Here is a 115343-nt window from a genome sequence, read left to right on the forward strand (position 1 = left end):
CGACTTGCCGTGGTCGATGTGCGCGATGATGCAGAAGTTGCGGATCAGCGCCGGGTCGGTACGGCTCGGCTCGGGCACGTGGCTGGGGATGGCGGGCACGCAGTGTCCTGATTCTCGGGTCGCTGTCGGATCTGCTGTCGAACGGTACGCAGGCTCCCATGGTCCCATGGACGGGGCGATGCGCTCGGTTTGGGCCGGTCGGAGCGCGCCTGGTAGCCTGGGTGGCTGTGTCTCGCATGCCCTCTCAGCAGAAGAGGCACATCCGGAAAAATACTCTGAACCTGAAAAGGCTCTTTCGTGGCGAACATCAAGTCCCAGATCAAGCGGAACAAGACCAACGAGAAGGCCCGCCTTCGCAACAAGTCGGTCAAGTCCGAGCTGCGCACCTTCATCCGCAAGGCCAACGAGGCCATCCTCGCCGGCGACGCGGAGAAGGCCACCGCTGCGGCCCGCCTGGCTTCCAAGAAGCTGGACAAGGCCGTCTCGAAGGGTGTCATCCACAAGAACGCCGCCGCCAACAAGAAGTCGGCGCTGGCTTCCAAGGTTGCCTCCATCTGAGGTTCCGCACTCGATGTGAACGCCGGGAAGGACCAAGCGGGCCCTCTCATCCGCTCCTGACCGGCAACCAGCGTCGCACGCGGCCTGCGTTCGCCACGCGGGTGCGGCGCACACAGCAGTGACCGAAGGCCCCGGCCTCCGCCCTTCCCCAGGGCGGCGACCGGGGCCTTCGCGCGTCTCCGGCCTCCGGAGGGCCGCGCAGGGCCCCGGGGCGCCCGGGGCGCCCGGGCTCAGCGGCGCTGCGGCCTGGCGGCGCGGGCCACGGCCACGACGGCCTTCTCCAAGGCGTACTCCGGGTCGTCCCCGCCGCCCTTGACCCCCGCGTCGGCCAGCGCGACGGCGCGCAGCGCCTCCGAGACGCCGTCCGCCGACCAGCCGCGCATCTGCTGCCGGACCCGGTCGATCTTCCACGGCGGCATGCCGAGGTCCCGGGCGAGGTCGCCGGGGCGGGCACCGCGCGGGGCGGAGGCCAGCTTCCCGATCGCCCGGACGGCCTGCGCCAGCGCGCTGGTGATCAGCACGGGCGCGACCCCGGTCGCCAGGGACCAGCGCAGGGCCTCCAGGGCCTCCGCCGCCCGCCCCTCGACCGCCCGGTCGGCGACGGTGAAGCTGGAGGCCTCGGCACGGCCGGTGTAGTAGCGGCCGACCACGGCCTCGTCGATGGTGCCCTCGACGTCCGCGCACAGCTGCGCCACCGCGCTCGCCAGCTCCCGCAGGTCGGCGCCGATCGCGTCGACCAGGTTCTGGCAGGCCTCGGGCGTGGCCGAACGGCCCAGTGTCCGGAACTCCTGCCGGACGAAGGAGAGCCGGTCCGCGGCCTTCGTCATCTTCGGGCAGGCGACCTCCCGGGCCCCCGCCTTGCGGGCGGCGTCCAGCACGGCCTTGCCCTTGACCCCGCCCGCGTGGAGGAGGACGAGGCTGATCTCCTCGTACGGGTCGGCGAGGTAGGCCTTGACCTCCTTCACCGTGTCCGCGCCCAGGTCCTGCGCGTTCCGCACGATCAGGACCTTGCGCTCGGAGAAGAGCGACGGGCTGGTCAGCTCGGCCAGGGTGCCGGGCTGGAGCTGGTCGGAGGTGAGGTCCCGCACGTCCGTGTCGGCGTCGGCCGCGCGGGCGGCCTTCACCACGTCCCGGACGACGCGGTCGAGCAGCAGGTCCTCCTGCCCCACCGCGAGGGTGATCGGGGCGAGGAGATCGTCGGTGGGGTTCTTCCTGGTGGCCATCGGCTCCAGCATCCCACGCCGCACTGACAGCACCCCGCGCCCGGTGCCCGAGAATGGTCCGGTGAACCTGCGACATGTACTGGTCCTGCCCGACCGCGACGCCGCCGAGGAGGTGGCCCAGGAGGCCGTCGGCCGCTTCGGCCTCCCCGAGGAACCCCAGCTGGTGCGCGACGCCCTGGCCGGCGAGGACGACGCCGAGGACGCCCAGTGGCTGGTGGTCGTCGAGGACCCGCAGCAGCGGCTGGACGCCGCCGTACTGGACGAGCTCGCCGCCGAGTACGAGGGCTGGCTCGAAGCCCCCTGAACCTCCCGGCCGGGCCGCCCTCAGGCCTTGTGGACGATCTGGACGTCCAGCGCCACTTCCACGCTCGAACCGATCGCCGCGATCCCCTGCGCCAGCATCGACTGCCAGTTCAGGGTGAAGTCCTCGCGCTGCAGCTCCGCCGTGGCCCGGCAGGCGGCGCGCGGCTCGCCCTCCAGGCCCGTGCCGACGCCCAGGTACTGGGTGTCCAGGGTGACGGAACGGCTCACCCCGTGCAGGGTCAGGGCGCCCGCGACGGCCCAGCGGCTGCCGCTGCGGTGGATGAACCGCTCGCTGTAGAACTCCACGGTCGGATAGCGGGCCGCGTCCAGGAAGTCCGCCGACCGCAAGTGGTCGTCCCGCATGCGCAGACCGGTGTCGATGCTCGCCGCGTCGATGATCACGTGCATGGAGGAGTCCTCCATGCGCTCCGCGATCCGCACCGCGCCGGCGAAGGTGGTGAACCGGCCGTGGATCCGGGCGAAGCCGATGTGCCTGGCGGTGAACCCGATCGAGGAGTGCGTCGGGTCCAGTTCCCAGTGGCCGGGCTGCGGGAGCACCGGCGGCTCCACCGCGTCCAGGACGATCTCCGCGGTGCCGGGCTGCGCCGGGTCCCCCACGAGCGTCGCCCCGTGGAACGGCGCGTAGCCCTCGGCGCTGACCGACAGCCGGTACTCCCCCTCCGGCATGGCCGCCGTGAACCCCCCGTACGGGTCCGTCTCGCCGCTGACGACCCGTCGGCCGATCGGGTCGGTCACCTCGAACTTGGCCTGGCGGATGGGCTGGTGGACCGTGTCGAGGACCCGGCAGCTCAACAGGCGTGCCGTGGGCGGCAGTGTCAGTGTGGCGGACGTCTGCGAACTCCCGCTCCCGGCCGTATCCGTCCCCCGTCGGCGACCGAACATGGCTGATGCACCCCCGTGCTGTGTGTACTTGGTCGGTTCTGGCGAAGAGGCATTCGATCATGCTGTCGGGTTGGGGGCAAACAGAATGGTCGCGCCCGGTATGACCGCGCCTTTTCGGACGACGTCCGGACGGAACCGCACGCAGCCCCGGACCGCCGCCGCAGACTGCCACGGAGCCGTCCGTATCGGTGCGCAGCACAGCTGCCCCAAGGGATTCGAGCCGTGCGAGAGTGCCCCGCGCGGGGTGCCCGTAGCGGTTGCCGGACCCCACCGGGACCAGGGCGAGCCGTGGCCGGATCCGTTCCATCAGGCCCGGGTCCTGGTGCGCCGAACCGTGGTGGGCGACCTTGAGCACGTCCACCGCCCCCAGTTCCGGATGCTCCCTCAGCAGGGCCTGCTGGGAGGCTGGTTCGAGGTCCCCGAGCAGCAGGAACGTCAGCCCCGAGACCCGTGCCAGCAGGACCACGCTCGCGTCGTTGGGCCCCTGTGGGACCGGTGCGGAAGGCGAAGGCCACAGCACCCGCCACTCCACCCGCCCGGCGCGCCGCCGCTCCCCCGCCACCGCCGCCACGACCGGCACCCCGGCCCCCGCCGCCGTCCGCCGGACCTGGGCCGCCCGGCCGGGCGGATCCGCCACCGCGGTGGTCTCGATCACACCCACGGAACGGCCCCGCAACACCCCGGACAGCCCGCCCACGTGGTCGGCGTGAAAGTGCGTCAGCAGCAGTAATGGGATGCTTCTCACACCCAGGGCACGCAGACAGGCGTCCACCGGGCCCGGTTCCGGCCCGGCGTCGACCACGACGGCCGTCCCCGGTCCCGCCGCGAGCACCGCGGCGTCCCCCTGGCCCACGGCGCACTGGACGTAGCTCCAGTCCGGCGGCGGCCAGCCGGTGAGCGCTCGGGTCAGCTGCGGCGGCCGCACCACCGCGACCAGCAACAGCAGCGCCACGCCGGCACGGACACCGCGCCGCCGGCCGAACCGGACCCCGAGCCCCACCAGGGCCGCCGTGACCCCCGCCAGCAGCAGGCCCCCTCCGAACCCGCCCGGCCAGGGCAGCTCCGCCCCCGGCAGCCGTGCCCCGGCCCGCGCGACGGCGGCGATCCACCCCGCCGGCACCCCCGCGCACCGGGCCAGCAGCTCCGCGACGGCCGGCGACAGCGGAGCCGCCGCGAGCGCGGCGAAGCCGAGCACCGTGGCCGGCCCCGCGGCGAGCTCCGCCAGCAGGTTGCACGGCACCGCCACCAGGCTCACCCGGCCCGACAGCACGACCACCACCGGGGCGCACACGGCCTGCGCCGCGGCGGCGGCCCCCAGGGCCTCGGCCAGCCGCGACGGCACCCCGCGCGCCCGCAACGCCCGCGCCCAGCGCGGCCCGAGGGTCAGCAGCGCGCCGGTGGCCAGCACCGACAGCAGGAACCCGTACGCCCGGGCCAGCCAGGGGTCGTACAGCACCAGCAGCAGCACGGCCGCGGCCAGGGCCGGGAGCAGGGACCTGCGCCGCCCCGTGGCCAGGGCCAGCAGGGTCACCGCCCCGCAGGCGGCGGCCCGCAGCACGCTCGGATCGGGCCGGCACACCACCACGAAGCCCACCGTCAGGGCCGCCCCGCACAGGGCGGTGAACCGCAGCGGCAGCCCCAGCCGGGGCGCCAGCCCGCCCCGCTCCACGTACTGCGCCCGCCCCGGCGGCCCGATGAGCAGGTACAGCACCACGGTCAGGTTGGACCCGGACACGGCCAGCAGATGCAGCAGGTCGGTGGCTTCGAACGCGTCGTGCAGCTCGGGCGGGACCCGGGAGGTGTCCCCGACGACCAGCGCCGGCAGCAGGGCGCGGGCGTCCCCGCGGAGCCCGTCGGAGGCCTCCCGCAGCCCGGCGCGCAGCCTCCCGGCGGCCCGCTGCGCGAGGTCCGGGCCCCCCGTCACCCGGGGCGGGACGTCGCCGGCCGGCCGGAGCAGCGCCACGGCCCGCTCCCCCTCCCGCGCCGGGGCCAGCCGGGCCGCGACCGCGACCCGGACCGAGGGCTGCAGCCGGGCCCACTCCGGATGCCCGGCCAGCACCCGGACCGGGGTCTCCACCCGGGTGCCCACGCCGTCGGGGCCCGTCACCCGGGTCACCACCGCGTCCAGCACCACCACGGGCGGCCCGCTCCCGCTCCGGGCGGGCCGGGGATCGGAGCCCACGGTGAGCTCCACCACGACCCGGGCGTGCTCCCCGGCCAGCCGGGCCACCGGCCCCGCCCGCGCCTCGGCCCGCTCCAGCCCGGCCACCCCCGCCCCGGCGGCCGCGCACAACAGCGCGGCCGACACAGCCGTGCCGGCCCGCCACCCGGGCCGCGCCCCACGGCACCCCGCCACCAGCAGCACCCCCGCGACGGCCACCGCGACCCCCGCCCCGAGGGCACACCACCCGGCCGGCACCCCGAGCCCGACGGCCGCCGCGCCCCACGCGGCCAGGGCGGGGCCCGCCAGCCGCAGGTCCACGGGCCCGCCATCACCGTCAGCCTCCTGCCCGCCCACCGCCGGACCGCAATCACCGCCCCCGGCCGCCGGCGCACCGCCATCCCCGGCCCCCACCGGCCGGCCGCCGAAGGGCCCGTCCACCGGCGCGCCGACCCGGTCCGGCCATGAAGCCCCGCCCGGCGGGGCGGCCGGGCGGGCGCCCACCGGGCCGTCCGGCCCCGCCCCGGCGCCACCCCGTCCGGGCCACGCGCCCGGAGCCCCGGCGGCGCTCACAGCCGGACCAGCTTCCGGAGCTCGGCGAACCTGCGGTCGCCGATGCCGTCGACCTGCCGGAGGTCCTCCAGGGCGCGGAACCCGCCCCGGGCGGTGCGGAACTCCACGATGTGCCGGGCCAGCACCGGTCCGACCCCCGGCAGCCCGTCCAGCTGCTCGGCGGTCGCGCTGCCGAGGCTCAGCGGACCGGGACCGGCGCCGCCCCCGGAACCCCCGCCGGCCGGCGCCGGCGGCGCGCTGACCCCGACCAGGACCTGCTCCCCGTCCACCAGCATCCGGGCCCGGTTGAGCCCGGTGGTGTCCGTACCCGGCCGCACTCCCCCGGCGGCGGCCAGCGCGTCCTCCACCCGCGAGCCGCCGGGCAGTCGCAGCACACCGGGCTCACGGACCTTGCCGCCGACATCCACCACGATGCGCCCGCCCGGACCGCCCGGGCCCGCTCCCGGCACCGGGGGCGGGGTCGCGGGAGGCGCGGGGGCGAGCACCGCCGGCGCCGTCACCGGCTGCGGCCGGGCCGACCAGTACTGCTGGGCGGCGAACCCCACCGCCACGGCCAGCACCACCCCCACGGCGGCCACGGCCCGGGGCTCCACCCCGCACCGGGCCTGCGCCCACACGGGCAGCCGCTCCCGCACGGCCACCCACCGCCCGGCCCCACCCCCGACGGCCCCCGGCACCACACCGGGCCCGGGCCCGGGCGCCGCTCCAGCCGGCACCCCACCCCCGGCCCCCGGACCCCGAGCCGGCTCCCCGGACCCCAGGGCCGCCCCGGGCGCGGCCTCTGGGACCACAGGCGGCTCGGGCACCACAGCCGGCTCGGGCGCCGGAGGCGGCTCAGGCGCCTCGGGCGCCGGAGGCGGCTCGGGCGCCGGAGGCGGCTCGGGGCGGCGGGGTCGTGGTGGGGCCCCGCCCAGCAGCGCCTCCGCACGGCGGAGCACGGCGGCGGGGTCGGGGCGCTGGGGCGACCGGCCGACGTCAGACGCGCGGTCGTCGAAAGATACGGAGGTACGCGAGAGGCGTGAAGCACGCGTTCGAAGAGTCATGCCACGACGCTAGGGCCGGTCCCCGGCCCCCCGCTCGGAGCCGCCAATTCCGGTGCATGACCGGCCCGTTGTGGAAAACCCCGCCACCCGATCGGGTGGGCACCGGTCCCGGATCAGCGCGGCGAGACCACCGCGGCCAGCAGCCCCGGCCCGGTGTGCGCGCCGATCACCGCCCCGACCTCGCTCACGTGCAGCTCGACCAGACCCGGAATCCGCTCCCGCAGCCGCTGCGCGAGCTTCTCGGCCCGTTCCGGCGCCGCCAGATGGTGGACCGCCACGTCGACGCTGCGCGCCCCGGCCCGCTCGACGGCGAGCTCCTCCAGACGGGCGATGGCCCTGGAGGCCGTCCGCACCTTCTCCAGCATCTCGATCCGCCCGCCGTCCAGCGTGAGCAGCGGCTTGACCGCGAGCGCCGACCCGAGGAGGGCCTGCGCCGCCCCGATGCGGCCGCCGCGGCGGAGGTAGTCGAGGGTGTCCACGTAGAAGTACGCCGACATCTCAGCGGCCCGCTTCTCGGCGGCGGCCACGGCCTCGTCGACGGACCCTCCCGCCTCGGCCGTCTCGGCGGCGGCGAGGGCGCAGAAGCCGAGGGCCATCGCGACCATGCCGGTGTCCACGACGCGGACCGGCACCGGGGCCGTCTTCGCCGCGACGACGGCGGCGTCATAGGTGCCGGAGAACTCGGCGGACAGGTGCAGGCTCACGATGCCGGTCGCACCGGCCTCCGCCGCCGCCCGGTAGGCCCGGACGAACCGGTCCGGGCCGGGACGGGAGGTGGTGACCGAGCGGCGCTTCTGCAGGGCCGTGGCCAGGCTGCGGGCCGAGATCTCCGTGCCCTCTTCAAGGGCCTCGTCACCCAGTACGACGGTCAGGGGCACGGCGGTGATCCCGTGCCGCTCCATGGCCGGCGGGGGCAGATAGGCCGTGGAATCGGTGACGATCGCGACATGGCGGGACATGAGCCGGAGGTTACCGCCCGAGGAGGCGATCCGGCAGCCCGGGCCACGTCCGTCACCCCCGCCTCTCCGGCCTCCCCGGTCCTCGGCCCGCTGCCGGCCCCGCGCTCAGGAAGCGGCCTCCGGCCGGGGAGCCTTCTGCCAGGGGTAGGCCGGCGCCGGTCCGGACGGATCCAGTGCGGGCCGCTGCGGCCCCGAGGCCCGCCCGCGCGCCGCCGCACCCGCCCCCGGCGCACCGGGAGCCGGGGCCCCGGCTCCCGGGGTATCCGCCCCCTGCCCGGCGTCCCACGCCGCCGCGGCGGCCGTCAGGTCGTCCACCGACTCCCGGGACCAGTCGCGCAGCGCGCTCGACTCCACCTCGATCTGCGCCGACAGCGCCGCCAGGTCCTCGTCGGCGAACTGGCGGGCCCGGTCGCGCGCCGCCCAGCGCAGCGAATCGGCCGACTCGGTGATCTTGGCGGTGCGCTCCCGCAGCCCGGGCAGGCACTCCGCGATCCGCTTGCGGTCCGGTTCCTGCTCCAGCCGCTTGAGCTCGTCGTCCAGCTCGTGCCCGTGCCGGCTCAGCCGCTCGAAGAGGGCGACCGACTCCTTCAGCGAGGCGTCCGCCTGGACCCCCTGGTAGAGGGCCGCCTGCGTGGCCCGCATGGACGTCCGCAGGTCCAGCCGCAGCTGGGCCAGCGCCGCGGTGACCCCGACCTGGCCGAGGCTCTTGGCCCTCAGGGTGGTGTCCTCGACCGTCCGGCGGGCCTGCGTGATCGTCCGGTCCACGCCGCGCTTGGCCGCGCCCACCGCCTTGACCGTGGCCCAGGCGCCCAGCCCCAGGAAGGCGAACAGCACCACCAGGGCAAAGATGATGACCAACGCGCCTACCTCCATGAGGTTCCCTTCCCCGGCCTGTTCCCGTCCCCTCCACCGTAAACGCCACGGGCAGGCCGGGGGTTCCAAACGAACCCCCAACCTGCCCGTACGGGATCACCCCGAGACGCGGGGCCCCGGGCGTCAGATGACGATGTTCACCAGCTTCGGCGCGCGCACGATCACCTTGCGGATCTCCGCGCCGCCCAGCGCGGCGACGACGCCCGCGTCGGTGACCGCCAGCTGCTCCAGGTCGGCCTCCGAGATGGCCGGCGGCACCTCCAGGCGGGCCTTGACCTTGCCCTTGACCTGGACCACGCAGGTGACCGTCTCGTCCACGACGTACGCCGGGTCGGCGACCGGGAAGTCCTGGTGGACCACCGAGTCGGTGTGGCCCAGGCGGTGCCACAGCTCCTCGGCGATGTGCGGCGCCAGCGGGGCGATCAGCAGCACCAGGCGCTCGGCCACGGACCGCTCCAGCGGGCGGCCCGCCTTGGTCAGGGTGTTGTTCAGCTCGGTGATCTTGGCGATGGCGGTGTTGAACCGCAGGCCCGCCATGTCCGAGCCGGCCCCGTCGATGGCCTTGTGCAGGGCGCGCAGGGTGTCCTCGGCGGGCTCGGCGTCGACGACCGTCACCGCGCCCGTCTCCTCGTCCACCACGTTGCGCCACAGGCGCTGGAGCAGCCGGTACTGGCCGACGACGGCGCGGGTGTCCCACGGACGGGAGACGTCGAGGGGGCCCATCGCCATCTCGTACAGGCGCAGCGTGTCCGCGCCGTACTCCTCGCAGATCTCGTCCGGGGTGACGGCGTTCTTCAGGGACTTGCCCATCTTGCCCAGCTCGCGCTTGACCGGCTCGCCCTCGAAGAAGAACTTGCCGTCCCGCTCCTCGACCTCGGCGGCCGCGACCGGGAAGCCGCGCTCGTCGCGGTAGACGTAGGCCTGGATCATGCCCTGGTTGAACAGCTTGTGGAACGGCTCGACCGAGGACACGTGGCCCAGGTCGAACAGCACCTTGGACCAGAAGCGCGCGTACAGCAGGTGCAGCACCGCGTGCTCGGCGCCGCCCACGTAGAGGTCGACGCCGCCGTGCGGGGCGCTCTCGCGCGGGCCCATCCAGTACTGCTCGATCTCCGGGTCGACCAGCGCGTCCGCGTTGTGCGGGTCCAGGTAGCGCAGCTCGTACCAGCAGGAGCCGGCCCAGTTCGGCATGGTGTTGGTCTCGCGGCGGTAGGACCGCACGCCGCGCCCGTCGCCCAGGTCCAGCTCGACGTTGACCCAGTCGGCCCGGCGCGAGAGCGGGGTCTCGGGCTTGGAGTCGGCGTCGTCGGGCTCGAAGGTGCGCGGCGAGTAGTCCTCGACCTCGGGCAGCTCCAGCGGCAGCATCGACTCGGGCAGCGCGTGGGCGACGCCGTCCTCGTCGTACACGATCGGGAAGGGCTCACCCCAGTAGCGCTGGCGGCTGAAGAGCCAGTCGCGCAGGCGGAAGTTGACGGTGCCCTCGCCGAGGCCGCGCTCGGCCAGCCAGTCGGTGATGGCGGCCTTGGCCTCCACCACGCCCAGGCCGTCCAGGGAGATGCCCTCGCCGGAGGAGTTGACCAGCTTGGCGTCGTAGGAGCCGAAGGCGTCCTCCCACTCGGCCGGGTCGGTGCCGCGGCCGTCCGTGGGCTCGACCACGCAGCGCATCGGCAGCTCGAAGGCGCGGGCGAACTCGAAGTCGCGGGCGTCGTGCGCCGGGACGGCCATGATCGCGCCGGTGCCGTAGCCCATGAGCACGTAGTCGGCGATGAAGACCGGGACCTTCTCGCCGCTGACGGGGTTGACGGCGTACTCGCCGGTGAAGACGCCGGTCTTCACCTTGGCGTCGGCCTGCCGCTCGACGTCGGACTTGGCGCCGGCCTGCTTGCGGTACGCGGCGACGGCCTCGGCCGGGGTGGCGTGCCCGCCGGTCCACGCCTCGCGGGTGCCCTCGGGCCAGGCGGCCGGGACGAACTTCTCGACCAGCGGGTGCTCGGGCGCCAGCACCATGTAGGTGGCGCCGAACAGGGTGTCGGGGCGGGTGGTGAAGACGGTGATCGCCTCGTCGCCCAGGGCGAAGTCGACGCGCGCGCCCTCGCTGCGGCCGATCCAGTTGCGCTGCTGGAGCTTGATGGCCTCGGGCCAGTCCAGCGCGTCCAGGTCGTCCAGCAGCCGGTCGGCGTACGCGGTGATGCGCATGTTCCACTGGCTGAGCCGGGACTTGAAGACGGGGAAGTTGCCGCGCTCGGACCGGCCGTCGGCGGTGACCTCCTCGTTGGCCAGTACGGTGCCCAGCCCGGGGCACCAGTTGACGGGCGCGTCCGAGGAGTAGGCCAGGCGGTACTGGTTCAGCACGTCGGCGCGCTCGCTCGCGGTCAGCTCCGCCCAGGCACGGCCCCCGGGGACCTCACGGGAGCCGTTCTCGAAGGCGGCGACCAGCTCGGAGATCGGCCGGGCCTTGTTCGCGTCCGTGTCGTAGTAGGAGTTGTAGATCTGCAGGAAGATCCACTGGGTCCACTTGTAGTACTCGGGGTCGATCGTCGCGAACGACCGGCGCTTGTCGTGGCCCAGGCCCAGGCGGCGCAGCTGGGCCTTCATGTTCTCGATGTTCGCCTCGGTCGACACGCGCGGGTGCGTGCCGGTCTGCACGGCGTACTGCTCGGCCGGCAGGCCGAAGGCGTCGAAGCCCAGGGTGTGCAGGACGTTGTGGCCGGACATGCGCTGGTGACGGGCGTAGACGTCGGTGGCGATGTACCCGAGCGGGTGGCCCACGTGCAGGCCCGCACCCGAGGGGTAGGGGAACATGTCCATGATGAACTTCTTGGGCCGGGCGACGACCGCCGGGTCACCGGCCAGGTCACCGCTCGGGTTGGGCGCCTCGTAGGTGCCCTCCGCGTCCCATACGTCCTGCCAGCGTGCCTCGATGTCGGCGGCCATGGCAGCCGTGTAACGGTGCCCCTCGGCCGCCTCGGGGGCCGGGGTGTTCGTCTCGCTCATGATTCCTGAAGCTCCATCGATCGTCTCTGCCGTCTCTGCCTGCCCAAACGAAAAAACCCCTCGCACAGGAGGGGACGCCGCGCCGATACCGACCTTCTCGGGGTCGGTGCTGCTCAGCGCGGCTCGGTAAGCAGAAGGCGTACGGCACGCATGGCGTCAGGGTACCGCAGGGGCCCGTGCGACCGCTCTGACGTTCCGCACAACGAGAAGAGGGCCACCCGATCCGAGTGACCCTCTTCCGCACTGTGGAGCTAAGGAGAATTGAACTCCTGACCTCCTGCATGCCATGCAGGCGCTCTACCAACTGAGCTATAGCCCCTTGTTTCTCTCTGCCGCCGGGCCCCTTCTCGGTTTCCCTTGCCGGTTCCCCCTGGCGACATCGAGAACATTACACGGTCACCGCCCCAGACCAAAAATCGGTTTCCTGGGGGGCTGTTATGTCCGTTTTGCCCATCGCTGCCCCCGTCACGCCCGGGCGAACTGGTAGAAGCGCTTGAGCGTGCAGTGCTCGTCGAGGAGCCGGCCGTAGATCGGCTCGCCCTCCAGTTCCCGGTACGTCTCGATGGGGTCGCCTTTTATGATCAGCGCCCGCGCGCATTCCTCGCACCAGTACTGGTAGTCGGGATTGACCGGCTCCATGTCCCGAACGATCGGCGTGCCGTTGTTGCACCAGTCGCACCGCCGCCGGTGTGCACCCATCCGTCAGCGACTCCCTCCCGCGTCGGACCGTCGTGTCCCCCTCCGGCCGTCCGATTCTGCCACGCCGGTCCCGGCGAGGTCAGCAAGCACAGGAGGGACAAACGCAAGGATCCCGCCCCCTGTTGGGGACGGGATCCTGATTGTGGAGCTAAGGAGAATTGAACTCCTGACCTCCTGCATGCCATGCAGGCGCTCTACCAACTGAGCTATAGCCCCGCTCTCCGCGGCGTTCCCCCCGTTTCCGGTGTTCTTCGCTGCGAACAAGAAGAACTCTAGCCTGTGACCAGCCGGAAAGTGAAATCCGGGTCGGAGCGGCCCCGCGGAGGGGCTCAGTCGTCGTCGCCGAGCACCGGCTCCGGCAGGGTGCCGGCGTTGTGCTCGAGCAGCCGCCAGCCCCGCGCGCCCTCGCCGAGGACGGACCAGCAGCAGTTGGAGAGCCCGCCCAGGCTCTCCCAGTCACGCGCCTCCAGCCGCAGCAGGCGGCCGATGGTCGTACGGATGGTGCCGCCGTGGCTGACGACGACGAGCGTGCCGCCCGGGGGCAGCCGGTCGGCGTGGTCGAGCACGACCGGGGCGGCCCGGTCGGCGACCTCGGTCTCCAGCTCGCCCCCGCCGCGCCGGACGGGCTCGCCGCGCTTCCACGCCGCGTACTGCTCGCCGTACTTCTCGACGATCTCCTCGTGCGTCAGGCCCTGCCACTCACCGGCGTACGTCTCGCGCAGCGCCTCCGTGTGCGCCACGGGCAGGCGCGTGACGGCGGCCAGCTCGGCGGCCGTGGCCGCGGCACGCTTCAGGTCCGAGGCCACGATGGCGTCCGGCCCCAGCGAGGCGAGCAGCCGGGCGGCGCGGCGCGCCTGCGCCAGCCCCGTCTCGGTCAGCTCGATGTCGGTGGAACCCTGGAAGCGGCGCTCGAGGTTCCAGGAGGTCTGGCCGTGCCGCCAGAGGACGATCTTCCGGCCGGTGCGGGCGGAGCCGCCGGCGGGCCTTGCCGTACCGGTGGCCGCGCTCAGAACAGATCACCGTCCAGTTCGTCGTCGCCCTGCGCCTCGCGCAGCTTGGCGTGCTCCTCGGCCTTGCCGATGGTGAGCTTGGCGTCCTCGGGGAGCTCGATCTCGGGGCAGTCCTTCCACAGGCGCTCCAGCGCGTAGAAGACGCGCTCCTCGCTGTGCTGGACGTGCACCACGATGTCGACGTAGTCGAGCAGGATCCAGCGGGCGTCGCGGTCGCCCTCGCGGCGTACCGGCTTGGCGCCGAGCTCCTTGAGCAGCCGCTCCTCGATCTCGTCCACGATCGACTTGACCTGGCGGTCGTTGGGCGCGGAGGCGAGCAGGAAGGCGTCGGTGATCGACAGCACGTCGCTGACGTCGTACGCGATGATGTCGTGCGCGAGCCGGTCGGCCGCCGCCTGGGCGGCGGTGGTGATGAGCTCGATGGAGCGGTCCGTGGCGGTCACTGGCCATGCTTTCGGGTTGGCGGGCAGATCCCTACAAGGGTCTCATGTACTGCCGGCCCCACCCCGTCAGGACGGTTTCCAGTCCTTGCCCAGGGTCACCACGACGTCCGCGTTCACCACGCTCTCGGCCTTCTTCACCGCCGTCTCCGGCAGCCCCAGCGTCTTGGCGACCTCGACCGCGCGGGCCCGCTGGCCCTCGTCCTGGTACGTGACCTGCGAGGTGGCGGCCGGCCGGTCGGCCCTGCCCCCGTCCACGAGGGCGTAGCCGCCGTTGAGCAGCGCCGCCTTCGCCGCGACCTGCGCCTTCTCGTCCCCGGTGGCGTCCTTGAGACCCACCCGCGGGGCCGCTCCGGGCTGGGCGGCGGTGACGGTCCCGCCGAGGAGCTCCTTGACCACCTTCTTGGAGGCGTCGTCGGTGAGGCCGCCGTCGGGCTTCACCGAGAGCACCTCGGTGCGGTACGCGGCCGTCTTGGCGTGCTCGCCGATCCGCGCCAGCAGGCCGCCGAGGTTCTGCGCGTCGAGCCCCGGGTCCAGGATCTGGCCCAGGCTCTCGACGGTCGTGGCGGCCGCCTTCGGGTCGGAGGGGATCTTGCGCAGGACGGCGTACAGGACCCGGCCGGTGCGCTCCAGCTGCTTGGCCTCCGGTTCGCCCGGGGCGCGGTAGGTGGCGTAGGCGACGGCCATGGCGCCGGTCAGGGTCTGCCTGGGGCCCTGCCCGACGGCCGGGGTCTTGGCCTGGTCGTCGGCGGGCACGGCGGTGTCGGTGTCGGTCTCGATGCCGCCGACCAGCTCGACCATGCGTTCCAGGAAGGGGGTGTCCAGGCGCCAGGTGCCGCCGATGCGGGTGCCGAGGGCGGTGTCGAGGGCCTCGCGGGTGCCGATGCCGCCGTCCTCGACGGACTTGCCGAGGGTGGTGCCGGTGCCGTCGTCCTTGGTGACGGCGAGGGCGTTGGGCAGCAGGACGGTGGCGCCCTGCCGCGCCGTGACGTTGTCCACGAGGAGGGCGGTGGAGCTGCCGCCCCGCTTGGTGTTGCGCAGGTGGACGACGATCATGTCGCGCTTCTGGGCGCCGGCGGCGGTCGGGGCGCCCTTCTTCGGGCCGGGCGCGTCGAGGAAGGGCAGCTTGCCCGCGTACCAGAGGTAGCCGAGGCCTCCGACGAGGAGGAGTGCCAGGACGACGACCAGCGCGACCACCCGGTTGCGGCCGCGGCGGCGGGCCTCCTCGCGGCGCTCGGTACGGCTCTCGGTGAAGGCGAGCCAGTCGATGACGTCCTCGGAGTCCTCGTCCGGCTGGTCGATGAAGGCGAACTGCTCGGTGCGGTAGCCCGCGGCCGGCCCGCCCGGGCCGGGTTCCTGCCCCGCGGGGTCCGGCCCGGCGGGGTCCTCCGGATACGACCGGCGCGGCCCGGGGACGGGGGCCGGGGCCGCGGCGGGCGGCTGCGCGGGGGCCTGGGCGGCGGCCTGCTGGGGGATCCACTGCGAGGGCTGCTGCCGGGTGTCGTACCCGTAGGAGGGGGCCTGGGGGGCGTACCCCTGCGGCTGCTGCTCGTAGCCGTACTGCTGTGCGTGGGACTGCTGTGCGTGGGACTGTTCGTACGAGGGCTCGTACGGGGGTTCGTACTGCTGCCCGTACGGGGGCTGCGGGGCGGGCTGGAGGGGCTGCTGCGCGGGCACCTGGCCGTACAGCGGCCGGCCGTACGGGTCGTAGCCGATGAGCTGCTGCTGGGCGGCGTACGGGTCGTACGGATCCTGTGGGTCGTTCACCGCGGGCCTCTCGTCGTTCCGGGAGCTCAGGCTCCCCGGTACAGCTCACGCTTGTCGATGTAGCGCACCACGCCGTCGGGGACCAGGTACCAGACCGGGTCGCCCTCGGCGACGCGGGCCCGGCAGTCGGTGGAGGAGATCGCCAGCGCGGGCACCTCCACGAGCGAGACGCCGCCTTCGGGCAGGCCGTCGTCGGTCAGGACGTGGCCCGGCCGGGTCACCCCGATGAAGTGGGCGAGGGAGAAGAGCTCGTCGGCGTTGCGCCAGGTGAGGATCTGCGCGAGGGCGTCGGCGCCGGTGATGAAGAAGAGGTCGGCGTCCTCGTTGAGCGCGCTCAGGTCCCGCAGGGTGTCGATGGTGTACGTCGGCCCGCCGCGGTCGATGTCGATGCGGCTCACCGAGAACTGCGGGTTCGAGGCCGTCGCGATGACCGTCATCAGGTAGCGGTCCTCGGCGGGCGACACGGCCCGCTGGGACTTCTGCCACGGTTCGCCCGTGGGGACGAACACCACCTCGTCGAGGTGGAAAAGGGCGGCGACCTCGCTGGCGGCCACCAGGTGTCCGTGGTGGATCGGGTCGAACGTCCCGCCCATCACGCCGAGCCGGCGCTTGACCGGGCCCGTAGGCACTTCCTGCTCTCCCATGAGCGCAGAGCCTACTGGCCCGGTGGCACGCGCGAGGAGGCCCGGTCCGACCGAGTGGTTCAGCGGTCGCGGTTCAGGCGCGTGGTCACCCAGAGCAGCAGCAGCAGGACGAAGAGCGCACCGCCACCGGTCAGGTAGGGGCTCAGGCTCTCGTGGTTGCCGCCGTGCTGCTCGGCGCCCTCCGAAGCGAGGAGGACGAGGTTGTTGGCGGTGGTGGAGAGGCTCATCAGGCAGGTACCTATCGAGTCGGGGAGCGAGCGGAGACTTCCCTCACATCGTATGCGGGGGCCCCGGGCACGCTCACGCCGACTCATGCGTTGGAGAAGATGGACGCAGTGCAGCACAGGCCGATCCAGGGGGAAGCGCCATGACCGACAGCGGATTCGAGAAGACACCGGCACGCGACCGCAGGAGGTTCCCGGGCATCTCCTCGCGTGCCTACGAGCACCCGGCGGACCGCTCGGCGCTGGTCGCCCTGCGCAAGCTGACCGGTTTCGACACGGTCTTCAAGGCCCTCAGCGGGCTGCTCCCGGAGCGCAGCCTGCGGCTGCTGTTCCTGTCGGACTCGGTGCGGGTGGGCGAGACCCAGTTCCCCCATCTGTACGAGATGCTGCGCGACGCCTGTTACATCCTGGACCTGGAGAAGGTCCCGCAGATGTACGTGCAGCAGGACCCGAAGCCGAACGCCATGTGCATCGGGCTGGACGAGCCGATCATCGTGGTGACGACGGCGCTGGTGGAGCTGCTGGACGAGGAGGAGATGCGGGCGGTCGTGGGCCACGAGGCGGGCCACGCGCTGTCCGGGCACTCCGTGTACCGCACGGTGCTGCTCTTCCTGACGAACCTGGCGCTGAAGGTGGCGTGGATCCCGCTGGGCAATGTGGCGATCATGGCGATCGTCACCGCGCTGCGGGAGTGGTTCCGCAAGTCGGAGCTGTCGGCGGACCGGGCCGGCCTGCTGGTGGGGCAGGACGTGAACGCCTCGATGCGCGGGCTGATGAAGATCGCGGGCGGCAACCACCTGCACGAGATGAACGTGGACGCCTTCCTGGCCCAGGCCGACGAGTACGAGGCCGGCGGCGACCTGCGCGATTCGGTCCTGAAGATCCTCAACGTGCTGCCGCGCACCCACCCCTTCACCACGGTGCGCGCCGCCGAGCTGCGCAAGTGGTCGCAGAGCCGGGACTACCAGCGGATCATGGACGGGCACTACCCGCGGCGGGACGAGGACAAGGACGCCTCGGTGGCCGACTCCTTCCGCCAGTCCGCCTCGCACTACGCGGACTCGGTGCGCACCAGCAAGGATCCGCTGATGAAGCTGGTCGGCGACATAGCCGGCGGCGCGGGCGACCTGGGCGGCAAGCTGCGCGACCGGTTCACCGGCCCGGCCGGCGGCGAGGAGAAGGGCGCTACCGGAGCGGGCTGACGGAGGCCGGCGGGGGCGGTGCCTGGGGCTGTGCCACGGGCGGTCCCGCCGCCGCCGGGCCGGGCTGCGGCGGGCCCGGGGACTGCGCGGGCTCCTCGGACTGCGAAGGCTGCGAGGGCTGGGCCGACGGGTCGGGTGCGGCCGCCGCCGGGTCCATCACCCCGCACAGTCCGGCCGTGCGCCGGGGGCGGCCGCTGGCGTACGGGTCGCTGACCGGCGGGCCCACGGTGGTGGGGCCGGCTCCGGCCCGCAGCGGGCGGAAGCTCCCGGCCGGGTCCGCGGCGCAGTCCTGCGGCCCGGCCATCACGTAGGAGGAGGCCAGTTCCGCCCGCCGGGTGGTGAGGTCCTCGTGGTCGAAGCGCAGCCGCAGTTCTCGGCGGACGGTGAAGAGGGAGGCCCCGTCGGGCCCGGCCGGCGGGCCGGAGACTCCCCGTACGGCGTACACGAAGGTGTGGTCGGTGGTGATCACGAGCACCTCCGGGCTGACCTCCTCGAAGGAGAGGGTGCCGCTGACCCGGACGCGGGAGTCGGCCAGGACCGCGGTGTGCGGGTCGAAACGGACCAGCCAGCCGGTGGCGGCGTGCCGGCCGTCCCCGGAGGGCGAGGCCATGCTCTCGTCGAACTGGGCGAGCTGTCCGGGGTCCAGCAGCACCCGTACGGGCCGGGTGGCGCTGCCGGAGAGCACGTCGGGGTCGAGGGAGGACTGCACCAGGTAGTCCTTGGCGATGGACAGGGCGGCGACGACCTGGCTCTCGGTGAAGTGGTGGGTGCGGCGTACGGCCGGCAAGGTGATCCCGGCGGCCCCGGTCCGGTAGTCGGCCGCGGGACTGCGGGCGTACAGGTCGGCCGGCGTGCCGCCCGGTACGGCGGCCGACGGCGCCAGGGGCACGACGGTGCTGCTCAGCGGCTCGGCGTTGCCGCCGGCCGGCGGTACGTAGGGGTTGCGCACGCCCAGGTAGACGGCGACCGCGAAGGCCGAGGCGATGAGCAGGACGAGCAGCATGCCCTGGCGGGCGCCACGGCCCGGGGTGCCGGTGCCGCGGCCCGCGGAGCCGCCGGACGACCAGATGGAGCGGCTGCGGACGGCCCGGGCGTGCTCGCCCATGCGTTCCTGGGCGGAGAACTCCTGGAGCCGGGCAGCACGGACGAAGTCCTCGTCGAACACCACCGACCGGTACTCGTCCGGGCGCAGCTCGTCGTCGCCCCCGCCGATTCCCTCGGGGGTGCCGTTGGGCGGATCTCCTGGTACGGCCATCGCTTCTCCCCGCTGTCCCCGCTTCAGAGAAGCCCCCAGCTCCTGACGGGCGAGTGGGGTCGTACCTTCAGGGTTGGCGGCCGACGGGGTACGTAAACGCGCCGACGCCGGTGACTTCCCCGAGCGGGGTACTGGCGGGCGCGGGTGCGGGGTCCGCTTCGCCCGCGGCGCTGCGGTAGACGGCGCTGAAGGCCAGGGCGACCATGCCGAGTCCCATGACGACGGCGAGCACCCAGGCGACCGGTCTCAGCCACCCGGCCCGGCCGCGGTAGGGGCGCAGGCTGCCGCCGTAGGCCCCGTACGGGCCCTCGGCGTAGCCATAGGGGCCGGCGTCCCAGGCGGGGTCGTCGAAGGGATGTCCGTCCGGGAGGCCGTGGTCGTCCTCGCCCGCCCAGCCTCCGGCGACGCGGGCGGCCTCCGCCTCGGCGCGGGCCAGGTCGGCGGCGCGCTGGCGTTCGGCCGCGCTCGGTTCATGGATCTTGGCGTTCCGGACGAAGTCCTCGTCGAACACCACGGAGGCGAAGTCCTGATCCGCGCCTCCGCGGTCGTCGTCGGGCTCCCCGTCGTCCGGGAACGGCTTGCCCCCCACGTCGTCCGGCACGGGAACAGCGTAGACCTGGGGGGCCGCTTTGGGCAGGGTGAAAGCCGGAATCCGGCCACAACGGGTTCGGGTGCCGGTTACCGGATGTGACCGTCACCGGTGACGATGTACTTGGTGGAGGTGAGCTCCGGCAGGCCCATCGGGCCCCGGGCGTGCAGCTTCTGGGTGGAGATGCCGATCTCGGCGCCGAACCCGAACTGGCCACCGTCGGTGAACCGGGTGGAGGCGTTCACGGCGACGGTGGTGGAGTCGACCAGCTGGGTGAAGCGGCGCGCGGCGGCCTGCGAGGTGGTGACGATGGCCTCGGTGTGGCCGGAGGTCCAGCGGCGGATGTGGGCGACGGCGGCGTCGAGGGAGTCCACGACGGCGGCGGCGATGTCGTACGACAGGTACTCGGCGGCCCAGTCCTCGTCGGTGGCGGGCACGGCGGTGGCCTTGCTCTCCTCCGCGGCGGCCAGGACCCGGGCGTCGCCGTGGACGGTCACGCCGGCGTCGGCGAGGGCGTCGAGGGCGCGGGGCAGGAAGGCGTCGGCGATGTCGCGGTGGACGAGGAGGGTCTCGGCGGCGTTGCAGACGGAGGGCCGCTGGGCCTTGGAGTTGACGAGGATGTCCACGGCCATGTCGAGGTCGGCCTGGGCGTCGACGTAGACGTGGCAGTTCCCGGTACCGGTCTCGATGACCGGGACGGTGGACTCCTCGACGACGGTCTTGATGAGGGAGGCGCCGCCGCGCGGGATGAGCACGTCGACGAGGCCGCGGGCGCGCATCAGCTCGCGGACGGAGTCGCGGGACTCGCCGGGGACGAGCTGGATCGCGTCGGCGGGCAGGCCGGCGCTCTCGATCGCGTCGCGCAGGATGGCGACGAGGGCGGTGTTGGAGGCGTAGGCGGAGGAGCTGCCGCGCAGGAGGACGGCGTTGCCGGACTTCAGGCAGAGCGCGGCGGCGTCGACGGTGACGTTGGGGCGGGCCTCGTAGATGATGCCGACCACGCCGAGGGGGACGCGGACCTGGCGGAGGTCGATGCCGTTGGGGAGGGTGGAGCCGCGGACGACCTCGCCGACCGGGTCGGGGAGGGCCGCGACGTCGCGCACGTCGGAGGCGATGGCGGCGATCCGCTCCGGGGTGAGGGTGAGCCGGTCGATGACGGTCTCGCTGGTGCCGGCGGCGCGGGCCTTGTCGGTGTCCTCGGCGTTGGCGGCGACGATCTCGTCGGTGCGGGCCGTCAGCGCGTCCGCGATCGCCAGGAGGGCCGTGTCCTTGGCGGACCGCGGGAGTGGGGCGATGGCTGCGGCGGCCGTGCGGGCCGCTGCCGCGGTGGCGAGGACGGGGGAGGTCGCGGGGGCGTCGTCGAGCGAGGTCATGCCGCCAAGGTTAGTCCCCGCCGCCCCGGCCCCTCACGGAGTTCCACCCCGCGAGACGGCCCCTGCCGCGGCCTGGCGGCGCGGGCCTCGGCCAGAGGTTCGATGGCTGCCCTGGCCGGGCCGGGCGGGCTCTTTGCGGAGCCGGGTCCCGTGCGGGGGCGGCTGCGCTGCGCCGCTGCGCGGAGCCGTCTCCCCACCCCGCCCTTTCTCCGTTTCCCGGGGCTCCGCCCCGGACCCCGCTCCTGGGGGCTCCGCCCCCAGACCACCCCCCAGCTACCGCTGGGGGGGCCTACGGGCGCGAAGCGCACGTACGGGGTCAGGGGCGGAGCCCCTGGGAACGGGCGAAGTGGGGGTCCCCCCGGACGGAGTCTGGGGGAGGGTAGGGGACCTCGCCCCGCGCAGCGGCCCACCACCCGCAGCCGACACCAGGACGCCGGCCACAGCGGCAGCAGCCCGCAGAGGACGTCCCGGCCTCCGCCAGGGGCAGCGTCGGCCCGCACCCGACGGCCAACCCCCTACCGGCGGACGGAGTCCCCCGCAGCGGTGCTGGCCCGCACCCGACGGCCAACCCCCACCGGCGGACGGAGTCCGCCGCAGCGGTGCGAAGCCCAGGAGGCCCGCCGGGGCCCGTGGCCCCGCCCGGCCGTCGCCGGAGGGAGTCCGGCGCAGCGCCGCGAAGCCGGGGAGGCCGCTCGCGGCCGAGCCGCGCGAGCGACGCGTCAATAGGGGTGCACGCCCACCGGGTGGGCCGGGGGTGGGCCGTAGCCCTCCGCTACGCGTTGGTGGTACGTCGTGCGGTCGATGACCTCCAGCCCGACGATCTCCCAGGGGGGCAGCCGCGCCGTCGACCGGTGCTCCCCCCACAGCCGCAGGGCGACCGCCGCCGCGTCGTGGAGGTCGCGGGCTTCCTCCCAGTACCGGATCTCCGCATGGTCGTCGGCATACCGGCTGGTCAGCAGGAAGGGGTGGTCGTGCGCGAGCTGCTCCAGCCCGCGCCGCACCTCCGCCAGCGGTGCCGGTTTGCCCGAGACGCTCAGCGTCACGTGCCAGAGGCGGGACACCGGGCCCTGTTCCTCCCCGCCGGCGCCGTCCCCGGTACCGACGCTGGTCAGCGCTCGTCTCACCAGCCGCCTCCTGTCTGCGCTACGCGTGTCCGCCCCTCACAGTTGACCAGTCCCCGGCCCGCCGCGCGGTGGTTTTCCCGAACCTCAGCCCTGCAGCAGGACCAGATCGTCCCGGTGCACGACCTCCCGCTCGTACGCGGGTCCGAGCTCCCGCGCAAGCTCGCGGGTGGAGCGTCCGAGGAGCTGCGGGAGTTCCTTGGCGTCGAAGTTGACCAGCCCCCGGGCCACCGCGACCCCTTCCGCCGAGCGCAGCTCGACGGGGTCGCCCGCGACGAAGTCGCCCTCGACGGCCGCGATGCCCGCGGGCAGCAGGGAGCTGCCGCGCTGGGTGACGGCGCGGACGGCGCCTTCGTCGAGGACGAGGTGCCCCTGCGGGGTGGAGGCGTGCTGGAGCCACAGCAGCCGGTCGGCCGAGCGGCGGCCGGTGGGGTGGAACAGGGTGCCGGTCTCGCGGCCCGCCAGGGCGTCCGCGGCCCTGCTGGCGGAGGTGAGGACGACGGGGACGCCCGCGGCCGCCGCGATCCGCGCGGCCTCGACCTTGGTGACCATGCCACCGGTGCCGACGCCCGCCTTGCCGGCGCTGCCGATGGAGACGTGGGCGATGTCCTCGGGCCCGCGCACCTCCTCGATGCGGGTGGTGCCGGGCAGGGAGGGGTCCCCGTCGTAGAGGCCGTCGACGTCGGAGAGGAGGACGAGGAGGTCGGCGCGGACCAGGTGGGCGACGAGGGCGGCGAGCCGGTCGTTGTCGCCGAAGCGGATCTCGTCCGTCGCGACGGTGTCGTTCTCGTTGACGACGGGCAGGGCGCCCATGGCCAGGAGCTGGTCCAGGGTGTTGAACGCGTTGCGGTAGTGGGCGCGCCGGCTGGTGTCGTCGGTGGTGAGCAGTACCTGGCCGACGCGCACGCCGTAGCGGGCGAAGGAGGCGGTGTAGCGGGCGACGAGCAGGCCCTGTCCGACGCTGGCGGCGGCCTGCTGCCGGGCCAGGTCCTTGGGGCGGCGGGCCAGGCCGAGCGGGGAGAGTCCGGCGGCGATGGCTCCGGAGGAGACCAGGACGATCTCCTTCTCGCCGCCGCTGCGGGCCTTGGCCAGTACGTCGACCAGCGCGTCCACCCGGTCGGCGTCGAGCCCGCCCGCCGCGGTGGTGAGGGAGGAGGAGCCGACCTTGACCACGATCCTGCGGGCGTCCACGACACCCTGCCTAGCCGCTGACACGTCTTTTCCCCTCGCACACGCACGAAACCGACCAACCAACCGGCTCAATCTACGGGGTCCCGTGCCCGCCCCGCCCGCCGGTTTCAGCCCCTGGACGCCGAGCCCGCCGCGGTCCGCTCCGGTTCGGGGGCCGGTTCCGGGCCCGTCCCCGGAATGAGGATCTTGCGCGAGAGGACGAAGGTGAACGGGATGGCCAGGACCGCGGCGACCAGCGGGGCGATCCGGGTGTCCATGCCCGCCCAGCTCACCAGGGCGTAGAGGCCCGCGGACTGGATCACGTAGTTGGTGACGTTCGTCAGCGGGAAGAGCAGGAACTTCTTCCAGGTGGGCCGGGTGCGGTAGGTGAAGTAGGTGTTCATGAAGAACGAGCCGACCATCGCCAGCAGGAAGGCCAGCGTGTAGGCCGCGAAGTACGGCAGCCAGGGGTGGAGCAGCAGGTAGATCACGTAGAACGTGCCGGTGTTGACCCCGCCCACCAGGGCGAAGCGGAATATCTGGCCGAGCTGCTCACGGCGGGTGGGGGCGCTCATCGGCCGCTGCCTTCCGCGACGACCGGTTCCGTGGGCGCGGCGGCCACGGGCGCGCCGTGGGCCTCCTTGACCAGGAAGTGCGGGCGGCGCTTGGTTTCGTAGTAGATGCGGCCGATGTACTCGCCGATCAGACCCAACATGATCATCTGCATGCCGCCGATGCCGGCGATCATCGCGATGATGGTGACGTAACCGGGGGCGTCGATGCCGTTGGTGATCGCCATCACGGTGATCCACAGCGCGTACAGGCCGGTCAGCGCGACGAGCGAGACCCCGAGCCAGATGCCGATGCGCAGCGGCCGGTTGTTGAAGGAGATCAGCCCGTCCATGCCGTAGTTCAGCAGGGAGGCGAACTTCCACTTGGTCTCGCCCGCCTCGCGCTGGGCGTTGCGGTAGTCGAAGTGGACGGTGTCGAAGCCGATCCAGGAGAAGAGCCCCTTGGAGAAGCGGTTGTACTCGGGCAGCGCGAGCAGGGCGTCCACGGCGGGCCGGGACAGCAGCCGGAAGTCTCCGACCCCGTCGGTCAGCTCGACGTCGACCCAGTTGTTCACGCCCCGGTAGTAGAGGCGGCTGAGGGCCGAGCGGAGCTTCTTGTCGCCTTCGCGGGTGCGCCGGGCGATGACCTGGTCGTGGCCCTGGCGGTAGTGCTCGAGCATGGTGGCGATGAGCTCCGGCGGGTGCTGGAGGTCCGCGTCCATGATCACCACGGCGTCGCCGGTGGCCTCGCGCAGGCCGGCGAGCATGCCCGCCTCCTTGCCGAAGTTCCGGCTGAAGGAGACGTAGCGGGTGCGCTCCCCGTGCTCGGCGGCGATCCGCCGGAGCTTGCCGAGGGTGCCGTCACGGCTCCCGTCGTCGACGTAGCAGACCTCGTACTCGACGGGCAGGTCGTCCAGAACCTTGCGGATCTCCTCGTCGAAGCGGTCGATGACGGCCTCTTCGTTGTAACAGGGGACAACTACCGACAGCTTGGTCATGGGCACTTCCTGCTGGGGTCCGAACGGGTGATTGTCGGCAACCGGACCCGCGTCTCAACTCTTCCTTAGAAGTATGCACGGCGAAGGTCGCCCTGCCCGAGTCGTGCGCGGCACACGGTAGCTTTGACGGGATAAGCGGAATGGAACGAAGGGATCGAGGTGCACGTGCCTGACGTCTCCGTGGTCGTCATCGTCTACAACGACGCAGAGCGTCTCCCGACAGCCGTCCGGTCGGTTTTGGACCAGACCCTGCGCGGGGTCGAAGTCGTGATCGTGGACGACTGCAGCAAGGACCGGTCCTACGAGGTCGCCCGGGAGCTCGAAGCGGCGAACCCGGGACGGGTCCGCGCCTTCCGGCTGCCCGAGAACAGCGGCGGCTGTGGCGCCCCCCGCAACCACGGCATCAAGCAGGCCACGGGAACCTACGTCATGTTCCTGGACAGCGACGACGTCCTGGAGCGCAACGCCTGCCGCAACATGCTGGCCGCCGCCGAGCGCACCGGCTCCGACCTGGTTTCGGGCATGTGCGTACGCGTCCACCTCGACAACCGCTGGGGCAAGACCACCGAGTGGTACCCGTGGATCTACGCCCGCACCCGCACGCTGGAGTCGATCACCGAGTACCCGGACCTGCTGGTCTACGACACCCTCTCCACGAACAAGTGCTACCGGCGCTCGTTCCTGCTGGAGCAGGGCCTGGAGTTCCCGGTCGGCATCCACTACGAGGACCTGCTGTTCTCGGCCCAGGCCTACGTCGCGGCCCGCCGCATCACCCTGATCCCCAACCACGTCTACTACTGGAACGTGGTCGAGAAGGCCGCCGCCAAGTCGATCAGCAACCGGCGCCACGAGATCGCGAACTTCGTCCACCGGATGGAGATCCACCGCCGGGTCGACGAGCTGCTGGCCGCCAAGGGCCACACCGCCATCAAGACCGCCAAGGACGCCAAGTTCCTCAAGCACGACCTGGTGCTGCACCTGCGCGACCTGCCCCTGCTGGGCGACGCCTACCGCCAGGAGTTCGCCCGGCTCGCCAACGGCTACCTGGCCGGCATCGACCCGGCCGCGTACGAGAACGTCACCCACCTCCAGGCGATCTGCGCCTACCTGCTGGGCAAGGAGGACTGGAAGAACCTCCTCGCTGCCGCCGACGCGATGACCAACAAGGGCCGGCTGTCCTCCCCGCTGGCCGAGCGCGACGGGCGGATCTACTGGTGCGCCGGGCATCTCGACGACGCCGAGGGCCGCCGCATACTGGACGTCACCGACCAGGGCTTCCACACCGCGCCGCTGTCCTCCCTGGCCCTGGGCAACCGGCTGACCTCGTACGAGGACGACGGACGCGGCAAGGTCACCCTCTCCGGCGCCGTCGTGAACCCCCTGGGCCGGATCGCGGAGGACGCCGAGCTGTCGGCCTCACTGGAGTTCCGGGCCCGGCGGCAGGTCGGCGTGCGCTCCTTCAGCTTCCCCGTGACAACCGTGCGCCACGCCGGTGACACGATCGAGTGGAGCACCACCGCCGACGTCGGCGGCACCGTCCGCCCCCTCGGCATCATCGACGCCGTCTGGGACGTGCGCCTGAAGCTGACGGCCGGCAAGGACCGGATGACCGCCCGCGTCTCGGTCGGCGGGGTCGACCTGGAGTCCGCCGCCCGGCTGCGGGTGCGCCCGCGGCTGACCCGGCTGGTCTCCGACCGCTTCGAGCCGGAGATGACCAAGAAGGGCAACCTCTCCTACGTCCTGACCGCCGAGGGCGCCGCCGCCGTCCGCACCCAGTCGCTGATCAGCAGCGCCATGCACGGCAAGGCCGCCGGCGTGGTCAAGCGCAGCCTGCGCCGGGCCCTGAAGGCGCGCCGCAACATCGGCTCCGGCGAGCAGAAGGTGAAGGTCTACCACGAGGTCTTCTCGAAGCTGCCGGTCAAGAAGGGCACGGTCGTCTTCGAGAGCCACATGGGCAAGCAGTACAGCGACAGCCCGAAGGCCATCTACGAGGAGCTGGTCCGCCAGAACGCCCCCTTCGAGGCCATCTGGTCCTACGCGGGGGCCAAGCCCACCGGCTTCCCCCAGGAGGCCACCCTGGTCAAGCGCTGGAGCTGGCAGTACCTGCGCGCGCTGGCCCAGGCCGAGTACTGGGTCGACAACCAGGGCTTCCCGCTGGCGCTCTCCAAGCGCCCGGGGACCACGTACATCCAGACCTGGCACGGCTCCGCCCTCAAGCGGATGGGCTTCCACGAGCCCCGCACCAAGGCGCAGGGCAAGCCGGCGCAGGACCGCTTCCAGGCGGCCGTCAACCGCTTCGACCACTTCCTGATCCGCTCCGAGCACGACGTCCGCACCCTCGCCAAGGGCTTCCGGCTCCGCGACGAGGTGCTGCTGCGCACGGGGTACCCGCGCAACGACGCCCTGGTCGAGGCGCAGCGGGCCGAGGCGGACAGCGGGGTGGGGGCACCTCCCGGCAGTAGCCGGGGGAGGGTGCGCGGGCCGCTCGCCGCCGAGCTGGGCATCGACCCGGACAAGCGGGTGCTGCTGTACGCGCCGACCTTCCGGGCCACCGCGGACGGCGCGGTGGAGGGCTTCTCGTTCCCCTTCGACGTGGAGGAGTTCGCGGACCGGCTCGGCGACCGCTGCACGCTGCTGGTGCGCACGCACTACCTCAACAGCGTCTCGCTGCCGCCGTCGGTCGCGGGCCGGGTGATCGACGTCTCCCGCCACCACGACATCACCCCGCTGCTGGCGCTCGCCGACGGGCTGATCACCGACTACTCGTCCGTGATGTTCGACTACGCGGTGCTGGACCGGCCGATGATCTTCTTCGCGTACGACTACGAGAAGTACGCGACGGACATCCGCGGCACCTACTTCGACCTGCTGGACAAGGCCCCGGGCCCGGTGGTGGCCACGGCGGACGAGCTGATGCAGGCCGTCGCCGCCTTCGACGAGGCCGACGCCAAGTACGCCGATGCCCGCCGGCGGTTCCTCGCCGAGTTCGGCGAGTACGACCGCGGGGACGCCGCCCGTCAGATCGTCGAGAAGTTCTTCACCAGGAGCGGCAAGTGAGCCGGGACATCTTCATCGTCTCCAACAGCGTGGACGAGCTCGGCGGTGTGACCACCTGGTCCCACCAGATGGCCCGGCTCTTCACCGACCGGGGCCACCACGTGCACATCGTGGGCATCGCCCCCGTCGCCGAGGAGATCCGGCAGAAGCTGCCCGCGGACCTCCCGTACGAGATGACCACGCTGTACGAGACCCACCCGCCGAAGGCCCGCCGGCTGCACGGCCTCAAGGGCCGCCTCAACGCCCCCGAGCGGCGCCGCCAGGCGGCCCGGCGGGCGGGGATGCGGGCCAGGGCGGAGGAACTGAGCGAGCTGTGCCGGGCCGCCGCGCCCGGTGCCGTGGTGATCGTCACCCAGGTCTGGGCGATGGAGTGGGTGGCCCTCGCCGACACCAAGGGGCTCTCCGTCATCGGGATGAGCCACGAGTCCTTCGAGGCCAGCCAGAAGTCCACCCGGGGCGACCGGGTCCGCCGCTGGTACCCGGAGGTCGACCGGCTGCTCGTCCTCACCCCGGAGGACGCGGACCTGTGGATCCGGTCCGGCATGGAGAACGTCGACAGCATGCCGAACCCGCTGCCGTTCATGCCGGACTCCCCCGCCCCGCGCACCGCGAAGGTCGTCGCGAGCGTCGGCCGCCTCGCCTTCGAGAAGGGCGTGGACCTGCTGCTCGACGCCTGGGCGGACGCCGTCCCGCGCCACCCGGACTGGACCCTGCGGATCTACGGGGCGGGCGTCGAGGAGGCCACCCTGCGGGCGCACTGCACCTCGCTCGGGCTGGACGACTCCGTGGAGTGGATGGGCAGCACCGACGACGTGCTCGGCGCGCTGAGCGGGGCCTCCGTCTTCGCCCAGGCCTCCCGGGCCGAGGGCTTCCCGATCACCCTGCTGGAGGCCATGGCGGCGGGCCTGCCCGTGGCCGCGTTCGACTGCGCGCCGGGTGTGCGGGAGATCGTGCGGCACGGCGAGGACGGGCTGCTGGCCCGCCTCGGCAACACGATGGAGCTGGCCGGACACCTCGACACCCTGATGTCGGACGCCGCCACCCGCGACCGGCTCGGTGACGGGGCCTTCCGCAGCGTGCGCCGCTACTCCAGCGCGGAGATCACCGACCGCTGGGAGGAGCTCTTCGCCTTCCTGGAGCGCTGAGCCCCTCCCCCGCGTACGGGAAAGCCGCCCGCCCCGGTTCCGGGGCGGGCGGCTTCTCGCAGGTGCGGGCGTCAGACCGTGTGGGCGTCCTTGCGGCGGTCGTGGCGCGGGGCGTTGCGGTTGGCCTCCCAGCCCGCCCAGGCGGAGCTGATCATCTCGCGGACGTCGTGCCGCGCCTTCCAGCCCAGCTCGGCGGCGATCCGGTCGGCCGAGGCCACGACCTTCGCCGGGTCGCCGGGACGGCGGGGGGTGACGACCGGCGCGTAGGTGTGCCCGGTGCCCTCGTTCAGCAGCTCGACCATCTCCTTGACGGAGACGCCCTCACCGCGCCCGATGTTGACGGTGAGGTCCTTGTACTCGCCCGCCGCGCCCCATTCGGCGAGCCTGCGCGCGGCCACCACATGGGCGTCCGCCAGGTCCTCGACGTGGATGTAGTCGCGGATGCAGGTGCCGTCCGGGGTCGGGTAGTCGTCGCCGAAGATCCGGGCGCCCTCGCCGGCGTCGTAGCGCTCGAAGACCATCGGGACCAGGTTGAAGACCCCGGTGTCCGCGAGCTCGGGGGTGGCGGCGCCCGCCACGTTGAAGTAGCGCAGGCAGGCGGTGGAGATGCCGTGGGCCTTGCCCGCGGCCCGGACCAGCCACTCGCCGGCCAGCTTGGTCTCGCCGTAGGGGCTCAGCGGCCTGCACGGGGTCTCCTCGGTGACCGAGTCCACGTCGGGCATGCCGTACACGGAGGCGGAGGAGGAGAAGAGGAAGTTGCGGATGCCCGCGGCGGCCACGGCCCCGAGCAGGACCTGCAGGCCCTCCACGTTCTCGTGGTAGTAGTACAGCGGCTTCTCGACGGACTCGCCGACCTGCTTCTTGCCCGCCAGGTGCACCACGCCGGTGATCTTGTGCTCGGCGAGGGCCTGGTCCAGGGCCAGGCGGTCCAGCACCGAGGCGGTCACCAGTGGCACGCCCTCCGGCACACGGTCTTCCCGGCCGGTGGAGAGGTCGTCGAAGACCACGACCTTCTGTCCCGCGAGCAGCATCGCGCGGACGACGTGCGCGCCGATGTATCCGGCACCACCGGTGATCAGAAACGTCATGCTTTTTCTCCCGAGCTCTGGCGTGACCTGCGCGTGCGGGCGCGGTCGAGGCGGTTGCGTACGAAGGTCAGCGCGCCCCCGGCACCGGGGGCGAGGCGCAGCGCGAGCGCGCCGGAGGCCGTGCGGTAGGGCTGCGCCAGCAGAACACCGTACCGGCTGCTGGGCAGGGCCCGGCGGCGGAGCAGTCCGCCCAGGGGGCGCAGGGAGGTGACCGGGGAGCTCCCGTCGGCGCAGTCCACGCCCGCCCGGACGTCCCAGGCCTGCATGCCGCGCAGCCCCCGGCGGCGGCCCTCGGCGGCCAGCGCGGCGAGCCGGAAGGGGACCTCGGCGGTCCAGCCGTCCCCGTCGGCGGCGGGCCGCAGCTCCACCGGGCGCACCTGGACGGGGTCGCCTCCGGTGCGGGGCAGGAAGCTCAGCCGCACGGTCCGCGGGCGGGCCTGCGCGAGCCGCCCGTACAGTTCGCGCACCCGCACCTGGACGGCCGCGCCCCCGGCGGGCCGCGCGTCCACGGTCAGGGGCAGCTCGTCGGCGGGCAGCCCGTCGAGGCCGTCCAGCGGGACCGGCAGCTCCTCGCTCCACACCGGCTCCCCGGCGGGGCCGCAGGCGTACGGGGGCAGCAGCCGGGCGGGCTCGGCGGCCAGGCCGGTCATCAGCCGCTCGACGTCGGCGGGCGGGGTCTCGGCGGCCAGCAGCACGCGGGCGGTCCAGCGGGCACGGGCGGGGGCCGCGTCGAGGTCGGCGGCGTCGAAGCCGGCCAGGTAGTCGCGGGTCAGGGTCCACCAGGCGGCCCGGTAACCGGGGTCCCTGCCGAGCTCGCGCAGGTACATGCGCAGGTCGTAGTCGAGGAACTTCACCTGGCAGGCGCGCCCCAGCTCGGGGGAGGCGGCGGCGAGGGTGCGGGAGGCGGTGCGGTGGGCCTCGACGCGCGAGCTCCAGTTGCCGATGTCCTTGCGGTCCAGGGAAATGGACACCTGGGCGGCGCGCCGGCGTACGTGCCACACGTAGACCAGGTCGCCGACGACCGCGATGCGGGGGGCGGCGGCCAGGACGCGGGAGGTGAAGACGAAGTCCTCGTAGACGAACCGGCCGTCGGGGAAGCGGATCCCGTGCTTCTCCAGGAAGGAGCGGTCGTACAGCTTGTTGACGCAGAGGGTGTCGCGGACCAGCTCGGGCCGGTCGGCGGGCCGCTCGACCACCTCGCCCGGCGTGTACAGCCCGGGCATCCAGGCGACGTCGCGGCCCTCGGGCAGCTCGCGCCGGACGCACGCCCCGACCGTGACGGGGGCGCGGTGCCGCTCAGCCGCCCGCACCAGGGCGTCGGCCGCGCCGGGGGGCAGGACGTCGTCGCTGTCCAGGAAGAGGACGTACGGGGAGGTGGCGGCGGCGATCCCGTCGTTGCGCGGGGTGCCGCAGCCGCCGCTGTTCTCCGTGCGGTGGACGACCTTCAGCCGCGGGTGGGCGGCGGACAGCTCGTCCAGTACCCGCGCGGTCCCGTCCGAGGAGGCGTCGTCGACGGCGATGACCTCGGCGACCACCGGGCCCTGGGCGAGGGCCGAGGAGACGGCCTCGCCCACGAGCCCGGCGTCGTTGTACGCGATCACGACCACGGACACCGAGGGGGTGTCACTGCTGGAATTGCTGCTGCTCACCCGCAGGATCCTAGGCGAACGGCGTAAAGCGGGCTTCAAGTCCGCCGGAGGCCGCTAGAAGGGACGGAACTCGTCGTACTCCTGCTGGGCGGAGTCGCCGCGCCGGGCCTCCTTCTCCTTGCGGCGCTGCGTGGCCGGACGCGGGGCCTCCATGCGGTGGTCCTCACCGCGGCGGCCCAGCATCTCGGCGCCGGCCATCATGGTCGGCTCCCAGTCGAAGACGACCGCGTTGTCCTCGGAGCCGATGGCGACGCCGTCGCCCGCCTTGGCACCGGCCTTCTTCAGCGCGTCCTCGACACCGAGGCGGTTGAGCCGGTCGGCGAGGTAGCCGACGGCCTCGTCGTTGTTGAAGTCGGTCTGGCGCACCCAGCGCTCCGGCTTCTCGCCGCGCACGCGGTACACGTCCTCGACCTCGTCGTAGGCGACGGTGAAGCCGGCGTCGTCCACGGCCTTCGGCCGGATGACGATACGGGTCGCCTCCTGCTTGGGCTTGCGGGCGCGCGCCTTGGCCACGATCTCGGCGAGGAAGTAGGAGAGCTCCTTCAGGCCCGTACGGGCGACCGCGGAGACCTCGAAGACCTTGTAGCCGCGGGCCTCCAGGTCCGGGCGGACCATCTCGGCGAGGTCCTGGCCGTCGGGGATGTCGACCTTGTTCAGCACGACGAGGCGGGGGCGCTTCTCCAGGCCGCCGCCGTAGAGCTTGAGCTCCTCCTCGATGAGGTCGAGGTCGCCGACCGGGTCGCGGTCCGACTCCAGGGTCGCGGTGTCCAGGACGTGCACGAGGACCGAGCAGCGCTCGACGTGGCGCAGGAACTCCAGGCCGAGGCCCTTGCCCTGGCTGGCGCCCGGGATCAGGCCGGGGACGTCGGCGATGGTGTAGACGGTCGAGCCGGCGGTGACCACGCCCAGGTTCGGGACCAGGGTGGTGAAGGGGTAGTCCGCGATCTTCGGCTTGGCGGCGGAGAGCACCGAGATCAGCGAGGACTTTCCGGCGCTGGGGAAGCCGACGAGCGCAACGTCGGCGACGGTCTTCAGCTCCAGGACGATGTCGCCCGTGGTGCCGGGGACGCCGAGCAGCGCGAAGCCGGGGGCCTTGCGGCGGGCGGAGGACAGCGCCGCGTTGCCGAGGCCGCCGCGGCCGCCCTCGGCGGCGACGTACGTGGTGCCCTGGCCGACGAGGTCGGCGAGGACGTTGCCCTCCTTGTCGAGGACGACCGTGCCGTCCGGCACGGGCAGGATCAGGTCCTGGCCGTCCTTGCCGGAGCGGTTGCCGCCCTCGCCGGGCTTGCCGTTGGTGGCCTTGCGGTGCGGGCTGTGGTGGTAGTCCAGCAGGGTGGTGATCGCCTGCTCCACCACCAGGATGACGTCACCGCCGCGGCCGCCGTTGCCGCCGTCGGGTCCGCCGAGGGGCTTGAACTTCTCCCGGTGAACGGAGGCGCAGCCGTGGCCCCCGTTACCCGCGGCGACGTGCAGCTCGACGCGGTCCACGAAGGTGGTCATGGGTGTTCCTCCAGATACATACGGGAATGTCCCGGGCAGGCCTTGCTGCCCATTAAACGTGTCTATGTGACAACGCGCCGAGGGCGGACCTCTCTTCCCGGCATCCGCCGGGAAGAGCTGAGATCCGCCCTCGGGGTGTTACGAACGCTTGTGATTCAGCAGGAGCTGGATCAGGCGGCCGGAACGATGTTGACGACCTTGCGGCCACGGTGCGTGCCGAACTGCACGGCACCGGCCTGCAGCGCGAACAGCGTGTCGTCGCCACCGCGACCGACACCCGCACCCGGGTGGAAGTGGGTGCCGCGCTGGCGGACGAGGATCTCGCCGGCGGAAACGACCTGACCGCCGAAGCGCTTCACGCCGAGCCGCTGAGCGTTGGAATCGCGCCCGTTCCGGGTGGACGATGCGCCCTTCTTGTGTGCCATGTCTCAGTCCCTCTTACTTCGCAGCCGCGGGGATACCGGTGACCTTGATCGCCGTGTACTGCTGACGGTGACCCTGGCGACGGCGGTAGCCGGTCTTGTTCTTGTAGCGCAGGATGTCGATCTTGGCGCCCTTGTGGTGGTCCACGACCTCGGCCTGGACCTTGATGCCGGCCAGGACCCACGGGTCGCTGGTCACGGCGTCGCCGTCGACAACGAGCAGGGTCGAGAGCTCGACCGTGTCGCCAACCTTGGCAGTGGAAATCTTGTCAACCTCAACGATGTCGCCGACAGCAACCTTGTGCTGGCGACCACCGCTGCGCACGATGGCGTACACGCGGATCTCTCTCTCACTCGGGGCGGATACTCCTGAAGCCAGCCGCTCACGCGGGCCGGGGCCCACGGTGATCCGGAGTTGGACGAGCGGCCTCTCCCGTGTCCCGTCCGCTTGCGCGGAGAGTGCGGGAGGAAGGTGCTCAGGAGCGCGGCGCGCGCTGCACGGTAAACGTCCAGGACACGCCGACGGTCTAGGTTACGGGGCCGGTCCGAGAGGGTCAAACCGGGCCCCGCGCGCCCGTGGGGCCCCACCTCTCGGCGGGACCCCACGGACCGTGGACGATCAGGCCTCGGCCGGGGCCGAGACGGACGGCGGGGTCTGCTGCTCCGCCGCCGCGGTCTTCTTCGTCGTCCGCTTCGCGGCGGTCTTCTTGACCGTCGTCGTCTTCTTCGCGGCCGTCTTCTTGGCGGCCGCCGCCTTCTTGGCCGGGGCCTTCTTCGCCGTGGCCGCCTTCTTGGCCGGAGCCTTGCGGGCGGTCTTCTTGGCCGGCGCCGGGGCCTCGGCCTCGGCGTCCGCCTCGGCCACGGGCTCGGCAACGGCCTTGGCCTCGGCCTCGGCCGGAGCGGCCGGCTCGGCCGCAGGGGCCTCGACGACCACGATGGCGGCCTCGGCCGCACCGGCCGGTGCGGTGGCCTTGCGGACGGCGCGACGGCGCGGACGCGCCGGGGCGGCTTCCACGACCGGCTCGGGCTCGGCCACGGGCTCCGCGACGGCCTCCGCCACGGGCTCGGGCTCCGCGACCGGCTCGGGCTCGGTGACGGCCTCCACGACCGGCTCCGGCTCAGCGGCGACCGGCTCCGCCTCGGCCGGAGCTGCCGGCTCGGGGGCCGCAGCGGTGGCCTTGCGGGTCGCCCGGCGGCGGGTACGGCCCTTCGGCGCGGGCTCCTCGGCCACCGGGGCGGCCTCGACCGGAGCGGCCTCGACCGTCTCCACGGCCTCCACGGCCTCGGTGACGACCTCGGCGGCCGGCTCCAGCACCGTGTCGGCGGGCTCGGTCACCGGCTCGTCCAGGACGACCGGGGTCACCGGCGCCGGGGCGGCCTGCCGCTCGCCGCCGCGCGGGGCGCCCGCCGGAGCGGTCGCCTTGCGGGTGGCACGGCGACGGTTGCGCCGCCCGCTGATGCCCGCCGCGGCCTCGGCCTCGGCCGGGCTGCTGTACAGCTCCTCGCCGGGGACGAACGCCGGCTCCGGCAGCGCCCGCGGCGCGGCGGCCTCGGCGGCCACCTCGGCCTCGGTCTCGGTCTCGAACGCCTCGGCGTCGACGGTCTCGGCCGTCTCCAGCTCGTGCTCGTGCTCGTGCTCCAGGGCACGGCCGCCACGGCGCTTGGCGCGCTTGCCGTTGCCCCCGCCGCCGGCCGCGGCCGGGGTGTCCATGTGGACGATGACACCGCGGCCGTTGCAGTGGACGCAGGTCTCGGAGAAGGACTCCAGCAGCCCCTGGCCCACCCGCTTGCGGGTCATCTGGACCAGGCCGAGCGAGGTGACCTCGGCCACCTGGTGCTTCGTACGGTCGCGGCCCAGGCACTCCAGCATGCGCCGCAGCACCAGGTCGCGGTTGGACTCCAGGACCATGTCGATGAAGTCGATGACGACGATGCCGCCCAGGTCGCGCAGCCGCAGCTGGCGCACGATCTCCTCGGCCGCCTCCAGGTTGTTGCGGGTGACGGTCTCCTCGAGGTTGCCGCCCTGACCGGTGAACTTGCCGGTGTTGACGTCGATGACGATCATCGCCTCGGTCTTGTCGATCACCAGGGAGCCGCCCGAGGGCAGCCACACCTTGCGGTCGAGCGCCTTGGCGAGCTGCTCGTCGATCCGGTACGTCGCGAAGACGTCCACCTCGGAGGTCCAGCGCGACAGCCGGTCGGCCAGGTCCGGGGCCACGTGGGACACGTAGCCGTGGATGGTCTCCCACGCCTGGTCACCGCTGATGATGACCTTGGAGAAGTCCTCGTTGAAGATGTCGCGCACGACGCGGACGGTCATGTCCGGCTCGCCGTACAGCAGGCTCGGCGACGAGGTCGTGATCTGCTTCGACTTCTTCTGGATGTCCTCCCACTGCGCCTGCAGACGCTCGACGTCGCGGCGCAGCTCGTCCTCGCTCGCGCCCTCGGCGGCGGTGCGCACGATGACGCCCGCGTCCTCGGGGACGATCTTCTTCAGGATGGTCTTCAGACGCGCGCGCTCGGTGTCGGGCAGCTTGCGGCTGATACCGGTCATCGAGCCCTCGGGCACGTAGACCAGGTAGCGGCCGGGCAGCGAGACCTGGCTGGTCAGGCGGGCGCCCTTGTGGCCGATCGGGTCCTTGGTGACCTGCACCAGGACCGACTGGCCGGACTTGAGGGCGGACTCGATGCGGCGCGGCCCGTTGGCCATGCCCAGCGCCTCGAAGTTGACCTCGCCGGCGTACAGGACGGCGTTGCGGCCCTTGCCGATGTCGATGAAGGCGGCCTCCATCGACGGCAGCACGTTCTGGACCTTGCCCAGGTAGACGTTGCCGACGTACGAGGTGGCCTCTTCCTTGTTGACGTAGTGCTCGACGAGCACGTTGTCCTCGAGGACGCCGATCTGGGTGCGCTCGCCGGCCTGGCGGACGACCATCACGCGCTCGACGGCCTCGCGGCGGGCCAGGAACTCGGCCTCGGTGATGATCGGCACGCGGCGGCGGCCCTGCTCGCGGCCCTCGCGGCGGCGCTGCTTCTTCGCCTCCAGGCGGGTCGAGCCCTTGATGGACTGGACCTCGTCGGACGGCTCGGCCTTCTCGCGGGCCGGGCGCGGCTCGCGGACCTTGACGACGGTGCGGACACCGTCCTCCTCGCCCGCCTCGACCTCGGCGGCGTCACCGCTGCGGCGGCGGCGACGGCGGCGACGGCGGCTGGAGGAGGAACCGAGGGCCTCCTCGGCCTCCTCGTCCTCTTCCTGCCCGTCCTCCTCGTCGGCGGCCTCGGCCTCTTCCTCCGTGCCCTCGTCGAGGTCGGCGGCCTCACCGCGGCGACGGCGACGGCCACCGCGACGGCGGCGGCGCGAGGGGCGGTCGCCCGACTCGTCGGCCTCTTCCTCGTCGAGCTCGGCGGCCTCGGCCTCCGGCTCCTCCTCGGCGAACTCGGCCTCGGACGGGGCCACGGGCTCGGCGGCGCCACGACGGCGACGGCGGCGGCCCGCGGGCTGGGCGGCGGCGGGGGCCTGGACCTCGGCGACGGTCTCGGCCTCTTCCTCCTCGGCCTCCTCCTCCGCCTCGACGGCGGCGGCTGCGGCAGCGGCGGCGAGGGCGGCCGTCTCGGGGGTCTGGAACATCGGCTCGGCGAAGACCGGGGCCTGGAAGACGGCCACGGCCGGACGCGCGGCACGGCGGGCGGCGCGGTTGGGGGCGGGCGCCTCCGGCTCGGCGGCGGCCTCGGGCTGCGCGGGAGCGGCGGCGGCCGCGGCCGGGGCGGCGGCGCGGGTGGCGCGGCGGCGGCCGCGCTTCGGGGCGTCCACGGCGTCGGCGACGGTGACCGCGCGGGTGGCCGCCTTGGGGGCCTCCTCCACGACGGGGGTCTCCTCGGCGGGCTCCTCCACCACGACCGCGGCGGCCTCGGTGGCGGTGGGGGCGGCCACGGCACGGGTGGCGCGGCGACGGGCACGCGGAGCCGCAGCGGCCGGAGCCTCCTCGGCGACGGCCGGAGCGGCGGCGGCCTCGACGACCACCTCGGCCGGCTCGGCGGCGGCCGGAGCGGCCACCGCACGGACCGCACGGCGACGGGCACGCGGAGCCGCAGCGGCCGGAGCCTCCTCCGCCACGACGGGCTCCACAGCGGCAGGGGCGGCAGGGGCGGCAGGGGCGGCAGCGGCCTCGACGGCAGCGTCGGCCGGAGCGGCCACGGCACGGACCGCACGACGGCGGGCACGCGGAGCCGCAGCGGCCGGAGCCTCCTCCGCCACGACGGGCTCCGCAGTGGCGGGGGCCTCGGCGGCGGGCGCCTCGGGGGCGGCCACGGCGCGGGTGGCACGGCGGCGGCTGCGCGGGGCCGCAGCGGCCGGAGCCTCTTCGGCGGCGGCCGGGGCGGCCGGGGACTCCACGACCAGCTCGACCGGCTCGGCGGCGGCCGGAGCGGCCACCGCACGGACCGCACGACGACGGGCACGCGGAGCCGGAGCGGCCGGAGCCTCCTCGGCCCCCACGGCCTCGGGGGCGGCGGCTGCCGCGGCGGCGGGCGCCTCGGCGGCGACACCGCCGGGCGGGCCGGCGGGCCGGGAAGCCGCGCGGCGACGCCTGCGCGGGGGCAGGTTGTCGCTGGGGCTGCCGGTGTCGGCGGCGGGGGTGTTCTCGTTCTCGTTCTCGAGCATGCGGGCGGTTCTCCCGTCACGCTCCCGGGCGCCGCGGCTGACGTCCGGTCCGGCACGGCTCCGCGCGAAGTACGCGGGGCCGGCCTCCGGGGCGCGTTCGCCACACGGGAGCTGTAGTCCATGGCCGCCGGTTCCGTACGTCTTGTCCGTACGGCCTGGCGGAAGTCTTCAGGTCTGTGCGCTGCCCGACCCAGGTGGCTCCCGAGTTCCAGGGCGGCGCGACGACGACGATCCCTACGCGGCGGGACCTTCCGGCGCCTTCGCGTCGGCGTTCACGGCGGCCGTGGGTGGGGCGGCCGTGTCAGCCTCGCGGTCGGGCGCGAGCGGGTCGGTCACCGTGCCGGACTCCTCGTCGAAGAGCCCCTGCGCCAGCCTGGTCACCGCAGCGGGGACCGGCGGCGCCAGGTCGGCCACAGCGTGGAGACCGGACAGGACGTCGTCGGGTCGCACGGCAGGTGTCAAATGCCGAACAACCAGCCGCAGTATCGCACAGGCCTGGTCCAGCGGCCTATCAACCTGGGCCGGAAGGGCTTCGAGGCTGACGACCGCGGCGCGGGTGTCGAAGGTCCGCACGCCGTTCTTGGTGCGGCGCTGCACCTCCACCGTCTCGGCGGCGAGGAACACCTCCACCGCGCGCTGGGCCTCGGCGGGCTCGACGCCCTCCAGGCGCAGCTCCCAGACCGAGGCCGTCAGCCGGTCCGCGAGCCCGGAGGTGCGGGCCTCGACGGCGTCGACGATGTCGAGGCCGAGCGGCATCGACTCGTCGAGCAGCTTGCGCAGCGTCTCGGGGTCGCGGGGCGCGGCGAGGGCGATCTCCAGGTACTCGGCCTCGCTGCCGGTGCCGGTCGGTGCGGCGTTCGCGTACGAGACGCGGGGGTGCGGGGTGAAGCCGGCCGAGTACGCCATGGGTACCTCGGCGCGGCGCAGGGCGCGCTCGAAGGCGCGCTGGAAGTCTCGGTGGCTGGTGAACCGGAGGCGGCCACGCTTGGTGTAGCGCAGTCGGATGCGCTGCACCACCGGTGCGGGGGGCGGGCCTTCGGGCTGTCGCTTGCCCAGTGGTTCTTCTCCTTGTGCGGGGCGTCGCGGCTCGCGCGTCGCCCTGAGGTCTGTCGACCCGTCCGGCTCACCCCCGCCGGCGGGGCGGGGAGATCTCGGGAGCGGGTGCCGCGTCGGCGGCTGTCGTACTACCCAGAGTACGCGCCCGTGACCTCGCCGGTTCCCCTGGCTCAGCTCGGGGAGGCGCCTCCGCCGAAGAGCGCCCGCCGCACCTCGGCCCTGGCCTCCCCGACCGCGGCGCGGGCGGCGCGCCACACCTGGCGCAGGGCGTGCCCGACGGGGGCGAGCACCTGACGGCGGAACCGGGCGAGCGGGCGGGCGACGCAGCCGCGCCACAGCCACCGCAGTCCGCGCCCGAGGGCCCGGGTGATCCGGCCGGCGAGGTGCCAGGCGGGGGCCAGCACGTTGCGCACGAGGAGGACGAGGGGCGGCACGAGGACGTGCACCACCACCCAGGCCGCCCCGCGCCCGAGCGGCAGGACGGCGTACCGCCACAGCCCCGTCCAGGGCCAGACGAACACCAGCAGGCAGGCCCCCCGCAGCAGCCACCGCACCCCGTGCCCGAACGGGGTGAGCACCCGCCGGTACAGCCAGGCCAGCGGCGGGGCGACGAGGTCCCGCAGCACCCATCCGAGCCCGGCGCCCACGGGCGCGAGCACGTACCGTCCGCAGGCCAGCACCACCCAGGCGGCCCCCAGCCCGAGGGGCCGCAGCAGGTACCGGTACGCGGCGCTCCCGGCCGGGGCGACGGCGTACCGCCACAGCCCCACCCAGGGCCAGTAGAGGACGGCCGCCCCCAGCGGCCGCACCGCGTACCGCCACAGCCGCACGAGCAGCCACCCGAGGCCGTTGCCCAGCGGCGCGAGCACATGCCGCCCGGCAGCCCGCGCACAGGCCGCACCCAGGTCCCACACCATCCGCACGGGCAGCACCACCAGCACGGCCACGACCTTCACGGGCACCCTGACGACTCCCGTCAGACACCCGTCGCCACCCTGCGGGGCCCGCGGCTTCTCGATATCCATGCCGCTAAGGACACCAGACGGCGCCGGGCCGTTGCGCCGCCGCGGGGCGATTGCGGTGCTCAGACGCGTGCGCCCCTCACCGGAACCGGTGAGGGGCGCACGCGCAAAGCCTCAGATCACTTCACGACCGACAGCGGCAGAAGCTTCTTGCCGGTGGGGCCGATCTGGATCTCCGTCTGCATCTGGGGGCAGACGCCGCAGTCGAAGCACGGGGTCCAGCGGCAGTCCTCGACCTCGGTCTCGTCGAGGGCGTCCTGCCAGTCCTCCCACAGCCAGTCCTTGTCCAGGCCGGAGTCCAGGTGGTCCCAGGGGAGCACTTCCTCGTACGTGCGTTCGCGGGTGGTGTACCAGGCCACGTCCACGCCGTGGGCGGGCAGGGTCTTCTCCGCCGCCTGCATCCAGCGGTCGTAGGAGAAGTGCTCGCGCCAGCCGTCGAAACGGCCGCCGTCCTCGTAGACCGCGCGGATCACGTCGCCGATGCGGCGGTCGCCGCGCGAGAGCAGGCCCTCGACGATGCCCGGCTTGCCGTCGTGGTAGCGGAAGCCGATGGAGCGGCCGTACTTCTTGTCACCGCGGATCTTGTCGCGGAGCTTCGCCAGGCGGGCGTCGGTCTCCTCGGCGGAGAGCTGCGGGGCCCACTGGAACGGGGTGTGCGGCTTCGGGACGAAACCGCCGATCGAGACGGTGCAGCGGATGTCGTTCTGGCCCGAGACCTCGCGGCCCTTGGCGATGACGTTGATCGCCATGTCGGCGATCTGCAGGACGTCCTCGTCGGTCTCCGTCGGCAGGCCGCACATGAAGTACAGCTTCACCTGGCGCCAGCCGTTGCCGTAGGCGGTGGCCACCGTGCGGATCAGGTCCTCTTCCGAGACCATCTTGTTGATGACCTTGCGCATGCGCTCGGAGCCGCCCTCGGGGGCGAAGGTCAGACCGGAGCGGCGGCCGTTGCGGGTCAGCTCGTTGGCCAGGTCCACGTTGAACGCGTCGACGCGGGTCGAGGGCAGCGAGAGGCCGATCTTGTCGTCCGTGTAGCGGTCCGCGAGGCCCTTGGCGATGTCCGCGATCTCGGTGTGGTCCGCCGAGGACAGGGAGAGCAGGCCGACCTCTTCGAAGCCGGTCGCCTTCAGGCCCTTCTCCACCATCTCGCCGATGCCGGTGATGCTTCGCTCCCGCACGGGGCGCGTGATCATGCCGGCCTGGCAGAAACGGCAGCCGCGGGTGCACCCGCGGAAGATCTCGACGGACATCCGCTCGTGGACCGTCTCGGCGAGCGGGACCAGCGGCTGCTTGGGGTAGGGCCACTCGTCGAGGTCCATGACGGTGTGCTTGGAGACGCGCCACGGAACGCCGGAGCGGTTCGGCACGACGCGGCCGATGCGGCCGTCCTCCAGGTACTCCACGTCGTAGAAGCCCGGGATGTAGACGCTGCCGGTCTTCGCGAGGCGCAGCAGCACCTCCTCGCGCCCGCCCGGACGGCCTTCGGCCTTCCAGGTGCGGATGATCTCGGTCATGTCGAGGACGGCCTGCTCGCCGTCGCCGATGATCGCCGCGTCGATGAACTCCGCGATCGGCTCGGGGTTGAAGGCCGCGTGGCCGCCCGCGAGGACGATCGGGTGGTCGACCGTGCGGTCCTTCGCCTCCAGCGGGATGCCCGCGAGGTCCAGGGCCGTGAGCATGTTGGTGTAGCCCAGCTCCGTGGAGAAGGACAGGCCGAACACGTCGAAGGCCGAGACCGGGCGGTGGCTGTCGACGGTGAACTGCGGCACCTGGTGCTCGCGCATGAGGGCTTCGAGGTCGGGCCACACCGAGTAGGTGCGCTCGGCCAGGACGCCCTCGCGCTCGTTCAGTACCTCGTAGAGGATCATGACGCCCTGGTTGGGCAGGCCCACCTCGTACGCGTCCGGGTACATGAGCGCCCAGCGGACGTCACACGCGTCCCAGTCCTTGACGGTGGAGTTCAGTTCACCGCCGACGTACTGGATGGGCTTCTGCACATGCGGGAGCAGAGCTTCGAGCTGTGGGAAGACCGACTCGGACATCACGCGACTTTCGTGAAGCGGGCAGGGGGCGACTCTCAAGCGTACCTTGAGGCCCGGCCGCCGTTCTCCACGTGATCATTTCCGGGCTGCCTTCGACCTGCGGCGCGCGGCCTTGGCCCAGATGGCCGGAAGCCGGTGTTCCAGGCGGGCGGACCGGCCTTCCTCACGGCCGTGGAGCAGCCCCCAGGTGAACGCGGACTCCCCCGCGTCGGACGCCTGGGCGCTGAGGCCGAGCAGGGCCTCGCGGGCCACGACCCCGTCGCGGTGGTCGCCGAGCAGGCTCTGCACCGACTTGGCGGCCTTGGCCAGCCGCCGGGCGGGCTTGCCGAGGGCGGGGGCGGCCGCCTCGGCGGCGTAGCGGGCGCGTTTGGCGGCCTTGCGGGCCTCGTGGAGGGCACGGTCGCGTTCCTCGCCCGGGTCGAGGGCGAGGGCGGCGCCGACCCGGTCGGCGAGCCGGTCCCAGTCGCGCAGGACGGCCTTGCGCAGCGGCCCGGCCGCGGGCCGGGCGGCGGCGGGGCGCAGGGGCGGGGCGGCGAGGAGGGCGTCGAGGGAGTCGAGGAGGTCCAGGTAGCGGTCGGCGTCGAGGGCGGCGACGGCGCGGCGGCGGGTGCGCGAGCGCCGGGTGGAGTTCCAGGCGCGGAGCCGGTCGCGGACGGGGCCCACGCGCAGGGCGGGCGGGAGTTCCGCGAGGCGGCCGCGCAGCAGTTCGAGGAGGACTTCGCGGTCGCGGTCGGCGCCGAGTTCGGCGGCGAGCCAGCGCAGCTCGTCGCGGAGGGGGTCGGTGGTGGTGCGGTCGAGGACCTTGCGGTGGGTGGCCAGGGCGCTGCGCAGGCGGCGGGTGGCGACGCGCATCCGGTGGACGGAGTCGGGCAGGTCGCGGCGGACGGCGGGGTCCTGGGCGATGAGGGTGTCGCGCTGTTCGCGCAGGTACGCCAGGACGTGCGCGCCCGCCGTCCCGTCGGCGGGGCCGGGGTCGGGGCGGGCGGGCGGGGCGGCGCCGGTGGCGGCGAGGGCGCGGGCGAGTTTGGAGGGGGCGCCGGAGGGGCGCAGGCCGGCCTCGGCGAAGCGGGCTTCGACGGCGTCGAGGAGGGCGGGGCCGGCGGCGTCGGCGAGTTCGACCTCGACCTCGGTCCAGGCGGTGGCGGCGCCGGCGCGGTCGGCGCGGACGGAGTCGGTGCACAGCTGCGCGAGGAGGGTGCCGTCGGCGTCGAGGAGGTCGCGGGTGTGGCGTTCGGAGCGGAGGCGGACCTGGGGTGCGAGGGCGGAGCGGCGGGTGCGGGAGCGGGCGAGGGCGGCGAGGCCGGGCGGGAGGGTGTCGGAGAGGGGGGCGTGGACCTCGTCGCGCACGCCGGGGGCGACGGGGAGTTTGAGGTGCCAGCCCGCGTCCTCGCCGCCGGTGCGGCGGCGCAGGGTGAGGCCGGCGGCGGCGAGTGCCAGGCCGGGGGTGTCGTAGTAGACGGCGTCGAGGCGGGCGGTGCCCCGGTCGCGGACGGAGGCGATCCCGGCGGTCCCGGTCAGGTCGGGCACCTGCGGCCGGGCGGGCCCGGCCTTCTTCCCGTCCCGCTTCGCCCGCTTGCCGTGGCCCGGGGAACCCCCGGGGCTCCCCTGACTCCCGGTGAACTCGAATTTCCGCTCGATCTCGCGATGGGTGTCCGCCATGGATCGAATCTAGTCCCGTTCCGGGGCGGTGGCAGGGCGCTGCGCACTGCGGCTCGAAGCGTCCAGCGCACCGCCCGGATCAGGCCGACATCGGGCGTTGCACCCTTATCGACTGGAGCAGCCCGACGGCGACCCAGACGGCGAACATCGAGGAGCCGCCGTAGGAGACGAAGGGCAGTGGCAGGCCGGCGACGGGCATGATGCCGAGGGTCATGCCGATGTTCTCGAAGGCCTGGAAGGCGAACCAGGCGATGATCCCGGCGCAGACGACGGTCCCGTACAGCTCGGGGGTCTCGCGGGCGATCACGCAGGCCCGCCACAGGATGACGCCGAGCAGGACCAGGATCAGCCCGGCTCCGACGAAGCCCAGCTCCTCGCCCGCGACGGTGAAGACGAAGTCGGTCTGCTGTTCGGGGACGAACTGGCCGGTGGTCTGGGAGCCCTTGAAGAGGCCGGAGCCGAGGAGGCCGCCGGAGCCGATGGCGATGCGTGCCTGGTTGGTGTTGTAGCCGACGCCGGCGGGGTCGAGTTCGGGGTTGGCGAAGGCGGCGAAGCGGTTGATCTGGTACTCGTCGAGGACGCCGAGCTGCCAGATCAGGACGGCTCCGGCGGCGCCGGAGGCGAGCAGGCCGACGACCCAGCGGTTGGAGGCGCCGGAGGCGAGCAGCACGCCGAGCACGATGACGACCATGACCATGACGGAGCCGAGGTCGGGCATCAGCATGACGATGCCCATGGGGGCGGCGGCCAGGCACAGGGCCTTGACCACGGTGCGGTGGTCGGGGTGTTCGAGGTCGCCGGCGTCGACCCGGGCGGCGAGCAGCATCGCCATGCCCAGGATGATGGTGATCTTGACGAACTCGCCGGGCTGGAGGGAGAAGCCCCCGCCGATGACGATCCAGGCGTGGGCGCCGTTGATGGTCGAGCCGAGCGGGGTGAGGACGGCCAGGACGAGCACCAGGGAGAGCCCGTAGAGGATCGGCACGGCTCCGCGCAGGGTGCGGTGGCCCAGCCAGATCGTTCCGATCATCAGTACGAGGCCGATGCCGGTGTTCATGGCGTGCCGGGTCAGGAAGTAGTACGGGTCGCCCTGGTTGAGGCTGGTGCGGTTGCGGGTGGCCGACCACACCAGCAGGGCGCCGAGGAAGGACAGGGCGAGGGCGGACAGCAGTATCGGCCAGTCGAGCCGGCGCAGGACGGAGTCCCGTGCGGTCAGCTTGGCGACGGCCCCGCGCTCGGGCGCGTACCGGGAGACGGAGAACTTGTTGGCGGTCTGCATCGGCCTCAGTCCTGCTTGTGCGCGGGCGGGGCCGGCGGGCCGGCGAGGGCGGGCGGTACGTCCTCGGGGGACGGCGGTACGTACGGCCGGATCTCGGGGGCGTCGATGGAGCCGTCCGGCTGGATGGCGGGCAGAGCGGCCTCGGGCTTGGGGAGCAGGGCCTTGGAGAGGTCCTGCTTGCCGGCCATGTCGAGGCCGTAGATGGCGTTGTAGATGTTGCGCACGGCGGGGCCGGAGGCGCCGGAGCCGGTGCCGCCCTGGGAGATGGTCATGACGATGGTGTAGTCGTCGGTGAAGGTGGCGAACCAGGAGGTGGTCTGCTTGCCGTAGACCTCGGCGGTGCCGGTCTTGGCGTGCATGGGGATCTGCTTCTGCGGCCAGCCGCCGAAGCGCCAGGCGGCGGTGCCGCGGGTGGCGACGCCCTCCAGTGCTTCGCTTATCTGCTGCCGGGTCTTCTCGTCCATGGGCAGTTTGCCGTGGGCCTGCGGCTTGATCTCCTCGACCTTCTTGCCGTCGGCGCTGACGACCGCCTTGCCGATGGTCGGGTTCCACAGGGTGCCGCCGTTGGAGATGGCGGCGTAGATGGTGGCCATCTGGATGGGGGTGACGAGGGTGTCGCCCTGGCCGATGGAGTAGTTGACGGCGTCACCGGCGCGCATGAGGTTGCCTTCGAGGCAGTTCTCGTAGGAGAGCAGCTCGACGTAGGTGCCGCCCTTCTTGCCGGTCTTGCACCACTGGTCCTTGTTGGCTTCCCAGAAGCGCTGCTTCCAGGCACGGTCGGGGACGCGGCCCTTCTCCTCGCCGGGGAGGTCGACGTGGGTCTCGGCGCCGAGGCCGAACTGGTGGGCGGTCTTGTAGAAGATCTCCGCCGGGTTCTTGACCGGGTGGAGGCCGCCGTCCTTGAGCCACTGCTGGTGGCCGAGGGCGTAGAAGACGGTGTCGCAGGAGACTTCGAGGGCCTGGCCGAGGGTGATGTTGCCGTGGCCCTGGGACTCGAAGTTCTTGAAGACCTGGCCGCCGATGGAGTACGAGCTGGGGCAGGGGTAGCTGCCGTCGAAGGGGTATCCGGCGTTGACGGCGGCGGTGGTGGGGATGACCTTGAAGATGGAGCCGGGGGCGGCCTGGCCCTGGATCGCCCGGTTCATCAGCGGGACGTTGGACTCCTTGGCGGTGAGCTTGGCGTAGTCCTTGCCGGAGATGCCGCCGACCCAGACGTTGGGGTCGTAGGTGGGGTTGGAGGCCATGGCGACGACCCGGCCGGTCTTCGATTCGAGGACGACGACGGCTCCGGCGTCGGCCTTGTAGGGGACGCCGGTGTTGCGGTCGATCTGCTTGCGGGCCTCGACCATGGCGGCGTTGAGCTCGTACTCGGCGACGCCCTGGACGCGGGCGTCGATGCTGGTGACGAGGTTGGCGCCGGGGACGGCGGGGTCGTTCTCGGCCTGGCCGATGACGCGGCCGAGGTTGTCGACCTCGTAGCGGGTGACGCCGGACTTGCCGCGCAGCTGCTTGTCGTAGGTGCGTTCGAGGCCGAAGCGGCCGACCTGGTCGGAGCGCAGGAACGGCGAGTTGGTGTTCTTGGCCTTGATGATCTCGTCGTCGGTGACCGGGGAGAGGTAGCCGAGGACCTGGCCGGTGTTGGCTCCGCCGGGGGCCGGGTAGCGGCGTACGGCGGTGGGTTCGGCGGTGATGCCGGGGAAGTCCTCGGGGCGTTCGCGGATCTGGAGGGCCTGCTGGGTGGTGGCCTCGAGGGTGACCGGGATCGGCTGGTAGGGGGAGCCGTTCCAGCAGGGCTGGGGGGTCTTGGAGTCGCAGAGCCGGACCTTGTCCATGACGTCCTGCGGCTTCATGTCCAGCACCCCGGCGAGACGGGTCAGTACGCCTTTGCCCTTGTCCTTTATCTTCATCAGCTCGGTGCGGCTGGCGGAGACGACGAGCCGGGTCTCGTTGTCGGCGAGCGGGATGCCGCGGGCGTCGAGGATGGAGCCGCGGACGGCGGGCTGGACGACCTGCTGGACGTGGTTGTTCTTGGCCTCGTCGGAGTACTCCGCGCCGTTGCGGATCTGCAGGTACCAGAGCCGTCCGCCGAGGGTGAGCAGCAGCGAGAAGACGAGCACCTGGAGGATGACGAGCCGGATCTGCACCCGGGGGGTGCGGCCGGTCTCCGGAATGTTGGTCACTACTGCTCCCCCGTCACAGCTTCCTGACGCTCTTCACGCCCTTGACACCTTTGACGCCTTTGACGCCCTTTATGCGGCCGGCCCGGTTGGCGCGGCCGCGCGCGGTCATCATCCGCAGGCCGCCGCGCTGGCTGCCGATGCGCAGGCCGGTGCCGCCGGCCAGCCAGCCGGAGGCGACGTCCTTGCCCTGCGGGGGGCCGCCGCCCGCCTCGACGGCCATCGGGTCGTTCTCGGCGCGGCGGGCCAGGGCCATGATGAACGGCACGGTGAACGGCGCGAGCAGCAGGTCGTAGAGGGTCGCGGTGAACAGCAGTCCGACCAGGCCCACGTGGCGGGCGGCGGTGTCGCCGACGAGGGCGCCGACGCCCGCGTAGAGGAGGGTGGAGCCGATCGCGGCGGCGACGACGGTGAGCATCGGCCCCCAGGCGGAGCGGAAGCGGCCGTTGTCGGGGCGGGCGAGGCCCACGAGGTAGCCGACGAGGCACAGGACGAGGGCGTACCGTCCGGCGGCGTGGTCGGCGGGCGGGGCGAGGTCGGTGAGCAGGCCGGCGGCGAAGCCGATGAGGGCTCCGCTGACGTGTCCGTAGACCAGGGCGAGGGCGACGACGGTCAGCAGGACGAGGTCGGGCACGGCTCCGGGCAGCTGGAGCCGGCCGAGGACGGTGACCTGGATGACGAGGGCGACGGAGACGAGCGAGCCCGCGAGCAGGATCCGGTTGATGCGCATGGCGGTCAGCTCCTACTCGTCGGCCGGCTTGCCGGAGACGCTGGCGGAGGGGGACGGGGTGACCGTGACGGTGACCGTCGGGGTGGGCTTGGGCGGCTCGGGCTTGGGCGGCAGGACGGCGTCGCGGGGGTCCTCGCGCGGGGGCATGACGACGACGCCGACGATGTCGAGGCGGGAGAAGCCGACGAAGGGGCGGACCCAGACGGTGCGGGTCAGGTCGCCGCGCGAGGGGTCGACCTTGACGACCTCGCCGATCGGGACCCCGGGGACGAAGGGCTTGTTGGCGCGGGAGCCGAAGGTGACGAGGCGGTCGCCGGGGTTGATCTTGGCGCGGCCGTTGAGCATCTGGACGGAGAGGGCGCGGTCGCCCTGGCCGGTGGCGAAGCCGAGTTCGCCGGTCTTCTCCAGGCGGGTGCCGACGGTGAAGCCGGGGTCGTTGGCGAGGACGACGGTGGAGGTGTCGGGGCCGACGGTGGCGACGCGGCCGACGAGCCCGTCGCCGTTGAGGACGGTCATGTCGCGTTCGATGCCGTCCTTGCTGCCGGCGTCGATGGTGACGGTCCAGGAGAAGCCCTGGGCCGCTCCTATCCCGATGACCTCGGCACCCTTGATGCCGTACTGGCCGGCGCCGGCCCGCTTGAGCATTTCGTCCAGCTCGTGGATGCGGCTGCGGGTCCGGTCGTCACTGCCCAGTTTGATCTTCAGGGCGGTGTTCTCGCGCTCCAGGTCCGTGAGCCGGTTGTGGCGCTTGTCGGAGTCGCGGACGGCCCCTATCGCGTTGGCGACCGGGTCCACGGCGGTCGCGACGCCCTCCTCGACCGGGCCGAAGACGGCGGCGGCGGCCCGCCGGGCGCCGTCGACCGGCGAAGCCTCTCCCGCTCTGATGTCCACCGTGATCAGCGCGAACGCGATGGCGATCAGCAGTACCAGGAGCAGCCGGCTCTCTCGTGTGTCCCTCACGTGCGGCGGCCGTGCCTTCCTCGTAGAAACTCGTGCGGCGGAACCGTTCCGGCGGAGCCGGGGCTCTGCGGACTGTGCCTGTATATCAACGATCCGCCGCACGGGCGCGACAGCACCCGTACGGCGGATCCTTGTGTTCCACATGCCCCGTTACGGGGATTTGATCACCGCCGGGGCTGGGCGTCCAGGACCTGCTGGAGGGCCTCGAACTCCTCGACGCACTTGCCGGAGCCGAGGGCCACGGAGTCGAGGGGGTCCTCGGCGATGTGGATCGGCATGCCCGTCTCGCGGCGCAGCCGCTCGTCCAGGCCGCGCAGCAGGGCGCCACCGCCGGTGAGCACGATGCCACGGTCCATGATGTCGCCGGAGAGCTCCGGCGGGCACTTGTCGAGGGTGGTCTTCACCGCGTCCACGATGGCGTTGACCGGTTCCTCGATGGCCTTGCGGACCTCGGCCGCGGAGATGACGACCGTCTTCGGCAGGCCGGAGACGAGGTCGCGGCCGCGGATCTCGGTGTGCTCGTCCTTGTCGAGGTCGTACGCCGAACCGATGGTGATCTTGATCTGTTCGGCGGTGCGCTCGCCGAGGAGGAGCGAGTACTCCTTCTTGATGTGCTGGATGATCGCGTTGTCCAGCTCGTCGCCGGCCACCCGGATGGACTGCGCCGTGACGATTCCGCCGAGGGAGATGACGGCGACCTCGGTGGTGCCGCCGCCGATGTCCACGACCATGTTGCCGGTGGCCTCGTGGACGGGCAGGCCCGAGCCGATGGCGGCGGCCATGGGCTCTTCGATGATGTGCACCTGGCGGGCGCCCGCCTGCGTGGACGCCTCGATGACCGCGCGGCGCTCCACTCCGGTGATGCCGGAGGGCACGCAGACCACCACGCGCGGACGCGCCAGGTAGCGACGCTTGTGGATCTTGAGGATGAAGTACCGGAGCATCCGCTCGGTGATCTCGAAGTCGGCGATCACGCCGTCCTTGAGGGGGCGTACGGCGACGATGTTGCCGGGCGTGCGCCCGATCATCTTCTTCGCCTCGGAGCCGACCGCCAGGATGCCGCCGGTGTTCGTGTTGATGGCGACCACGGACGGCTCGTTCAGGACGATTCCCCGGCCCCTCACGTACACCAGCGTGTTGGCGGTCCCGAGGTCGATCGCCATGTCACGGCCGATGAACGACATGTTGTTCCCCTTGTTCCCCATGAGGAGCGTCTGGCCTTCCAGTTGATAGCGGCTGCTGTCAGGTCGGCGAGGTGGGTGTGTGGGTGGAGGCCCCATCGTAGTGCCGCAGGTACGGACATCGCGCGACGGGACTCCGGCAATCCCGCCGGAACGGATACCCGCCCCCTTAGTGGTGACGTCGTGTCCTGTCCATGCGTTCCCGAGCGGCGCCGGCAATACCGAAGGGCGACCGAAATTACTTCGGTCGCCCCAGGTCGTGAGCGCTATTCGGCTGATGTCGCGTCAGAAAGGAATGCTCGCGACGGGTCAGAGAGCGGGGAAGAACAGCTTCAGCTCGCGCTCCGCGGACTCCTCGGAATCCGAGGCGTGGATCAGGTTCTCCCGGGTGATGGAGCCGAAGTCGCCCCGGATGGAGCCGGGCGCTGCGGCGATCGGGTCGGTGGGTCCGGCCAGCTGGCGGACACCCTCGATCACACGTTCCCCTTCCACCACGAGGACGACGACCGGGCCGCTCGACATGAAGCCCATCAGGGGCTCGTAGAAGGGCTTGCCCTTGTGCTCGCCGTAGTGGGCCTCCAGGGTCTCCTGGTCCAGCGTGCGCAGCTCCAGCGCCGGAATCGTCCAGCCGGCCTTCCGCTCGATACGGCCGATGATCTCGCCGATCAGGCCACGGCGGACGGCGTCCGGCTTGAGGATGACGAGCGTGCGCTGGGTCATGTTCCAACTCCTTGCGGCATACGGGTGCGGTAGGGCGAATCTACAGGGCCGTTAAGGGGACCCGTCACGCAGCGTCAGCCTCGGCCTGACGGGCGGCCCAGCTCGCCTTGATGGCGTCGATCCGCCGGCCGTAGTGCACCGAGCACCACCACAGGGCCGCGAAGACCGCGCCCAGGAAGAACATCGTCGGGACCACGAACCCGCTCGCGATCAGGCCGATCTGCAGTGCCCAGCCGAGCTCCACCGCGCCGCGGCGCGACAGCATCCCGCACAGCAGCACCGACAGCAGCATCGTCACGCCGCAGACCGTCCACACCGCGGTCTGGGTCAGGTCAGGGTTCTTCATGGCCACCAGGCCCGCGAAGCCGACGACGAAGAATTCACCGATCAGCGTGCTCGCGCAGAGCGTGCGCATCGATCCCTCAGCTCCTCTTGAACAGCAGGCGCGCCTCGCCCACCGTGATCACGGAACCGGTCACGAGGACTCCGGCCCCTCCGTATTCGGCCTCTTCCTCCGCCAGGGTGACGGCCGCCTCCAGGGCGTCGTCCAGCCGCGGCTCCACCTGCACCCGGTCGGGGCCGAAGACCTCGACCGCGATGGCGGCCAGCTCGTCCGCGCCCATCGCCCGGTGGCTGGTGTTCTCGGTGACCACGACCTCCGCGAAGATCGGCTCGAAGGCCTCGAAGACGCCCTTGACGTCCTTGCCCTCGCTCGCCGCCACCACACCGATCAGCCGGCTGAAGCCGAAGGCCTCGGTCACGGCCTCCGCGGTGACCTGCGCCCCCGCCGGGTTGTGCGCGGCGTCCAGGATCACCGTCGGGCTGCGGCGCACGACCTCCATGCGGCCCGGCGAGGTCACCGAGGCGAAGGCCTGCCGCACCGTGTCCGCGTCCAGCTGGCGCGCCTGCTGCCCGCCGACGCCGAAGAAGGCCTCGACGGCGGCCAGCGCGACCGCCGCGTTGTGCGCCATGTGGGCGCCGTACAGCGGCAGGAAGATGTTGTCGTACTCGCCGCCCATCCCGCGCAGGGTGAGCATCTGGCCGCCGACCGCCACCTCGCGGGAGACCACGCCGAACTCCATGCCCTCGCGGGCCACGGTCGCGTCGACCTCGACGGCCCGCTTCAGCAGCACCTGCGCGGCGTCCACCGGCTGCTGCGCCAGGATCACGGTGGCGTCCTGCTTGATGACGCCGCCCTTCTCCTGGGCGATCTCGCCGGGCGTGGAGCCCAGCCGGTCCGTGTGGTCCAGGCTGATCGGGGTGATCACCGCGACCGAGGCGTCGATCACGTTGGTGGCGTCCCAGGTGCCGCCCATGCCGACCTCGATCACGGCCGCGTCCACGGGCGCGTCCGCGAAGGCGGCGTACGCCATGCCCGTGAGGACCTCGAAGAAGGACAGCCGGAAGTCCTCGGCGGCGTCGACCATCTCCACGTACGGCTTGATGTCGTGGTAGGTCTCGATGAAGCGCTCGGCGCTGATCGGCGCCCCGTCCAGGCTGATCCGCTCGGTGACGGACTGGACGTGCGGGCTGGTGTAGCGGCCGGTGCGCAGCTCGAAGGCGTTCAGCAGGGCCTCGATCATGCGGGCCGTGCTGGTCTTGCCGTTCGTACCGGTGACGTGGATGGTCGGGTAGGCGCGCTGGGGCTGGCCCAGGACGTCCATCAGCGCCTCGATGCGGCTGACGGAGGGGTCCAGCTTGGTCTCGCCCCAGCGGGTGGAGAGCTCCTGCTCCACCTCCAGCAGCGCCTTGGCCACCTCGGGGTCCTCGGGGCGGGCGGGCACGGGGTCGCCCGTGGGCGGGCCGGCCTGGGCACGCAGGGTGCGGCTGCCGGCCTCGATCACCGCCAGGTCGGGGTCTCGGTCGGCTTCTTCCGCCACTATCTGGTCGAACTCGTCGAACGTGCCGTCGCGGTCGCGGTCCTGGCCCTCGGGCTGCTGCTCACTCACAGCCCCCAGTCTACGGACGCGGGCCCCGGGGACTTTCGGCCCGGCCGTTTCGGGACCTTCGGCGGCGAAAGCGACCGGATCGTTATGCAAGCCTTGCGGACGGGAGATTGGGGAACAAATGCCGCAGGCCAGTACCGACAAGACCGCCTCCAGCCGTGACATAGGCATAGACCTGGGGACCGCGAACACCCTGGTCTACGCCCGCGGACACGGGATCGTCCTCAATGAGCCGTCCGTGGTCGCGGTCAAGGCGGGCACGACCACCGCGCTCGCCGTGGGCTCGGAGGCCAAGGAGACCATCGGCCGCACCCCGGGCTCCATCACCGCGATCCGCCCCCTCAAGGACGGGGTGATCTGCGACTACGAGGCCGCCGAGGAGATGATCCGGCACTTCGTCCGCAAGGCGGTCCCGGGCCGGCGCCCCCGCACCCGGATGGTGATCTGCGTACCGTCCGGGGTCACTCCGGTCGAACGGCGGGCCATCGTGCACGCCTCCACCCGGGCCGGCGCCCGCAGCGTCCACCTGATCGAGGAGCCCATGGCGGCCGCGATCGGCGCCGGGCTGCCGGTGGCCGAGGCGCGCGGCTCGATGGTCGTGGACATCGGCGGCGGCACCTCGGAGGTGGCCGTCATCTCCCTGGGCGGGATCGTCACCTCGCAGTCCCTGCGGATCGGCGGGGACCGGCTCGACGCCGCGATCACGGACCACGTGCGCAAGGAGCACTCCCTGCTCATCGGCGAGCGCACCGCCGAGGACGTCAAGGTCGCCATCGGCTCGGCCTGGCCCGTCCCCGAGCGTCCGGAGCTGGAGACCCGCACCTTCACGGTGCGCGGCCGGGAGCGGGTCGGCGGCATGCCCAAGACCCTGGAGCTGACCGCGGCCGACGTACGGGCCGCGCTGGACGAGCCGGTCGAGGCGATCATCGCCGCCGTCCGCGCCACCCTGGAGGAGTGCCCGCCCGAGCTGTCGGGGGACGTCATGGAGCACGGCATCGTCCTCACCGGCGGCGGTGCGCTGCTGCCCGGCCTGGACCTGCGGATGGCCTCCGCCACCGGCATCCCGGTGTTCGTCGCCGACGCGCCCCTGGACTGCGTGGCCCTCGGGTCGGGGCGCTGCGTGGAGGACCTGGACACCCTGGGGGCGTTGCTGTCCCCGGCGAAGGCCTGACGGGGCCGGGGGCCTCGGCGGAGGCCGGGGCCCCGGTGTGGGTCAGCCGCGCGGCAGGGTCGCGACGACCTCGTACGTGTCCTCGCCGCGCCGCGCCGTCAGGTTCCCGCCCAGGCTGCGGACGCGCTCGGCCATGCTGGCCGTGCCCGAGCCGGCCGAGACGGGCGCCCGGCCGGGGGCGCGGTCCGGGAGGCCGTTGCTGACGGCGATCCTCAGGTGCGGGCCGTCCGCACGGACCGACACCTCGATGGTCTCGCCCTGCGCGTGCTTGGCCGCGTTCGTGAGGCACTCCTGGACCACCCGGTAGACCGCCGCCTGCCGCAGCGGCGAGAGCGCGTACGCCTGGGGGTCCATCGTCAGCCGGACCGGCGAGCCGGCCCGCCCGCTCACCTCCGCCAGCGCCGCCAGCCCCTCCACGCCAGGGGTCGCGGCCCGCTCGCCCCGCTGCACGATGATCTCGTTCAGCACCAGGTGGGCCCGCCGGGCCGTGTCGGACAGCTCCTCGAAGTCCTTCGCGTACGGGGTCTCGCGCGCCCGCATGGACAGCACCTCGGAGCGCACCGTCAGCAGGGTCAGCTCCCGCCCGACGAAGTCGTGGACGTCACGGGCGACGGAGGTCCGCTCCTGCTCGACGGCGTGCAGCACGGCCGCCTCGGCGCGCCGGGCCTCCAGCTCCCGCACCAGGTCGTGCCGGTAGGCGGCGATCCCGACGGCGGAGGCGAGCACCCCGATGGGCACGACCAGGCTGAGGAAGGAGCTGAGGGTCTCCGCCTTCGGCTCGGGCCAGCCCGGCAGGCAGAACACGGCGAGCGCGAAGGCCACGTAACCGGTGGTCGCCAGGACCGCGGCCCGCCGGCCCCGGTAGCGGCCGACGGAGTAGAGGGCGAACTGGATCAGGGTCAGCTCGTGCAGCCAGCCGATGAACAGCAGGGCGGTGACGTACGCCGCCCAGGGCACCCGGCGCCGCACCAGCAGGGTCGCGCAGCCGGCGGTGAGCACGAAGGCGGCCTGCCACCCGTTGAGCGAGTTGTCGGCGGCGGCCAGACCCGGCAGGTCCAGCGCCATCAGGCCCAGGCAGCTCAGCGCCGTGACGACGTCCTGCGCCCGGGGCGAGGCGCCCCAGCCATCGGCGAGCCGGCGCCCGGAGGCCACGGCCCGGTGCAGCGCCGAGTCGGAGGGCAACAGGTGCATGCCCCCATCATGCGTGGTCCGCCCCGGGGATCGGCTCAGCCATTTGGACATATCACGTGATAAACGGCACTCCGGGTAGGGCCGTACGTCCCCGCCCGGACGCGCGAAAGGCCCCCACCGGGCGGGCGGGGGCCTTCCACTGTGTTCCGTCGCCGACCGCTAGGCGGCGGGCAGGGCGTCCAGCTGGGCCTGGATGCGGGCGATGTCCGCCTCGGCCTTGGCCAGACGGCCCTTGATCTTGTCCACGACGTGGTCGGGGGCCTTGGCCAGGAAGGCCTCGTTCCCGAGCTTCGCCTCGGCCTGCTGCTTCTCCTTCTCGGCGGCGCCGAGGTCCTTGGAGAGGCGCCCCCGCTCGGCGGCCACGTCGATGGTGCCCGAGAGGTCGAGGGCCACCGTGGCGCCGGCGACCGGCAGGGTGGCGGTGGCGCTGAAGCCCTCGCCCTCCGGCTGGAGGCGCAGCAGCTGGCGGATGGCACCCTCGTGCGCGGCCAGCGGCGTACCGCCCAGGTCCAGGCGGGCCGGGACCTTCTGGCCGTCCTGCAGGCCCTGCTCCTTGCGGAACCGGCGGACCTCGGTGACGACCGCCTTGACCAGTTCGATCTCGGCCTCGGCCGCCTCGTCGCGGAATCCGCTGTCGGCGGGCCAGTCGGCGATCACCAGGGACTCGCCGCCGGTCAGCGTGGTCCACAGGGTCTCGGTGACGAACGGGACCACCGGGTGCAGCAGCCGCAGCATGACGTCCAGGACCTCGCCGAGGACGCGGCCGGAGACCTGCGCCTGCTCGCCGCCCGCGAAGAACGTCGTCTTCGACAGCTCGACGTACCAGCTGAAGACCTCGTCCCACGCGAAGTGGTAGAGGGAGTCCGACAGCTTCGAGAACTGGTAGTCCTCGTAGAAGGCGTCGACCTCGGCCACGGTCTTGTTCAGCTGCGACAGGATCCACCGGTCGGTCGCCGACATCCGCTCGGGGGCCGGCAGCTCGCCCTCGATGGTGGCGCCGTTCATCAGTGCGAAACGGGTCGCGTTCCAGATCTTGTTGGCGAAGTTGCGGGAGGCCTGGACCCAGTCCTCGCCGATCGGGACGTCGACGCCCGGGTTCGCGCCGCGGGCCAGCGTGAAGCGGACCGCGTCGGAGCCGTAGGTGTCCATCCAGTCCAGCGGGTTCACCGCGTTGCCGAAGGACTTCGACATCTTCTTGCCGAACTGGTCGCGGACCATGCCGTGCAGGGCGATGGTGTGGAACGGCGGGGTGCCGTCCATCGCGTACAGGCCGAACATCATCATCCGGGCGACCCAGAAGAAGAGGATGTCGTAGCCGGTGACCAGGACGGAGTTCGGGTAGAACTTCGCCAGGCTCTCGGTCTGCTGCGGCCAGCCGAGGGTGGAGAAGGGCCACAGGCCCGAGGAGAACCACGTGTCGAGCACGTCGGTGTCCTGGTGCCAGCCCTCGCCGGCCGGCGGCTGCTCGTCCGGGCCGACGCAGACGATCTCGCCGCCCGGGCCGTACCAGACCGGGATGCGGTGGCCCCACCACAGCTGGCGCGAGATGCACCAGTCGTGGAGGTTGTCGACCCAGTCGAAGTACCGCTTCTCCATCTCCTGCGGGTGGATCTTGACCTTGCCGTCGCGGACCGCGTCACCGGCGGCCTTGGCGAGCGGGCCGACCTTGACCCACCACTGCATCGACAGGCGCGGCTCGATGGTGGTCTTGCAGCGCGAGCAGTGGCCCACGGAGTGGACGTACGGACGCTTCTCGGCGACGATCCGGCCCTCGGCGCGCAGCGCGGCGACGATGGCGGAACGGGCCTCCAGGCGGTCCAGGCCCTGGAAGGGGCCGTGCGCGGTGATGACCGCGCGCTCGTCCATGACGGCGAGGTTGGGCAGGTTGTGGCGCTGGCCGATCTCGAAGTCGTTCGGGTCGTGCGCCGGGGTCACCTTGACGGCGCCGGTGCCGAACTCCGGGTCGACGTGCGTGTCGGCGACGACCGGGATGGAGCGGTCGGTCAGCGGCAGCTTGATCTCACGGCCGACGAGGTGCTTGTACCGCTCGTCGTCCGGGTGGACGGCCACGGCGGTGTCACCGAGCATCGTCTCGGCGCGGGTGGTCGCGACGACGAGGGAGTCCTCGCCCTCGCCGTAGCGGATCGAGACGAGCTCGCCGTCGTCGTCCTGGTACTCGACCTCGATGTCGGAGATCGCGGTGAGGCAGCGCGGGCACCAGTTGATGATGCGCTCGGCGCGGTAGATCAGCTCGTCGTCGTAGAGCCGCTTGAAGATGGTCTGGACGGCCTGGGACAGGCCCTCGTCCATCGTGAAGCGCTCGCGGGACCAGTCGACGCCGTCGCCGAGGCGGCGCATCTGGCCGGAGATCTGGCCGCCGGACTCGCCCTTCCACTGCCAGACCCGGTCGACGAAGGCCTCACGGCCCAGGTCGTGGCGGGACTTGCCCTCCTTGGCGAGCTCGCGCTCGACCACGTTCTGGGTGGCGATGCCGGCGTGGTCCATGCCGGGCTGCCACAGGGTCTCGAAGCCCTGCATGCGCTTGCGGCGGGTGAGGGCGTCGATGAGGGTGTGCTCGAAGGCGTGGCCCAGGTGCAGGCTGCCCGTGACGTTCGGCGGCGGGATGACGATGGTGTACGCGGGCTTGTCGCTCTTCGCGTCGGCCTCGAAGTAACCGCGCTCTACCCAGCGCTCGTAGAGCTTCCCCTCTACCTCGGCCGGCGCGTACTGGGTCGGCAGTTCGGAGTTGGGGGCACTGGGTGTCTGCGTGTTCTCGGTCACGGGGCACAGGATACGGCGGGCCCCGCCCGCGTCACGAATCCGTTCCACCGCAGGAGCTCCCGTTGACCTCGGCCGGTCCGGGGACGTCTCATGCGCCCATGAACGAGATCACCCCGCCCGCCCCTTTCCCCTACCAGCCCGTGTCGCCCGCGCAGCGCAAGCGCAAGCGCTTCATCGGTGCGGCCGGGACGGTACTGGCCCTCGCCGCGGCGGCCTTCGCAGGCCGTTGGGCCGTGAACGCGGCCCTCGCCGGCCCCGAGGACGCCGGCCGGTACCGGCTGGTCCCGCCGGCCTCCTTCCAGGGACTGGCCCTGCAGGAGTCCGGGCCGCGGGTGGACGCGATCAAGCAGGGGCAGGGCACCCCCAAGGAGGGCACCGTGCCGGTGGCCGTCGTCTACGCCGACCAGACGGGGACGGCACAGCTGGTGGTGAGCGGCGCGTCGGGAACCTTCACGGACGACGACCCCGGGCACGTGCTCGTCCGCGGCCTCCACGACATGGGCGTCGACGGGGCCGCCCCGCAGGACTCCGGCACCCCGGCGGGCGGGGCGATGCAGTGCGGCACCCTGACGACCGGGGCGGGTCCGCTGACGATGTGCATGTGGGCCGACCACAGCTCCCTGGTGACGGTCACGGTCCCCGTCGAGAACAAGCCGGTCGCGCTCGACGCGCTGGCCGCGCAGACGCGTGCGCTGCGGGCGGCGATGGAAGTACCGGCCGGGTCGTAGTTCGGTAACGGCCCGGACCCCGATGCCCCGGCCGAACAGGCCTTCCGCAAGGATGTGTGAAACGGATAAGGAAACCTCACAGGGGGACTCGGGATGAGTTACAACCAGCCAGGGCCGTACGGCCAGCAGCCGCAGCAGCCGGGCCCCTACGGTCAGCAGCCCCCGCCGCCGCCGAACCCGTACGGCCAGCCCGCCCCGCAGCCGGGCTACGGCTACCCCCAGCAGACCCCGCCGCCCCCGCCGCCGGCCTTCCCCCAGCAGGGCGGCTACCCGCAGCAGCCCCCGCAGCCCGCCTACGGCTACCAGCAGCCCCCGCAGCAGGGCTACATGCCCCCGCCGGCACCCCCGAAGAAGTCGAAGGCGGGCCCGGTCATCGCGGTCATCGCGGTCGTGGCCGTCATCGGCGGCGCCGGCTGGTGGTTCCTGGGCGGCGGCTCGGGCGGCTCGGTCTCGGACGCGACGAAGGGCTACAAGCTGGTCGCGCCGGAGGCCGTCGGTGAGTTCCAGAAGGACCCGAAGTACAAGGCGAAGGAGCTCAGCCCGGAGGACAAGCAGCAGGTCGAGGCCGCGGGCATCAAGAACCCCACCCAGGTGGGCATGGACTACGTGTCCGGCGACCAGAAGAACCCGCTCACGTTCAAGGGCATCACCTTCAGCGGTTTCTACGGCGACATCGCCGACCCCGAGAAGACCGTCGACGGGCAGTTCGCAGCGGCCAAGCTGCGGCTCTCCAAGGACAACAAGTCCGAAGTCCAGCTCATCGGCAGCCCGAAGAAGATGACCCCCGCCGGGTTCAAGGGCGCCGTCATGAAGTGCCAGGAGCTCAAGGCCACCTCGAAGGACCCCTCCACCAAGGGTCCCAAGGAGATGACGGTCCCGCTCTGCATCTGGGCCGACTACAGCACCGCGGCCACGGTCATGTCCACCGACGTGGGATCCCTCCTCACCGGCAAGCCGGGCTACACGCTGGAGCAGAACGCGGACTTCGCCGCGAAGCTCTACAACACCGCCCGCGTCAAGAAGTAACCGCGGCGGCACACGACCAGAAGGGGCGCCCCGGATGTCCGGGGCGCCCCTTCCGCGTGCAACAACCAGACGGCTACGCCGACTTCTCGTGCGGGCCCTGGTCCTTCGGGACGATGCGGGGGACCAGGGTCGGGTTGACGTTGGAGCGGACCACGTCCGCCGTGATGACCACGCGGGCCACGTCCTTGCGGGACGGGACCTCGTACATCACCGACATCAGGACCTCCTCCATGATGGCGCGCAGGCCGCGCGCGCCGGTCTGGCGGAGGATGGCCTGGTCGGCGATGGCCTCCAGGGCCTCGCGCTCGAAGTCCAGTTCCACGCCGTCGAGTTCGAACAGGCGCTGGTACTGCTTGACGAGGGCGTTGCGCGGCTCGACCAGGATCTGGAGGAGGGCTTCACGGTCCAGGTTGTGGACCGAGGTGATGACGGGCAGACGGCCGATGAACTCGGGGATCATCCCGAACTTCACCAGGTCCTCCGGCATGACCTCCTGGAACTGGTCGCTCGCCTCGATCTCCCGCTTCGAGCGGATCGTCGCCCCGAAGCCGATGCCCTTGGCGCCCGCCCGCGACTCGATGATCTTCTCCAGGCCGGCGAAGGCGCCGCCCACGATGAAGAGCACGTTCGTCGTGTCGATCTGGATGAACTCCTGGTGCGGGTGCTTGCGGCCGCCCTGCGGCGGGACCGAGGCGGTCGTGCCTTCCAGGATCTTCAACAGGGCCTGCTGCACGCCCTCGCCCGAGACGTCGCGCGTGATCGACGGGTTCTCGCTCTTGCGGGCGACCTTGTCGATCTCGTCGATGTAGATGATCCCGGTCTCGGCCTTCTTGACGTCGTAGTCGGCCGCCTGGATCAGCTTGAGCAGGATGTTCTCGACGTCCTCGCCCACGTAGCCGGCCTCCGTCAGGGCGGTGGCGTCGGCGATGGCGAACGGGACGTTCAGCATGCGGGCCAGGGTCTGGGCCAGCAGGGTCTTGCCCGAGCCCGTGGGGCCCAGCAGCAGGATGTTGGACTTCGCGAGCTCGATCGCGTCGTCACGGCCCTGCGCGCCGCCGTTCTCGCCGGCCTGGACGCGCTTGTAGTGGTTGTACACCGCTACCGAGAGCGCCTTCTTCGCCGGCTCCTGGCCGACGACGTAGCTCTCCAGGAACTCGTAGATCTCACGGGGCTTGGGGAGTTCTTCCCACCGGACCTCGGAGGTCTCCGCGAGTTCCTCTTCGATGATCTCGTTGCAGAGGTCGATGCACTCGTCGCAGATGTACACACCGGGTCCTGCGATGAGCTTCTTCACCTGCTTCTGGCTCTTCCCGCAGAACGAGCACTTGAGCAGGTCGCCGCCGTCACCGATGCGTGCCACGAGGTGCTTCCCCTTCGCCTGGGAGACGCTTGGTTCAGCGCTCCTGGTGCCTCATATCCGACGGTACCTTGCCGGGGGCCCCGTACGGGGCCCCCTTGACGCGGTTCACAGCGCAGAATCCTGCGGTGCGGCCGCGCCAACTGGCGGCAAGGATCAGGCCGCGTTCATCTTGCGGGTCGAGACGATCTGGTCGATCAGACCGTAGGCCAGCGCGTCCTCGGCCGTGAGGATCTTGTCGCGCTCGATATCGTCGCGGATCTTCTCGATCGGCGTGGTCGAGTGCTTGGCCAGCATGCTCTCCAGCTGGTCGCGCATGCGCAGGATCTCGTTGGCCGCGATCTCCAGGTCGGAGAGCTGCTCGCGGCCGGTGCCGCCCGACGGCTGGTGGATCAGCACGCGGGCGTTCGGGAGGGCCATGCGCTTGCCCGGGGTACCGGCGGCGAGCAGGACCGCGGCGGCGGAGGCCGCCTGGCCCATGCAGACCGTCTGGATGTCGGGCTTCACGAACTGCATCGTGTCGTAGATGGCCGTCAGCGCCGTGAAGGAACCGCCGGGGCTGTTGATGTAGATCGAGATGTCGCGGTCCGGGTCCATCGACTCCAGGCACAGCAGCTGGGCCATGACGTCGTTGGCGGAGGCGTCGTCGATCTGCACGCCGAGGAAGATCACGCGCTCCTCGAAGAGCTTCGCGTACGGGTCGTACTCGCGCACGCCCTGCGAGGTGCGCTCGACGAAGCGCGGGACGACGTAGCGGTTGTCCACCTGCGGGCCGGAGTAGAGGCCGCTCGCGGAGAAGTTGTTCTGCATCTGGGTGTTCACCATCCTGGTGGCGTTCAGCGGGCTGTGGGTGCCTGGACGGGCGGGCGGGCGCACGGCGGTCCGTACGCCGGGGCCGGGGATCAGGCCCCGGTGCCGCCACCGCCCGGGACCAGGGACGCGGCGGAGATGATCTCGTCGATGAGGCCGTACTCCTTGGCCTCCTCCGCCGTGAACCAGCGGTCGCGGTCGCCGTCGCGGATGATGGCCTCCACGGTCTGGCCCGAGTGGTGCGCGGTGATCTCGGCCATGCGCTGCTTGGTGCGCAGCAGGTACTGGGCCTGGATCTTGATGTCCGACGCGGTGCCGCCGATGCCGGCGGAGCCCTGGTGCATCAGGATGTCGGTGTTCGGGAGCGCGAAGCGCTTGCCCGGGGTACCGCCGGTCAGCAGGAACTGGCCCATGGAGGCGGCCATGCCCATGCCGATGGTGATGACGTCGTTCGGGATGTACTGCATGGTGTCGTAGATCGCCATGCCGGCCGTCACGGAGCCACCGGGGCTGTTGATGTACAGGTAGATGTCCTTGTCCGGGTCCGCGGCCAGGAGAAGGAGCTGCGCCGTGATCTTGTTGGCGATCTCGTCGTCGACCTGCTGGCCGAGGAAGATGATGCGCTCGCCGAGCAGCCGGTTGTAGACATGGTCGCCGAGGCCGCCACCGATGGACGGCTCACCCGCGGCGTAAGGCTTCAGATTCGTCACGTATCCACCTGCTCGTCTCCGACGGCCACATGCCGTCTCAGCGTCTCGTTCTGGGGCGCGGACCGGGCGGTGGTGCGATGCCCCGCCGGCTCCGGGTACTCCCGTGCCCTCGTATTCATGGACCCTAACGCGCAGGTCGGACAACGCCATCCCGCTTCCCGAACTGTTCGCTCGGAGCGCAAGGTCCCGGGGCCTTTCCCGAGCCATGCGGAAGGGCCCGGACGCGGCTGCGTCCGGGCCCTTCACGGCACTGCTCAGCGGGCTTCGCCCGGGGTGTTACTTGGCCTCTTCGGCCTTCGCCTCGTCGTCACCCTCGACGGCGGCCTCGACGACCTCGGCGGCCGTCTCGACCTCGTCCTCGTCGTCGGACAGGTCGATGACCTCACCCTTGGTGTCGACGACCTTGGCGGCCTCGACGACGACCGCGAGGGCCTTGCCGCGGGCGACCTCGCCGACGAGCATCGGGACCTGGCCGCCCTCGACGACGGCCTGGGCGAACTGGTCGGGGGACATGCCCGAGGACTGCGCGCGGCGCATGAGGTGCTCGGTGAGCTCCTCCTGGTTGACGCCCAGCTTCTCCTTGTTGACCAGGGCGTCCAGCAGGAACTGGGTCTTGATGCCCTTGACGGCCTGCTCGCGGGTCTCGGCGTCGAACTCCTCGACCGTCTTGCCCTGGATCTCGAGGAACTTCTCGAGGTTCAGGCCCATCTGGCCGAGCTGGTGGTGCTCCAGGTTGTGCTTGCGGGTCTGGACCTCGTCCGCGAGCAGCTTCTCCGGGACGGGGATCTCGGCGAGCTCGAGGAACTTCTCCAGCACGCGCTCCTGGGCCTGGGTGGCCTGGTCGTACTGCTTCATGTTCTCGAGGCGCTTGCGGCTGTCCGCCTTGAGCTCGTCGAGGGTGTCGAACTCGCTCGCCATCTGGGCGAACTCGTCGTCCAGCTCCGGCAGCTCGCGGGCGGAGACCTTGGTGACCTTGACGGTGACCTCGGCGTCCTTACCCTCGGCGGAGCCGCCCTTCAGCTGCGAGGTGAAGGTGGCCTCGCCGCCGGCCTCGAGGCCCTTGACGGCCTCGTCGATGCCGTCGAGGAGCTCGCCCGAGCCGATGGTGTAGGAGACGTCGGTGGCGACACCGTCCGCCAGGACCTCGCCGTCGACCTTGGCCTCGAGGTCGATGGTGACGACGTCACCCTCGGCGGCGGCGCGCTCGACGTCCTTGGTGGACGCGAAGCGGCTGCGCAGCTGCTCGACCGACTTCTCGACGTCCTCGTCCGAGACCTCGACCGCGTCGACCTCGACCTCGATGCCGGAGTAGTCCGGGATCTCGATCTCGGGGCGGACGTCCACCTCGGCGGTGAAGGCCAGCAGCTCGCCGTCCTTCAGCTCGGTGATGTCGACCTCGGGCTGGCCCAGCGGGTTCAGGTCGGCCTCGTTGACGGCCTCGGTGTAGAACTTCGGGAGGGCGTCGTTGACGGCCTCCTCCAGCACCGCACCGCGGCCGAAGCGCTGGTCGATGACCCGGGCAGGGATCTTGCCCTTGCGGAAGCCCTTCACCGTGACCTGCTGGTTGATCTTCTTGTACGCCGCGTCGAGGCTGTCCTTGAGCTCCTCGAAGGGCACCTCGACAGTGAGCCGAACCCGAGTCGGGTTCAGGGTCTCCACGGCGCTCTTCACGGTTCGGTCTCCTTGTGGCTGACTGCTTGGGGGTTCTGCCGGAACGCTGCGATTCAGCGGCCTCGACGGATTCGGCCCGGTACATCAGACACACGGGCACGCAGCTTGCATAGTAACCGCAAGCGGCAATCAGCCCACAACGCGATCTCCGTGGGGACCCTGCTGGTGGTCGGGGTGGCCGGATTCGAACCGACGACCTTCCGCTCCCAAAGCGGACGCGCTACCAAGCTGCGCCACACCCCGTCGGTGCGACACGTAGGGTACATGCCCGAAGACGCTCCGGCGCCCCCGGTTTCCCGCCGGGCGCACGCGCGCGCGGCGCCTGCGGCGACACGGCGCCCGAAAGCGGTGTGCACTCCCCCCGCGCGACCCGCTAGGATGCTGTCCGTGCCGCGGTCCCACGGACCTGCGGCGCGCGTACTGCGGGTGTAGCTCAATGGTAGAGCCCTAGTCTTCCAAACTAGCTACGCGGGTTCGATTCCCGTCACCCGCTCTCAACGGCTCAGGGCCGGGTCGAGGAAACCTCCTCGGCCCGGCCCTGACGCGTTGTCGGTGACCCTCAGAGCTTGATGCCGGCGATGGTGTCCGCGAGGGAGTTCAGGAAGCGGTTGACGTCCGGGGCGATGGAGCTGGACGCCAGGAAGAAGCCGAAGAGGACGGCGACGATCGCCGGTCCCGCCTTCATGTGCTTGCCGCGGATCAGGATCACCAGGATGATCGCCAACAGAACCACCACTGACAGCGAAATGGCCACTTCTGATCACACCTTCGGTCGTCCCCTGGCCGGCCCGGGGGTCACGCCCGTGCACACCCCCACATGGACCATCCTCCCACCAACCGGGCCCTCCTATCCGCGCCGTGACGAATCGACAACACGCCTTTCCCGCCAAGCGGACACGAACCGGGCACATTTCGGGCGCGAGGGGGAGCTCGGGGCGGGGGTCAGGGGGCGGTGATGCCGAGGAGCGAGCGGACGCGGGCGTACTTGGCGGTCAGCCGGTCACGGGTGGGCGCGTCCAGCACGGAGAGGCGTACGGGGTCCGCGTTGTGCGCGAGGTCGGCCTCCTTGACGAGGACGGCGCCGGGGGTGGCGAGGATGCGGGCCGTGTACTCCTCGACCGGTTCTCCAGGGCGCTTCGTCAGCGCCAGGACCATGTCCTTGACCTCCTGGGGGAGGGCGGCGGCCGCGAGCTGCGCGGGGCTGAGCGCGTCGTCCTCGACGGAGTCGTGCAGCCAGGCGGCGGCCTGCTGGGCCGGGCTGCCGCCGCGCAGGCGGACGCCCTCGGCCACGGCCGCGAGGTGCTCGGCGTAGGGGCGGCCGGCCTTGTCGGTCTGGCCCTCGTGCGCGGAGCGGGCCAGGGCCTCGACCTCGGCGAGGGTGAGGGAGCGGTCGGTCATGCGGTCTCCTTCGCTGCCGTGCACAGGGCTTCGGCGGTCCGGCGCACGTCGGCGGGTGTCGTACGCCAGTTGGAGAACGCGGCGCGCAGGCCGGGGGTTCCCCCGAGGACGGTGGGGGTCACGAAGACCTCGGCGGCGACGGCCTCGCGGAAGGCGGCCAGGCGTTCGGGGGTGGGGTCCTCGGCGAGGGTGAAGCAGACGACGTTGAGCCGGACGGGGGCGAGCAGCCGCAGGGCCGGGTCCCGGCCGAGGAGCTCGCCGAGGGCGCGGGCGCAGGCGGCGTCCCGTTCGACGATCTCGCGGTGGCCCTCGCGGCCGTAGGCGCGCAGGGTGAACCAGGCGGCCAGGGCCCGCAGCCGGTGGGAGTTCTCCGGGGTGAGGTGGACCAGGTCGGGGTCGGCGCCCAGGGGGCCGAGGTAGGCGGCGGCGTTGGCGAAGACGCGGGCCTGGAGGTCGCGGCGGCGGGTGAACTGGACGGCGCTGTCGTAGGGGACGTTGAGCCACTTGTGCAGGTCGACGCAGACGGAGTCGGAGGCGTCGAGGCCCGCGGTGAGGTGGGCGTGCTCCGGGGAGAGGGCCGCGAAGGCGCCGAAGGCGGCGTCGGTGTGCAGCCAGAAGTCGTGGCGGTCCTTGAGCGCGGCGACGGCCCGCAGGTCGTCGAAGTCGACGGTGTTGACGGTGCCGGCGTTGGCGACGACGACGGCCGGGCCGGGGATGTCGGCGAGGGCGCGGTCCAGGGCGGCGGGGTCGACGGCCTCGCGGCCGGGGAGGGTGGGCACCGGGACGAGGGCGGCGCGGCCGAGGCCGAGGACGGAGAGGGCCTTGGCGATGGAGGAGTGCGGGGCGCCGGACAGGACGCGGACGGGGCCGAGCGCGACGACGCCGTCCTGGGCCGGGGAGACCCCGAAGCGCTCGCCGAGCCACTCGCGGGCGATGGCGAGGCCGACGGTGTTGGACTGGGTGGCTCCGCTGACGAAGGTGCCGGTGTGGGCGGCGCCCAGCCCGAAGAGCTCGCGCAGCCAGGAGACGGTCTCGCGTTCGAGGTGCTGGCCGGCGGGGTCGAGGGAGGAGTTGGAGTTCTGGTCGTGGACGGCGGTGAGCCAGTCCCCCGCGAGGGCGGCGGGGGTGGCGCCGCCGGTGACGAAGCCGAGGTAGCGGGGGCCGGCGGAGGCCGAGAACCGGGGCTCCCAGCGGGCCCGGAAGTCGTCGAGGGCGGCGGTGGCGCCGGTGCCGTGCGCGGGGAGCGGGCGGGGCTCGGGCGGCCCGTCCTGCGGGGGCACGACGGGCCGCGCCTCCAGAGCGCCCAGGGCTTCGACGGCGGCGCGGCGGGTGGCGTCCAGGAGGGCGGGGAGGCGGGCGAGGTCGGCGGCGAGGGTGGCGTCCATGGGCGGACGGTAGCCCTGGCGGGGGCGGGGCGGACGTGCCAATCGCCACGCAGTGGCCGGGGCCGGCCGTACCGCTGCGCGCAGCCCCTCGGCTGAAGACCCCTGGGGTTCCGCCCCGGGCCGCGCGTCAAAAGGCGGCGCGGCGGATCAGGAGGAGGGCCCGGTCGTCGTTGACGTCCTTCGCGACCTTTTCGATCAGGTGCCACGCCGCGCCCTCCCACCCGGCGGCGACGTACCGGTCGGCCTCGCCCGTCAGGCGGTCGATGCCCTCGCTGATCTCGCGGTCCGCGGTCTCGACCAGGCCGTCGGTGAAGAGCATCAGGACGTCGCCGGGCCGCAGGTTGCCGCGCGCAGGTTCGAACTCCGCGCCGTCGTAGACGCCCAGGAGGGGGCCTTCGCCGGACTTCTCCTGCCAGCGGCCCGTGCCGGCGGAGAGCTGGAGGGCGGGGAGGTGGCCGGCGGAGAGGAGTTCGTAGTCGCCGGTCTCCAGGTCCAGGACGAGGTGGATGGAGGTGGCGAAGCCCTCGTCCCAGTCCTGGCGGAGGAGGTAGCCGTTGGCGGCGGGGAGGAAGTCCTGGGGCGGGAGGGCGCCGAGGAGCCCGCCGAAGGCACCGGAGAGGAGGAGGGCCCGGGAGCCGGCTTCCATGCCCTTGCCGGAGACGTCGGTGAGGACGACCTCCAGGGTGCGCCCGCCGTTGGTGCGGGCGGCGACGACGAAGTCGCCGGAGAAGGACTGGCCGCCGGCCGGCCGCAGAGCCATCTCGCGGTGCCAGGACGGTGGCAGGGCGGGGAGCTTGCTCTGCACCCGGATGCGTTCGCGCAGGTCGAACAGCATGGTGCCGCCGCGCCTCCACGGCACTCCGACGCGGCTGCGGAACTGGGCGATGATCAGGCCGAAGAAGCCGCAGGCGGCGACGACCAGGACGGTTCCGGGGGTGACCCGGGCGGGCCCCTGGGTGTACGGGCCGAGGACCAGGGCCTCGACGATCAGGGCGGTCGCGGACGCGGCGTAGAGCCCGAGCAGGCTGGCGGGCCGCAGCAGCAGCCCGCCCGCCACGATGGGCAGGACGAGGGCCGACGGCGAGAACCAGACGGGCATCAGCAGGGTGCCGCAGGCGATGGCGGGGACGGTGAGCAGCAGGCCCGCGAAGGCCAGCCAGTCGCTCGCGTCCCCGCGGAAGTAGTCGACGGCGGATTTGCGCAGGGCTGTGCGGACCCGGTGCGACAGCATGCGCGCCCGGGCCCTGAGCGTCTCCACACGTGCTCCGGCCATTGCATCGGGACCCTATCCATCATGGCCGTGTGCGCGCAGGGGTACCCCCGTACCCCTGGCCCGCGGATGCCCGAAAACAGATCGACCGGGCCGTATTGCCCTGGTAGGGATGGCCCTATGGCTCTTGATACGCGCGTATTGCAGGCTGACGAGTGGGATGTCTGGTACGACCATCTGGAACTGGCGTTCGGTGGCGTGCCGGAATCCCCTGAGGAGCGGACGCTCTACCGGTCCCTGACGGAGCTCGACCGTTCGCTGGGCGTCTGGGACGGCGGGACCTGCGTCGGCTCGGCCGGGTCGTTCGGCTTCCGGCTGTCGGTGCCGGGCGGGGCGGTTGTCCCGGCGGCGGGCGTGACGATGGTCGGTGTGGCGCCGACGCACCGCAGGCGGGGCGTGCTGACCTCGATGATGCGCCGCCAGCTGGACGACGTCCGGGCGGGTGGCGAACCGGTCGCCGTGCTGACGGCCTCGGAACCGGAGATCTACGGGCGCTTCGGCTACGGCGTGGCGGCCTACGACCTGCTGGTGGACATCGACACGACCCGCGTACGGCTGAACGCGCCGCCGGGGACGGACGAGGTGCGGCTGCGGCTCGTGGACCCGCTGAAGGCGCTGGACGACTGCGAGCGGGTGTACGCGGCGCTGGTCGCGGGCCGGCCGGGGATGCCCGCCCGGCAGCCGGGGTGGGAGCGGCAGGGGCTGCTCGACCCGGAGTCGCGCCGGGAGGGGGCGTCGCCGCTGAAGTGCGTGGTGGCGGAGGACGCGGCCGGGGTCGTCGTCGGGTACGCGCGCTACCGGGTGCGGCCGGACTGGGAGCCTGCCGGGTCGGACGGCAAGGTGCTGGTCGGCGAGGTGGACGCGGTGGACCCGGCGGCGTACGCGGCGCTGTGGCGCTACCTGTTCGAGATCGACCTGACCTGGCACGTACGGGCCTTCCGGCGGCCGGTGGACGATCCGCTGCTGCACCTGGTCAACGACGTGCGGCGGGTCCGGGCGCAGCAGCGGGACGCGCTGTACCTGCGGGTGGTGGATCTGCCGGGGGCGCTCCGGGCGCGGGGGTACGGGGCCGCGGTGGACGTGGTGATGGAGGTCGAGGACGCGTTCTGCCCGTGGAACGCGGGGCGGTGGCGGCTGACGGCCGGTGCGGACGGTTCCGGGGCGCGGTGCGTGCGCAGCGATGACGCGGCGGAGCTGGCGCTGTCCGCGCGGGAGCTGGGGTCGGTGTACCTGGGCGGGGTCACGTGGGCCTCGCTCGCGGCGGCCGGGCGCGTGCGGGAGCTGCGGCCGGGGGCCCTGCGGGAGGCCTCGCGGGCCTTCGCGGGGGATGTCGCCCCGTGGCTCCCGCACAACTTCTAGTCCGCGCCGCCGGCCGGGGGGGCGGGGCCCCCGCGGCTAACGCTGCTGGCAGGAAGGGCACCAGAAGAGGTTGCGGGCGGCCAGGTCGGCCGTGCGGACCTCCGTCGTGCAGATGTGGCACGGGAGCGTCGCGCGGCGGTAGACGTACACCTCGCCGCCGTGGTCGTCGACGCGCGGCGGGCGGCCCATGGCCTCGGGGAGGTGTTCGTCGCGGACGGTGTCGATGCGGTTGCGGCGGACGCCCTCGCGCATCAGCTCCGCCAGGTCGGCCCACATCGCGTCCCATTCGGCGCGGGTGAGGTCCTTGCCCTGGCGGTAGGGGTCGATGCCGTGCCGGAAGAGGACCTCGGCGCGGTAGACGTTGCCGACGCCCGCGATGACCTTCTGGTCCATCAGCAGGGCGGCGATGGTGGTGCGGCTGCGGGAGATGCGGGACCAGGCTCGGCCGGGGTCGTCGGCCGGGCGCAGCGGGTCCGGGCCGAGGCGGTCGTGTATCGCCTGCTTCTCGGCCGCGGTGACCAGGGCGCAGGCCGTGGGGCCGCGCAGGTCCGCGTAGTGGTCCTCGTTCAGCAGGCGCAGCCGGACCGTGTCGGTGGCCGGCGGGGCCGGGGCGGGGCCGAAGCCGAGCTTGCCGAAGAGGCCGAGGTGGATGTGGATCCAGGCGTCGCCGAGTTCCAGGAAGAGGTGTTTGCCGTGGGCCTCGGCGCTCTCCAGCTCGCGCCCGTCGAGGAGGGCCGCGCTCTCGGCGAAGCGTCCCTGGGGGCTGCTGACCCGGACCGGGCGGGCGGCGAAGCGCTCGGTGTGGTCCTGGGCGAGGCGGTGGATCGTATGGCCCTCGGGCACGCCTTGCTCCTGTTTTCCTTCGTGCAGGTGCGTGCCGCCGGACACGGGCGTCCGGCGGCACGCGGGCGGACTACTGGTCCTGCGGGTGGTGGGCCGGGATCGGGGGGAGCTCGCCGGTCTGCTCGTAGGCCGAGAGCATGTCGATGCGGCGGGTGTGGCGCTCCTCGTCGGAGTACGGGGTCGCGAGGAAGGCCTCGATGAAGCTGGTGGCCTCGTCCTGGGTGTGCATGCGGCCGCCGACGGAGATGACGTTGGCGTTGTTGTGCTCGCGGCCGAGCTTCGCGGTCTCCACGCTCCAGGCGAGGATGGCGCGGACGCCCTTGACCTTGTTGGCGGCGATCTGCTCGCCGTTGCCGGAGCCGCCGATCACGATGCCGAGGCTGTCGGCGTCCGCGGCGGTCTTCTCCGCGGCGCGCAGGCAGAACGGCGGGTAGTCGTCCACCGCGTCGTAGATGTGGGGCCCGCAGTCGACGGGCTCGTGGCCGTTGTTCTTGAGCCAGTCCACGAGGTGGTTCTTGAGCTCAAAACCGGCATGGTCGGATCCGAGATACACGCGCATGGGTCGAGTGTGGCATGCGTGACCTCAAGGGAGGGCGGAGGGGTGTCGCATAAATCACTTCTAAACCTCAAGTAAACCCAAAGAACGCAGACGGGAGGGGTCGGGACCTTGGTCCCGGGATGGGGGCCTTGGGTAACCATCGGAAGAAGGTCTTCCGTCCTGGCCGGAAATCGGGTTTGAATGCCGGAACTCTCCACCCGAGAACCAAAGGATTCGTCCATGAGCACGACGACGACCCTTCAGAAGGCAGGCGGACCCACCGGCGAACCCGGTTCCGCACAGCCCTCCGACGGTCTCAAGGCCGGTCTCAAGAACCGCCACCTTTCCATGATCGCCATCGGCGGCGTCATCGGCGCCGGCCTGTTCGTCGGCTCCGGCGGCGGTATCGCCAAGGCCGGCCCCGCCATCCTGATCTCGTACCTGCTCGTCGGCGCGATGGTCGTCTTCGTGATGCGGATGCTCGGCGAGATGGCCGCCGCCAGCCCGAACTCGGGCTCCTTCTCCGCGTACGCCGACCGGGCGCTCGGCCGCTGGGCCGGGTTCTCCATCGGCTGGCTCTACTGGTTCTTCTGGGTCGTCGTGCTCGCCGTCGAGGCGACCGCCGGCGCGAAGATCCTCGAGGGCTGGATACCGGCCGTCCCGCAGTGGGCCTGGGCCCTCATCGTGATGGTGGTCCTGACGGCCACCAACCTCGGCTCCGTCGCCTCCTACGGCGAGTTCGAGTTCTGGTTCGCGGGCATCAAGGTCGTCGCCATCGGCGCCTTCGTGATCGTCGGCATGCTCGCCGTCTTCGGCGTGCTGCCGGGCTCGGACAACCCGGGCGCGGGCTTCGCCCACCTCACCGACGCCGGCGGCTTCATGCCGGGCGGCTGGGGCTCGGTCCTCACCGGTGTGCTGATGGTCGTCTTCTCCTTCATGGGCAGCGAGATCGTCACCCTGGCGGCCGGCGAGTCCGAGGACCCGCGCCGCGCGGTCACCAAGGCCACCAACTCGGTGATCTGGCGCATCGGCGTCTTCTACCTGGGTTCGATCTTCGTCGTCCTCACCCTGCTGCCGTGGAACGACAAGTCGATCGTCGAGAAGGGCTCGTACGTCGCCGCCCTGGACTCGATCGGCATCGCGCACGCCGGCCAGATCATGAACGTGATCGTCCTGACGGCCGTGCTGTCCTGCCTGAACTCGGGCCTCTACACCGCTTCCCGCATGGCGTTCTCGCTGGGCGAGCGCGGTGACGCGCCCAAGGCGTTCGCCAAGACCAGCAAGAACGGCGTGCCCACGGTCGCCATCCTCGGCTCGGTGGTCTTCGGCTTCATCGCCGTCTACTTCAACTACACGTCCCCGGACACGGTGTTCAACTTCCTGCTGAACTCCTCGGGTGCCATCGCGCTCTTCGTGTGGCTGGTCATCTGCCTGACCCAGCTGCGGATGCGCGGGATCCTGATGCGCGAGGCGCCGGAGAAGGTCACCGTCAGGATGTGGCTCTTCCCGTACCTGACGTGGGCCACCGCCGCGATGATCACCTTCGTCCTCGGCTACATGGTCTACGACAAGGACAACCGCGAGACGGTGCTGTACTCCCTGCTCGTCGCGGCCGTCGTGATCGCGATCGGCGTGGTGCGCAACGCCCGCCGCAAGGGCGAGCTCGCGGTCGAGGCCACGGCCGACGCCGTGGCCGACGCGGTCTGACCGGACCCCCGCACACCGCAGCAGCCCCGGACCGCCCGCACGCGGTCCGGGGCTGCTGCGCAGGCGCCGGCAGAAGGGCCGTACGGGTCAGCCGCGGCGGCCGGCCAGCTTCCAGGCGGCCGGCAGGGCGCCCATGGCCAGCGCGGCCTTGAGGGCGTCGCCGATCAGGAACGGGGTCAGGCCCGCCGCGAGGGCCGCGGTGAGCGACATCCCGGTGGCGGCCATCAGGTACGGCACGCCCACCGCGTAGATCACGGCCGAGCCCAGCACCATCGTGCCCGCCGTGCGCAGCACCGAGCGGTCGGCGCCGCGCCGCGCGAGGGCGCCCACGACGGTGGCGGCCAGCAGCATGCCGAGGACGTAGCCGAAGGAGGCGCCGCCGGCGCCGGAGGTGCCGCCCGCGAACCAGGGCAGGCCGGCCGCGCCCAGGGCGGCGTACAGGCCGAGCGCCAGGAAGCCGCGGCGGGCGCCGAAGGCGGTGCCCACGAGCAGGGCGGCGAAGGTCTGGCCGGTGACCGGAACGGGAGAGCCGGGAACGGGTACGGAGATCTGAGCGGCCAGACCGGTGAGCGCGGCTCCGCCGACGACGAGCGCGATGTCGCGGACGCGGCTCGCGGGCAGCAGGTCGGCGAGGACAGCGCCGGGCCGGAAGGAGACGGAAGCAGTGCTCATGAGGGGCTCCGCGGGGTGGTGATCGACAGGACACCGTGACGCTAGTGCGCGCCGCCGCGCCGCCCCACCGTCGGCCGGGACAAAGGCATACTGTCCGGTTTGGTGGGGACCACACAAAGCCCGCGCCTTACACCCGATGTGAAGTGATCCCCATCACGGGGAACATCCGGCGACACTTCCTTTTTGCTCCCACGGGCGCCCTCCGGCAAGACTGTAGGGTCCCGCCAATCCCTTGCGCAGCCCACAGCGCCGCTTGGCCGACCGAGAGTACGAGCACCTCCTCATGCGCGACCAACTGCCCGAACCGTCCGTCACCGAGGGCCAGCTGCCCCCGGAACCCCTGAGCCACAGTCTCAAGCAGCGCCACCTGACCATGCTGGGCCTCGGCGGCGTGATCGGCGCCGGGCTCTTCGTCGGCTCCGGCGCCGGCATCGGCATCGCCGGCCCCGCGATCATCTGCTCGTACCTGCTCGCGGGCGCGCTCGCGATGCTGGTGATGCGGGCCCTCGGCGAGATGTCGGCGGCGATGCCCGCCTCCGGCTCCTTCTCGGTCTACGCGGAGAAGGCCCTGGGGCGCTGGGCCGGCTTCTCGGCGGGCTGGCTGTACTGGTTCCTGCTGGTCGTGGTGCTCGCCGTGGAGGCGACCGGGGCCGCGAAGATCGCCCACGGCTGGCTGCCGTCGGTGGACCAGTGGGTGTGGGTGCTGCTGTTCATGGTGGTCTTCACCCTCAGCAACCTCGCCGCCGTGCGGAACTTCGGCGAGTTCGAGTTCTGGTTCGCCGCGCTGAAGGTCGGCGCGATCGTGCTGTTCCTGGTCCTGGGCACCCTGGCGGTCTTCGGCCTGCTGCCGGACACCGAGCCGGTGGGCCTGGCCAACCTGAGCGGGCAGGGCGGGTTCTTCCCGAAGGGGATGGGCGGGGTCGTCGCGGGCATGCTCGCGGTCGTCTTCGCCTTCGGCGGCCTGGAGGTCGTCACCATCGCGGCCGCCGAGTCCGACGACCCGGCCCGGTCGGTGTCGCGGGCGGTGCGCAGCGCGGTGTGGCGCATCCTCTTCTTCTACGTCGGCTCGATGCTGGTGATCGTGACCCTCCTGCCTTGGGACTCGCTCAAGCCCGGGGAGAGCCCGTACGTAGCCGTGCTCGACTCGATCGGGATCCCGGCGGCCGGGCAGATCATGAACATCGTGGTGTTCGTGGCGCTGCTGTCGGCGCTGAACGCGAACCTGTACGGCTCCTCGCGCATGGTCTTCTCGCTGGCCGAACGGGGTGAGGCGCCCAAGGCGCTGCTGAAGGTCTCGGGCGGCGGGGTGCCGCGGCGGGCGGTGCTGGCTTCCGTGGTCTTCGGGTTCGCGTCGGTGGTGCTGAACCTGCTGTGGCCGGACACGGTCTTCCTCTACATGCTCAACGCGGTCGGCGCGGTGCTGCTGTTCGTGTGGGCGCTGATCGCGGTCTCGCAGCTGCGGCTGCGGCCCCGGCTGGAACGGGAGATGCCGGAGCGGCTGACGCTGCCGATGTGGGCGTTCCCGTACCTGACGTGGGCGGCGCTGCTGGGGATGGCGGCGGTGCTGGTGCTGATGCTCTTCGACGACTCGGCGCGGCCGCAGCTGCTGTGGTCCTCGGGCGCGGCGGCGGTGGTGCTGCTGGTGGCCGCGTACCGGGAGGTGCGGGCGCGCCGGGGCTGAGGCCCCGTCAGTGACGTGTGGACGCCGAGCGGCCCGGGACGTGTGTCCCGGGCCGCTTTCCTTCTGTGCGGGGCGCGGTCACGGCGCGTGAGCCGAGTGTCCGGATGCTGAACAGCAGACGTCCGATAAACGGACGGTCGGCAGACTGGGCCCATGAGTCAGAGCACCATCACGCCCCCCGAACTGCGGCCGTCCGCGCCCGGATCCCCCCTCGGCACCGGCCTCAAGCAGCGCCACCTCTCGATGATCGCCCTCGGCGGGGTCATCGGCGCCGGCCTCTTCGTCGGCTCGGGCGCCGGCATCGCGGCCGCGGGGCCCTCGATCGTGCTCGCGTACGCGGTCTCCGGTCTGCTGGTGATGTTCGTGATGCGGATGCTCGGCGAGATGTCGGCGGCCAACCCCGCGTCGGGTTCCTTCTCGGTGCACGCCGAGCGGGCGATCGGCCCCTGGGCCGGGTTCACGGCGGGCTGGATGTTCTGGACCCTGCTGTGCGTGGGCGTGGCCATCGAGGCCATCGGTGCCGCGCACATCATGACGGGCTGGTTCCCGGGCACCCCGTCGTGGCTGTGGGTGCTGGTGTTCATGGCGCTGTTCTGCGGCAGCAACCTGGGCGCGGTGCGCAACTTCGGCGAGTTCGAGTTCTGGTTCGCCGCCCTGAAGATCGGCGCGATCGGGCTGTTCCTGGGCCTGGGCGTGCTGGCCGTCCTGGGCCTGCTGCCCGGGACCTCCTCCCCCGGCGCCGCCAACCTGGTGCACGACGGCGGGTTCCTCCCCAACGGCGTGGACGGGCTGCTCGTCGGCGTGCTGGCCTCGGTCGTCGCGTACGGCGGCCTGGAGACTGTGACCATCGCCGCCGCGGAGTCGGACGACCCGGTGCGGGGCGTGGCCAGGGCGGTGCGGACCACCATGTGGCGGATCGCGATCGTCTACGTCGGCTCGATGCTGGTGATCGTCACCCTGCTGCCCTGGAACGACCCGGCGGTCAGCGGCCACGGTCCGTACGCCGCGACCCTGGACCACCTGGGCATCCCGGCGGCCGGCCAGATCATGAACGGGGTCATCCTGGCCGCCCTGCTGTCGGCGATGAACGCCAACATCTACGGCTCCTCGCGCATGGCCCACTCGCTGGTCTCCCGGGGCCAGGGGCCCAAGGCGCTGGCCAAGGTCTCGGGCGGGGTGCCGCGCCGGGCGGTGCTGGCCTCCAGCGGGTTCGGGTTCGTCACGGTCCTGCTGTCGTACTGGTACCCGGACACCCTGTTCGCCTGGCTGCTGAACATGGTCGGCGGGGTCATCCTCGTCGTCTGGGGCTTCATCGCCGTCTCGCAGTTCGTGCTGCGCCGGCGGCTGGAGCGGGAGGCGCCCGGGAAGCTGACCGTGCGGATGTGGTGCTTCCCGTACCTGACGTGGCTGGCGCTGGCCGGGGTCGCCGGGGTGCTGGTGCTGATGGCCGTCGGCGAGGACACCCGGACGCAGGTGCTGTTCACCGGCGGGCTCGCGGCGGCGCTGGCGGCGACCGGGTACCTGATGCAGCGCCGGGCGGCGGCCCGGACCTGACGGCCCGGCGGCTCCCCGGCCCCTTTTGAGGCGGATCCCGTGTGCGACACGGGATCCGCCTCTCTTCGTACCCAGGCAACCCTTATGTGTGAGCGGGAACAGATACTGCTAGCGTGCAGTTGCGCATTAGTTGCAATAAGCGATTGGCACGCTGAGGGGACCGGACACACGCATGGCCATCTACACGCTTCCTGAGCTTCCTTACGACTACGCGGCGCTCGAGCCGGTGATCAACCCGCAGATCATCGAGCTGCACCACGACAAGCACCACGCGGCCTACGTCACGGGCGCCAACACCACGCTGGAACAGCTGGCGGAGGCACGCGACAAGGAGAACTGGGGCGCGCTCAACGGGCTGGAGAAGAACCTGGCGTTCCACCTCTCCGGCCACATCCTGCACAGCATTTACTGGAACAACATGGCGAGCCCGAAGACCGGTGAGGGCGGCGGCGAGCCGACCGCGGCCGACGGGGTGGGCGACCTCGCGGACGCGATCACCGAATCCTTCGGCTCCTTCGAGAAGTTCAAGAAGCAGCTGACCTTCGCGTCCTCCGCGACGCAGGGCTCCGGCTGGGGCGTGCTGGCGTACGAGCCCGTCAGCGGGCGCCTGGTCGTCGAGCAGGTCTACGACCACCAGGGCAACGTGGGCGTGGCGAGCACGCCGATCCTGGTCTTCGACGCCTGGGAGCACGCCTTCTACCTGCAGTACAAGAACCAGAAGGTGGACTTCATCGAGGCCATGTGGAACGTCGTCAACTGGCAGGACGTGGCCAGGCGCTACGCCGACGCCAAGGCGAACACCCCGCTGCTGATCCCCGTCAAGGGCTGACCGGCACCCCGTAGACCGCCCGCCTCGTGATCGTCTTCTCAGCCTTCGCGTGCGGGCGTGCAGAGCGGAAGACCCCCGTGAGGACGTGACTCACGGGGGTCTTCCGTCTGTACCGGGGGGGTGCGACTACTCGAAGCTGGGGCCCTTGGTGCGGGTGCGCTTGATCTCGTAGAAACCCGGGGTCGAGGCGACCAGCAGCGTGCCGTCCCACAGGCGGGCGGCGGCCTCGCCGCGCGGGGCCGGGGTGACGACGGGACCGAAGAAGGCGACCTCCTCGCCGTCGGCGCCGGGCACGGAGATCACCGGGGTGCCGACCTCCTGGCCGACGCGCTCGATGCCGTCGTTGTGGGAGTCGCGCAGCACCTGGTCGTACTCGTCGGAGTCGGCGTAGGCGAGCAGCTCGGCCGGCAGGCCGACCTCCTCCAGGGCGTCGGCGATGACCTCGCGGGTCGCTCCGCGGTCCTCGTTGTGGATCTTCGTGCCGAGAGCCGTGTACAGCTTGCCGGTGATCTCCTCGCCGAACTTCTGCTGGGCGGCGATCACCACGCGCACCGGGGCCCAGCCCTTGGGGCCGAGGAGCTCGCGGTAGCGCTCGGGCAGCTCGTCGAGCTTGTCCTCGTTGAGCACGGCCAGGCTCATCACGTGCCAGCGGACCTCGACGTCACGGACCTTCTCGACCTCGAGCATCCACCGGGAGGTCATCCAGGCCCAGGGGCAGAGCGGGTCGAACCAGAAGTCGACCGGGGTCTTCTCGCGCACCTGGGTGTCGGTCATGTCTCTCCTCGGGTCACATGGGGCGTCTGTGCTCAGGTTCCTCCTGGCCAACCGGGCCGCAGCCGCACGCATTCCCTCCGTGGGAGGATTCGGCCGAAGAAGCGATCACGCACGAAGGAGTGCCACGTGCCCGGTGAGAATCTGTCCCGCGACGAAGCCCGCGCGCGGGCCGAGCTGCTGTCCGTCGACGGGTACGAGGTGGTCCTCGACCTGAGGTCCGCGGTGGACGAGGCCGAACCGGCCGAGGGCCCCCGGACGTTCCGCTCGGTGACGACCGTGCGCTTCCGCGCCGCGGTCCCGGGCGCCTCCTCGTTCGCCGACCTGATCGCCCCGTCCGTGAACGCGGTCACCCTCAACGGCCGCGCCCTGGACCCGGCCGCCGTCTTCGACGGGGCGCGCATCGCCCTGGACGGCCTGGCCGCCGAGAACGTCCTGGTGGTCGACGCGAACTGCGCGTACAGCCGCACCGGCGAGGGCATGCACCGCTTCGTCGACCCGGAGGACGGCGAGGTCTACCTCTACACCCAGTACGAGCCGGCGGACGCGCGGCGGGTGTACGCGAACTTCGAACAGCCCGACCTGAAGGCCCCCTACCGCTTCGAGGTGACCGCTCCCGAGGGGTGGACGGTCTGGAGCAACGGCGCGGAGGAGTCGCGCGAGGGAGGGGTGTGGCGCTTCGCGGAGACCGCGCCGATCTCCACGTACATCACCTGCGTGGTGGCGGGCCCGTACCACTACGTCACGGACACCTACACGCGCGGGGACCTGACGATCCCGCTGGGCGCGATGTGCCGCAAGGGGCTGGCGAGGCACTTCGACGCGGACGACGTCTTCCTCGTCACCAAACAGGGCTTCGACCTCTTCCACGAGATCTTCGACTACCCCTACCCCTTCGGGAAGTACGACCAGGCCTTCGTGCCCGAGTACAACCTGGGCGCCATGGAGAACCCGGGCATGGTGACCTTCCGCGAGGAGTACATCTTCCGCGGCAAGGTGACGCAGGCCTCGTACGAGCGGCGCGCCAACGTCATCCTGCACGAGATGGCGCACATGTGGTTCGGCGACCTGGTCACCATGAAGTGGTGGGACGACCTGTGGCTGAAGGAGTCCTTCGCCGACTTCATGGGCTCCTTCGGGCTGGTCGAGGCCACCCGCTTCGACCAGGCCTGGGTCACCTTCGCCAACAACCGCAAGGCGTGGGCCTACCGGGCCGACCAGCTGCCGTCCACCCACCCGATCACGGCCGACATCCGTGACCTGGAGGACGCCAAGCTGAACTTCGACGGGATCACCTACGCCAAGGGCGCGGCCGTGCTCAAGCAGCTCGTCGCGTACGTGGGCCGGGAGGCGTTCCTGGACGGCGCGCGGCGCTACTTCAAGGCGCACGCGTACGGCAACACCACCCTGGACGACCTGCTGTCGGTACTCGGCGAGGTCTCCGGGCGGGACATGGCCGAGTGGTCGCGGGCCTGGCTGCAGACGGCGGGCGTCAACGCGCTGACCCCGCAGGTCACCACGGACGCGGCCGGCCGGCTGACCGAGCTGGCCGTGGTGCAGGAGGGCGACGAGCTGCGCCCCCACCGGGTGGCGGTGGGCCTGTACCGGCTGGAGGCCGACGGCTCGCTGGTGCGCTACGCGCGGGCCGAGGCCGACGTGGCGGGCGTGCGCACGGTGGTCGGGGAGCTGGCCGGGCTGGAGCGGCCCGACCTGGTCCTGGTCAACGACGACGACCTCACGTACTGCAAGATCCGCTTCGACGAGGCCTCGCTGGCCACGCTCCGCGGCCACCTGGGCGACCTCACCGACCCGCTGGCCCGCGCCCTGTGCTGGTCGGCGCTGTGGAACCTGACGCGGGACGCGCTGATGCCGGCCCGGGACTTCCTGTCGCTGGTGCTGGCCCACGCCGGCCGCGAGAGCGACGTCGGCGTGCTCCAGCAGCTGCACGCGCAGGCCCTGAGCGCGGTCACCCACTACGCGGCGCCCGACTGGCGCGAGCAGGGCGGCCGGGAGCTCGCGGCGGGCGCGCTGCACGAACTGCGGCTGGCCGAGCCGGGCTCCGAGCACCAGCTGACCTGGGCCCGCTTCTTCGCGGCGAGCGCGGTCAGCGAGGGCGACTTCCAGCTGCTGCTGGGGCTGCTGGAGGGTTCGGCGCGGATCGACGGGCTGGAGGTCGACCAGGAGCTGCGCTGGGACTTCCTGCTGCCGCTGGCCGCGCACGGTGTGGTGGACGAGTCGGTGCTCGCGGCCGAGCTGGTCCGCGACGACACCGCCTCGGGCAAGCGGCACCAGGTGCGCTGCCTGGCCGCGCGGCCCTCGGCGGCGGTCAAGGACCAGGCGTGGGCGGTGGTGGTCGAGTCGGACGTGCTGTCGAACGCGCTGGTCGAGGCGACCATCAGCGGAATGCAGCAGTCCTCGCAGCGGGAACTGCTCGCGCCGTACGCGGCACGGTACTTCGAGGTGATCGAGCGGGTCTGGGCGGAGCGGTCGATCCAGATCGGCATCGACGTGGTGAAGGGGCTGTACCCGATGCTCCAGGACTCGCAGGCCACCGTCGAGGCGACGGACGCCTGGCTGGCGGCCCGCCCCGACGCGGCCCCCGCGCTGCGCCGCCTGGTCCTGGAGTCCCGCGACGACCTGGCCCGGGCCCTGCGGGCCCAGTCCCGCGACGCGTAGCCCCGGGGCTGCCGCTGCGCGGGGCTGCTCCCCGCCCCGCGCAGCGGCGCCCGCGCCCGGCAGCGCCATCGGCAGTCGAACGCGCGTACTTTAGCCCCATCTTGTCCGGATTTGTCGACGAGTGTGTAACAGGCGTTAGCAAGGCCATGGCCTGAGGGAATCACCGCGTCATGAACCAGAACGCACCCCTCCCCCTCGCCCACCTCACCGCCAGCCGCCCCCGCGTGCTGACCCTCGCCCAGCTGCGCGAGCACGGCGTCAGTGCCGCCGAGGCCGCCGGACGGCCGTGGCAGCAGGTGCTGCCCGGGGTGTTCCTGCTGCACGCCGGCCCCGCGACGAGCGAGGAGCGCCTGCACGCCGCCCTCCTGTACGCGGGCAAGCGCGGCAACGGCGAGGCCATGATCACCGGGCTGGCCGCACTCGCGCTCTACCGGTTCTCCTCCACCCCCGCCCTGCTCTCCCTCTCGCACATCGACGTCCTGGTCCCGAACACCCGCCGCCTGCGCTCCACCGGCGACGTGCGCATCGTGCGCTCCCACACCCCGCCCCGCCCGCTGGAGGTGACCGGGGTGCCGGTGGCGCCGGTGGCGCGGGCCGTCGCCGACGCCGTCGCCCAGCTGGACGACGCCACCGCGGTGCGCCGCATCCTCAGCGAGGCCGTCCGCGCCGGACACTGCGAACCGGCCGCCGTGGTGCGGGAGCTGACGGTGGCCCGGCTGCTGAACCGGCCACACGTGATCGACGCCGTGGAGTCCCTGCTGGCCGAGGGCCGGGCCCTCGCCGAGGACCGGCTGTACCAGCTCGTACGGGGCTACGAGCTCCCCGAGCCGGTCTGGAACGTGGACCTGCGGCTGCCCGGCGGCCCGCACCTGGGCGGGGTGGACGCGTACTGGCCCGAGCAGGCGGTGGCCATCGAGATCGACACCCGGGCCCCGCGCCAGGGGGAGGACGAGGACTTCGCCGAGGCGGTGCGCAAGCGGGAGACCCTGGAGCGGCTCGGCGTGACCGTCCTCTACCTGACCCCGCGCAAGCTGCGCGACTGGCCCGAGCAGCAGGCCGCGGTCGTCCGGACCGCCCTGACGGCGTCCTGCGACCGCGAACCCGCCGCCTACCTGGTGGTACTGCCCCGGTGAGGGCCGCCCGGGAGGCTCGGGGCGCCCGGGCGGGCGGGGACGGCCGGGTTCGCCGGGGAGTACTCCGGCGCGCTCCAGCGCAGCCGCCCCGGATGCAGGCTCTGCACCACCGCCTCCACCCGGAACCGGACGCAGCGGTCCCCGTCGGCACCGAACTCGGTCCGGGCCCGCCCGCTCAGCTGGAGCAGCCCGCCGCCCTCCCAGTCGGGGAAGAGCAGTCCGGCCCGCTCGTCCAGGGCGAGGTTGCCCAGGGTCAGGAACATCGCGTTGCCCGGATAGTCCGGCCAGCTCAGTTCGGTGGGCGAAAGCACCTCCACGAAGCCCGGCATCCCGCCCCGGTGGCTCGCGTCGGCCCCTCCCGGGTCCGCGGTGGTGGCGATGAAGAAGGTGTCGGCGGCGCGGACGGCCCGCTCCTGGTCCGGGGTGAGCCCCGCGGAGCGCCGTACGATGCCGGGGCCCTCGGCCACCAGCTCCAGCGGCTGCCGCTTCTGCAGGTACTTCGGGCAGTTGGAGAAGACCTCCTCGGCCGCCACCGCGAAGCCGCCGGGCGTCACGGCGAGGGTGCCGTTGAGCCGCATCCGGCGCCGGGTGCGCGGGTCGAGGGCGATGGTGGCGACCCGGGTGCCGTCGGCGGCCAGTGCGCCGGCGAGGGGGTCCCCGTGCGGCAGGCCGCCGCGGACCGCGACCCGGTCCGGCCCGGTGGCCCGGACGAAGCCCGGCGGGCCGGTGAGCAGCGAGGCCCACAGCCGCCCCACGCCGTCGGCGGCGCCGACGACCAGGTGGGGCTGGAGGGCGAGGAAGGCGGCCGCCACGTCCCGGATGCCCGGGCCGATGGAGCGCCCGACGTGCTCGGCGAGCGCGCGGACGCCGACCCGTTCCTGGATGGCCAGGGATCCCTGGTGGTACCGGTCCATGACGGCCCTCACTTCCCGAGTGTCTAGAAGAAACCGCAGGTGGGAGCGGACTCGACGGGGGCGGGAGCGCCCTCGGCGCCGGTCGGCACGGAGATCTCCAGGCGGGTGCCGTCCGGGTCGTGGAAGAAGATCCCGCCCGAGGCCGCGCCCTCCCGGTGGGCGACGACGCCCTCGTAGGCGAAGTCGACGCCCAGGCCGCGCAGCCGCTCCTCGTACGCCCGGACCTCCTCGATCGCTCCGGCGGAGAAGGCGAGGTGGTGCAGTCCGGCCGCCCGCGGGGCGTACGGGTCCTGCGCCTGCTGCCAGAGGGTGAGGACGAGCTCGCCGTCCCGGCCCAGGAAGGCGAAGCGGCGCCCGTCCTCCTTGCCCTCGCCGAGCAGGTCGAAGCCCAGGGCGTCGCGGTAGAAGGCGAGCGAGCGCCCCAGGTCGGTGACGTTGAGGCCCACGTGCCCGGTGCGGAGGGTGCCGACGGCGGTGGTGGTGGTCATGAGGGTTCCCTTCCCAAGGATGTCCGGTGTTCTCCGGCTCTCTAACCTTCTAAATTGAGATTAGAGGTTAGGGACCGGGCCGTCAACCGGTCACGTACCCTTGAAGGGTTAGCGGCGCGAGGAGGCGGACATGACGGCACCACCGACGACGGACCCCCGCCCGCTCACCGGGGAGCCGCTGTCCCTCGACCTGATCAACACGCGCTGGATGCCGGAGGGCAAGCTCACCGACCTCTTCGCCGGCGCCTTCGGGCTGAGCCGGCTCGAAGGGCTGGGCCTCTGGCTCCAGAGCACGGGCCTGGCCGCCCGCTTCCGCGCCGACAAGTCGACCCTGGTCCACCTGCTGACCGCGCGCGAGGCGCTGGCCCGCGCCGTCGCGGACCCGGCCGACGCCGGCGCCCGCGAACTGGTCGACGCCGTACTGGAGCACGGCCGCATCCGGGCCACCCTCACCGCCGAAGGCCCAGGCGAGCGGGCCGAGTTCGACGACCCGGCCTGGGGGCCGGCCTGGACCGCGGCCCGCGACTACCTGACCCTGCTGGAGTCGGCTCCGGACCGGATCCGCAAGTGCGCCTCGGAGACGTGCGTGCTGCACTTCCACGACACCTCGCGCAACGGCACCCGGCGCTGGTGCTCGATGGCCGTCTGCGGCAACCGCGCCAAGGCCTCGCGCCACTACGCGCGCACGCGCGAGCGCTGAACGGTCGGAATCTGTCACACCTGGGGTGAGGGCAGCCCCCGAAACACTGCCGCCACAAGGCCTGTAAGTCGATAAATCCACTCCCTCACCGATGCAAGTCGCCCCGGCTTGCCCCGGCATGTTCCCGATGGCGGGAACTCCACCCTGGCGGGTGTCCGCCATGACAGGTCTCGGTCAATGACAGCTCTCCCCAAACAGCTGTCACTTGCGCAAAGCTGACCGGTCATCCGGCACCGAAATCCGGACCGTATCGATCTCTAGCCAGGGATGCTGATGACCCTCGAATCCCCCAGCTCCACCGGGGCCATACCCGGCGCCCGGCGCGCGGCCCGCGTCGCGGCGGCCGCGGGCCTGGTGGCCGCGCTCTGCGCCACCGGCGCCGTACCCGCCTTCGCGGCGGCCGGTGACAACCCGTCGGCCCCGGCGCCGGCCAAGTCGGCCGACCAGAAGCTCGGTTCGGCGGACGCCGAACTGCTCCAGGAGGCCAAGGCCAAGGGTGACGCGACCGTCACCGTCATGGTCGCGACCGCGCCGGGCCAGACCAAGCAGGTCGCCGACCAGCTCGACGCCGTCCAGGGCGCTTCGGTGGGCCAGACGTACGACAAGCTCGGCTACGTCCGCGCCACCCTCCCGACCGACAAGGCGGAGGCGGCGCTGAAGGCGGCCGCCAAGCTGGAGTCGGTGCACGGCTTGGACCTCAAGCAGGAGATCCAGCTGCCGGACCCGCGCCCGGACTCGGGCAAGGACGGCTCGGGCAGCAAGACCGCCGCCGAGACCTACCCCGGTCCGGACAAGAACACCCCGGCGAAGAACCCGTACAACCCGTCCTTCGAGACCGGCGCGGTGGACTTCGTCCAGAAGAACCCGCAGGCCGACGGCCGCGGCGTCACCATCGGCATCCTGGACTCGGGCGTCGACATCGCCCACCCGGCGCTGCAGAAGACCACCACCGGCGAGCGCAAGATCGTCGACTGGGTCACCGCGACCGACCCGATCCTGGACAACGACGCCACCTGGCGCCCCCAGATCACCCCGGTCACCTCCACCGGCGGTTCCTTCACCGCGGGCGGCCAGAGCTGGAAGGCCCCCGAGGGCACCTTCCAGTGGAGCCGCTTCAGCGAGTCGATCACCGCCACCGGTGACATGAAGGGCGACGTCAACCGGGACGGCGACACCACCGACAAGTTCGGCATGCTGTACGACCCGGTCGCCGGCACCGTCCGCGTGGACACCGACCAGGACGGCGACTTCACCAACAACGAGCCGATGAAGCCGTACAAGGACGGCTACCAGATCGGCTACTTCGGCACGGACAACCCGGCCACCGACGTCGCCGAGCGGATCCCCTTCGTGATCCAGATCCGCAAGGACGTTCCGATGGACCCGCTGGGCGGGGACTGGGTCGGCAAGAAGGCCGACTTCGTCAACATCGGCATCATCGAGTCCGAGCACGGCACGCACGTCGCCGGCATCACCGCCGCCAACAGCCTCTTCGGCGGCAAGATGAACGGCGAGGCGCCCGGCGCGAAGATCGTCTCCTCGCGCGCCTGCTCCTGGTCCGGCGGCTGCACCAACATCGCGCTGACCGAGGGCATGATCGACCTCGTCGTCAACCGCGGCGTCGACATCGTCAACATGTCGATCGGTGGTCTCCCGGCGCTGAACGACGGCAACAACGCCCGTTCCGAGCTGTACAAGAACCTCATCGACACCTACGGCGTCCAGCTCGTCATCTCGGCGGGCAACGAGGGCCCCGGCGTCAACACCATCGGCGACCCCGGTCTGGCCGACAAGGTCGTCTCGGTCGGTGCCGCGGTCTCCAAGGAGACCTGGGCCGCCAACTACGGCTCCGGCGTGACCACGAAGTACAACATGTTCCCCTTCTCCTCGCGCGGTCCGCGTGAGGACGGCGGGTTCACGCCGACCATCACCGCCCCCGGCGCGGCCATCAACACCACCCAGACCTGGCTGCCCGGCAGCCCGGTCAAGGAGGCGGGCTACAGCCTGCCGGCCGGCTACTCGATGCTCCAGGGCACCTCGATGTCCTCGCCGCAGGCGGCGGGCGCCAGCGCCCTGCTGATCTCGGCCGCCAAGCAGGCGAAGATCGCGCTGCCCCCGGCCAACCTGCGCGTGGCGCTGACCAGCACCGCCAAGAAGATCGACGGTGTCCCGGCGCACGCCCAGGGCGCGGGCCTCATCGACATCAACAAGGCGTGGGAGTCGATCCAGCGCGGCGCCAAGGCCAACGAGTTCACGGTCAAGGCCCCGGTCGACACCGCCCTCGACCAGTTCCTGAAGACCCCGGGCTTCGGCACCGGCCTCTACGACCGCGAGGGCGGCCTGAAGGTCGGCCAGAAGAAGGTCTACGACGTCGTCGTCACCCGCACCACCGGCCCGAAGTACGGCACCCGCCACAACATCAGCTGGCGCAACAACGACGGCACCTTCAAGGTCGTCGGCGGTGGCGGCTACGACTACGTCACCCTGCCGCTGAACAAGCCCGTCACCATCAAGGTCGAGGCCAACGTCAAGTCGGCCGGCGTCCACAGCGGCATCCTGCAGCTCGACGACCCGACCACCGAGGGCATCGACAAGCAGATCCTGGCCACGGTCGTCGCCTCCACCCCGCTGGCGCAGCCGTCGTTCGCGCTCTCGGACACCTCCTCCGTGCAGCGCAACAGCCACAAGTCGTACTTCGTGACGGTCCCGCAGGGCGCCAAGACCCTCGAGGTCGCGCTCGGCGGTCTCGCCGAGGGCAGCCAGACGCGCTTCATCTCGATCCACCCGTACGGCACGGGCGTCGAGGACAGCGCCACCACCCAGTGCTACCCGAACTACAACAACCCGGCCAACAAGTGCCGCCCCGACCTGCGCTCCTACGACAACCCGCAGCCGGGCGTCTGGGAGATCGAGGTCGAGTCGCGCCGTACGTCGCCGCTGCTGGACAACCCGTTCAAGCTGGACGTCTCCGTCCTCGGCGCGGGCTTCGACCCGGCGGTCAAGGTCCTCCCCGAGGTCAAGCAGGGCACCCCGGCCCCGGTCCAGTGGACCGTGAAGAACACCGGCGCGGCCATCTCCGGCGGCAAGCTCCAGGGCAGCCCGCTCGGCTCGGCGAAGGTCGACAAGCCGACCATCGCCGCCGGCGAGACCAAGACCACCGAGGTCACCGTCGGTGAGGGCGTCTCCCGTCTGGACGTGGCCATCAACCACACCTCCGACGCCGCCGCCGACCTCGACCTCGAGGTCTACAAGGACGGCGTGAAGGTCGCCTCCTCGGCCGACGGCGACTCCGACGAGTCCGTGAGCCTCGACAAGCCCGCCGCCGGTACCTACACCATCAAGGTGATCGGCTACGCGGTCCCGTCCGGCTCCACCACGTACGACTACCGCGACGTCTACTTCTCGTCCGCCCTGGGCACCGTCCAGGTCGACGAGGCCGCCGCGGTCAACCTCGCCAACGGCGCCTCGGCGCAGGTCTCGGCGAACGTCCTGGTCTCCGCCGCGGCCCCCGAGGGCCGTCAGTTCTTCGGCCAGGTCCAGCTGCTCAACGGCCGCGGCACCGCCGCCGGCACCGGCAGCGTGCAGATCGACAAGGTCACCCCGTAAGGGCGTGAGCTGACAGCATGACGAAGGGGCGGGCGCTCGATGAGCGCCCGCCCCTTCCGCATGCCCCCTCGGGCTACGTCACTTCTTCAGCGAGCTCAGATCCTGGGCGTAGGTGCCGACCGCGTGCGCGATCACGTCGAGGTTGGTGTCGAACGCCTTGAGGTCCAGGTTCTTCAGGGTGTCCCCCGCCCCGTGGTAGTTCGGGTCGTACGGGGCCCCGGCGGTGCCGCCGTAGCGCTTGGCCTGCTCGGCGGTCTTGATCCCCTCGGCGCCGGTGAAGGTGCCGCCCGCCGGGATGCCGTTCTCGATGAACGGGCCGTAGTCGGAGCGGCCGTCGAAGTCGCTGCCCTCGTGCGGCTTGCCCTTCTTGTCCAGGAAGCCGTTGATCAGCGACTCGATCTGCGCCGAGCCGGCCGGGCCGGCGCCCGCGCCCGTCTTGTCGGAGTCGTCGCCGTCGTAGACGAACTGCACCGGGTTCGGCGAGGCGATCATGTCGAAGTTCAGGTAGAGGGCGATGTCCTTCTTCTGCTTCTCGGACAGCTGCCCCACGTAGTGCTCCGAGCCCAGCAGACCCAGCTCCTCCGCCGACCACCAGGCGAAGCGCACCTTGTTGGCAGGGCCCTTCCCCTTCTTGTTGGCGCCCTCGTCGGCGAGCTTGAGGGCGACTTCGAGGAGGCCGGCCGAGCCGGAGCCGTTGTCGTTGATGCCGGGGCCCTCGGGGACGGAGTCCAGGTGCGAGCCGACGGTGACGACGCGGTCGGGGCGGCCCCCCTTGGTCTCGGCGATCACGTTGCGGGTGGTCTTCCTGACGTGCTCCTGGTCGAGGTCCAGGCGCACCTTCACCTCGCCCTTCGCGGCCGCCGCGGCCAGCGCCTCCCCGTCGGCCAGGGTGATGCCCGCGCTCGGGATGATCCCGTCGGAGGGCGAGGAGAACCCGCCGCGGACGGGGGTGGTGCCGCTGTGGTTGTAGACGATCACACCGGCCGCGCCGGCCGCGGCGGCGGCCCGCTGCTTCTCCACGAAGGTGCAAGCACCCCGCTTGACCAGGGCGATCTTCCCGGCGAAGGCGCCGGCCGGGTAGTCGTCGGCGGAGCAGCCCGGGGTCTCGTCGACCCGGGCCAGGGCCAGCGGGGCGGTCAGTCCGCCGGCCGGGGTGGACTTGGTGAAGGTGAAGGCGGCGGTGGCCAGCTCGCGCGGCTGGTCGCCGAGGACGGTGGTCTTCTCGGTCTTGGTGTGCGCCTCGTAGATGTCGAAGTCCTGGTACGAGACGTCGTAGCCGGCCTTCTTCAGGGTGTCGTGGACGTAGGCGGCCGAGGCGGCGTGGCCCGGCGAGCCCGCGGCCCGGTTGCCGCCGTTGGCGTCGGCGATCTGCTGGAACTTCGCCAGGTGGCGGTAGGCCCCGCGCGCGGTGACCTCCTCGACCAGCTCCTTGGCGAGCCGGCCCTCGCGGGGGTGGGCGGCGGCCGCCGGGGTGGCGGTGGCGGTCAGCAGCAGGGGCGCGGCGACGGCGGCGGCCGCGAGGGCGGCGAGGGCGGGTATGGCCGGTATGGACCGGCGGTGGTGTCGGTGGCGGATGGTCCGCATGGTGGTGTTCCCCCCGGGGGTTCCGGTGCTTCGGATTCTGGTGCGCCGCGTCCGGATAACGATCACGGCTGAACGGAAGCTAACCGGCTCCGACCTGGCAAAACGGACCTTCAGGGGAGGTGAAACACGCCCGTCACGGACTCGTCGCGGGGGTTCACGGGCCCGACACTGTCCGCACCTCGGACAATGGATTGGACAAGCCTCGTGGGGTCGAACGCATGATGGCCTCACGCGCCCGCGTCGTACGTACCAGAAGGAGTCACCGTGAGGGTCGGAATCGTCGGAGCCACCGGACAGGTCGGCGGAGTCATGCGCAGCATCCTCGCCGAGCGGAAGTTCCCGGTCGACGAGCTGCGGCTCTTCGCCTCGGCCCGCTCCGCCGGCTCGACCCTGGAGTGGCAGGGCCAGGAGATCACCATCGAGGACGCCGCCACGGCGGACTACTCCGGCCTGGACATCGTGCTCTTCTCCGCGGGCGGCGCGACCTCCAGGGCCCTCGCCGAGAAGGTCGCCTCCCAGGGCGCGGTCGTGATCGACAACTCCTCCGCCTGGCGCGGCCACCCCGAGGTCCCCCTCGTGGTCTCCGAGGTCAACCCGCACGCGATCAAGAACCGCCCCAAGGGCATCATCGCGAACCCGAACTGCACCACCATGGCCGCGATGCCGGTGCTGCGCCCCCTGCACGACGAGGCCGGCCTGACCGCGCTGATCGCCACCACCTACCAGGCCGTCTCCGGCTCCGGCCTGGCTGGCGTGGCCGAGCTCAAGGGCCAGGCCTGCGCGGTCTCCGAGGCCGCCGACCAGCTGACCTTCGACGGCGGCGCGGTGGACTTCCCGGAGCCGGCCGTCTACAAGCGCCCGATCGCCTACAACGTGGTCCCGCTCGCGGGCAACCTGGTCGACGACGGCAGCTTCGAGACCGACGAGGAGCAGAAGCTCCGCAACGAGTCCCGCAAGATCCTGGAGATCCCGGGGCTCAAGGTCTCCGGCACCTGCGTGCGCGTCCCCGTCTTCTCGGGCCACTCCCTCCAGGTCAACGCCCGCTTCGAGCGCCCGATCAGCGTCGAGCGCGCCTACGAGCTGCTGAAGGACGCCCCGGGCGTGGAGCTGTCCGAGATCCCGACCCCCCTGCAGGCCGCCGGCCGCGACGCCTCGTACGTGGGCCGCATCCGGGTGGACGAGACGGTCGACAACGGCCTCGCGCTGTTCCTGTCCAACGACAACCTCCGTAAGGGCGCGGCGCTGAACGCGGTGCAGATCGCGGAGCTCGTGGCGGAGGAGCTGCGCGGCTGACGGCCGCGGGCGGCGACGCCGACGCGGGAGGGGCGGTGCCTACGGTGCCGCCCCTTCGCTTTCGCGCAGGGGCCGGGCAGGGGTGGTCGTGTTCGCCTCTGGATTACTCCCGCCCGGCGGCGGGCCCTGCATGGAAGGATGGCCGGGCAACGTCACCATCAAAGGAGATGAACGCGTGCCTGGCACGAATCTCACCCGTGAAGAGGCTCAGCAGCGGGCGAAGCTGCTCACCGTCGACTCGTACGAGATCGAGCTCGATCTCAGCGGCGCGCAGGAGGGCGGCACCTTCCGGTCCGCGACCACCGTGCGCTTCCAGTCGGCCGAGGCGGGGGCCGGGACCTTCATCGACCTGGTCGCGCCTGCCGTGCACGAGGTCGTGCTGAACGGCAAGGCCCTGGAGGTGGCCGCCGTCTTCCGCGACTCGCGCATCGCCCTGGACCACCTCGCCGCCGGCGCCAACGAGCTCCGCGTCGTCGCGGACTGCGCCTACACCAACACCGGCGAGGGCCTGCACCGCTTCGTCGACCCGGTCGACCAGCAGGCGTACCTGTACACCCAGTTCGAGGTGCCGGACGCGCGGCGGGTCTTCGCCAGCTTCGAGCAGCCCGACCTGAAGGCGACGTTCCAGTTCACCGTGACGGCCCCCGAAGGCTGGACGGTCATCTCGAACTCCCCGACGCCGGAGCCGAAGGACCGGGTGTGGGCCTTCGAGCCGACCCCGCGCATCTCCTCGTACATCACCGCCCTGATCGTGGGCCCGTACCACGCGGTGCACAGCTCCTACGAGGGCAAGGACGGGCAGGTCGTCCCGCTCGGCATCTACTGCCGCCCCTCTCTCGCCGAGTTCCTCGACGCCGACGCGATCTTCGACGTCACCCGGCAGGGCTTCGACTGGTTCCAGGAGAAGTTCGCGTACGACTACCCGTTCGCGAAGTACGACCAGCTCTTCGTGCCGGAGTTCAACGCGGGCGCGATGGAGAACGCCGGTGCGGTCACCATCCGCGACCAGTACGTCTTCCGGTCGAAGGTGACGGACGCCGCGTACGAGGTGCGGGCGGAGACCATCCTGCACGAGCTCGCGCACATGTGGTTCGGCGACCTCGTCACCATGGAGTGGTGGAACGACCTGTGGCTGAACGAGTCGTTCGCCACCTACACCTCGATCGCCTGCCAGGCGTACGCCGAGGGTTCGAAGTGGCCGCACGCCTGGACCACGTTCGCGAACTCCATGAAGACCTGGGCGTACCGGCAGGACCAGCTGCCGTCCACGCACCCGATCATGGCCGACATCCGTGACCTGGACGACGTCCTGGTCAACTTCGACGGCATCACGTACGCCAAGGGCGCCTCGGTGCTCAAGCAGCTCGTGGCCTATGTCGGTATGGAGGCCTTCTTCAAGGGCGTGCAGGCGTACTTCAAGGCGCACGCCTTCGGGAACACGCGCCTGTCGGACCTGCTGGGCGCCCTGGAGGAGACCTCGGGCCGCGACCTGACCGCCTGGTCGAAGGCGTGGCTGGAGACGGCCGGAATCAACGTGCTGCGGCCGGAGATCGAGACGGACGGGGAGGGTGTCGTCACCTCGTTCGCCGTGCGCCAGGAGGCCCCGGCGCTGCCGGCGGGCGCCAAGGGCGAGCCGGTGCTGCGGCCCCACCGCATCGCGGTCGGCCTGTACGAGCTGGAGGGCGGCAAGCTGGTCCGTACGGAGCGGATCGAGCTGGACATCGACGGCGAGCTGACGGCGGTGCCGGAGCTCGTGGGGCGTGCCCGTCCGGCGGTCGTGCTGCTCAACGACGACGACCTGTCGTACGCCAAGGTCCGCCTGGACGAGGTCTCGCTGGCCAACGTCACCGCGCACCTGGGCGACTTCACCGAGTCGCTGCCGCGGGCACTGTGCTGGGCGTCGGCCTGGGACATGACGCGTGACGGCGAGCTGGCGACGCGCGACTACCTGGCGCTGGTGCTGTCCGGCATCGGCAAGGAGTCGGACATCGGTGTGGTGCAGTCCCTGCACCGCCAGGTGAAGCTGGCCATCGACGTGTACGCCGACCCGGCGTGGCGGGAGCAGGGCCTGGCGGCCTGGACGGAGGCCACGCTGGAGCACCTGCGCGCGGCCGAGCCGGGCAGCGACCACCAGCTGGCGTGGGCGCGTGCCTTCGCGGCGACGGCGCGCACCGGGGAGCAGCTGGACCTGCTGGGTGCGCTGCTGTCCGGGGCGGAGACCGTCGAGGGCCTGGTCGTGGACACGGAGCTGCGCTGGGCGTTCCTGGAGCGGCTGGCCGCGACGGGGCGTGCGGACGAGGCGGAGATCGCGGCGGAGCTGGAGCGGGACGCCACGGCGGCGGGCGAGCGCCACGCGGAGACCGCGCGGGCGGCGCGTCCGACGGCGCAGGCCAAGGCGGAGGCCTGGGCCGCGGTGGTGGAGTCGGGCGACCTGCCGAACGCGGTGCAGGAGGCCGTGATCGGCGGCTTCGTCCAGGCCGACCAGCGGGAGCTGCTGGCGCCGTACACGGCGAAGTACTTCGCGGTGGTCAAGGACATCTGGGAGAGCCGCAGCCACGAGATCGCGCAGCAGATCGCGGTGGGGCTGTACCCGTCCCTCCAGGTGTCGGAGGAGACGCTGGCGGCGACGGACGCGTGGCTGGCCTCGGCCGAGCCGAACGCCGCCCTGCGGCGCCTGGTGTCGGAGTCCCGGGCCGGTATCGAGCGGGCGCTGAAGGCCCAGGCGGCGGACGCGGCGGCGGGCGCGGGAGCCTGACGGGGGGGGCGGGTCCGGTTGGTGCGGGCCCGCTTTTTCCCCCTCGAGGGGCCGGGGGCGGGTCGGCGTTTGCCCACCCGCCTCCCCGTCTGCGGGCCGGTGGTGCCGGGTGCGGTGTCTCGGCTGAGCGGTCTCAGAGATGCCTTGGGGGTTTGCCGTCAGTCCCACTGTCCTTCCGGTTCGGGCCGCCCTGTCAAGGGCGCTCCCTTCGGTCGCGTCGCTTCGCGATCGCCTGCGGCGACCCTTGACAGAACAGCCCGCCCCGGAAAGACAAGGACTGCCGGGAAACCCCCAAAAGGACGGCACGGTCGTACCTTGACCATCCGGCTCCCTCAGCGACCAGGCGGGGAGGTCGGGGGCCGCCTCGCCAAGCATCCGGGCCGACGAGCCGCTGGATCGGTGCCGACCCACGCCCCAGATCGCTACGCGCTTCTCTCGTCTCGGCGTCTGCGGTCCGTCTAGCCTGATACCCGCACCAAATGACGACGAGACCAGCGTGCGAAGCACGCGGGCGCGGCAGATCGCTAGGCGCTGCCGAGGTCTCGGCGTCTGCGGTCCGTCCGGGGCTGGTCATAGGCGGGCTGGACGTTGGCGACGGCGGTGAATTCGCGGACGCGGCGGCGGAGGAGGCGGTGGGGGGAAGCGACGGAGACGGCTCAGCCGGTCACCCAGGTGCTCAGAGGCCATACCGCAAAACTACGCCGTGGCCGGGTCGGGTGACGCGGAGTTGTCCGTGATACCCCGTCTACCGTGAGGGCTGTCGCGGGAATTGAGATGGCAGGGAGAGCAATGGCCAGGCGTGACTACGAAGACGATCCCGGCGCCCCGGTGGCGAACAGCCTCGTGCCCGCCGCCTCGGCTGTCGTGGTGGACGATGACGGACGGGTGCTGCTCCAGCGCCGGGTCGACAACGGGATGTGGGCGCTTCCCGGCGGCAGGATGGAGCTCGGCGAGTCCATCGGGGACTGTGCGATCCGGGAAACCTACGAGGAGACCGGCGTCATCGTCGAGGTGACCGGCATCGTCGGTACCTACACCCACCCCGGGCACGTCTTCGCCTACGACGACGGCGAGGTGCGCCAGGAGTTCTCCGTCTGCCTCCTGGCGCGACCGACTGGGGGCACCCTCCGCAGCTCCGACGAGTCCTTCGAAGTCCGCTGGTTCACCCCGGAGGAGACCGACGGGCTGCCGATGGTCCCCAGCATCCGCAAACGCCTTGACGACTGGCGGGCCGGCAATGGGCCGGTGATCCGGTGAGCGTCTGTCAGTTGGGGAGGCGGACCGGCATCAGGAGGGAGAAGGACGTCTCGTCGTCGGGGCGGCGGACGGCCAGGGGGGCCGTGGGAGCGCCGAGTTCCAGGACCAGGCGGTCCGTGGCGCCGGCGGCGAGGGCCTCCAGGAGGTAGGCGCGGTTGACGGCGACCCGGTCCGGGCCGGCCTCGTCGTCCTCGCACAGGACGGCCTCCGCCCCGGCCACCGTCAGCAGGCTGAGGTCGCAGGCGTCGCCGTCGCGGGTCTCCCCCGCCACGACGGGTCCGTTCTCCAGGGCGGTGCGGAAGGCCGGCACGTCGACGAGGGCGCGGCGGCCCTCGGGCAGCCGGACCAGGCGCCGGTAGTCGGGGAAGTCGTGGTCCGGGCACGTGCCGGCGGCCTGGCGGTCGCCGGCCTCCAGCGTCACCCGGTCGCCGTCCACGGTGAGCAGTGCGCTGGTTCCGTCGGCGAGCAGGGCCCGCATCGCGTCGGCGAGCGGGGACGGTACGACGACCTGGGTGCGGGGTGCCTCGTGTCCCTCGGCGGGGACCTGGGCGACGGCCATGCGGTAGCGGTCGGTGGCCGCCAGGTGCAGGGTCGGCCCGTCGAGGTCGAACAGGACGCCGCCGAGGGCGGGCAGCTCGGGGTCGGTGCCCGCCGCGAAGCGGACGGAGTCGAGGGCGGCGGCCAGTGCGGGGGCCGGAACGGTCACCCGGGCGTGCTGGGTCATGGGGTTCTCCTTGTGGTCGAAGAGCGAGCGGACCGTGGAGAACTCGCTGCGCGCCTCGGCGAGGCCGCGTTCGAGGCGGCGCAGGTGGGCCTCGAACAGCTGCCGTACGAGCCCGCTGTCCCGGCCGGGCCAGCCGGCCAGGGCCAGGCGGATGTCCGCCAGCGGCAGGCCCGCCCGGCGGAGCCGGGCCAGCAGGCGGGCCTCGTCCACCTGTTCGGGGCCGTACCAGCGGTAGCCGGTGACGGGGTCCACGTGGGCCGGGACGAGTACGCCGGCCCGGTCGTAGAACCGCAGGGCGCTCACCCCGAGGCCGCTGTCGCGGGCCGTCTCGCCGATACTGCGCATCACGTTCTCCACGCCCGTCACTGTGGTCCCTGCACCAGGTCGAGGGTCAACACGGGCCCGGTGCGGCGGCCTGGCGGAGGGCTTCGAGGACGCGGGCGACGGCGGGGGCCGCGTCGGCGCCGCGGCGGGTGGCGGCGATGACATGGCGGGTCGGGCGGTCGTGCGGGAGCGGCCGGACGGTGACTCCGGTGGCGCGGGCCACCGCCATGCGGGGGATCAGCGCGACGCCCATGCCCGCTTCGACGAGGGCCAGGATGGCGGTCCAGCCCGCGGCCGAGTGGGCCTGCTCGGGGACGAAGCCGGCCGCCTCGCACGCGGCCCGGGTGATCTCCGACCAGGGGCCGGAGCCCCCGTAGATCCACGGTTCGCGGGAGAGGTCCGCCAGCCGCAGGGCGGGGGCGTCGGCCAGCGGGTGGCCCGGCGGGAGGGCCACGTCCAGCGGGTCGGCCAGCAGCGGGACCCGGGTGAAGCGCGAGTCGCGGGCCGTGGGGGCGTGCGCGGCCAGCGACACCGCGAGGTCCACCGCTCCGGCGGCCAGCAGCTCGTAGGACTGCGCCGCCTCGGCCTCCCGTACGCGGACCTCCACGCCCGGGTGGTCGCGCTTCAGGGCGGCCACGGCCGGGACGACCAGGGCCGGGATGGCGGTGGAGAAGGCGCCGACGCGGACTTCGCCCACGTCGCCGGAGAGGTAGCCGGCCAGTTCGGCGTCGGCGCGTTCGAGTTGGGCGAAGACGGCCTCGGTGTGGCGCAGGACCAGGTGGGCGGCGTCGGTGAGGCGGACGCCCCGGCCCTGGGCCTCCAGGAGGACGACGCCCAGCTGGCGGGCGAGGTTCGTCAGTTGCTGCGAGACGGCCGAGGGCGTCATGTGCAGCGCCTCGGCCGTCGCGGTCACGGTGCCCCGGTCGGCCAGGGTCCGCAGGATCCGCAGTTTTTTGATGTCCCAGTCCGTCACGGGGTGAAATTACCTGCGGGCCGCGCTGCCCAGGGCGACCCCGCCCAGGATCAGGGCCATGCAGAGGAGTTGGGCGGGGCCCGTGCGCTCGCCCAGGAGGAGCAGGCCGAGGGCGGCGACGCACACCGGCTGGAGGTAGTAGACGATGCCCGCGCGGGCCGCGCCGATCAGGGAGACGGCCTTGTTCCAGGCGAAGAAGGCGACGGCCGAGGAGAAGACGCCCACGTAGAGGAGCGGGCCGAGGGTGGCGGGCGTGGCCTCGAAGCCGCCCTGGACGTGGAGCGAGATCGCGTAGGCGGGGGCCAGCATCAGGGCGCCGAGGACGAAGGTGGTGAGGAGGAAGGTGAGGCCGCCGATCTCGGCGGGCTTGCGCTTGAGGAGCGCGCTGTAGGTGGCGAAGGAGAAGGCGGCGGCGAACATCCACAGGTCGCCCGCGCCGAAGTGGAGGCTCAGGGAGCCGTGGCCGACCAGGAGGAGGACGCCGAGGGCCGCCAGCAGCAGGCCGAAGACGCGGCGGGCGCCGAGCCGTTCGCCGCCGAGGCGGGCGTAGAGGGCCATGATGACCGGCGAAGCGGCCATGATCGTGCCCATGTTGGAGGCGGAGGTGGTCAGTCCGGCCTGGTGGACCAGGGTGTTGTAGAGGGTGACGCCGAAGAGGGTGGCGAGGCTGACGTAGCCGAGGTGCTTGCGGATCAGGGCCCGCTGCTGCCAGGCCTGCTGGGCGGCGAAGGGGGTGACCGCGACGGCGGCGATGGTCCAGCGCCAGAAGACGGCCTGGACCGGGGGGACGGTCCCGGACATGCCGCGGGTGGCGACGAAGCTGCCGGACCAGACGACCGTGGCCAGCAGGGCGAGGAGTACGCCGAGGCCCAGCGCCCCCTTCTTCGCCGTGCTGCCGGTGGTGTGTTGCCGGTCCTCTCGGGCTGTGGTCCGGGCGCGGTCCGTGACGGCCACTTCTGGTGTCCCCTTCCGGTGGTGTGGTGGTGGTGGTGGGGATACCGTCGCACTGCTTGACCGTCCAGGTCCATCGAAAGAATTCGATGGGTTGGTTTAGGGAAAACGAATGGTCCCCGGGAGGCCGGGGGACGACCTCCCGGGGACCCGGGGGAGGGAGCAGGAACTGGGGGTTCAGGCGATCTTGACCTTCGGGGTCTCGATGCGCGGGGCCTCTGCCGGCTCGGCGGCCTTCACCTTCGGCGCGCGGCCCGGGAGCTGTCCGAAGACCGTGGCGCCGAAGGCGATCACCATGCCCAGGACCTGGACCGGGCTCAGGGCCTGGCCGAGGGCGGCCCAGCCGATGACGGCGGCGGTGAGCGGGGAGAGCGGGCCGAGGAGGGTGACCGAGGTGGCGGAGAGCTTGCCGATGCCGCGGAACCAGAGGAAGTACGCGGCGCCGGTGTTGATCAGCATCATGTAGCCGTAGCCGAGGAAGGCCTTGCCGTCGAGGGCCGGCGGGGCGCCCTCGACCAGGGCGGCGATCGGGATGATGACCAGTCCGCCCGCGGTGAGCTGCCAGCCGGTCACGGCCAGCGGGCCGACGCCCTCGGGGCGCCCCCAGCGCTTGGTCATCACGGTGCCGGCGCCCATGGAGGCCGAGGAGACGATGCCGGCGATGACGCCGACGAGGTCGAGCTGGGCCTGGGAGGTGAGGACCACCATGCTCACGCCGAGCGCGGCGACTATCGCGGCGAGCACGTTGCGCAGCCTGGCCCGCTCGCCCAGCAGCAGGGCGGCCAGTCCGACGACGAACAGCGGGCCGGCGGAGCCGAGGACCGCGGCGACGCCGCCGGGGAGGCGGTAGGCCGCGAGGAAGAGGAGCGGGAAGAAGGCGCCGATGTTGAGGGTGCCGAGGACCGCCGACTTCCACCACCAGGCGCCCTTGGGGAGGGCCCGGGAGAGGACGACCAGCAGGAGACCGGCGGGCAGGGCCCGCATCGCACCGGTGAAGAGCGGCCGGTCCGGCGGCAGCAGCTCACTGGCGACGAAGTAGGTCGAGCCCCAGGAGATGGGGGCGAGTGCGGTCAGGACGATGGTGGTGACTCGGTTCACGGTCACTCACTCCTCGGGCAGGTGATGGGTACGGCGGGCGGGGCTTTTTGGCTGCGACCTACTCGGGGGCCCGTCCCGGCCTCCCCGAGTAGGTCGCTGGTAAGTAGCTTAGCACTAAGCTACTTTTTGGCAAGCTACTTTCTTGTGGGTGACTAAGCGGAAGCCGATACTTGCGGGTATGACCGCACTGAAGAAGGACATCGCCAAGGACGCCGTCGATGCGATCACCGACCAGTGGTACGCGGTGCGTCCCGATCTGGACACCACGCCCATGGCCGTCTTCGGCCGGATCTACCGGATCTCGAAGGCCATGGGAGACGCGGTGGAGCGGGCGTACAACCGCCATGGAGTGTCCCGCGGGGAGTTCGACGTGCTCGCCACGCTGAGGCGATCCGGAACCCCGTTCACGCTCTCGCCGCGGCAGCTGTCGGCCACGCTGATGCTCACGACGGGCGGGATGACCGGGCGCCTGGACAAGCTGGAGAAGGCCGGGCTGCTGACCCGCAGCCCCGATCCGCACGACCGGCGCGGGCTCCAGGTGACCCTCACGGAGCGGGGCCTCGCCCTCGTGGACGAGGCGGTCGCCGACGGCATCGAGGTGAACCGGTCCGGTCTCGCCGACTTCAGCCCCGAGGAGGTCGAGGCGCTCGGCGGGCTCCTGCGCAAGCTCCTCGCGGACATGCCCTGAGGGCGGCGGGCCCGGGCGCCTCGGGGCGCGGCGTCCCGTGCCCGGGTACGCCGAGGCGCCGGAGGTCGCCACGGGGCCGGCTCATGCCGGCGCCACGGACCTCCGGCGCCCGGAAGTGCTGGAGTGCTGGAACCGCCCGGGGGCGGGTCAGCCCTGCTTCTGCTGCTTGCGCGACTGGTCGCCGACCATCACGAGACCCGCGATGATCAGGAAGATCACGATCGGCAGGCCCACGTACAGGCCGAGCGTCTCGCCGATGCTCAGCCCCTTGCCCGGGTCGTCGCCGTCGTCGCGGCTGAGCGCGAGGGCGGGAGACGTCATCAGCAGCATCATCAGCGTCGTTCCGGCCGAGACGGCGCCGGCGCGCAGAGCGTTCTTCTTGTCCACGGTGCAAACGTAGCGAACACCTAAAGCGGGCGCGCGCCCGGGGGTGCCGTACGGGTCCGTGCGCCCTCCCGCACCGCGCTCAGCAGGGCGTTCGCCCGGGGCGAGGCCGTCAGGGCCTCCAGGGTCAGCGGCCGGCCCACCGCGTCGGCCACCGGCAGCCGCCAGTTGGGGTACTGGTCCCAGGTGCCCGGCAGGTTCTGCGGCCGCCGGTCCCCCACCGCGTCCGGCAGCCAGACGCCGACCAGCCGGGCGGGCGTGCGCAGCAGGAAGGCGTACAGGGCCCGTACGGCGCCCTCCTCGTCCTTGGCCTCCAGCCCCAGCCCGTCCAGCACCCGCAGCCACTGCGCGGTGTCGGCGGCGTCCTCGGCCCGCTCCTCCTGCGCCGGGCGGGTCAGCAGGCCCAGCCGGTCGCGGAGTTCGACGTGGGCGCCGGCCAGTTTGGCGGCGGTGGGCGGCAGGTCGTGGGTGGTCGCGGTGGCCAGGCAGTCGGCCCGCCAGGCCTCCGGGGCCAGCGGCAGCCCGTCCCCGGACCAGTCCCGCTCGAACCAGAGCACGGAGGTGCCGAGGATCCCGCGCCGGGCCAGGGCTTGCCGGACGCGGGGTTCGACCGTCCCCAGGTCCTCGCCCACCACGGGCGCCCCCGCCCGGTGGGCTTCCAGGACCAGCACGGCGAGCATGGCCTCGCCGTCGTAGGAGACGTACGTGCCGTCGGCGGGCGGGGCGCCCTCCGGGATCCACCAGAGCCGGAACAGGCCCATCACGTGGTCCACGCGCAGCGCGCCCGCATACCGGAACACCCCGCGCAGCAGGGCCCGGAAGGGGGCGTACGCCGTCCCCTCCAGGACGTCGGGCCGCCAGGGCGGCAGCCCCCAGTCCTGGCCGCGGGCGTTGAAGGCGTCCGGCGGGGCGCCGACGGAGACGGACCGGGCGTGGAGGGAGCCGTGGCGGGCGTCGGAGCCCTCGGGGTGCACGCCGACGGCCAGGTCGTGGACGATGCCGACCTCCATCCCGGCCTCCCGGGCGGCCCGCTGGGCGGCGGTCAGCTGGGTGTCCGTCAGCCAGACCAGCCAGGCGTGGAAGTCGGCCCGCTCCTCGGGGTCCTCCCCGGCGACGGCCGCGCACCAGGCGGCGTGCAGGTCGAGCCCCTGGCCCTGGGCGGCGCGGTACGCCCGGTAGGCGGCCTCACGGGCGGGGGTGCGCGGGACGGCGTACAGCAGTTCCAGGGCGGCCCGCTTCAGGGCCCACACGGCGTCCCGGTCGATCAGGGCGCCCTTCTCCAGCACCTCGCGGCGCAGCTCCCCGCCCCGCCCGGCCAGTTCGGCGAGGGCATCGCGGTCCGGGCAGGCCTCCCATTCGGGCAGGTCCTCGACGCGCAAGTACACCGGGTCGGGGAAGCGGCGGGAGGCCGGCCGGTAGGGAGAGGGGTCGGTCGGGCTGCCGGGGACGGCCGAGTGCAGCGGGTTGACCTGGATGAACCCGGCGCCGTGGGTGTCGGCGGCCCAGCGGGCCAGTTCCGCGAGGTCGCCGAGGTCGCCCATGCCCCAGGAGCGCTCCGAGAGCAGGGAGTACAGCTGGACGAGCAGCCCGTGGGCCCGCTCGGGCGCCGCCGGTGCCCGGTCCGGGGCCACGATGAGGGTGGCCCCGGCGGTACGGCCGTCGGGGGTCTCGGCGGTCAGCCGGTGCACCCCGAGGGGCAGGCGCGGGTCCCACGCCGCCTCCCCGGCACCGTCCTCCAGGGTCACCCGCAGCCGGGTCCCGGGCGGCAGCCCGGTCAGGGCCGCGGGGGCGGGCTCTCCCCGCCACTGGACCAGGGTCGGCGGCAGCAGCCGCCCGGCCGCCTCCCGTTCGGCGGAGTCCGCCAGCCGCCGGGCGTCCTCGGGGGTGCCGGCGGGGACGCCGATCAGGCCGAGTACGGCGCGGACCGTGGCCGGCGGCACCTGGACGGTGACGTCCTCGGCGGGCTGGTAGGTGGTGGCGACGCCGTGGTGGGCCGCGAGCCGGGCGAGGTCGTCCATCTGCATCCTTGGGGGTGGGAGGGGGCTAGGAAACCGCCTCGCTCGTCAGCGGGGCCTCGTGCACGAGCGGGGTCTCGCTGGTCAGCGGGGCGTACGCCGAGCCGGGCAGCGGCGTTTCACTGGTCAGCGGGGCGTCCGCACACCCGGACAACGGGGACGCGGCTCCCGGGGGCACGTCCGCGGGGCCCGACTGCACGGGCAGGTGGGCGAGCGGGGCACGGCTGCGGGCGGCGGGCGGCGCGGTGCGGGGTTTCATGGGGGCTCCCTCGTACGTGCTTCGGGCCGGTGCTCCGGACCCGGCTGGTCCGGCGGATCCGCCCATGCAACACCTGCGCCGGACACCGCAGCCATACCCAGTCCGGGGCACCGCATTCCTGGCCGATCTTGGTCAGATCGCCCCACCCGCATTGACACTTCAGCCGCACGGGTGGTGGGCTCGGGCTCATTCGTACGGACGGGGGACGGCTCGGGACGGGGAGGCTCCGTGCAGCTCAGGGGCAGGAAGCGGACCACCGCCGCGGCGGTGGCCGTCATAGGCTCGCTGCTCGGCGGGGCGGCGGCCTCGGTCCCCGAGGGCATGCTGGCCGCCACGCCCAAGTCCCCGGCGGTGCCGCGCCCCGACGGCGGGGCCGCCGCCGTGGCCTCCGGTGGCCCGGGACCGCTCCTCGACCCGGCCTACGACGTTCCCCGAGCCCCCGCCGAGGGCCCCGCTGTGTGGCCGCGGCCGCAGTCGGCGCACGCCGACCCGGCCCGGGAGGTGCCGGTCGCGGCGGAGGCCGTGCTGGTGGCGCCGGAGGGCGTGGACCCGTACGCCGTGGACGTCGTGCGCACCGCCCTGCGCGCGGCCGGCGTACGGACGCTGCACGACCGGCCGCCGGGGGCGGTGCTGCCCGAAGGGGCCCTCGTCGTACGGCTCCAGGGGGCGGACGCGGAGGCCGCGCTGCTGGCGCTCGGCGCGGCGCCGGCCGGGGACCTGCCCGAGGGCGGCTACCGGCTGGCGGTGGGCAGGACCGGCGGCCGGGACACGGTCGCGCTGGCCGGGGTGGGCGGGGACGGGCTGTTCCACGCCGCGCAGACGCTGCGTCAGCTGCTGGCGGCCGGGGGCGGGAAGGTGCCCGGCATGCTGGTGCGGGACTGGCCCACGGCGCGGGTGCGCGGGGTCACCGAGGGGTTCTACGGGCAGCCGTGGAGCCGGCAGCAGAGGCTCGCACAGCTGGACTTCCTGGGCCGCACCAAGCAGAACCGGCTGCTGCTGGCGCCCGGTGACGACCCGTACCGCACGACGGCCTGGCGCGAGGAGTACCCGGCGGCGTCCCAGGAGGAGTTCCGGGCGCTGGCCGAGCGGGCCCGCGCCAACCACGTGACGCTGGGCTGGGCGGTGTCCCCGGGGCAGTCCATGTGCCTGGCCTCGGCGGAGAACCGGGCGGCGCTGCTGCGCAAGGTCGACGCCATGTGGGACCTGGGGTTCCGGGCCTTCCAGCTGCAGTTCCAGGACGTCAGCTACGCCGAGTGGGGCTGCCGGGCCGACCGGGTGCGGTACGGGACGGGCCCGGTGGCGGCGGCGAAGGCGCACGCGGAGGTCGCGGGCGAGCTCGCGGCGCACCTGGCCGAGCGGCATCCGGGGGCGGTTCCGCTGTCGCTGCTGCCGACCGAGTACTTCCAGGACGGCGCCACCGCCTACCGGACGACCCTGGCCCAGGCCCTGGATCCGCGGGTGGAGGTGGCCTGGACGGGCGTGGGCGTGGTGCCGCGCACCATCACGGGCAAGGAGCTGGCCGGGGCGCGGTCCGCGCTCGGGCACCCGCTGGTGACGATGGACAACTACCCGGTCAACGACTGGGACCCGGAGCGCATCTTCCTCGGCCCGTACGCCGGCCGCGATCCGGCGGTGGCGAGCGGTTCGGCGGCAGTGCTGGCCAACGCGATGCCGCAGGGCACCTTGTCGCGGATCCCGCTGTTCACGGCCGCCGACTACGCCTGGAACCCGACCGGGTACCGGCCCGGGGAGTCCTGGGCGGCGGCGGTGCGCGACCTGTCGGGCCCGGACCAGCGGGCCCGGGCGGCGCTGGCCGCACTGGCCGGGAACACGGCCTCCTCGGGGCTGAAGCTGGAGGAGTCGGCGTACCTGAAGCCGCTGGTGGAGGAGTTCTGGCGGGCCCGCGCGGCCGGGGACAAGGCCGCGGGCGAACGGCTCCGGGCGGCGTTCACGGTGCTGCGGGAGGCCCCGGCGCGGCTGCCCGGCCTCTCCGGGGAGGCGGGGCCCTGGCTGGAGCGGCTCTCGCGGTACGGGGCGGCGGGCGAGCTGGCGGTGGACCTGCTGCGCGCGCAGGCCCGGGGTGACGGGGCGGCGGCCTGGCAGGCCTCGCGGGACCTGGCGGCGGCGCGGAGCGCGCTGGCGGAGCAGGACGGGGTACGGGTGGACGCCTCGGTGCTCGACCCGTTCCTGGCGAAGGCGGCGGCGGAGTCGGACGCTTGGACCGGCGCGTCCCGGCCCGCCGGTACGGTGCGGCGCGAGCCCGGCTCGTGGACCGTGACGCTGGAGGAGCCGCGGCCGCTCGCGGCCGTCACGGTGATGACGGACCCGCTGGCGCCCGGGTCGCGGGGCGCGGCGGTGGAGGTGCGGGTCCCGGGCGAGGGCTGGCGGCGGATCGGTGAGGCGTCGGGGTCCGGGTGGACCCAGGCCGACGCGGGCGGGGTACGGGCGGACGCGGTACGGCTGTCGTGGCCGGGCGAGGCCCCGGTGGTCCACCAGGTGGTCCCGTGGTTCGCGGACGACCCGCAGGCCGGGTTCGAACTGGCCGGTGGGGGCGGGGTGGACGTGGAGGCCGGCGGGGCCGCGCGCACGGTGACGGCCGAACTGTCGGCGGTCCGGCCCGGCGAGGTCCGTGGCGCGCTCACCCTGTCGGGGCCGGCACCGGCGGGCATCGAGGTCCGCCTCCCGGGCGAGGTCACGCTCCCGCGCGGGGGCCGGCTCTCGCTGCCGGTGGAGGTCCGCCTCCCGGCGTCCACTCCGCTGGGCACGTACGCGATCCCCCTCGCCTTCGACGGCCAGGTGCGCACGCTGACGGTCCGGGCGGTCCCGCGCACGGGCGGCCCGGACCTGCTGCGCACGGCCCGGGTCACGTCCTCGGGGGACGAGTCGGCGCGCTTCCCCGCGTCGGCGGCGGTGGACGGCTCGGAGCTGACCCGGTGGTCCTCGAAGCCGGTGGACGGGGCGTGGTGGCGGGCGGAGCTGGCCGCACCGGCCCGGATCGGAGTGCTGACCCTGCACTGGCAGGAGGCGTACGCGTCGGCGTACCGGGTCGAGACCTCGTCGGACGGGGTCACCTGGCGGCCGGCCGCCACCGTCTCCTCCCGGGGCGGCACGGACACCCTGCGCCTGGACCCCGCCGCGGACACCCGCTTCCTCCGCGTCACCTGCGACCGGCGCGCGACCCCGTACGGATGCAGCCTCTGGTCGGCGACGGCCTTCGCGGTGGTGCCGTAGCGAGGGCCGCGGGGTGCCGCCGCGCGCGGCGGCACCCCGTCAGGAAGCGGCGGCGACCCCCACCCCGATGCGCTCCAGCGCGTCTTCCGCGCCGTACGGCTGGAGGTACGGCATCCACCGCGGGTCCCGGTGCCCCGTCCCGATGATCCGCCACGCCAGCCCCGACGGCGGGGCCGGCTGGTGCCTCAGCCTCCACCCCAGTTCCAGCAGGTGGCGGTCCGCCTTGACGTGGTTGCAGCGCCGGCAGGCGGCAACCACGTTGTCCCAGGCGTGCTGGCCACCCCGGCTGCGCGGGATCACGTGGTCCACGCTCGTCGCGACGGCCCCGCAGTACATGCAGCGGCCGCCGTCGCGGGCGAACAGCGCGCGGCGGGTGAGTGGAACGGGCCCCCGGTAGGGGACCCGCACGAAGCGCTTGAGCCGGACCACGCTGGGAGCGGGGACGGCCTGTGTCGCGCTGTGCAGGAAGGCGCCGGATTCCTCGAGGGAGATGGCCTTGTTCTCCAGGACGAGGACGAGCGCGCGGCGGAGCGGTACGACGCCGAGGGGCTCGTACGACGCGTTGAGGACCAGGACGTGCGGCACGGACTGCCTCCTTGTACGCCGGCGGCGCGTGGCTCGCGCCGGGACGATCTGTTTTCCAGTCTCCCCTTACGGCTGGTCGAAACGCCACCACGCGCCGGTAACGGGCCCGAGGTGTTTTCAACCACACTCCCTTCATCCCCAGGTGAGGGCGGTCTCTCCCTCGAACACGGCAACGAGGTCGGGCCCGAGCCCCGTTAGTGTGGAAGACCTGCCCGTACACCGCGTTCCGTTTCCACGGGCAGGCCGCTATGCCTGGAGGTTCCCCCGTGCCCTCGCCCGCCACCCTGCTCCCGCTGGCAGCGACCGCCACCGACGACGCCGCCGAGAGCGTGACCAACGCCGCGAGCTTCATCGAGGAGAACTGGGCCACCTGGCTGAGCGTCGGCCTGCGGATCCTGCTGATCATCGTGATCGCGGCCGCGCTCCGTTCGGTCGTGCGCAAGGCGCTGACCAAGCTGATAAGCCGGATGAACACCAGCGCGGAGGCCGTCGAGGGCACCGCGCTCGGCGGGCTGCTGGTCAATGCCGAGCGGCGGCGCCAGCGTTCCGAGGCGATCGGTTCGGTGCTGCGCTCGGTGGCCTCGTTCCTGATCCTCGGTACGGCCGCGCTGATGGTGCTGGCGGCACTGAAGATCGATCTGGCGCCGCTGCTGGCGAGTGCCGGTGTGGCCGGTGTGGCGATCGGTTTCGGTGCCCGCAACCTGGTGACGGACTTCCTGTCCGGCGTGTTCATGATCATGGAGGACCAGTACGGCGTCGGCGACAAGATCGACGCGGGTGTGGCCTCCGGTGAGGTGATCGAGGTCGGTCTGCGCGTGACCAAGCTGCGCGGCGACAACGGCGAGATCTGGTACGTCCGCAACGGCGAGATCAAGCGGATCGGCAACCTCAGCCAGGGCTGGGCGACCGCGGGCGTGGCCGTGCAGGTCAAGCCGACCGAGGACCTCGCGCGGCTGCGCGAGACCCTTCAGGAGGTGGCCGACGCCTTCGCCAAGGAGTCCCCGTGGGACGAGCGCCTGTGGGGCCCGGTGGAGGTGCTGGGGCTGGACGAGGTGCTGCTGGCCTCGATGACCGTGAAGGTGTCGGCGAAGACGATGCCGGGGCAGCAGTTCGCCGTGGAGCGCGAGCTGCGCTGGCGGATCAAGGAGGCCTTCGACGCCGCCGGCATCCGGATCATCGGCGGCCTCCAGGCGGCCGGCGAGGAGGAGGCGGCCGCCGACCCGTCCGCCTCGGTCGCCCCGCCGTCGGTGCTGGCCAACCCCGCCTCGCCGCAGTCCCTGGCCACGACCCCGATCCCGCCGCCGGCCGCGCCCCGGCTCCCCAAGTAGTCACGCGGTCCCCGCCCGCCCCGCCGGTGTTCCGGCGGGGCGGTTTCATTGACAGGGCTCAGCAGGCGATAGGAAACTTACCTAACAGTTCGCTTCGGTGAGGGAGAGCCTCGTCATGCCCGCCGCCACGCCCGGAACGCCCAGCCTGCTGCGCGCCATGAACGACCGCGCCGCCCTGGAGCTGCTGCTGACGCACGGCCCCCTGTCCCGGACCCGCATCGGAGCGCTCACCGGCCTCTCCAAGCCCACCGCCTCCCAGCTGCTGGCCCGCCTGGAGGCCGCCGGGCTGGTGGTGGCCACCGGAACGGACGGCGGCCGGCCCGGCCCGAACGCCCAGCTGTACGCGCTCAACGCCCGCGCCGCCCACGTCGGCGGCCTCGACGTCACCCCCGACCGGGTGCTCGCGGCCGTGGCCGACCTCACCGGCACCGTCACCGGCCGCTTCGAGCTCCCCTACGCCGAGGGTTCCGACGCGGTCGGCCAGGTCACCGGCGCCCTCGCGGGAGCCCTCGCCGACGCCGGCCTCGGCCTGGAGGACCTGCACCGCGTGGTCATCGCCACCCCCGGCGCCTTCGACCCCCGCTCGGGCCGGCTGCGCTACGCCAGCCACCTCCCCGGCTGGCACTCCCCCACCCTGCTCGACGAACTGGCCGCGGCCCTGCCCGTCCCGGTCGAGTACGAGAACGACGTCAACCTCGCCGCCGTCGCCGAGCAGCGGCTCGGCGCTGCCTGCGGGCACGAGGACTTCGTCCTGCTGTGGAACGAGGAGGGCCTCGGCGCCGCCCTGGTGCTCGGCGGCCGGCTGCACCGCGGCTGGACCGGCGGCGCCGGCGAGGTCGGCTTCCTGCCCGTCCCCGGACACCCCCTGGTCCGGCAGGTCGCCCGCGCCAACACGGGCGGCTACCAGGAGCTGGCCGGCGTCCAGGTGCTGCCCGCGCTCGCCGCCGAGGCGGGGATCGACACCTCCGGGCTCCCCCGCGGGGCCCAGGTGGCCGCCGCCGTCGCCCTGCTGCGGCAGGCCGCCTCCGAACCCGACGGGGCCCGGCTGGAGTTCCTCCGCTCGTACGCCACCGCCCTCGCGACCGGTCTGGCCTCGCTGGTCTCCGTACTGGACCCGGAGCTCGTGGTCCTCGCCGGGCAGGCGATCGCCGCGGGCGGCGACCCGCTGCGCGCCCTGCTGGAGGCCGAGCTCGCCGAGCTGGCCCCCTCCCGGCCCCGGCTGGTCCCCGGCGAGGTCGGCGAACGGCCCGTCCTGCGCGGCGCCCTGGAGAGCGCGCTGGCCACCACCCGCGAGGAAGTCTTCGACACCTCCCGCTGAACCCCCCGACCCCACCCCGACCGGCATCCCCTCACCGGAAGTTCCTCCCCCAGAGAGCGAGCCCCGCCATGCGCACAGCCGGACGCCCCGTCACCGCGGCCACCGCACTGGCCGCCCTATCCGCCCTGGCCCTGCTCGCCACCGCCTGCACCGGCCAGGGCGCCGCCACCGCCTCCGACGACCCGAAGGCGGACACCACCCTCATCTTCTGGCACGGCTGGTCCGCGCCCGGCGAGGTCAAGGCGATCGAGGAGAACATCGCCCGTTTCGAGAAGGCGCACCCGAACATCAAGGTCAAGGTCACCGGCAACATGACCGACGACAAGATCAACCAGGCGCTGCGCGCCGGCGGCGACAAGGCCCCCGACGTGGTCTCCTCCTTCAGCACCGACAGCGTCGGCACGTTCTGCGCCTCCGGCGCCTTCGCCGACCTGAACCCCTTCCTGGCGAAGTCCGGGGTCGACAAGACCAAGGTCTTCCCCGCGACCCTGCTGGAGTACACGCAGTTCAAGGGCAACCAGTGCACGCTGCCCCTGCTGAGCGACGCCTACGGCCTGGTCTACAACAAGACCGCCTTCGCGGCCGCCGGCATCACCGAACCGCCCCGCACCTGGAGCCAGTTCACCGAGGACGCCCAGAAGCTGACCAAGCCGCGCGGGGACTCGTACGAACAGCTCGGCGTGATGCCCACCTTCCACGGCTACGAGACCACCCCCATGCGCCTGGCCGCCCAGTGGAGCCCCGCGTACTTCGCCGCCGACGGCAGCTCCAGCCTGGCGAAGGACCCGGCCTTCGCGAAGATGCTGACCGCCCAGAAGGACCTGGTGGACAAGCTCGGCGGGTACGAGAAGCTGGAGCGGTTCCGGGCCGGGTTCGGCGACGAGTGGAGCGCCGGACACCCCTTCCACAAGGGGCTGGTCGCCATGCAGATCGACGGGGAATGGCGGCCGGAGATGGCCAGGGAGGCCGGGGTCTCCTTCGAGGTCGGCACCGCCCCGCTGCCCGTACCGGACGACCAGGCCGCCGACTACGGCAAGGGGTACCTCTCCGGCACCGTCATGGGGATATCCGCGGCGAGCCGCAAACAGAACGCCGCCTGGGAACTCGTGCGGTACATGACCACCGACACCGAGGCGGTGGTCTCCTTCGCCAACGCCATCCACAACGTGCCCTCGACGCTGGCCGCCCTCCAGTCCCCGCAGCTGAAGGTGACCCCGGAGTCCAGGACCTTCCTCGACATCGCCCGGCACCCGAAGTCCGGCACCACCCCCGCCCGCGCGGACGGCGGCACCTACCAGCTGACGTTCCAGGACTTCGCCTACCGCACCGAGAAGGGCGAGGTCCCCGACCTCCAGGCCGGTCTCGCCGCCACGGCCCGGCAGATCGACACCGACATCGCCAAGGCCGAGTAGTCCGATGGCCCCGCCCGCACTCCTGGCCAAGCGCCGCCGGGCCGCCCTGCGGACCGCCGCGTTCCTCTCGCCCTGGCTGATCGGCTCCGCCGTCTTCTTCGCCTACCCGCTGCTGTCCACCGCCTACTTCTCCTTCACCCGTTACGACGGCTTCCGCCCGCCCGCCTTCAACGGCACGGCCAACTGGAGCTACGTCTTCACCGACTACCCGCTCTTCTGGCCCGCCCTGCGCAACACCCTGTGGCTGGTCGTGGTCATGGTGTCCTGCCGGGTCGTCTTCGGCCTGGGCGCCGGCCTGCTCGTCACGAAGGTCAAGACCGGGGCCGGGATCTTCCGCACCCTGTTCTACCTGCCCTACCTGGCCCCGCCGGTGGCCGCGACGCTCGCCTTCGTCTTCCTCCTCAACCCCGGCACCGGCCCCGTGAACACCCTCCTCGACGGCGTGGGGCTGCCGGCTCCCGGCTGGTTCACCGACCCCGGCTGGTCCAAGCCCGCGCTGACCGCGCTCGCCGTGTGGGGGGTCGGCGACCTCATGGTGATCTTCATGGCGGCCCTGCTCGACGTGCCGAAGGAGCAGTACGAGGCCGCCGAGCTCGACGGGGCCGGCGCCTGGGCCCGTTTCCGGCACATCACCCTGCCGAACATCTCCCCGATCATCCTGTTCGCCGTGGTCACCGGGGTCATCCAGGCCATGCAGTACTACACCCAGCCGCTCGTCGCCGGGAAGACCGCCGCCGGGGTCATCGGCGGCTCCGGGCAGCAGTTCGAGCCCGGCTACCCCGACAAGTCCACGCTGACCCTGCCCCAGCTCGTCTACAACCTCGGCTTCCAGCGCTTCGACTACGGCGCCGCCTGCGTCCTCGCGCTCGTCCTGTTCGCCCTCTCCATGGCCTTCACCGCCCTGCTCATGCGCCGCCGCGGCGGACTGACGGGAGCGGACGCATGACCATGAGCACCGCACGCGGCGCCCGGCGGGCCGTACTGCACTGGATCGGCGTGCACGCGCTGGCCGTGGCCGCCGCCCTGTTCTTCGTCCTCCCCTTCGTCTTCCTCCTCCTCACCTCCCTGATGGGCGACCAGCAGGCCCTCACCCGCGACCTGTGGCCGCGGACCTGGGAATGGGGCAACTACGCCACGGTCTGGCACACCCCCGGATTCCTCACCTGGTGGCGCAACACCCTCCTCTACGCGGGCCTGGGCACCCTCCTGACCGTGGTGTCCTCGGTGCCCGTCGCCTACGCCCTCGCCAAGTTCCGCTTCCGCGGCCGGCGGCTCGTCCTGCTGCTCGTGATCGCCGTGATGACGCTGCCGCCCCAGGTGGTGGTCATCCCCATGTACCTCTTCTGGGCCAAGCAGCTCGACCTGTCCGGCACCCTGTGGCCGCTGATCGTCCCGATGGCCTTCGGCGACGCCTTCTCCGTCTTCCTGCTGCGCCAGTTCCTGCTCACCATCCCCGACGAGTACCTGGACGCGGCCCGCGTCGACGGCTGCGGCGAGCTGCGCACCCTGCTGCGGGTGGTCCTGCCGATGGCGAAGCCCGGCATCGCGGCCATCGCCCTCTTCCAGTTCTTCGCCGCCTGGAACGACTACTTCGGCCCGCAGGTCTACGCCTCCGACAACCCCGCCGCCTGGACCCTCAGCTACGGCCTGGAGTCCTTCAAGGGCGCGCACCACACCGACTGGAACCTCACCATGGCGGCGACCGTGCTCGTCATGGCCCCGGTGATCCTCCTCTTCTTCTTCGCCCAGAAGGCGTTCGTCGAGGGCGTCACCCTGACCGGCGTGAAAGGCTGAAAGCGATGAAACTCGCAGTGGTGGGCGGCGGTTCCACCTACACCCCCGAACTGGTCGACGGATTCGCGCGGCTGCGCGACACCCTGCCCGTCACCGAGCTCGTCCTCGTCGACCCCGCCGCCGGACGGCTGGAGCTGGTCGGCGGCCTGGCCCGGCGGATCTTCGCCCGGCAGGGGCACCCCGGCCGGATCACCACCACCGCCGACCTGGACGCGGGCGTCGCCGGCGCGGACGCCGTCCTCCTCCAGCTGCGGGTCGGCGGGCAGGCGGCCCGGCTGCAGGACGAGACCTGGCCGCTGGAGTGCGGCTGCGTCGGCCAGGAGACCACCGGCGCGGGCGGACTGGCCAAGGCCCTGCGCACCGTCCCCGTGGTGCTGGACATCGCCGAACGGGTGCGGCAGGCCGCCCCCGGAGCCTGGATCATCGACTTCACCAACCCCGTCGGGATCGTCACCCGGGCCCTGCTCCAGGCCGGGCACAAGGCGGTCGGGCTGTGCAACGTCGCCATCGGCCTCCAGCGGAAGTTCGCCGCGCTGCTGGGCGCCCAGCCCGCCGAGATCCACCTCGACCACGTCGGCCTCAACCACCTGACCTGGGAGTTCGGCGTACGGCTCGGGGGGCCCGGGGGCGAGGACGTGCTGCCCCGGCTGCTGGCGGAGCACGGGGAGGCGATCGCCGCCGACCTGCGGCTGCCGCGGGCGGTGCTGGACCGGCTCGGCGTCGTCCCCTCGTACTACCTGCGCTACTTCTACTCCCACGACGAGGTGGTCCGCGAGCTCGGCGAGAAGCCCTCGCGGGCGGCCGAGGTCGCGGCGATGGAACGCGAACTCCTCGCCCTGTACGCGGACCCCGCGCTCGACGAGAAGCCCGCGCTGCTGGCCAAGCGGGGCGGGGCCTTCTACTCGGAGGCGGCCGTGGACCTCGCGGCGGCCCTGCTGGGCGGCGGCGGCCCGGCCGTGCAGGTGGTCAACGCCCGCAACGACGGCACCCTGCCCTTCCTCCCGGACGACGCGGTGATCGAGGTCCAGGCCGCCGTCGACGGCTCCGGTCCCGTCCCGCTGGCCGTGCCCCGCCCCGACCCCCTGTACACGGGACTCCTCGCGCACGTGACGGCGTACGAGGACCTGGCGCTGGACGCCGCGCTGCGCGGCGGTCGCGAACGGGTCGCCCGGGCCCTCCTCGCGCACCCGCTGGTCGGTCAGTTCGACCTGGCCGAGGCGCTGACCGACCGGCTGCTCGCACACAACAAGGAGCACCTGCCATGGGCGTGAGCCGCCCCGCCCCCGCCGCGGTGCTCGCACTGGACGCGGGGAACAGCAAGACGGACGCGGCCCTGGTCGGCGCCGACGGCACGGTCCTGGGAACCGGCCGTTCCGGGGGCTTCCAGCCGCCCCGGACGGGGGTCGGTCCGGCCGTGGACGTGCTCGGGGAGGCCGTCGCGGAGGCCGCCTGCGCCGCCGGGCTGGCCGGGCCGCCGTACGCCGTCCGGGTCTCGGCCTGTCTGGCCAACGCCGACCTGCCGGTGGAGGAGCGGCAGCTGGCGGACGCGATCGCCGCGCGGGGCTGGGCGCCGGCCGTCGAGGTGCGCAACGACACGTTCGCCGTCCTGCGGGCCGGGGTGGACCGGCCGCGCGGGGTCGCCGTGGTGTGCGGGGCGGGCATCAACTGCGTGGGCCTGCTGCCCGACGGGCGCACCGCGCGCTTCCCGGCGCTGGGCCGGATCTCCGGGGACTGGGGCGGCGGGAGCGGGCTGGCGGAGGAGGCCGTGTGGTGGGCGGCGCGGGCCGAGGACGGGCGGGGCGGGCCCACCGCGCTGGCGAAGGCCCTGCCGGGGCACTTCGGGCTGACGGCGATGGCCGGGCTGATCGAGGGCCTGCACCTGGGCGGGATCCCGCGGGGGCGGCTGCACGAGCTGGTGCCGGTGCTGTTCGCGGTGGCTTCGGCGGGCGACGCGGTGGCCTCGGCGATCGTGGAACGGCAGGCGGAGGAGGTGGTGGCGCTGGCGTCGGTGGCGCTGGAGCGGCTAGGGCTGCTGGCGCAGGAGGTGCCGGTACTGCTGGGCGGCGGGGTCCTCGCGGCGGGGCACCGGCAGCTCGACGCCCGTATCGCGCAGCTCCTGGCCGCCCGCGCCCCGCACGCCCGTCCCTCGGTGGTCACGGCCCCGCCGGTCCTGGGCGCGGCCCTGCTGGGCCTGGACGCCGCCGCCGCCCCGGCGGGGGCGCACGCGAGGCTCCGTGCCCAATTCGAGTGAACCCGGGCCGGGGGCGCGTGCGCGGGGAACCGTGGGGGCGGGTCCGGCGTATTGACGGTGAAGGGGTGGCGGGGGAGGTCGGGGGGAGGGTGGTCGGGGCGGTCCGGGGAGGGGATCGTCCAAGATCGAGCACCGGGTGCTGTGGTCCGGCGCCACTACGGCCATACTGCTGCGGAGCAGAGGGACCGAGGGGGAGGTCAGGGTGGCCATCACGACACGCCCGTCCGCGCCCGGGGGCGGTGCCGCCGGGGTGCCCGCCGGGCCGGCCGGGCGGGGTACGGCCTGGGCCGAGGGCGTGGAGCGGCTGCGCGCGACGGCGACGACCGAGCCGGGCCGGCTGCGGATCATCGGCGCGGTGCTGGCGGCGCTGGTGCTGCTGTTCGGTGCGGTGGCCGTCTGGGAGGTCTCGGGCCGGTTGACGGCCGCGGAGGACGTGGTGGGCCGCAGCCAGCCGCTGAGCGCGGACGCGGCGAGCATCTACCGTTCCCTGGCGGACGCCGACACGGCTTCCTCCAGCGGGTTCCTCGCGGGCGCGCAGGAGCCGCGCGAGGTCCGCCTGCGCTACGAGAAGGACATGGCGAACGCCTCCCGGCTGCTGGTGAGCGCCGCGGCGAACACCGGGGCGGGCGGGGAGTCCCGCAAGGAGATCGCGCTGCTCGGCGAGCAGTTGCCCCGCTACACCGGCCTGATCGAGCAGGCCCGCGCGAACAACCGGCAGGGCCTGCCGCTGGGCGGCGCGTACCTGCGCTACGCCAACGAGCAGATGAGCACGGTGCTGTTGCCTGCCGCCCAGCGGCTGTACGAGGCGGAGACCGGGCGGCTGTACACGGACTACGACGAGGCCCGGGGCTGGCCGCTGGCGGCGACGGGCGCGGGGGTGCTGGCGCTCGGGGCCCTGGTGTGGGCGCAGCGGCGCAACTACCTGCTCACGCACCGGGTCTTCAACCACGGTCTGCTGGCGGCGACGGCGGCGACGGCCGTGGTGCTGGTGTGGCTGACGGTGGGGCAGACGGTGGCCCGGTCCGGCCTGGGTGAGGCGCGGGCGGACGGGCAGGAATCGCTGAAGGTGCTCAACGACGCCCGGATCGCCTCCCTGCAGGCGCGGGCGAACGAGAACCTGACGCTGATCGCGCGGGGCGCCGTACTGGCCGAGGACAAGAAGTCCGACAAGTACGACGTGGACTACGCGAAGAACATGAAGCAGCTCGACGCGGGGCTGGCGCG

The 115343-nt window shown here is 72.5% G+C and carries 94 protein-coding genes, 4 tRNA genes and 1 pseudogene (2 of these 99 running past the window's edge); 32 read left to right on the forward strand and 67 right to left on the reverse strand.

Annotation, left to right across the window (positions count from 1 at the left end):
* On the reverse strand, window positions 1-99 hold the beginning of the coding sequence (lepA, locus tag BX286_RS13205) for a translation elongation factor 4 (RefSeq protein WP_121017630.1). The gene continues 1767 nt to the left of window position 1, outside the view; only the first 99 of its 1866 coding nucleotides appear in the window; its start codon is at window positions 97-99; its stop codon lies off the left edge, out of view.
* 198 nt (window positions 100-297) lie between these two features.
* Between lepA and rpsT the strand changes: the two genes are divergently transcribed.
* Complete coding sequence (rpsT, locus tag BX286_RS13210; RefSeq protein ID WP_079426863.1) at window positions 298-558, forward strand: 30S ribosomal protein S20; 261 nt, start codon at window positions 298-300, stop codon at window positions 556-558.
* Window positions 559-788: 230 nt separating this feature from the next.
* Here the strand turns inward: rpsT and holA are convergent, their stop codons facing one another.
* On the reverse strand, window positions 789-1781 hold the full coding sequence (gene holA / locus BX286_RS13215; RefSeq protein ID WP_185117276.1) for a DNA polymerase III subunit delta: 993 nt from the start codon (window positions 1779-1781) through the stop codon (window positions 789-791).
* 61 nt (window positions 1782-1842) lie between these two features.
* Here holA and BX286_RS13220 point away from each other — a divergent pair, with 61 nt between their 5' ends.
* Complete coding sequence (locus tag BX286_RS13220; RefSeq protein ID WP_079426867.1) at window positions 1843-2085, forward strand: hypothetical protein; 243 nt, start codon at window positions 1843-1845, stop codon at window positions 2083-2085.
* Between the two features lie 20 nt (window positions 2086-2105).
* Here BX286_RS13220 and BX286_RS13225 read toward each other — a convergent pair whose 3' ends face one another.
* A complete protein-coding gene (locus tag BX286_RS13225; protein WP_079426869.1) occupies window positions 2106-2987 on the reverse strand; it encodes a YceI family protein in 882 nt (293 codons plus the stop codon).
* A 388-nt stretch (window positions 2988-3375) separates the two neighbouring features.
* Window positions 3376-4815: pseudogene (locus BX286_RS37865) on the reverse strand (ComEC/Rec2 family competence protein); the annotation flags it as partial.
* On the opposite strand from BX286_RS37865, the gene BX286_RS37870 reads away from it, so the two are divergent.
* Window positions 4732-5616 (forward strand): hypothetical protein, encoded by an 885-nt coding sequence (locus BX286_RS37870; protein WP_315974714.1) that lies wholly within the window; start codon window positions 4732-4734, stop codon window positions 5614-5616. The pseudogene BX286_RS37865 and the gene BX286_RS37870 sit on opposite strands and share 84 nt — an antisense overlap.
* 101 nt (window positions 5617-5717) lie before the next feature.
* On the opposite strand, the gene BX286_RS13235 is transcribed toward BX286_RS37870, so the two are convergent.
* From BX286_RS13235 to BX286_RS13290, 12 genes are all read right to left on the reverse strand, one after another.
* The gene (locus tag BX286_RS13235; RefSeq protein WP_398898465.1) at window positions 5718-6362 is read right to left on the reverse strand and encodes a helix-hairpin-helix domain-containing protein; all 645 of its coding nucleotides are present in this window, start codon (window positions 6360-6362) and stop codon (window positions 5718-5720) included.
* 515 nt (window positions 6363-6877) lie between these two features.
* Window positions 6878-7723, reverse strand: coding sequence for a DegV family protein (locus BX286_RS13240; protein WP_079426873.1), 846 nt, complete (start codon window positions 7721-7723; stop codon window positions 6878-6880).
* Between the two features lie 105 nt (window positions 7724-7828).
* Window positions 7829-8596, reverse strand: coding sequence for a copper transporter family protein (locus tag BX286_RS13245; RefSeq protein ID WP_121015017.1), 768 nt, complete (start codon window positions 8594-8596; stop codon window positions 7829-7831).
* Between the two features lie 123 nt (window positions 8597-8719).
* Window positions 8720-11590, reverse strand: coding sequence for a leucine--tRNA ligase (leuS, locus tag BX286_RS13250; protein ID WP_079426877.1), 2871 nt, complete (start codon window positions 11588-11590; stop codon window positions 8720-8722).
* 246 nt (window positions 11591-11836) lie between these two features.
* A tRNA-Ala gene (locus BX286_RS13255) sits at window positions 11837-11909 on the reverse strand.
* Window positions 11910-12055: 146 nt separating this feature from the next.
* Entirely contained in the window at window positions 12056-12289 is a 234-nt protein-coding gene (locus BX286_RS13260; RefSeq protein WP_007264019.1) for a hypothetical protein, read from the reverse strand.
* Between the two features lie 143 nt (window positions 12290-12432).
* Window positions 12433-12505 (reverse strand) — tRNA-Ala (locus BX286_RS13265).
* A 113-nt stretch (window positions 12506-12618) separates the two neighbouring features.
* Window positions 12619-13299: a histidine phosphatase family protein gene (locus BX286_RS13270; protein WP_079426879.1), complete on the reverse strand. Its 681-nt coding sequence runs from the start codon at window positions 13297-13299 to the stop codon at window positions 12619-12621.
* Complete coding sequence (rsfS, locus tag BX286_RS13275) at window positions 13296-13742, reverse strand: ribosome silencing factor (protein WP_045950430.1); 447 nt, start codon at window positions 13740-13742, stop codon at window positions 13296-13298. Before rsfS ends, BX286_RS13270 begins: the two co-directional genes overlap by 4 nt.
* Before the next feature lie 66 nt (window positions 13743-13808).
* Window positions 13809-15506 (reverse strand): LCP family protein, encoded by a 1698-nt coding sequence (locus BX286_RS13280; protein ID WP_121015018.1) that lies wholly within the window; start codon window positions 15504-15506, stop codon window positions 13809-13811.
* A gap of 26 nt (window positions 15507-15532) precedes the next feature.
* Complete coding sequence (nadD, locus tag BX286_RS13285; protein ID WP_079426883.1) at window positions 15533-16150, reverse strand: nicotinate-nucleotide adenylyltransferase; 618 nt, start codon at window positions 16148-16150, stop codon at window positions 15533-15535.
* Window positions 16151-16209: 59 nt separating this feature from the next.
* Entirely contained in the window at window positions 16210-16377 is a 168-nt protein-coding gene (locus BX286_RS13290; RefSeq protein ID WP_100863660.1) for a hypothetical protein, read from the reverse strand.
* 140 nt (window positions 16378-16517) lie between these two features.
* Here BX286_RS13290 and BX286_RS13295 point away from each other — a divergent pair, with 140 nt between their 5' ends.
* Window positions 16518-17576, forward strand: coding sequence for a M48 family metallopeptidase (locus tag BX286_RS13295; protein ID WP_079426885.1), 1059 nt, complete (start codon window positions 16518-16520; stop codon window positions 17574-17576).
* On the opposite strand, the gene BX286_RS13300 is transcribed toward BX286_RS13295, so the two are convergent.
* The 7 genes from BX286_RS13300 to BX286_RS13330 form a co-directional block, all read right to left on the reverse strand.
* Complete coding sequence (locus BX286_RS13300) at window positions 17560-18831, reverse strand: hypothetical protein (protein WP_079426887.1); 1272 nt, start codon at window positions 18829-18831, stop codon at window positions 17560-17562. The two genes, BX286_RS13295 and BX286_RS13300, sit on opposite strands and share 17 nt — an antisense overlap.
* A gap of 67 nt (window positions 18832-18898) precedes the next feature.
* On the reverse strand, window positions 18899-19432 hold the full coding sequence (locus tag BX286_RS13305; protein WP_079426889.1) for a hypothetical protein: 534 nt from the start codon (window positions 19430-19432) through the stop codon (window positions 18899-18901).
* 77 nt (window positions 19433-19509) lie between these two features.
* Complete coding sequence (locus tag BX286_RS13310) at window positions 19510-20793, reverse strand: glutamate-5-semialdehyde dehydrogenase (RefSeq protein WP_100863658.1); 1284 nt, start codon at window positions 20791-20793, stop codon at window positions 19510-19512.
* A 719-nt stretch (window positions 20794-21512) separates the two neighbouring features.
* Window positions 21513-21920, reverse strand: a complete 408-nt coding sequence (locus BX286_RS13315) for a hypothetical protein (RefSeq protein ID WP_079426893.1) — start codon at window positions 21918-21920, stop codon at window positions 21513-21515.
* An 81-nt stretch (window positions 21921-22001) separates the two neighbouring features.
* Window positions 22002-23129 carry a glutamate 5-kinase gene (gene proB / locus BX286_RS13320; RefSeq protein WP_079426895.1) on the reverse strand — a complete coding sequence of 376 codons (1128 nt, stop codon included), beginning with the start codon at window positions 23127-23129 and terminating at the stop codon, window positions 22002-22004.
* A gap of 83 nt (window positions 23130-23212) precedes the next feature.
* Window positions 23213-23659, reverse strand: coding sequence for a GtrA family protein (locus BX286_RS13325; RefSeq protein WP_079426897.1), 447 nt, complete (start codon window positions 23657-23659; stop codon window positions 23213-23215).
* Complete coding sequence (locus BX286_RS13330; RefSeq protein WP_079426899.1) at window positions 23656-24633, reverse strand: glycosyltransferase family 2 protein; 978 nt, start codon at window positions 24631-24633, stop codon at window positions 23656-23658. The genes BX286_RS13325 and BX286_RS13330 overlap by 4 nt, the downstream gene beginning before the upstream one ends.
* 159 nt (window positions 24634-24792) lie before the next feature.
* On the opposite strand from BX286_RS13330, the gene BX286_RS13335 reads away from it, so the two are divergent.
* The gene (locus BX286_RS13335; protein WP_121015019.1) at window positions 24793-27690 is read left to right on the forward strand and encodes a CDP-glycerol glycerophosphotransferase family protein; all 2898 of its coding nucleotides are present in this window, start codon (window positions 24793-24795) and stop codon (window positions 27688-27690) included.
* A complete protein-coding gene (locus tag BX286_RS13340; RefSeq protein ID WP_121015020.1) occupies window positions 27687-28835 on the forward strand; it encodes a glycosyltransferase in 1149 nt (382 codons plus the stop codon). Before BX286_RS13335 ends, BX286_RS13340 begins: the two co-directional genes overlap by 4 nt.
* Window positions 28836-28906: 71 nt before the next feature.
* Here the strand turns inward: BX286_RS13340 and galE are convergent, their stop codons facing one another.
* The 18 genes from galE to BX286_RS13430 form a co-directional block, all read right to left on the reverse strand.
* Window positions 28907-29923, reverse strand: coding sequence for a UDP-glucose 4-epimerase GalE (galE, locus tag BX286_RS13345; protein ID WP_079426904.1), 1017 nt, complete (start codon window positions 29921-29923; stop codon window positions 28907-28909).
* On the reverse strand, window positions 29920-31572 hold the full coding sequence (locus tag BX286_RS13350) for a glycosyltransferase family 2 protein (protein WP_121015021.1): 1653 nt from the start codon (window positions 31570-31572) through the stop codon (window positions 29920-29922). Before BX286_RS13350 ends, galE begins: the two co-directional genes overlap by 4 nt.
* A 54-nt stretch (window positions 31573-31626) precedes the next feature.
* The gene (obgE, locus tag BX286_RS13355) at window positions 31627-33072 is read right to left on the reverse strand and encodes a GTPase ObgE (RefSeq protein WP_079426907.1); all 1446 of its coding nucleotides are present in this window, start codon (window positions 33070-33072) and stop codon (window positions 31627-31629) included.
* A 170-nt stretch (window positions 33073-33242) separates the two neighbouring features.
* The gene (rpmA, locus tag BX286_RS13360; RefSeq protein WP_008738950.1) at window positions 33243-33497 is read right to left on the reverse strand and encodes a 50S ribosomal protein L27; all 255 of its coding nucleotides are present in this window, start codon (window positions 33495-33497) and stop codon (window positions 33243-33245) included.
* Between the two features lie 13 nt (window positions 33498-33510).
* A complete protein-coding gene (gene rplU, locus BX286_RS13365; RefSeq protein ID WP_042812502.1) occupies window positions 33511-33831 on the reverse strand; it encodes a 50S ribosomal protein L21 in 321 nt (106 codons plus the stop codon).
* Between the two features lie 282 nt (window positions 33832-34113).
* A complete protein-coding gene (locus BX286_RS13370; RefSeq protein ID WP_121015022.1) occupies window positions 34114-38154 on the reverse strand; it encodes an Rne/Rng family ribonuclease in 4041 nt (1346 codons plus the stop codon).
* 234 nt (window positions 38155-38388) lie between these two features.
* Window positions 38389-39168 carry a TIGR03936 family radical SAM-associated protein gene (locus BX286_RS13375; protein ID WP_121017631.1) on the reverse strand — a complete coding sequence of 260 codons (780 nt, stop codon included), beginning with the start codon at window positions 39166-39168 and terminating at the stop codon, window positions 38389-38391.
* Window positions 39169-39380: 212 nt separating this feature from the next.
* On the reverse strand, window positions 39381-40235 hold the full coding sequence (locus tag BX286_RS13380; protein WP_121015023.1) for a hypothetical protein: 855 nt from the start codon (window positions 40233-40235) through the stop codon (window positions 39381-39383).
* Window positions 40236-40351: 116 nt separating this feature from the next.
* Window positions 40352-42274 carry a TIGR03960 family B12-binding radical SAM protein gene (locus tag BX286_RS13385; RefSeq protein ID WP_121015024.1) on the reverse strand — a complete coding sequence of 641 codons (1923 nt, stop codon included), beginning with the start codon at window positions 42272-42274 and terminating at the stop codon, window positions 40352-40354.
* A 75-nt stretch (window positions 42275-42349) separates the two neighbouring features.
* Complete coding sequence (locus BX286_RS13390) at window positions 42350-43933, reverse strand: CYTH and CHAD domain-containing protein (RefSeq protein ID WP_079426916.1); 1584 nt, start codon at window positions 43931-43933, stop codon at window positions 42350-42352.
* Between the two features lie 79 nt (window positions 43934-44012).
* Complete coding sequence (rodA, locus tag BX286_RS13395) at window positions 44013-45212, reverse strand: rod shape-determining protein RodA (RefSeq protein WP_079426918.1); 1200 nt, start codon at window positions 45210-45212, stop codon at window positions 44013-44015.
* 5 nt (window positions 45213-45217) lie between these two features.
* Window positions 45218-47392 carry a penicillin-binding protein 2 gene (gene mrdA, locus BX286_RS13400; protein ID WP_079426920.1) on the reverse strand — a complete coding sequence of 725 codons (2175 nt, stop codon included), beginning with the start codon at window positions 47390-47392 and terminating at the stop codon, window positions 45218-45220.
* A gap of 13 nt (window positions 47393-47405) precedes the next feature.
* Complete coding sequence (gene mreD, locus BX286_RS13405; RefSeq protein ID WP_079426922.1) at window positions 47406-48119, reverse strand: rod shape-determining protein MreD; 714 nt, start codon at window positions 48117-48119, stop codon at window positions 47406-47408.
* 12 nt (window positions 48120-48131) lie between these two features.
* A complete protein-coding gene (gene mreC / locus BX286_RS13410) occupies window positions 48132-49079 on the reverse strand; it encodes a rod shape-determining protein MreC (RefSeq protein ID WP_079426924.1) in 948 nt (315 codons plus the stop codon).
* A 164-nt stretch (window positions 49080-49243) separates the two neighbouring features.
* A complete protein-coding gene (locus tag BX286_RS13415) occupies window positions 49244-50263 on the reverse strand; it encodes a rod shape-determining protein (RefSeq protein ID WP_008738981.1) in 1020 nt (339 codons plus the stop codon).
* A 306-nt stretch (window positions 50264-50569) separates the two neighbouring features.
* Window positions 50570-50980, reverse strand: coding sequence for a nucleoside-diphosphate kinase (ndk, locus tag BX286_RS13420; protein WP_079426925.1), 411 nt, complete (start codon window positions 50978-50980; stop codon window positions 50570-50572).
* A 64-nt stretch (window positions 50981-51044) separates the two neighbouring features.
* On the reverse strand, window positions 51045-51395 hold the full coding sequence (locus BX286_RS13425) for a DUF4233 domain-containing protein (RefSeq protein WP_079426927.1): 351 nt from the start codon (window positions 51393-51395) through the stop codon (window positions 51045-51047).
* Between the two features lie 7 nt (window positions 51396-51402).
* Window positions 51403-52929, reverse strand: a complete 1527-nt coding sequence (locus BX286_RS13430; RefSeq protein WP_121015025.1) for a folylpolyglutamate synthase/dihydrofolate synthase family protein — start codon at window positions 52927-52929, stop codon at window positions 51403-51405.
* A 118-nt stretch (window positions 52930-53047) separates the two neighbouring features.
* On the opposite strand from BX286_RS13430, the gene BX286_RS13435 reads away from it, so the two are divergent.
* Complete coding sequence (locus BX286_RS13435) at window positions 53048-54097, forward strand: rod shape-determining protein (RefSeq protein ID WP_100863654.1); 1050 nt, start codon at window positions 53048-53050, stop codon at window positions 54095-54097.
* A 42-nt stretch (window positions 54098-54139) separates the two neighbouring features.
* Here the strand turns inward: BX286_RS13435 and BX286_RS13440 are convergent, their stop codons facing one another.
* Together BX286_RS13440 and BX286_RS13445 are read right to left on the reverse strand one after the other, a co-directional pair.
* The gene (locus BX286_RS13440) at window positions 54140-55288 is read right to left on the reverse strand and encodes a sensor histidine kinase (protein WP_121015026.1); all 1149 of its coding nucleotides are present in this window, start codon (window positions 55286-55288) and stop codon (window positions 54140-54142) included.
* 159 nt (window positions 55289-55447) lie between these two features.
* On the reverse strand, window positions 55448-58069 hold the full coding sequence (locus tag BX286_RS13445; RefSeq protein WP_079426934.1) for a valine--tRNA ligase: 2622 nt from the start codon (window positions 58067-58069) through the stop codon (window positions 55448-55450).
* 98 nt (window positions 58070-58167) lie between these two features.
* Between BX286_RS13445 and BX286_RS13450 the strand changes: the two genes are divergently transcribed.
* Entirely contained in the window at window positions 58168-58797 is a 630-nt protein-coding gene (locus tag BX286_RS13450) for a hypothetical protein (protein ID WP_121015027.1), read from the forward strand.
* Between the two features lie 93 nt (window positions 58798-58890).
* On the forward strand, window positions 58891-59823 hold the full coding sequence (locus BX286_RS13455; protein ID WP_121015028.1) for a hypothetical protein: 933 nt from the start codon (window positions 58891-58893) through the stop codon (window positions 59821-59823).
* Between the two features lie 73 nt (window positions 59824-59896).
* On the opposite strand, the gene clpX is transcribed toward BX286_RS13455, so the two are convergent.
* The 5 genes from clpX to BX286_RS13480 all read right to left on the reverse strand — a co-directional run bounded on the left by clpX (window position 59897) and on the right by BX286_RS13480 (window position 64614).
* Complete coding sequence (gene clpX / locus BX286_RS13460; RefSeq protein WP_007264060.1) at window positions 59897-61183, reverse strand: ATP-dependent Clp protease ATP-binding subunit ClpX; 1287 nt, start codon at window positions 61181-61183, stop codon at window positions 59897-59899.
* A 153-nt stretch (window positions 61184-61336) separates the two neighbouring features.
* Entirely contained in the window at window positions 61337-62005 is a 669-nt protein-coding gene (locus BX286_RS13465) for an ATP-dependent Clp protease proteolytic subunit (protein ID WP_079426940.1), read from the reverse strand.
* A 77-nt stretch (window positions 62006-62082) separates the two neighbouring features.
* Entirely contained in the window at window positions 62083-62700 is a 618-nt protein-coding gene (locus tag BX286_RS13470) for an ATP-dependent Clp protease proteolytic subunit (protein ID WP_045947940.1), read from the reverse strand.
* A gap of 276 nt (window positions 62701-62976) precedes the next feature.
* Window positions 62977-64371, reverse strand: coding sequence for a trigger factor (gene tig / locus BX286_RS13475; RefSeq protein ID WP_079426942.1), 1395 nt, complete (start codon window positions 64369-64371; stop codon window positions 62977-62979).
* A gap of 166 nt (window positions 64372-64537) precedes the next feature.
* Window positions 64538-64614: transfer RNA gene (locus BX286_RS13480), tRNA-Pro, on the reverse strand.
* Between the two features lie 179 nt (window positions 64615-64793).
* Here BX286_RS13480 and BX286_RS13485 point away from each other — a divergent pair.
* Window positions 64794-64864: transfer RNA gene (locus BX286_RS13485), tRNA-Gly, on the forward strand.
* A gap of 66 nt (window positions 64865-64930) precedes the next feature.
* Here the strand turns inward: BX286_RS13485 and BX286_RS13490 are convergent.
* The 4 genes from BX286_RS13490 to BX286_RS13505 form a co-directional block, all read right to left on the reverse strand.
* Window positions 64931-65125, reverse strand: a complete 195-nt coding sequence (locus BX286_RS13490; RefSeq protein ID WP_079426944.1) for a hypothetical protein — start codon at window positions 65123-65125, stop codon at window positions 64931-64933.
* A 188-nt stretch (window positions 65126-65313) separates the two neighbouring features.
* On the reverse strand, window positions 65314-65769 hold the full coding sequence (locus BX286_RS13495) for an HD domain-containing protein (RefSeq protein WP_079426946.1): 456 nt from the start codon (window positions 65767-65769) through the stop codon (window positions 65314-65316).
* The gene (locus BX286_RS13500) at window positions 65766-67154 is read right to left on the reverse strand and encodes a pyridoxal-dependent decarboxylase (protein ID WP_121015029.1); all 1389 of its coding nucleotides are present in this window, start codon (window positions 67152-67154) and stop codon (window positions 65766-65768) included. The genes BX286_RS13495 and BX286_RS13500 overlap by 4 nt, the downstream gene beginning before the upstream one ends.
* A 127-nt stretch (window positions 67155-67281) precedes the next feature.
* Complete coding sequence (locus BX286_RS13505; protein WP_079426950.1) at window positions 67282-68427, reverse strand: PP2C family protein-serine/threonine phosphatase; 1146 nt, start codon at window positions 68425-68427, stop codon at window positions 67282-67284.
* Between the two features lie 117 nt (window positions 68428-68544).
* Between BX286_RS13505 and BX286_RS13510 the strand changes: the two genes are divergently transcribed.
* Window positions 68545-69783, forward strand: a complete 1239-nt coding sequence (locus BX286_RS13510) for a GNAT family N-acetyltransferase (protein ID WP_079426951.1) — start codon at window positions 68545-68547, stop codon at window positions 69781-69783.
* Between the two features lie 36 nt (window positions 69784-69819).
* Here BX286_RS13510 and BX286_RS13515 read toward each other — a convergent pair whose 3' ends face one another.
* Together BX286_RS13515 and BX286_RS13520 are read right to left on the reverse strand one after the other, a co-directional pair.
* Window positions 69820-70626, reverse strand: a complete 807-nt coding sequence (locus BX286_RS13515) for an Fpg/Nei family DNA glycosylase (RefSeq protein WP_079426953.1) — start codon at window positions 70624-70626, stop codon at window positions 69820-69822.
* 70 nt (window positions 70627-70696) lie between these two features.
* Window positions 70697-71185, reverse strand: a complete 489-nt coding sequence (locus BX286_RS13520) for a ribose-5-phosphate isomerase (RefSeq protein ID WP_045946306.1) — start codon at window positions 71183-71185, stop codon at window positions 70697-70699.
* A gap of 219 nt (window positions 71186-71404) precedes the next feature.
* Between BX286_RS13520 and BX286_RS13525 the strand changes: the two genes are divergently transcribed.
* Window positions 71405-72871 (forward strand): amino acid permease, encoded by a 1467-nt coding sequence (locus BX286_RS13525; RefSeq protein ID WP_079426955.1) that lies wholly within the window; start codon window positions 71405-71407, stop codon window positions 72869-72871.
* Window positions 72872-72958: 87 nt separating this feature from the next.
* Here the strand turns inward: BX286_RS13525 and BX286_RS13530 are convergent, their stop codons facing one another.
* Entirely contained in the window at window positions 72959-73543 is a 585-nt protein-coding gene (locus BX286_RS13530) for a biotin transporter BioY (protein ID WP_079426958.1), read from the reverse strand.
* 283 nt (window positions 73544-73826) lie between these two features.
* On the opposite strand from BX286_RS13530, the gene BX286_RS13535 reads away from it, so the two are divergent.
* From BX286_RS13535 to BX286_RS13545, 3 genes are all read left to right on the forward strand, one after another.
* Window positions 73827-75224: an amino acid permease gene (locus tag BX286_RS13535; protein WP_079431718.1), complete on the forward strand. Its 1398-nt coding sequence runs from the start codon at window positions 73827-73829 to the stop codon at window positions 75222-75224.
* Between the two features lie 153 nt (window positions 75225-75377).
* A complete protein-coding gene (locus BX286_RS13540; protein ID WP_121015030.1) occupies window positions 75378-76778 on the forward strand; it encodes an amino acid permease in 1401 nt (466 codons plus the stop codon).
* A gap of 172 nt (window positions 76779-76950) precedes the next feature.
* The gene (locus tag BX286_RS13545; RefSeq protein ID WP_079426962.1) at window positions 76951-77607 is read left to right on the forward strand and encodes a superoxide dismutase; all 657 of its coding nucleotides are present in this window, start codon (window positions 76951-76953) and stop codon (window positions 77605-77607) included.
* A gap of 126 nt (window positions 77608-77733) precedes the next feature.
* Here the strand turns inward: BX286_RS13545 and BX286_RS13550 are convergent, their stop codons facing one another.
* Window positions 77734-78381 (reverse strand): DsbA family protein, encoded by a 648-nt coding sequence (locus BX286_RS13550; protein ID WP_079426964.1) that lies wholly within the window; start codon window positions 78379-78381, stop codon window positions 77734-77736.
* A gap of 126 nt (window positions 78382-78507) precedes the next feature.
* Here BX286_RS13550 and pepN (BX286_RS13555) point away from each other — a divergent pair, with 126 nt between their 5' ends.
* Both pepN (BX286_RS13555) and BX286_RS13560 read left to right on the forward strand, forming a co-directional pair.
* Window positions 78508-81054: an aminopeptidase N gene (gene pepN / locus BX286_RS13555; protein ID WP_121015031.1), complete on the forward strand. Its 2547-nt coding sequence runs from the start codon at window positions 78508-78510 to the stop codon at window positions 81052-81054.
* A gap of 170 nt (window positions 81055-81224) precedes the next feature.
* The gene (locus BX286_RS13560) at window positions 81225-82187 is read left to right on the forward strand and encodes a hypothetical protein (RefSeq protein WP_121015032.1); all 963 of its coding nucleotides are present in this window, start codon (window positions 81225-81227) and stop codon (window positions 82185-82187) included.
* Here the strand turns inward: BX286_RS13560 and BX286_RS13565 are convergent.
* Together BX286_RS13565 and BX286_RS13570 are read right to left on the reverse strand one after the other, a co-directional pair.
* A complete protein-coding gene (locus BX286_RS13565; RefSeq protein ID WP_121015033.1) occupies window positions 82163-83101 on the reverse strand; it encodes a pyridoxamine 5'-phosphate oxidase family protein in 939 nt (312 codons plus the stop codon). The two genes, BX286_RS13560 and BX286_RS13565, sit on opposite strands and share 25 nt — an antisense overlap.
* A gap of 23 nt (window positions 83102-83124) precedes the next feature.
* Window positions 83125-83589, reverse strand: a complete 465-nt coding sequence (locus BX286_RS13570) for a VOC family protein (RefSeq protein ID WP_079426971.1) — start codon at window positions 83587-83589, stop codon at window positions 83125-83127.
* A gap of 130 nt (window positions 83590-83719) precedes the next feature.
* Here BX286_RS13570 and BX286_RS13575 point away from each other — a divergent pair, with 130 nt between their 5' ends.
* Together BX286_RS13575 and BX286_RS13580 are read left to right on the forward strand one after the other, a co-directional pair.
* A complete protein-coding gene (locus BX286_RS13575) occupies window positions 83720-84289 on the forward strand; it encodes a CGNR zinc finger domain-containing protein (protein WP_121015034.1) in 570 nt (189 codons plus the stop codon).
* A gap of 273 nt (window positions 84290-84562) precedes the next feature.
* Window positions 84563-87895 carry a S8 family serine peptidase gene (locus BX286_RS13580; protein WP_121017632.1) on the forward strand — a complete coding sequence of 1111 codons (3333 nt, stop codon included), beginning with the start codon at window positions 84563-84565 and terminating at the stop codon, window positions 87893-87895.
* 78 nt (window positions 87896-87973) lie between these two features.
* Here BX286_RS13580 and BX286_RS13585 read toward each other — a convergent pair whose 3' ends face one another.
* A complete protein-coding gene (locus BX286_RS13585) occupies window positions 87974-89479 on the reverse strand; it encodes a M28 family metallopeptidase (RefSeq protein WP_121015035.1) in 1506 nt (501 codons plus the stop codon).
* A gap of 264 nt (window positions 89480-89743) precedes the next feature.
* On the opposite strand from BX286_RS13585, the gene BX286_RS13590 reads away from it, so the two are divergent.
* The 3 genes from BX286_RS13590 to BX286_RS13600 all read left to right on the forward strand — a co-directional run bounded on the left by BX286_RS13590 (window position 89744) and on the right by BX286_RS13600 (window position 94784).
* Window positions 89744-90772 (forward strand): aspartate-semialdehyde dehydrogenase, encoded by a 1029-nt coding sequence (locus BX286_RS13590; protein ID WP_079426977.1) that lies wholly within the window; start codon window positions 89744-89746, stop codon window positions 90770-90772.
* A gap of 175 nt (window positions 90773-90947) precedes the next feature.
* Window positions 90948-93527 carry an aminopeptidase N gene (gene pepN, locus BX286_RS13595; RefSeq protein ID WP_079426979.1) on the forward strand — a complete coding sequence of 860 codons (2580 nt, stop codon included), beginning with the start codon at window positions 90948-90950 and terminating at the stop codon, window positions 93525-93527.
* A 789-nt stretch (window positions 93528-94316) separates the two neighbouring features.
* Window positions 94317-94784, forward strand: coding sequence for an NUDIX hydrolase (locus tag BX286_RS13600; protein WP_121015036.1), 468 nt, complete (start codon window positions 94317-94319; stop codon window positions 94782-94784).
* A gap of 7 nt (window positions 94785-94791) precedes the next feature.
* Here the strand turns inward: BX286_RS13600 and BX286_RS13605 are convergent, their stop codons facing one another.
* From BX286_RS13605 to BX286_RS13620, 4 genes are all read right to left on the reverse strand, one after another.
* On the reverse strand, window positions 94792-95853 hold the full coding sequence (locus tag BX286_RS13605) for a MerR family transcriptional regulator (RefSeq protein WP_121017633.1): 1062 nt from the start codon (window positions 95851-95853) through the stop codon (window positions 94792-94794).
* A gap of 46 nt (window positions 95854-95899) precedes the next feature.
* Window positions 95900-96805, reverse strand: a complete 906-nt coding sequence (locus BX286_RS13610; protein WP_121015037.1) for a LysR family transcriptional regulator — start codon at window positions 96803-96805, stop codon at window positions 95900-95902.
* A gap of 9 nt (window positions 96806-96814) precedes the next feature.
* The gene (locus BX286_RS13615) at window positions 96815-97759 is read right to left on the reverse strand and encodes a DMT family transporter (RefSeq protein WP_121015038.1); all 945 of its coding nucleotides are present in this window, start codon (window positions 97757-97759) and stop codon (window positions 96815-96817) included.
* Between the two features lie 174 nt (window positions 97760-97933).
* The gene (locus tag BX286_RS13620; protein WP_167747583.1) at window positions 97934-98854 is read right to left on the reverse strand and encodes an EamA family transporter; all 921 of its coding nucleotides are present in this window, start codon (window positions 98852-98854) and stop codon (window positions 97934-97936) included.
* Window positions 98855-99032: 178 nt separating this feature from the next.
* On the opposite strand from BX286_RS13620, the gene BX286_RS13625 reads away from it, so the two are divergent.
* Window positions 99033-99542 (forward strand): MarR family winged helix-turn-helix transcriptional regulator, encoded by a 510-nt coding sequence (locus BX286_RS13625; RefSeq protein WP_079426985.1) that lies wholly within the window; start codon window positions 99033-99035, stop codon window positions 99540-99542.
* A 147-nt stretch (window positions 99543-99689) separates the two neighbouring features.
* Here BX286_RS13625 and BX286_RS13630 read toward each other — a convergent pair whose 3' ends face one another.
* Genes BX286_RS13630 through BX286_RS13640 form a run of 3 tightly spaced genes read right to left on the reverse strand, consistent with a single transcriptional unit; the run spans window position 99690 to window position 102200 of the window.
* A complete protein-coding gene (locus BX286_RS13630; protein ID WP_079426987.1) occupies window positions 99690-99929 on the reverse strand; it encodes a hypothetical protein in 240 nt (79 codons plus the stop codon).
* 20 nt (window positions 99930-99949) lie between these two features.
* Entirely contained in the window at window positions 99950-101950 is a 2001-nt protein-coding gene (locus tag BX286_RS13635) for a 4-alpha-glucanotransferase (RefSeq protein ID WP_079426989.1), read from the reverse strand.
* A 19-nt stretch (window positions 101951-101969) separates the two neighbouring features.
* The gene (locus tag BX286_RS13640; protein WP_079426991.1) at window positions 101970-102200 is read right to left on the reverse strand and encodes a hypothetical protein; all 231 of its coding nucleotides are present in this window, start codon (window positions 102198-102200) and stop codon (window positions 101970-101972) included.
* A gap of 228 nt (window positions 102201-102428) precedes the next feature.
* On the opposite strand from BX286_RS13640, the gene BX286_RS13645 reads away from it, so the two are divergent.
* Window positions 102429-105431 (forward strand): beta-N-acetylglucosaminidase domain-containing protein, encoded by a 3003-nt coding sequence (locus BX286_RS13645; RefSeq protein WP_121015039.1) that lies wholly within the window; start codon window positions 102429-102431, stop codon window positions 105429-105431.
* A gap of 39 nt (window positions 105432-105470) precedes the next feature.
* Here BX286_RS13645 and BX286_RS13650 read toward each other — a convergent pair whose 3' ends face one another.
* On the reverse strand, window positions 105471-106016 hold the full coding sequence (locus BX286_RS13650; RefSeq protein WP_079426995.1) for an HNH endonuclease: 546 nt from the start codon (window positions 106014-106016) through the stop codon (window positions 105471-105473).
* 248 nt (window positions 106017-106264) lie between these two features.
* Between BX286_RS13650 and BX286_RS13655 the strand changes: the two genes are divergently transcribed.
* From BX286_RS13655 to BX286_RS13690, 8 genes are all read left to right on the forward strand, one after another.
* A complete protein-coding gene (locus BX286_RS13655; protein ID WP_398898483.1) occupies window positions 106265-107344 on the forward strand; it encodes a mechanosensitive ion channel family protein in 1080 nt (359 codons plus the stop codon).
* A gap of 115 nt (window positions 107345-107459) precedes the next feature.
* Window positions 107460-108662 (forward strand): ROK family transcriptional regulator, encoded by a 1203-nt coding sequence (locus BX286_RS13660; RefSeq protein WP_121015040.1) that lies wholly within the window; start codon window positions 107460-107462, stop codon window positions 108660-108662.
* A gap of 68 nt (window positions 108663-108730) precedes the next feature.
* The gene (locus BX286_RS13665; RefSeq protein WP_121015041.1) at window positions 108731-110074 is read left to right on the forward strand and encodes an ABC transporter substrate-binding protein; all 1344 of its coding nucleotides are present in this window, start codon (window positions 108731-108733) and stop codon (window positions 110072-110074) included.
* Window positions 110075-110078: 4 nt separating this feature from the next.
* On the forward strand, window positions 110079-111020 hold the full coding sequence (locus BX286_RS13670; protein ID WP_079427002.1) for a carbohydrate ABC transporter permease: 942 nt from the start codon (window positions 110079-110081) through the stop codon (window positions 111018-111020).
* On the forward strand, window positions 111017-111868 hold the full coding sequence (locus BX286_RS13675; protein ID WP_261993411.1) for a carbohydrate ABC transporter permease: 852 nt from the start codon (window positions 111017-111019) through the stop codon (window positions 111866-111868). The genes BX286_RS13670 and BX286_RS13675 overlap by 4 nt, the downstream gene beginning before the upstream one ends.
* Before the next feature lie 5 nt (window positions 111869-111873).
* Window positions 111874-113139, forward strand: a complete 1266-nt coding sequence (locus BX286_RS13680; RefSeq protein ID WP_121015042.1) for a 6-phospho-beta-glucosidase — start codon at window positions 111874-111876, stop codon at window positions 113137-113139.
* Entirely contained in the window at window positions 113130-114119 is a 990-nt protein-coding gene (locus tag BX286_RS13685; RefSeq protein WP_121015043.1) for an N-acetylglucosamine kinase, read from the forward strand. The genes BX286_RS13680 and BX286_RS13685 overlap by 10 nt, the downstream gene beginning before the upstream one ends.
* Before the next feature lie 202 nt (window positions 114120-114321).
* Window positions 114322-115343, forward strand: the 5' portion of a protein-coding gene (locus tag BX286_RS13690) for a hypothetical protein (protein WP_100863638.1). Its footprint extends 364 nt past the window's final position; 1022 of the gene's 1386 nt are visible here — the first part of the coding sequence; the start codon lies at window positions 114322-114324; its stop codon lies off the right edge, out of view.

Origin of the sequence: Streptomyces sp. 3211.6, from assembly GCF_003634815.1 — a bacterium.
Lineage (GTDB): Bacteria > Actinomycetota > Actinomycetes > Streptomycetales > Streptomycetaceae > Streptomyces > Streptomyces katrae_A.

What these genes read in the sequence shown, in the direction of transcription:
- BX286_RS13495 (WP_079426946.1), bottom strand. Translation starts at nt 65,769, where the DNA reads ATGACCGACCGCTCCCTCACCCTCGCCGAGGTCGAGGCCCTGGCCCGC.
- BX286_RS13510 (WP_079426951.1), top strand. Translation starts at nt 68,545, where the DNA reads ATGGCTCTTGATACGCGCGTATTGCAGGCTGACGAGTGGGATGTCTGG.
- BX286_RS13640 (WP_079426991.1), bottom strand. Translation starts at nt 102,200, where the DNA reads ATGAAACCCCGCACCGCGCCGCCCGCCGCCCGCAGCCGTGCCCCGCTC.
- BX286_RS13585 (WP_121015035.1), bottom strand. Translation starts at nt 89,479, where the DNA reads ATGCGGACCATCCGCCACCGACACCACCGCCGGTCCATACCGGCCATA.
- BX286_RS13545 (WP_079426962.1), top strand. Translation starts at nt 76,951, where the DNA reads ATGGCCATCTACACGCTTCCTGAGCTTCCTTACGACTACGCGGCGCTC.
- BX286_RS13390 (WP_079426916.1), bottom strand. Translation starts at nt 43,933, where the DNA reads ATGGCGGACACCCATCGCGAGATCGAGCGGAAATTCGAGTTCACCGGG.
- BX286_RS13435 (WP_100863654.1), top strand. Translation starts at nt 53,048, where the DNA reads ATGCCGCAGGCCAGTACCGACAAGACCGCCTCCAGCCGTGACATAGGC.
- BX286_RS13655 (WP_398898483.1), top strand. Translation starts at nt 106,265, where the DNA reads ATGCCTGGAGGTTCCCCCGTGCCCTCGCCCGCCACCCTGCTCCCGCTG.
- BX286_RS13560 (WP_121015032.1), top strand. Translation starts at nt 81,225, where the DNA reads ATGAACCAGAACGCACCCCTCCCCCTCGCCCACCTCACCGCCAGCCGC.
- BX286_RS13425 (WP_079426927.1), bottom strand. Translation starts at nt 51,395, where the DNA reads ATGCGCACGCTCTGCGCGAGCACGCTGATCGGTGAATTCTTCGTCGTC.
- nadD (WP_079426883.1), bottom strand. Translation starts at nt 16,150, where the DNA reads ATGGGAGAGCAGGAAGTGCCTACGGGCCCGGTCAAGCGCCGGCTCGGC.
- BX286_RS13685 (WP_121015043.1), top strand. Translation starts at nt 113,130, where the DNA reads ATGGGCGTGAGCCGCCCCGCCCCCGCCGCGGTGCTCGCACTGGACGCG.
- BX286_RS13300 (WP_079426887.1), bottom strand. Translation starts at nt 18,831, where the DNA reads ATGGCCGTACCAGGAGATCCGCCCAACGGCACCCCCGAGGGAATCGGC.
- BX286_RS13670 (WP_079427002.1), top strand. Translation starts at nt 110,079, where the DNA reads ATGGCCCCGCCCGCACTCCTGGCCAAGCGCCGCCGGGCCGCCCTGCGG.
- BX286_RS13380 (WP_121015023.1), bottom strand. Translation starts at nt 40,235, where the DNA reads ATGGATATCGAGAAGCCGCGGGCCCCGCAGGGTGGCGACGGGTGTCTG.
- BX286_RS13570 (WP_079426971.1), bottom strand. Translation starts at nt 83,589, where the DNA reads ATGACCACCACCACCGCCGTCGGCACCCTCCGCACCGGGCACGTGGGC.
- BX286_RS13635 (WP_079426989.1), bottom strand. Translation starts at nt 101,950, where the DNA reads ATGCAGATGGACGACCTCGCCCGGCTCGCGGCCCACCACGGCGTCGCC.
- BX286_RS13310 (WP_100863658.1), bottom strand. Translation starts at nt 20,793, where the DNA reads ATGACCTCGCTCGACGACGCCCCCGCGACCTCCCCCGTCCTCGCCACC.
- leuS (WP_079426877.1), bottom strand. Translation starts at nt 11,590, where the DNA reads ATGAGCGAGACGAACACCCCGGCCCCCGAGGCGGCCGAGGGGCACCGT.
- BX286_RS13675 (WP_261993411.1), top strand. Translation starts at nt 111,017, where the DNA reads ATGACCATGAGCACCGCACGCGGCGCCCGGCGGGCCGTACTGCACTGG.
- BX286_RS13370 (WP_121015022.1), bottom strand. Translation starts at nt 38,154, where the DNA reads ATGCTCGAGAACGAGAACGAGAACACCCCCGCCGCCGACACCGGCAGC.
- BX286_RS13525 (WP_079426955.1), top strand. Translation starts at nt 71,405, where the DNA reads ATGAGCACGACGACGACCCTTCAGAAGGCAGGCGGACCCACCGGCGAA.
- BX286_RS13660 (WP_121015040.1), top strand. Translation starts at nt 107,460, where the DNA reads ATGCCCGCCGCCACGCCCGGAACGCCCAGCCTGCTGCGCGCCATGAAC.
- BX286_RS13330 (WP_079426899.1), bottom strand. Translation starts at nt 24,633, where the DNA reads ATGACCAAGCTGTCGGTAGTTGTCCCCTGTTACAACGAAGAGGCCGTC.
- BX286_RS13450 (WP_121015027.1), top strand. Translation starts at nt 58,168, where the DNA reads ATGAACGAGATCACCCCGCCCGCCCCTTTCCCCTACCAGCCCGTGTCG.
- BX286_RS13505 (WP_079426950.1), bottom strand. Translation starts at nt 68,427, where the DNA reads ATGGCCGGAGCACGTGTGGAGACGCTCAGGGCCCGGGCGCGCATGCTG.
- BX286_RS13625 (WP_079426985.1), top strand. Translation starts at nt 99,033, where the DNA reads ATGACCGCACTGAAGAAGGACATCGCCAAGGACGCCGTCGATGCGATC.
- BX286_RS13605 (WP_121017633.1), bottom strand. Translation starts at nt 95,853, where the DNA reads ATGCGCAGTATCGGCGAGACGGCCCGCGACAGCGGCCTCGGGGTGAGC.
- BX286_RS13575 (WP_121015034.1), top strand. Translation starts at nt 83,720, where the DNA reads ATGACGGCACCACCGACGACGGACCCCCGCCCGCTCACCGGGGAGCCG.
- BX286_RS13500 (WP_121015029.1), bottom strand. Translation starts at nt 67,154, where the DNA reads ATGGACGCCACCCTCGCCGCCGACCTCGCCCGCCTCCCCGCCCTCCTG.
- BX286_RS13580 (WP_121017632.1), top strand. Translation starts at nt 84,563, where the DNA reads ATGACCCTCGAATCCCCCAGCTCCACCGGGGCCATACCCGGCGCCCGG.
- BX286_RS13225 (WP_079426869.1), bottom strand. Translation starts at nt 2,987, where the DNA reads ATGTTCGGTCGCCGACGGGGGACGGATACGGCCGGGAGCGGGAGTTCG.
- BX286_RS13245 (WP_121015017.1), bottom strand. Translation starts at nt 8,596, where the DNA reads ATGGAGGTAGGCGCGTTGGTCATCATCTTTGCCCTGGTGGTGCTGTTC.
- BX286_RS13465 (WP_079426940.1), bottom strand. Translation starts at nt 62,005, where the DNA reads ATGGTGAACACCCAGATGCAGAACAACTTCTCCGCGAGCGGCCTCTAC.
- ndk (WP_079426925.1), bottom strand. Translation starts at nt 50,980, where the DNA reads ATGACCCAGCGCACGCTCGTCATCCTCAAGCCGGACGCCGTCCGCCGT.
- BX286_RS13240 (WP_079426873.1), bottom strand. Translation starts at nt 7,723, where the DNA reads ATGTCCCGCCATGTCGCGATCGTCACCGATTCCACGGCCTATCTGCCC.
- BX286_RS13325 (WP_079426897.1), bottom strand. Translation starts at nt 23,659, where the DNA reads ATGAGCGCCCCCACCCGCCGTGAGCAGCTCGGCCAGATATTCCGCTTC.
- holA (WP_185117276.1), bottom strand. Translation starts at nt 1,781, where the DNA reads ATGGCCACCAGGAAGAACCCCACCGACGATCTCCTCGCCCCGATCACC.
- BX286_RS13665 (WP_121015041.1), top strand. Translation starts at nt 108,731, where the DNA reads ATGCGCACAGCCGGACGCCCCGTCACCGCGGCCACCGCACTGGCCGCC.
- BX286_RS13290 (WP_100863660.1), bottom strand. Translation starts at nt 16,377, where the DNA reads ATGAGCCTCTCCACCACCGCCAACAACCTCGTCCTCCTCGCTTCGGAG.
- BX286_RS13600 (WP_121015036.1), top strand. Translation starts at nt 94,317, where the DNA reads ATGGCCAGGCGTGACTACGAAGACGATCCCGGCGCCCCGGTGGCGAAC.
- galE (WP_079426904.1), bottom strand. Translation starts at nt 29,923, where the DNA reads ATGACGTTTCTGATCACCGGTGGTGCCGGATACATCGGCGCGCACGTC.
- obgE (WP_079426907.1), bottom strand. Translation starts at nt 33,072, where the DNA reads ATGACCACCTTCGTGGACCGCGTCGAGCTGCACGTCGCCGCGGGTAAC.
- mreD (WP_079426922.1), bottom strand. Translation starts at nt 48,119, where the DNA reads ATGCGCATCAACCGGATCCTGCTCGCGGGCTCGCTCGTCTCCGTCGCC.
- BX286_RS13440 (WP_121015026.1), bottom strand. Translation starts at nt 55,288, where the DNA reads ATGCACCTGTTGCCCTCCGACTCGGCGCTGCACCGGGCCGTGGCCTCC.
- BX286_RS13295 (WP_079426885.1), top strand. Translation starts at nt 16,518, where the DNA reads ATGACCGACAGCGGATTCGAGAAGACACCGGCACGCGACCGCAGGAGG.
- BX286_RS13550 (WP_079426964.1), bottom strand. Translation starts at nt 78,381, where the DNA reads ATGACCGACACCCAGGTGCGCGAGAAGACCCCGGTCGACTTCTGGTTC.
- BX286_RS13455 (WP_121015028.1), top strand. Translation starts at nt 58,891, where the DNA reads ATGAGTTACAACCAGCCAGGGCCGTACGGCCAGCAGCCGCAGCAGCCG.
- BX286_RS13520 (WP_045946306.1), bottom strand. Translation starts at nt 71,185, where the DNA reads ATGCGCGTGTATCTCGGATCCGACCATGCCGGTTTTGAGCTCAAGAAC.
- BX286_RS13565 (WP_121015033.1), bottom strand. Translation starts at nt 83,101, where the DNA reads ATGGACCGGTACCACCAGGGATCCCTGGCCATCCAGGAACGGGTCGGC.
- BX286_RS13530 (WP_079426958.1), bottom strand. Translation starts at nt 73,543, where the DNA reads ATGAGCACTGCTTCCGTCTCCTTCCGGCCCGGCGCTGTCCTCGCCGAC.
- BX286_RS13535 (WP_079431718.1), top strand. Translation starts at nt 73,827, where the DNA reads ATGCGCGACCAACTGCCCGAACCGTCCGTCACCGAGGGCCAGCTGCCC.
- BX286_RS13385 (WP_121015024.1), bottom strand. Translation starts at nt 42,274, where the DNA reads ATGTCCGAGTCGGTCTTCCCACAGCTCGAAGCTCTGCTCCCGCATGTG.
- BX286_RS37870 (WP_315974714.1), top strand. Translation starts at nt 4,732, where the DNA reads ATGCAGCAGGTCGGTGGCTTCGAACGCGTCGTGCAGCTCGGGCGGGAC.
- BX286_RS13680 (WP_121015042.1), top strand. Translation starts at nt 111,874, where the DNA reads ATGAAACTCGCAGTGGTGGGCGGCGGTTCCACCTACACCCCCGAACTG.
- BX286_RS13540 (WP_121015030.1), top strand. Translation starts at nt 75,378, where the DNA reads ATGAGTCAGAGCACCATCACGCCCCCCGAACTGCGGCCGTCCGCGCCC.
- BX286_RS13415 (WP_008738981.1), bottom strand. Translation starts at nt 50,263, where the DNA reads ATGTCGTTCATCGGCCGTGACATGGCGATCGACCTCGGGACCGCCAAC.
- rodA (WP_079426918.1), bottom strand. Translation starts at nt 45,212, where the DNA reads ATGCAGACCGCCAACAAGTTCTCCGTCTCCCGGTACGCGCCCGAGCGC.
- BX286_RS13260 (WP_007264019.1), bottom strand. Translation starts at nt 12,289, where the DNA reads ATGGGTGCACACCGGCGGCGGTGCGACTGGTGCAACAACGGCACGCCG.
- rpmA (WP_008738950.1), bottom strand. Translation starts at nt 33,497, where the DNA reads ATGGCACACAAGAAGGGCGCATCGTCCACCCGGAACGGGCGCGATTCC.